Below are 113,682 nucleotides of genomic sequence, written 5' to 3'. Positions count from 1 at the left end.
TTCACGCGCGCTCCTTCGGAGCGGCGTCATCGTAGAAGCTCGCGGTTGGCCTCGGCTGGCGTCCGCGTCGAATGGCCCTGGCCGTTCGTGACCCCGCCGGGCACCTACCGGGCGCCTCGAGGGGCCCGCTCAGGCGTCCAGCTGGATCTCGCCCAACTCGCTCCAGCCGTCGCCGGGGACCTCGAAGCTGACGATCTGCGGACGCCGCGCGGCGTAGCGGCCCTGGGTCGCCATCGCGGTCTTGAAGTGCTCGCTGCCGACGTGGGCGGACCCGGCCGCGCCGTCGGCGAAGGCCTCGGTGAGGTAGTAGATGCAGGGGTTCTCGGTGGAGCGTCCCCACTCGAACCACAGGCAGCCCGGCTCGGCGCGGGTGGCGTCGGTGAAGTCCCTGGTCAGGGCGGGAAAGTCGTCCGCGAACTCGGGCTTCACGTACCACTTGACGGTGATCACGATCATGGCGGCATTCCATCACCGACGGGCGCGCAGGTCGAGGTGGCGGGCGCCTCCCGCGCGGATCCGGCGACCGGCCCAGTCAGCGGACCTCAGTCGACGAACTGGACGCCGCTGGCTCCCGTCCGTCCGGATGGATTCGCCTCAGGCCGGACGCCGTGCCCCGGCGACGTAGGTGAGCCAGCACGAGGAGCGAGCAGAGGGCTGGATCGACGGGGACACCACTGCGCGTCAGGCGTGCAGAGCCAGGTCCCGCCGGACGTAACGCAGGTGCGCCCACTCTTCTTCGAGGATGACCCGGGCGCAGTCACCGACGCTCGGACGCCAGTCGTCACCTCCCCAGGGGTTGGCTCGCGTCTCGGCCAGGAGGGCCGGCGTGGCGGCGTCCAGGAACTCGGTGACCATCGCCTGACGTTCGGCGCGGACGGACAGGATCTCGTCGAAGGTCGGCTCGTCGGAGCGGAAGATCGAGGTGTCATCCGGACGCCGCTGAGCACGCGCCTCGATCCCAGCGACGGCGTCCACCCGTGGGCGACCCTCGATCACGCTGCGGGCGGCCCGCTCCCGGATGGCGGCGTCGCACGAGCCCTGGATGAAGGTCAGGGAGGCCCACGGCCGCCTCCCGGCCCCGGCCCGGCCCCGGCCCCGGACGCCGACCTGGAATCTCTAGCTTGACTGACCGTCAGTCAGTTGTACGCTGACGACGTGGCCAGAGTGTCGAAGACCCCGGAAGCCCGCCGAGACGAGCTGCTCGACATCGCGCTCAACCTCTGCACGACCGTCGGGTACGAGGCGATGTCGATCGATCAGGTGACGCGGGCGGCGTCCGTCGCGAAAGGCACCTTCTACTACCACTTCGGCTCCAAGCAGGACATGCTCATCGCCCTCGTCCAGCGCTTCGTGGACGACCTGTTCACCGACCTCGAGCGGACCCAAGACGCCCTCACCGGCACCGGCGCCGAGCGCTTCCACCAGCTGCTCACCCACGCCACCCAATGGAAGACCGAGCGCGTCGACGACGCCATGGCGTTCGTGCCCCTGCTCTACAAGCCCGAGAACCTCGAGCTCCGGCACCGCCTCTTCGACGAGTGGGGCGCCCGGACCCGCCACCTCTTCCTGCCTCTCGTCACCCTCGGCGCCCAGGACGGCTCTTTCACCGTCGACGACGCCGAGGCCATGACGGACCTCGCCCTCACCCTCTGGGTGGACGGCGGCGCCCGCCTCTACGATCGCGCCCTCGCCGCCCCGACCGAGGACGCCTTCGTCGACATTCTCGTCCGCGGCGTCGCCGCCCTCACCACCGGCGTCGAGCGCGTCATGGGCGCGGCGCCGGGCACGTTCGAGGTCCCCTTCGACCCCGCCATCGTCCGCGCCATGCACGCCCCCCTCGAGGCCGCCCTCACCGCACCATCCCCAAGGAGCACCCGATGACTCAGCCCACCGCCAAGCCGCGCCAACGGCGTCCGATCAAGCGCGGACGCCTCATCGCAGGCGGCGTCGTGGTCGCCCTGCTCGCCGCCCTGGGGGGCGGCTACGCGATCTCGCAGGGGTCCGCGAAGACGACGATCACGACCGCGAAGGCCGCCACCTCGGACCTCACCGTCACCGTCAGCGCCCCGGGCACGGTGGACGCCGCAGCCCGCGTCCCCGTGTACGCGCCCGTGAGCGGGACCCTCGCGTCCGTCAAGGTCGTCGACGGCCAGGGGGTCAAGGCCGGGGACGTGCTCGCCACCATGGACGACGCGTCCAGCAAGGCCGCACTCGCTCAGACCCTCGCGCAGGTCGCCTCCGCGGACGCCCAGGCCGCCGCGGCGTCCGCCCAGCTCGCCGCCGCCCGCGCGATGCCGCACGCGACCGACAGCCAGACCAGCGCCCGCAACGCGGCGATCAACGCCGCCAACTCGGCCCAGCAGGCGGCCGGCGCGGCCAAGTCCGCCGCCGCCGCCGCGAAGGCGATCGCCGAAGCCAACGGCGCCAAGGGCACCCTGACCGCTCCCGTCGACGGCACCGTGACCTTCCCGGTGCTGGCGATCACGGCGCTGGACGGGTCCGGACCCAAGGCCGCCGCCGGCGCGGCCGTGACCGCCGCGGCCCCCGTCTTCACCATCGTGGACCTCACCAAAGTCGTCTTCGCCGCCCAGGTCGACGAGGTCGACATCGCGGCCGTCAAGCCGGGCGCGAAGGCGTCCGTCACCCTGGACGCCTACCCCGGACGCCCCTTCGACGGGGTCGTCAGCGAGGTCGCGGCGAGCTCGATCACCACGAAGACCGGCGGGGTCGCGTTCGTCGTCAAAGTCCCGCTGACAAAGGGGGACGCCGTCCTGCGGCTCGGCATGAGCGGCGACGTGTCGCTGGCCGCGCAGGCCGTGCCTGGGGCCCTCGTCGTCCCGGCCCAGGCGGTGCTGACCGACGGCGGCAAGCGGTACGTCTTCAAGGTGGACGCCGGCAAGGTCGTCCGGACAGAAGTTGGCGTCGGCGCGTCCACCGATACGCAGACCCAGATCACGTCGGGGCTGGCGGCCGGCGATGTCGTCGCCACCAGCCAGCTCACCGCCCTCAAGGACGGAGCGTCGGTCAATGTGGGGACGTAAGCCCAAGGCGTCCGACCCGGATCTGGTCACTCTCACCGCGGGCGACGGCGCCGAACCGGCGTCCGCGAGCAATCGAGAGACACCAAAACCGGGTTCACCCGACGAAACCGGCACGACCGCGTCCAACACGGGTTTGGGCACTCTCAGTGACTCAATCCGGCCCCAACACGCCCTCACCGAGGCTCGAGAGACACCAACGCCTGGTTCCATCGTCGAGACGGTCGCCCTGACCAAGATCTACGGCTGCCGCGAGAGCGAGGTGCGCGCGCTGGACGGGGTCGACCTGACCGTCGCGCGCGGCGAGTTCGTGGCGGTGATGGGCCCGTCGGGCTGCGGCAAGTCGACGCTGCTCAACTTGCTCGGCGGACTGGACACCCCCACCTCCGGACGCGTCGAGATCGACGGCGCTGACATCACCACCCTCACCGACGACGCGCTCACCGAGCTCCGGCGCCGCCGGATCGGTTTCGTGTTCCAGAGCTTCAACCTCATCCCCGTCCTGGACGCCGTCGAGAACGCCGCTCTTCCGTTGACTCTCGACGGCGACCCGTACGCCGACGCCCGCGCCGTCGACTGGCTCACCAAGGTCGGCCTCGCGGATCGTCTGCGCAACCGTCCCGACCAACTCTCCGGCGGTCAGCAGCAACGCGTCGCCGTCGCCCGCGCCCTCAGCACCGACCCGGCCCTCGTCCTCGCCGACGAGCCCACCGGCAACCTCGACTCCCGTTCAGCGACCGAGATCGCCGAGTTGCTGGCGCAGGTGGCGTCCGAGTGGCACCGCTCGGTGCTGATGGTGACCCACGATCCGCGCATCGCCTCGTACGCCCAGCGGCTCGTGCTGATGCGCGACGGGGTCATCGTCGACGACCTCAGCCTGGACGGCTCCCGCGAGGCCCCCATCCGGGCCATGGAACGGGCCGGACTGCTATGAACGTCCGGACGCCGCAGCTCACCCTCGCCTGGAGGTACCTCCGCGGACGCGGCCTGCGCTCGCTGCTGACCTCACTGGCGGTGGCCCTCGGCGTCATGCTGATCTTCGGGCTGAACGGCATCCTGCCCACGATCATGGAGACGTTCACCCGCTCGATGATGGCCGCGGCCGGCAAGATCGACATCACGGTCAGCAGCACGCTCGGGCAGCCGTTCGCTGCGTCCGTCCTCGACAAGGTGTCCCGCATCGACGGAGTCGCGGTCGCCACCGGCGAGGTCGAGCAGCTCGCCCCGCTGCCCCTCAAGCGCGACGTCTCGGTCGCCAATCAGGTGGCGTCCATCACGGTCGTCGGCGTCGATCCCGGCGTGACCGGACGCGTCCGCGACTACCCGCTCGCGTCCGGTCGGGCGCTCACGACGTCGGACGCAGCGGCCGCCGTTCTGTCGTCCGATACGGCCGGACGCCTCGGGCTCGGCCTGGGGTCCGAGCTGGCACTGCCGTCCCAGGTCGGGACGACGCGGTTCACCGTCGTCGGGCTGCTCAGCACGCCCACGGTCGGCGGGCAGGAGCGGGTGTTCGTGCCGCTGGCGTCCGCGCAGGTGCTGTTCGGGATGGGCGACCGGCTGACGGTCGTGCAGGCGTCCCTGGCGCCCGGCGCCGATCGGACGCGCGCGGAGGCGTCCATCAAGGCGGCGCTCGGCACCGACTACACCGTCGGCGGACTCTCGACCAACGCGTCACTGCTGGCGTCGCTGCAGACGAGCCAGTTCGCGTTCACGCTGTTCGGCGTGTTCGCGCTTGCCACGGCCGGGTTCATCATCCTCAACAGCTTCCGGACGATGGTCGCCGAGCGGCGCCGCGACATCGGCATGCTGCGGGCGATCGGGGCGCGCCGGAAGACGATCACGGGCATGTTCCTGGCCGAGTCGCTGCTGACCGGCGTCGTCGGGACCCTGCTCGGGATGGTGTTCGGGTGGCTGCTGGCCGTCGGGCTGTTCGCGGTGATGTCGCCGGTCTTCGAGGGCGTCATGCACCTCAAGCTGGGGTCGGTGCGGTTCGAGGCGTCCTCCTATGTGCAGGCGCTCGTCCTCGGGATCGGAGTGACGGTGCTGGCGGCGCTGATCCCGGCGCGGGCGGCCGGACGCGTGACCCCGATGGAGGCCCTCCGGCCGGTCACCGAGGAGGCCTACCGGGCGACCGCGGGCGTCCGGGCGTGGATCGGCGTCGGCGTTCTGGTGGCTTCGATCGGCTGCCTGGTGACGCGGGTGCCGAGCTTGATCGGGCTCGGGGCGGTGCTCTTCCTGATCGGCATCGCGCTCGTGACGCCGGCGATCGTGAACCCGCTGTCGCACGCCTTCGGCAACGTCGTCGAGTTGGCGTTCGCGCGCGAGGGGGCGCTGGCGCGGTCGAACCTGCAGCGCAATCCCGGGCGCTCCGCCAACACGGTGACGGCCGTGATGCTCGGGCTGGCGTCCATCGTGGCGCTCGTGACGGTGATCCAGTCGATCTTTTCGGGCTTCATGGGCTACATCGACAGGTCGCTGTCGGCCGACTACATGGTGATCCCGCAGTCGATCGTGCTGAGCCAGGGCAACGTCGCGGCCGGGCCCAAGCTGGCGTCCCAGATCGCGCACAGCCCCGGCATCGGCTCGGTCTCGTCGCTGCGGATCGCGCGCGGCAAGCTCGACGGACGCGACGTCCAGGTGATCGGAATCGACCCGGCCACCTACCTCAAGGTCGCATCCCTGGAGTGGAACGAAGGCTCATCGGACGCCGCCGTCGCCCAACTCGCCCAGGGCCGGTGGCTGATCGGCAACGGCATCTTCTCGGGCCAGGCGGGGCTGACACTGGGCAAGACCGTCGCACTCGAGACCCCCAACGGCCCGCGCAGCTACCACGTGGCGGGAGTCGGCAACGACTACCTGAACGCCAAGGTGGCGACCATCTACGTCTCGCAGGACATGCTGGCGCGCGACTTCTCGGTGACGTCCGACATGCTCGTGATGGCCAACCGGCTGCCCTCGGCAGATCCGGCGTCCACGAAGGCGGCACTCGCCAGGATCGTGGCCGACTATCCGGGCTTCCAGCTCTACGAGGCGTCCGGTTGGCGCGCGGAGCAGCAGAAGACCTTCGACTCGACCCTGGTGATTTTCAACGCCCTCATCGCAGCGCTCGCGGTGCCCTCACTGCTGGCGCTCGTGAACACCCTCGCGATGTCGGTGCTCGCCCGGACCCGCGAGATCGGCATGCTGCGGGCGGTCGGGGCGACGCGGCGACAGATCCGGCGGATGGTGATCGCCGAGTCGCTGCTGCTCTCGGTGATCGGCACGGCGTTCGGGGTCGTGGCGGGCATTTGGCTCGGCTACGCGCTCGTCCAGGCGATGACCGGCGTGGGCTGGCCGATGCCGTACATCTTCCCCTTCGGCGGGGTGGTCCTCACGATGGTCGTGGGCGTGGTGTTCGGCGTCCTGGCGGCGACCGTGCCCGCCCGGTCGGCGGCGCGCCTGGACGTCGTGGCGGCCCTGCATCACGAGTGACGGGGCGCCTGCACGAGCCCAGCGGCCGCCATCAGGCCAAGCGCCCGGGCCCACGCGGTACAGCGTGGTTGTCGATGACCCAGAGCGGTCGTTTCAGGGCCGAATTGCCCCTCGAGAACCACGCTGTACCGAGATGACATGATCGACCGGTGACGTTCGAGTTCCCCCTCATCGACCTGTACGCGGGCGAGATCGCAGATCCGGTCGGCGACCTGTTTGCCTCGCTCAACACCCCCGGGCTCATCTCGTTCGCCGGCGGCATGCCGGACGCGTCCCTCTTCGATGCCGACAGCCTGCGGGCGTCCTTCGACCACGTGCTCGCGACCGACGGACGCCGCGCGCTTCAGTACGGGACGTCCGAGGGTGATGCGGGGCTGCGCGCGATCGCGGCGTCCCGAGTGTCGCGTCACGTGCCGACGTCCGCCGACCAGATCCAAATCACCTCCGGGTCCCAGGAGGCGATCTATCTGACGGCCCTGGTGATGCTCAACCCGGGTGATGTCATCCTCGTCGAGGAGCCGACGTACCTGGCCGCCGTGCAGGCGTTCGACCTTGTCGGAGCGACAATGGTGGGCGTCCACACCGACGACGAAGGCGTCGACCCGGACGCCCTCGCCGCGGCCATCGCGACCCACCGGCCCCGGGCGGTCTACCTCAACCCGACCTACTCCAATCCCACCGGACGCACGCTCTCGGCCGCCCGCCGAGCAGCCGTGGCCGAGGTGCTGTTGGCGTCCGACGTGGCGCTGGTCGAGGACGATCCGTACGGCGAGCTGGGCTTCGACGCGCCCGCCCCCGCCCCGATCGCCTCGCTGCCGGGCATGGCGTCCCGGACGCTGCTGCTCAACTCGCTGTCGAAGGTGATGGCGCCCGGCGTCCGGCTGGGCTGGATCCGCGGCGAAGGCCCCATCATGAGAGCCCTCGCGGTCGCGAAGGGCGCCGTCACCATGCAGTCGCCGGCGCTCAACCAGCTCGCCGTCGCGCACTACCTGGCTGGCAACGACCTCGATGCGCACATCGCGCGCGTCCGGGAGCTGTACCGCCCGCGTCGCGACGCCATGTACGCCGGACTACGGGCGATGCTGCCCGCAGCGTCCATCACTCACCCGGACGGGGGCATGTTCTGCTGGGTGGACCTCAACGATGGACGCGACACACGTCCGCTGCTGGACGCCGCCGTCCGGGCCGGCGTCGCCTTCGCCCCCGGCTGGTCGTTCTACGCGGGCGGGCCGCGCCTCTCGACGATGCGGCTGTCTTTCGTCACGAATCCCGTGGACGTCATCGCCGACGGCCTCGGACGCCTCCAGATCGCGTTGACCGACGGTGACCCGGACACTCGCTCACGCCACCCCCACGGCGCGGCCAGTCCGAGCCGGTCGATCCGCCTGCTGACCGACCAAGGACGGAGCCGCGCCGACGGCGTCCCCGAAACCATGCTCGATGACCGACATGCCGAACCTCCTCGGCGTGTCGCGCAGCGAGGATGGGATTCGGTCTCAACGCTGCCCGCCAGACACCCCTGGCCCCAGACAGCATCACGAGAAGCCGGACCAACCATCGACCCCGCCCCGCGCGTTTGAGAGGGAGACGACGAAGGGGGTCCCCATGCAGGACGAGTCAGGCTTCACCGCCTGGGCGCGGCAGCACCAGCAACGGCTGCTGCGCGTCGCGTACGTGCCTCCGGGGATGCCGGTCGTGCGGAGGACCTGGGAAGGACCCGATGATGTCGACCGACGCTCAGCCCGCCAGCCCCCTGGACGCCCTCGTCGTCGGGCACACGACGTTCGAGTCCAGCGCGAACTACCGCTCGGCGGTCTTGCGCGGACGCCGCGAGCCGCTCCCCGACGACGACCGGGACGCCGCCCTGAACGTCCTGTCCGATCACCTCATCCCCGGACGCGTCGCCGAGGTGCGACCGAGCAACCGCAAGGAGCTGGCGATGACGCAGGTCCTCGCGCTGCCGATCACCCTCGGCTCGTGGACCTACAAGGAGCGCACCGGCCCCGCCTCAGAGCCCGACGAGCCGACGGACGCCTGGTGCGGCATCGTGCCGCGGCTGACGTCGTGGGGGACGCCGGAGGCCTCGTCCTGGACCACCTCGGCGGTCCCGGCGTCCGTCCGTCGGCTGGTCGACCCCAGCACCGACTGAATCCCCGGCCCGCCCAGCCGGCGCACCAGGATGCTCCCTGCCGAGGTCGGCGGCCGGCACGCCGGAGTCAGCCGCGGCGGCGGCCTCGCTGATCGACGCCCCTCAACGTCGGACCGCCTCGTCCGTCACCGTCCTGTCGTGGGCCCTCAGGCCGGCAACAAGGCCCGATACATCAGATCGTGCAGCGGAGTGGGCACGCCACCGGCGTCCCCGTAGCGACAGATGGCGCCGATCTGGGCGTCCAGTTCATTCGGGACTCCGGCGCGCAGGTCGCGCTGCAGCGACGAGGTGACCTCGTAGGGCATGGCGTCGACGGTGGCCAGCGTGCGCTCGACAGCGTCTGTTGGCAGCCGGACGCCGCGGCCGCGCGCGACCGCCTCGATCTCGCGGATGACGGCCACGAGCGTGTCGCGCAGCTCCGTCCGGACGCCTCCGAACGGCAGCCCGGTCAGGCCACCGATGCCGCCGAACGGCGCTACGAACATGGCCTTGGACCACAGGTCGACTGCGATGTCGGCCGACCGGAGCACCGGAACGCCGGCCGCCGCGAAGGCGTCCGCGAGGGCGTCGAGGCGGATGCCGTGACGTCCACCGGACGGCAGCGTGATCGTTCCGGGCGCACCACCGTGGCCGATCACGCCGGCTTCGGCGATCCAGGTGAAGACCCGGACGATGCCCGCCTCGACGTGGCCGGCGCCCACGATGGACGCCGCGACGTCCGGCGTCTCCACGCCGTTCTGCACGGTCAAGACCAACGTCTCCGGCCCGACCGTCGGCAGGGCCGCGCCGAGGGCGTCCGCGAAGCTCTGGGTCTTGGTTGTGGGGATCAGCACGTCGACGACCCCGAGCGAGGCGATGTCGTCCGTGACCCGGACAGGGGTGGTGAAGCCGTGTTCGCCCTGGACCGTCAGGCCCCGCTCGCGCAAGGCCGCCAGCGTGGCGCCGCGCACGACGAAGGTCACGTCGGCTCCCGAGCGGGCCAGGAAACCCCCGAAGTAGCCGCCGATTCCGCCTGCCCCGATGATCGCGATACGCATGCGATCACCCTAGCCAGGCGCTACTCGATCGACGCCAGGATCACGATGAAGCCGAGGAAGAAGTTGACGCTGAGCAGCATCGACTCCTTGACCTTGTGGGCCTCGACGAGCAGCTCCTCGACGACGAGGTACAGCAGCGCCGCCGCGCCCACGCCGAGGATCGCCGACCTCACCGCCGAGTCGACCCCGCCGAGCAGCGCCGCACCCCCGATGGCGCCGACGGCCGTCGTCAGGCCGAGCACCGCGCAGGTCACCACCGCCTGGACCTTCGTCATGCCGCCGTCCAAGGGCCAGAACGAGGACGGCCCCGAGGACGAAGCCGACCACCGTCCAGACCAGATGATGTTCACGGGCCAACTCGGGCATGATCTCGCCGACCAGGGCCGCCAGGACGACGCCGGCCGCGAAGTGCTGGACGCCCGCCACGAACCGCGGCCCCGGCGGGCGGACCACCGAGATGATCGCCCCGACGATGGCAGCCAGCACGGGCAGCGACACGAGCTGCGCTGCGGCGATGACGAGGTTGAGGTCCACGGGCATCCCTTCCTGACGGTGCGGTGAGCGTTCTTCCACCTCCCTCCGACAGAACGTGCCGTTCAGCCGCGAGCGCGCTTGTGGCAGAGTGGCGGCCATGAGCGAGCCCGAGAAGCAGGACGAGACGCCCGATCCCAAGGAAGCGATGCGCAAGGCGCTCGAGGCCAAGAAGACGGCGAGCAAGGCGCACAACGACGCGGGCTCCGGACCGAAGTCGCTCGGCGCGACATCCAAGGGCGCGGCCAGCAAGCGCCAGTTCCGGCGCAAGTCCGGCGGCTAGGAGAACGCCGGGTTTCCACAGGCGGACACCCGGGGCGGGTGCAACAACGACAGCATTGATATCGTTGTTGCATGACGGCCATCACGATTCGCAAGCTGCCTGAGGGCACCAAGCAGAAGCTGCGCCTGCGCGCGGCCGCGAACGGTCGGTCCATGGAGGCCGAGGCGCGCGACATCTTGGTGTCGGCCCTGGACGCCCCCGCGCGGGTCGACTTGAGCTGGGTGCAGTTGCTGATCGAGGCGGGGCTGGAGCACGGCGATGAGGGGCTCAAGCTCCCCAGCCGCGCGTCTGGTCGGCCCGTTGATCTGTTCCAGTGATCGTCCTCGACACGAACGTCCTCTCGGAGACGCTCAAGTCAGACCCGAGCCCACGCGTCCTGGACTGGCTCTTGGCCCTGCGGGAACAGCCGGTGACCACGATCATCACCAAGGCGGAACTGCTCGCGGGCGTCGCCATCCTCCCTGCAGGGCAACGCCGCTCAGGGCTCGAGGTGGCGATCCATCGCGCCCTCGATCAGCTCGGAGTCTGCCTCCCTCTCACGGACGCCGTTGTCGAGCGTTACGCGGAGGTCGTCGCGACGAGGCGCGCGGCGGGCCGCCCGATTGATCCTTTCGACGCCCTGATCGCAGCGATCTGTCTGGACGCCGGCGCCGCCCTCGCGACCCGGAACACCGCCGACTTCGACGGTCTCGGCCTGACGCTGGTGAATCCCTGGGACGCCGAGGTCTAGTCTCGAAGCACCCCCGAAGGGAGCGATCCCGTGTCGAACAAGTCTTCCGTCCGGACGCCGACGCCGCGGCCGTCCTGGGAGCCGTTACGTCCCTGGCACCTGTTGGTCGGCCTCCCGGCCGTCGCGGCGTACGCGCTGGCACCGTGTCTGGTGAGCCAGGCCGTCCCCGTGCCCGGACCACTCCTGTGGCTGGCCGCCGTCGCGATCGATGTGGCCCTGGCAGTGCTCGTCCTGGGCAGGTCCGTCGAGTGGTGGAACCTGCCCGGCTTCGCGCTGTTCGGGCTGTGCCTGACCCTGCTCTATCAGCGCGACCGTTCGCTGCTGGCGCCGCTCGCGGTGCACGTGCTGGCGAACGCCCTGTCGATCGCGTCTGTGCTAGCCCGCTGACCGCCAGGCCCGCAGCCGCTTGATCCGCTCGGACACCTGCTCGGCGCTGCATTGGGCCAGCGCCGGACCGCCGCACTGGCGACGCAGCTCCGCGTGGACGTGACTGTGCGGCGTCCCTTGCACCCTCGCGTGCTGCGCGACGAGGGCGTTCAGCTCCTTGCGCAGCGTCGCCAACGTCCGGTGCAGGGCCACGACCTCGACGGGCGTCCGTTCGGCGCGGGCCGTCCGGCGGTCGGACGCCTCGCGTCGCGTCAGCTGCCGCCGCTGCCGCTCGCGCAGCAGGGACGCCACCTGGTCGGGCTCGAGGAGCCCGGGCAGGCCGAGGTAGTCGTGCTCGTCGTCGGAGTGCGGCAGGGCGTGCAGCCCAAAGGACGCCCCGTCGAACAGCACGTGGTCGAAGTTGGCGTCCGACGAGACCGGCTCGAAGGTTCCGAGTAGTTCGGCAGACGCCGCCTCAGCCCGGTTCGCAGCCTCGATCAGGCCCTCGTCCCAGAGCTCTGCGTCGGCGTCCGAGGACGACTTGCGACCCAGCACGTGGTCGCGCTGGCGCTCCAGCATCGCCGCGTGGGCGAGGACGATCGGCACCGTCGGCAGGAAGACGGTCGCCAACTCCCCCCGGCGACGCGTCCGGACGAATCGTCCGACAGCCTGCGCGAAGAACAGCGGCGTCGAGGTCGCGGTCGCGTACACGCCCACCGCCAAACGCGGCACGTCGACGCCCTCGCTCACCATCCGCACGGCGACCATCCAGCGGTCGGTCGAGGCCGAGAACTCCGAGATCCGCGTGGAGCTACCGGGGTCGTCCGACAGCACCAGCGCCGGTTTCACCCCCGTGATGGACGCCAGCGTCGCGGCATAAGCCCTCGCCGTCGTCTGGTTCGTCGCGATGACGAGGCCGCCGGCGTCCGGGACGTGGCGGCGCACCTCGGTGAGCCGGCGGTCCGCGGCGGCCAGCACCGCCGCGATCCACTCGCCGCGCGGATCCAACGCGGTGCGCCAGGCGTGGGCGGTCAGGTCCTTGGTCAACGGCTCGCCGAGGTCGGCCGCCATCTCGTCGCCCGACTTCGTGCGCCAGCGCATCGGACCGCCGTAGTTCATGAACACCACCGGACGCACCACGTTGTCGGCCAGCGCGTCGGCGTAGCCGTAGGTGAAGTCGGCGCGCGAGACTCGCGTGCCACCCGGACCCTGCTCATACGTCACGAACGGGATCGGCGACTCGTCGCTGCGAAACGGCGTCCCCGTGAGCGCCAGGCGGCGCGTCGCGTACCCGAACGAGGACGCGACGGCGTCGCCCCACGACTTCGAGTCGCCCGCGTGATGAATCTCGTCGAGGATCACCAGCGTCGGCAAGGACGCCACCAGCGCCTCGTAGTGGAACGTACGAGCCGCCACCCCGGCGTACGTCACCGCGACCCCGTCGAACTCGCGCGCGCGTCCGCGCCGCGAGCCCCCCAGGCCCGGATCGAGTTGGATGCCGACGCGCGCCGCGGCGTCCGCCCACTGCACCTTCAGGTGCTCGGTCGGCGCGACGACGATGACCCGCCGCACCGTCCGGGACGCCAGGAGCTCGCGCGCGATCCGCAGCGCGAAGGTGGTCTTGCCGGCGCCCGGCGTAGCGACGCACAGGAAGTCGCGCGGGGCGGCGTCCCGGTACTGATCGAGGGCCGCCTGCTGCCAGGCGCGCAGCTTGGACGCCGTCCCCCACGGCGCCTTGCCGGGGAACGCGGGTGAGAGATGTTCGAAGGCCGAGGACGTCATCGCGCCTTGTCAAGCGTCAGTTCGGACGCCGCAGCTCGCGTCGGCCTGCACTCGTTCCCGGGCTCGGGGACGCGGGAACGAAGAGGCATGGGAGACAGGACCCTAGGCCGGTGACGCCCTCACCTGACGGACCCGAGCCCGCGTGTTCGACGATTGCCGACGGAGTCGAACGCGACAGTTGGTGGGGTGAGCTTGTCAAAGCCTCTGGCGGCTGCCCGTCCCACGACAGCTCGGTCGGCGATCAGACAGGGAGGTGACGTGGCCCCCGCATCACGGATGCGGATTTGGTTGGTCTACCAACCAAAAGTGCACCCATCATCGTTCGGGTCACGCGCGGAAGTCTGGGGAGCCCACCTCAGCGGCTCGCGAACGCAGCCCAGAGAGAACCCATCACTCTTCGCCCCCTCGACCCGGCCGGCCCGGCGCCCGGCACGCGAACACGGGGACTAACCGACCAGACGCTCCAGGGCGTCCAGCAAGGGAACCTGCCCCTTCACGAGCCGCTTGCGCGCCTCGGACAGCAGGCACCATTCGGCCTTGTCGACCTCGGGATAGGTCTTGACGATGCCGCTCCGCGGCGGCCACTCGACCTCGAACGAGTTGGACGAGACGAACGCCAACTCGCGCGACGTCTCGACCGCGAAGCCACGCACCTGCTTGCCGCTGCTCAGCCGGACCTCGCCGAGATCGATCAGCTCGCCAGGCGGCACCGGCGCCCCGGTCTCCTCGGTGAACTCGCGGCGGGCGGCGTCCTCGGGGGTCTCCTCGGCGGCGTCGTAAAGGCCCTTGGCCAGCGACCAGGACGCGGCGTCCTTGCGCGTCCAGAAGGGTCCGCCCATGTGGACGATGAAGACCCACAGCCCGGAGTCGTCGCGCGCGAAGGGAAGGATGCCCGCGCTTGTCACCGCCATGTCTCGGATCGTGGCACCACCGCCCCCGTCCCCGCAACCGGATCGCCGGACGCCCCGACCCCGTCCCGCCGGACGCCGATCGAATCCGGTCCGAGCGCTCCGTCCGACGCCCTGAGACGCAGCCCCCTCGCCCACCCCACTCCACCGGGAGGCGCCGTCTGTACCGAACGGGGGTATCCCGAACGCCCCCGATGACGGATGATCGAGCATGACCGATGCCAATGCAGTCCGCTACTTCCAGGACAAGCTCGCCTACGAGACCTCCGCACGCGAGGTCGTGGCCGCCGTGAAGGCTGGCGACAAGATGACGATCGTCGACGTGCGCCGCGCCGAGGCCTACAACAAGGGCCACATCGTCGACGCCCTCAACCTCACCCTCGACGATCTGGCCAACGCGTCCCGCACGCTCGACACCACCAAGCTGATCGTCGTCTACGACTGGGGCCCGGGCAGCACCGAGTCCACCCGCGCGGCCTTGTCGCTGGCGTCCCAGGGCTTCCGGGTTCGCGAACTGCTGGGCGGCTTCGAGTACTGGATGCGCATGGGCCTCGGCATCGAGGGTCCGGACGGCATCGTGAAGCACCGCGTCGCCGACTCGATGGTCACGACCGCCCCGGTCGGCTGGGACTAGCCTCGGAGCCGTGCATTCGGACGCCGGCCTTACCTGTGTGCGGGTCGCGTTCTTCCGCAACCTGAACCTGGGCCAGCGCCGCTCGCACTCCCCCACGTCCGCTGAACTGTTGGACGCCTTCGCGCGCGTCGGCGTCCCGGATGCCCGCAACTGCCGCTCCAACGGGACCGTGATCTTCACCGCACCCGGCGGTACCGAGCAGGCGCGCGCGGTCGTGCGGATCCTGGGCGAGGTCTGCGGCTACTCGGACGCCGTCCTCGTCCGCTCGGCGCGCTGGGTGTCCAAGGTGGCTCGGCGCCTGCCGGATCGCCCGGGCATCAACGTCACCCTCTTCGACGGACGCGCCGATCCGGGCCTGCCGCTCCCCTGGATCGAGCCAACGACCGGGCTCGAGATCCTCCACCTGGACCACCGCCACGCCATCACGGCGTGGCCCGCGGACGCCGCGTACGGCGAGCCGTGCGGCCCCGTCCTGGCGCGCATCATGGAGACACCCACCACCACTCGATCGGCCGCGACGTTCACCCTCCTGGCTGATCGGCTGACCGGGCTGGCCGCGCCCTGAGGCGTCCAACACGCACCAACCCCGTGATTCCTCACGCGACAAGCGCACGAACCTCCTCGCCGCCGGCACGGCCGCGCGGTCGGCGTCCGCGATCTCACCGAGTGGGCAGGCCGTCGCGTAGGGACAGGTTCCCTACGATGCGGCCATGCCCGAAACCCTCCACCCCGATTTCCAGCCGATGTTCGACGTCGTCCGCGAGGTCAACTCCGGCGAGACCGAGTTTCAGCAGGCCGTCTACGAGGTGATGCTGAGCATCGCGCCGCTCGCCCGGACGCGTCCGGAGTACGCGCAGTGGGGCATCCTCAAGCGCATCTGCGAGCCGGAACGGCAGATCATCTTTCGCGTGCCGTGGGTCACGGACGACGGCAAGATCGAGATCAACCGCGGCTACCGGGTCGAGTTCAACTCGGCGCTCGGCGTCTACAAGGGCGGGCTGCGCTTCCACCCGAGCGTGAACCTGTCGATCATCAAGTTCCTCGGCTTCGAACAGACCTTCAAGAATTCCCTGACCGGCATGCCCATCGGCGGCGGCAAGGGCGGCGCCAACTTCGACCCCAAGGGCCGGTCGGACGCCGAGATCATGCGGTTCTGCCAGTCGTTCATGACCGAGCTGTACCGACACATCGGCGAGTACACGGATGTCCCGGCCGGCGACATCGGCGTCGGTGGACGCGAGATCGGCTACCTGTTCGGCCAGTACAAGCGCATCACCAACCGCTGGGAGGCCGGCGTCCTGACGGGCAAGGGCCTGACGTGGGGTGGCTCGCAGGTGCGGACCGAGGCTACCGGCTACGGCACCGTCTACTTCGCCCAGGACATGCTCGAGACCCGCGGCGAGGGCCTCGACGGCAAGCGCGTCGTCGTCTCGGGCTCGGGCAACGTGGCGATCTACGCGGTCAAAAAGGCGACCCAGCTGGGCGCGACCGTGGTCGCCGTGTCGGACTCCGACGGCTACGTCGTCGACGAGTCGGGCATCGACTACCGCCACCTCAAAGACGTGAAGGAGAAGCGCCGCGAACGACTCACCGCGTACGCCGATGAGCGCGGTTCGGCGCGGCACGTGACGGGCGGGTCCATCTGGGACGTCCCCTGCGACATCGCCCTGCCCTGCGCGACGCAGAACGAGTTGAACGCGACCCACGCCAAGACGCTCCTGAGCAACGGCGTCCAGCTGGTCGCCGAAGGCGCGAACATGCCATGCACGCCGGATGCCATCGAGCTCTTCACCGAGGCCGGCATCCTGTACGCGCCGGGCAAAGCGTCCAATGCGGGCGGCGTCGCCACGTCGGCGCTGGAGATGCAGCAGAACGCCAGCCGCGACTCTTGGTCGTTCGAGCAGACGGACGCCGAACTGCGGGGCATCATGCGCGGCATCCACGACACCTGCGTCGAGACCGCCGAGACCTACGGCAGCCCGGGCAACTACGTGGTCGGCGCGAACCTCGCCGGCTACATCAAGGTCGCGGACGCCATGGTCGCCCAGGGTGTCATCTGACGCTGATTCAGTCGCCTCTTCGGGTCTTCGCAACCGATTCCGAAGGGATCCGTCGCGACTCGTTATCAATCCGCACTTCCGGACGCCGACGGCTTCGGTTATGGTCCCGGCATGGGTGCCCCCGTGACGATCGACCGTGACCGCCTCGCCGCGCTGCGCGCCGTCGAAGAGGACCTGTTCATCAAGCGCCATCCGCGCTCGGCCGAGCTGGCCGCGCAGGCACGGACGTCGCTGCTCGCGGGCGTCCCCATGCCGTGGATGACGCGCTGGCCAGGCGCGTTCCCGGTCTTCTTCGACTCGGCTAACGGGGCCCGCTTCACCGACGTGGACGGCAACGAGTTCGTCGACCTCTGCCTCGGCGACACCGGCTCGATGACCGGCCACGCGCTGCCGCCCGTCGCGGACGCCATCATCAACCGCGCCCGCACCGGCATCACGACCATGCTGCCCAGCCCGGACGCCGCCTGGGTCGGCGAGGAGCTCGCCCGCCGCTTCGGCGTCCCGCGCTGGCAGCTGGCCATGACCGCCACGGACGCCAACCGCTTCGCCCTGCGTTTCGCGCGCTACCTGACCGGACGGCCGAGGATCGCCGTCATGGACTGGTGCTACCACGGCACCGTGGACGAGACGCTGGCGATCCTGGACCCCGAGACCGGAGCCGTGGTGCCACGGCCCGGCGCGCTCGGTCCACAGGTCGACGTCGCGTTGACCACGCGCGTCGTCCCGTTCAACGACCTGGACGCCCTCGAGGCGACCTTGGCCCACGGCGACGTCGCCTGCCTGCTGATGGAGCCGGCGCTCACCAACATCGGGATCGTCCTGCCCGATCCGGGCTACCTGGAAGGTGTCCGGGAGATCACACGCCGCCACGGCGTCCTGCTGATCAACGACGAGACGCACACGATCTGCGCTGGTCCGGGCGGCGCCACCAAGGCCTGGGGCCTGGAGCCCGACATGGTCGTCATCGGCAAGCCGATCGGCGGAGGCATCCCGGTCGCGGCGTACGGCATGACGGCCGAGGTCGCCGACCGCCTTGAGGGACCCATGCTCGGCCACGACATCGACGTCGCCGGCGTCGGCGGCACGCTGACGGGCAATGCGCTGGCTCTCGCAGCGACCCGTGCGACGCTCGCGAACGCGCTCCGTGACGAGGACTTCGCCATCGCCATCCCGCTCGCCGCGCGGTTCACCGAGGGCGTCCAGTCGGTGATTGATGCGCACGGACTGCCCTGGCACGTCCAGCGGCTCGGCTGTCGGGCCGAGTACTGGTTCTGCCCGCCGCCCTCGACCGGCTCGCAGGCTGCGGCCGCGATCGACGAGGAGCTGGACGCCTTCATGCATCTGTGGACCTTCAACCGCGGCGTCCTGCTGGCGCCCTTCCACAACATGAGCCTGTTCTGCGGCTACCACACCCAGGCCGACGTGGACGCCCACACCGCCGCGTTCGCCGGTGCCGTCGAGGCGCTGCTGGGCTGAGTTGGCGCCCGCGGGGCGGCATCAAGGTGGTGTGAGTGCCCTTCTGGGGGCTCCATTCCCACCGTGATCCGGTTGGCAGGTTTCACACCGGAAGCGTCCGGCCCTCCTTGACCGCCTTCATGGTGATCAGGCTCTTGATGGATGTCACTCCGGGCAGCTCGCCGAGCTTCTCGGAGAACACCTTGTGATAAGCGTCGAGGTCCGCGACGGCCACCGTCAGCAGGTAGTCGGCCTCGCCGGAGATCAAGTAACAGGCCTGGACGTCGTCCAGGGCCAGCACCGCGTCCTCGAACGCCGCCATCGTTTCGCGGCGCTGATCGGCCAACTCGACCTCGACGTTGATGACCAGGTTGCGGCGCAGCAGCACCGGGTTGAGCACCGCCGAATAGCCACTGATGAAGCCGCGCTCCTCCAACGACCGGATCCGTCGCAAACACGGCGACGGCGTCAGCCCCACCTCGCGCGCGATGTCGACGTTGGTTCGGCGGCCGTCTGCCTGAAGCAATCGCAGGATGTGCCGATCGACGGCGTCCAAAGGCTCTGCGTCCTGGACGCGAAACGTTGCCATGATCTGCCTCCACACTCGTCCACATCGGACGATTCATGCTAAACCCAGCGCAGATGATGGCGAAAGTGGGCACCACATTGCCAGCACGGCCGCAGTACAGTGCGATATCCGATGCGGGGTGGCCCGCGTCACAGCGCAGAGCCGGAGCTGCCATGAAGGTTTCAGTCCCGAAGGAAGTCAAGAACAACGAGTTCCGCGTCGCCATCACGCCCGCCGGCGTGGCCGAACTGACGCGCCATGGGCACGAGGTGTTCGTGCAAGCAGGAGCCGGCGAGGGCTCCCTCATTCCGGACGCCGACTACGTCGCCCAGGGCGCCACGATGGTCCCCACCGCCGCCGAGACGTGGGCCGTCGGCGAGATGGTGATGAAGGTCAAGGAGCCCATCGCGTCCGAGTACGGCTACCTCCGCGAGGACCTGACCCTGTTCACCTACCTGCATCTGGCCGCCGACAAGCCGCAGACCGAGGCGCTGCTGGCGTCCAAGACGACGGCGATCGCCTACGAGACCGTCCAGCTGCCGTCCGGCATGCTGCCCCTGCTGTACCCGATGTCCGAGGTCGCCGGCTGCCTCGCGCCCCAGGTCGGCGCGCACGCGCTGATGAAGCCCCAGGGCGGACGCGGCGTCCTCATGGGCGGCGTGGGCGGCGTGGCCAACGCCAAGGTCGTCGTCCTCGGCGGCGGCGTCGCGGGCCAGAACGCGGCCAACATCGCCCTCGGCATGGGCGCGGACGTCACCATCCTCGACACCGACCTCGACAAGCTGCGCATGACGTTCTGGCGCTACGAGAACCGCATCCAGGGCATCACGTCCAACGCCATGAGCATCCGCGAGCAGGTGCTGGGCGCCGACATGGTCATCGGCACGGTGCTGATCCCGGGCGCGAAGGCCCCCAAGCTCGTCACCAACGAGATGGTGTCGCAGATGAAGCCCGGCTCGGTGCTCGTCGACGTCGCGATCGACCAGGGCGGCTGCTTCGAGGACTCCCGTCCGACCACCCACGCCGACCCCACCTTCGCGGTGCACAACTCGACGTTCTACTGCGTCGCCAACATGCCGGGCGCGGTGCCGAACACGTCGACCTGGGCGCTGACCAACGCGACGCTGCCCTACGCGGTCCAGATCGCCAACAAGGGCTGGCGCAAGGCCTGCACCGACAATCACCCGCTGGCGCTCGGCCTCAACACCTGGAACGGCGGCATCACGTGTGGCGGCGTCGCGGACGCCTTCACCGATCTGAATGCCGTGGCTCTGGAGGACGCCCTCGCCTGAGGCGTCCTGCTGCGGATACCTCAACGGCGATCTGAGTGCTCGATCGACCGGGATTCCGAAACCTCGAGCACTCAGACGGGCCGCCCTTCGTGACCAAGCCGGAGTCGCAACACCAAACAGGGCCCCCGCGGATCTCGCGGGGGCCCTTGCCTTGGGGGTGTTGATGGGACGCCTCGCAGCGTCCCCTCTCCCGGTGCCGGTGGGCTTTCACCCACTCGAACCAGGTACGAAGTTCAGTGCCTTGGGCACCTCGTCCGAGGTTCGAGGTGAGCCTAGGCGTCCGGACGCAGCAGGAGAAGGCACTTTCGTACCGACTCGCCGACACCGTGGACAGACGCGCTGGTCCGCGCCGGGCGCACGCGTTGCTCCCGTTGACGTCGGCGTGAGCGAGACGGGCAGGCTCGTCCATGGCCACCATCGAGTTCGTCAGGCGGCAGCCAGCGGCGATCGACGGCAGAACAGGCCCGCAGCGGAATGCGCGGGCTCGTGCATGGCCAAACAATGCAGGTGGTCGGCGGCAGCCAGCGCGATCGACGGCCGACCGCGCCTCGTAGCTGACCGGGCGGGCGGCGTCCGGTCTAGGGTTCACTGTTCACTTGACGGACGATGCGGCGCGCTGACGGGCTCGTTACGATGAGCCCAGCGGGCACAGGGATCCGCCCAGCCAGAAGGATGCGTGCGTTGAACGACAGCAGCGGAGCAAAGCCGGGCTTCTCCGAGGTGTTGAGCCGGGCCGTTCAGGCGCGCGGCCTCTCCCTGGACCGCATTCGGGCGCGGCTCGAAGCCGCTGGCGTCCCGGTGAGTAACGCGACGCTCAGCTACTGGCAGTCCGGGCGGTCGCTGCCGACGAGAGCCCGTTCGCTGCGCACCCTGGTGGAGCTGGAGGGCATCCTGCAACTGGAGCCCGGCACGCTCATCGAGCTGATCCGCACCGCCGATGGACGCACCCGCCACCAGCTCTTCGCCTGGCAGACGATCGTGCCGACCGGCGAGCTGGCCGAGCAGATCATCGCCCAGATGGGCATGGAGGTTTCCGGACGCATCTCGCGCGTCAGCGTCCACGACACGCTGACCGTGGACGCCAACCGTTGTGAAACGTCTCACCTCACCCGGCAGGTGCTGCGGGCCGAGCGCAGCGGCGTCCAGACGTTCCCGGTGGTCTACAAGCAGGAAGGCGAGGAGCCCGGCGCCCCCGAAATCGAGGCGATTCTCGGCTGCCACATCGGCGAGGTCGTCGAGGTGCCCGAGCGGCAGCTGATGGTGGCCGAGGTGGTGCTGCCGCGTCCGCTGCAGCGCGGCGAGCTGGCCCTCACCGAGACGCTGGTGTCGATGAAGCCGGCGCCGTCGGATCTCATGACGCGGTCGGTCTTCGAGCCCATGCGCGAGGTCGCCATGGCGGTCCAGTTCCACCCGCAGGCCCTGCCCAAGTCCGCGCGGACCTACACCCAGCTCACCATGCACGACGACGACACCGCCGCCGAGACCGACGTCGTGCCGGTGCCGGTGCTCGACAACCAGATCCAGATCGTGAAGCTCGACGTCCCGCCGAGCGTGTACGCGCTGCGCTGGTCCTGGGAGTAATCACCGAGACGCTCGGTTTTGGGAAAGAATCCCGGCTTTGCCGCACGGCAAACCCGGGAATCCTTCCCGAAAGCGAGCAAACGCGGATTCCTTGGGGGCTGGCAGCTAGCCGCCGAGCACCTCGTCCGTCGTCCTCAGCGTGATCTGCGGCGGATAGAGCCCCAGCACCTGGATCGCCGCCGCGTGGTTCTCGGGCGTCGATCCGGCGCAGGCGTCCGTGACGACGGTGATCGTCGCGCCGGCGTCCGCGGCGGGCAGGGCGGTCGAGATGACGCAGCAGTCCGTCGACACCCCGCAGAGCACGAACTCCGGATCGTGCCCCAGCCACACCGCCAGTTCCTCGCCCCACTTGCCGAACGTGGGCTCGCTGATGACGTGTCCGTGAACGTCCGCCAGCTCGGGCACGATCTCGAACTTGCGATCGTCGGCGGGGGCGTCCGCGAACGGCCAGGCGGCCATGTACGCGCGCCACGAGCCGACCCGCGCGTCGGCCTCCGGAGGCACCCAACGGGTGATGACGATGCGTCCGGCGAAGGCGTCCGCGAGCTTGCGGATGTTCCGGACGGCGTCCGGCCACATCGGCGACGCCCAGTCGCTGCCGGCCTCGGCGAAGATCCGCTGCGGATCGATGATGACCAGCCACGGGCGGGACGCCACGGCGTCCGGGCTTGTCAGCTGAGGTTCGGCGGACGGCTCGTCGGGCCAGTCCAGCGGACGCGGCTCCAGCGGCAGCTTCGTCACCCGGTGCCGGACGCCGGCGGCGACGGCCGGAGCGTCGACGGTCACCCGCGACCCTCCTGGCGGGCGACGACCGGACGGCGCGCGATGTACGTCACCACGAAGCCGATGACCAGCGCCAGCAGGACGCCGATGTTGGACCACGCCCAGCCGCCGTCGCGTCCGCCGAAACCGAAGTCGAGCAGGTAGCCCTGCCAGTTGTTCCAGGGGGCGTCCTCGGCGAACTGGTTGATGACGAGCCCCCAGCCGATGACGGACGCGACGACCATCGTGCCGACCGAGATCCAGTCGACGGCGCCGTAGCGGCCGCGGGCGTCGAACAGGGACGCCTCGTCGTAGTCGCGCTTGCGCAGGGCGATATCGGCGATCAGGATGCCCGCCCAGGCCGCCATCGGGACGCCGAGGGTGAGCAGGAAGCTTTGGAAGGGTCCGAGGAAGTTCTCGGCGAAGAAGACCACGTAGATCGTGCCCGCGGTCAGCAGGACGCCGTCGATCAGCGCCGCCGCCGGACGCGGGATCTTCAGGCCCAGGCTCAGCAGCGTCAGGCCGGACGAGTAGATGCCCAGCACCGCGCCCGAGATCAGCGCCAGCAACGCCGTCAGCCAGAACGGGATCAGCACCCAGATCGGCAGGATCGTGGCGAGCGTCCCGATCGGATCGTTCGGGATGCCGTCCATCAGCGCCTTGTCGGACGCCGCGAGCAGCAGTCCGAAGAAGACGAGTAGGACGGGGGCCAGCGCGCCGCCGAGGGTGTTCCAGCCGACGATGGCCGCGCCGGAGGCGTCCCGCTTCTGGTACCTCGACCAGTCGGCCGCGATGTTGATCCAGCCCAGGCCGAAGCCGGTCATCACCATGACCAGCGCGCCGATCACCGACTGGAGCGACCCGGACGGCATGGCCATGACGGCGTCCATCTTGATGCTGGGAATCGTCAGCGCGACGTACAGGATCGTCACGGCGCCGGTGACCCAAGTCAGGATCGACTGCATCTTCATGATCGTGTGATACCCGGCGACCGAGGCGAGCACGATCAGCGCCGCGACGGCGATGGTGGCCGCGACCTTGGTGCCGGTGCCGGCGTCCCAGCCGAGCTTGGCGAAGACGGTCGCCGTGGCCAGGACCGCCATGATCGACAGGAACGTCTCCCAGCCGATCGAGAGGAACCAGCTCACGATGCCGGGCAGCTTCTGGCCTTGGACGCCGAAGGCGGCCCGCGACAGGATCATTGTCGGCACGGAGCCGCGCTTGCCCGCGATCGCGATGACGCCGCACAGCGCGAAGCTGGCGACGATGCCGATCACGGCGACGATCAGGCCCTGGACGAACGAGACGCCGAAGTTGTAGATCCAGGCGGCATAGCTGATGCCGAACACCGACACGTTCGCCGCGAACCACGGCCAGAACAGGTCACGCGGCTTCGCGGTGCGCTCGGCCTCGGTGATGATGTCGATGCCGTTGGTCTCGACCAGACGGTTGCGGGTCGCCTCGTCGAACGTGTCCGCGCGGACGCCCGCGCCAGCAGTGTCAGCCATGGGCACACTGTTCCATCCGGGGCACGGAACGGGAAGTCTCCGCCTCCGCTCCTCGATTCGGACGCCGCCGCTGCGGCCTGGCGTTCCCAAAAACATGCTCGATCCGCGACACGCCGCCGCAGCCCCGCCTCAGCCTCTTCGAGCATGGGATCGAGAACCGGTCGGCTAAGCGCCGGCGACGTCTCGCCTGTGCCGAGCTGGCGCCCCGGCTCTGGGCAGGCGCACCTTGTGCAGGTCTGGATCGCGAAATCGGCCTCGAAAGGCCCGTCTCAGGTCATCGGGACCCGCGAAGGTTGCGGACGGCGCCCTCTAGCCCTGCCAGGCGAACGCCTGGGTGCCGTCGATATGCACGGACGCGCGATACGCCGCCCCCAGCTCGACGCTGACCAGCGCCTCGTGGCCGTCGCCGCGCACCGCGTAGACGATCGCCTCGTTCGACTTCGCGAGCACCTCGACAGCGCCGCGGACCAGCCAGGCGTTCCGTCGCCGCAGCCCGATCAGCTCTTGGTAGTGCCGGTACATGCCCCAGCCCACCCGGGCCAGCCCCTGCGGCGTGGCCGGCAGCGCCGGACGCAGCGGCGCGTCGGCGTCCCAGCCCTCGCCCTTCTCGCCGCGGAAGCCCTGCTCGTCGCCGTAGTAGATGCTCGGCATGCCCGGCAGGGTGAAGAGCAGCACGGCCGCGAGCGCGGCGCCCGAGTCCCCCAGGACGCTCGCGATGCGGCTCACGTCGTGGTTGCCGATGAAGGTGTTCGGAACGAAGGACGCCGTGAAGGTCTGGTGCCGCTCGAGGGCGTGGGCGAGCTCCCAGAAGTTGACGGACTGGATCGAGCTCCAGATCGCCTTCCACAGCTCGTACTGGGTGACCGAGTCGAAGCGCGACTCGGCGACCATCGCCGGGTAGTCGCCGTGAATGACCTCGCCCAGGAACACCGCGTCACCGAACTCCTGCCGGACGCGTCCGATGACGTCGCTCCAGAACCAGCCCGGCACCGAGTAGGCGACGTCGAGGCGCCAGCCGGCGATGCCGCGACGCAGCCAGTGCAGCATGATGTCGGTCACGAGGTCGGCCACGCGGGCGTCGTCGTGCGCGAGCGTCGCCAGCGAGCCGTGGCCCTCCCAGGCGCCGCGGGTCAGGCCCTCGGCCACCAGGTGGTGGGTGTCTGCGACATGGTTGAAGACCCCGTCCAGCATGACCGACATCCCGCGCGCGCGGCAGGCCTCGATGAGCCGGTCGAACGCGGCGTCGTCGCCCAGGCGAGGGTCGAGCGAGTAGTGGTCCAGGGTGTCGTAGCCGTGCGACGCCGAGTCGAAGATCGGCCCGAGCAGCAGCCCCGAGCAGCCGAGGTTCACCGCGTAGTCGAGCCACGCCTCCAGCCCGTCCAGCCGCGCGACGATCGGCTCGTCCGGAGAGCGATGCCCAGGCGCGCCGAAGGCGCCCAGCGGGTAGACGTGCCACCAGATGGCGTGGTCGAGCAGGCTCATGGGGTTCACACTCCGTTCGCGTCCACCGTATCTGCACCATCGGCCGGGCCGCACCCCGGACGCCTTCGCGGCGGTCCGCCCTGTCCCTTCCGAGGCCCCCGCTCCGACGTGCCCACGGACGGGGCCGCGCGTCGGCGTCCGAACTTGGCATGATCTCCACCATGCAGACCTTCGCCGAGCGCGTGGACGCCACCACGATCGAAGACCTCGTCGCCCGCGCCAGCTACAAGTGGGCGGGCTTCCCGGGCACGATCGGGGCGTGGATCGCCGAGATGGACTTCGGCCTCGCCGAGCCCATCGCGGAGGCGCTGCGCGCCATGGACGCGTCCGGCATGTACGGCTACCCGAACCAGGCGATGCTGTCGGGGCTGCGCGAGGCGACGGCGGGCTTTCTGGCGTCCCGCTACGGGTGGAGCGTCGAGCCGGGCAACGTGGCGCTGCTGTCCGACGTGCTGCACGGGCTCGGACTCGTCATCGACAACTACCTCGCCTCGGACGCCGACCTCGTCGTCCTGACCCCCTGCTACATGCCGTTCGTGACGATCCCGCCCGCGTTCGGACGCCGCCTCGTCCAGGTGCCGATGGTGCAGCTGGCCGACGGCTGGGTGCTTGATCCGGACGCCCTCGCGGCGGCCCTGCGTCCGGGGTCGTTGGTGGTCCTGTCGAACCCGTTCAACCCCCTCGGCAAGGTCTGGACGCGGGCCGAGCTCGAGCAGCTCTGCCAGATCGTGGACGCCGCCGGCGCGCGTGTGTTTTCGGACGACATCCACGCTCCGCTCACGTTCGCGGGGCAGGTCCACGTGCCGTATGCGTCGATCAACGAGACCGCGGCCGCGCACACCATCACGGCCGTGTCGGCGTCCAAGGCCTGGAACCTCGCCGGACTCAAGTGCGCGCAACTCGTCTTCAGCAACCCGGCCGACCTGGCGATCTGGCGCCGGCAGGCGTCCCGGCGGGCGGCGGAGGCGTCCAACCCGGGCATCGTCGCCGGGACGGCGGCGTACACGTCCGGGCTGGGGTGGCTGACCGACGCGATCGACTACCTCGACGTGAACCGGCGGCTGGTGGCCGACGAGCTGCCGCGCGCGGTCCCGGGGGCGTGGGTGAGCCCGCTGCAGGGCACGTACCTGCAGTTCGTCGACCTGCGGCAGAGCGGCATCGAGGGGAATCCGCGGCAGTTCTTCTTCGAGCGTGCACGTGTGGCGATGACCGACGGCGACCTGTGCGGCGACGCGGGACGCGGGTTCGTCCGGCTGAACATCGCGACCCCGACGCCGATCCTGCGCGAGATCATCGACCGGATGGGCGCAGCCGTCGCGGGCTGAGGCCCGCCGTTTTGACGCCCTGCCGCGCGCGACAGGGGTAGCCACGGCGGTCCTCCTGCCCCCTCGGCGCCCGCCCAAACGTCGGCCAAAGGGCCGGACGCCCTCCCCGCGGCCCTGGTGAAGGCTGCCGGACCGTCGACTTCTCCTGAGACATCGGACCGATCGCGTCCCTGCGTCCCTGACCCGTCCGGGCGGGGGCAGGTGGGACAGGACTGGCCGCCGCAGTCTTCGCGTCGTTCGCGTGGAGTGACGGTGAATGCCGCGTCCGGGGCTGCCGCTGAGAGCAGGGACCGAGGCACGCTTCGAGGCGTCCCCTCACTCCATGACGTCGCGCGAGGATGCCGGCGTCACCTCAGCTGGACCAGTGGACCCAACCACCATGCGCGGACGCCCGAGCGATCGGCGCTCCGTCGAGGGCGACGACGAAGTTGGGCGTCTTTTCCCACCGGTCACGGTCGGTCAGTTTCGCCTTGACCGACGTCACCACCGACGGTCCTTCGTACGAGAGCCAGTGAATCCCGGACGCCGTCACGGCCCGCTCGAACGCGTCTCGATCGGCGCGCGGCAGATACGACAGGACGGCCGAGTGCTGCAGGACGGGCGTCGTCCCGGGGGCCACCCCGGCGAGCAGCGCGTCGAGTCGGTGGCGGAGGTCGCCGACCAGCACGGGCGGGGGGTCGGCCGCGGCGAGCGCCAGGCAGGCGGCTAGTCGCGCCTCGCGCGCGTCCTCGCCGGGCCAGACCAGCGCTCGCAGCCAGCGGGCGTCGTCGGCGTCCGCTGGATTCAAGGGGCTGAGGTCCAGGCCGCGCCGCGCCGCGATGACCAGGTCGGAAGGGTCGCCCGGCGGCGTCCCGGTGACGCGGCAGTCGAGCACGGGGGCGTCCTCGGACGCCGCGGCCGGTTGCACCACTCTGTCCAGCCCGGGCAACCCCACCTCTCCGGCCGGCCCTTGCAGCCTCACCTGCCTGTCCGGCCCCTGCAAACCCACCGCTCCGCCCAGCCCCTGCAACTCCACCTGTCTGTTCGACCCGGTCAGCCGCATCTCTCCGTTCGTCTCGCGCAGCGGCAGCTCGGTGTACAGCCCCGTCGTCTGCCCAGCCTGGGCCGACTGCTGGGAGTTCGTGCTTGGTGGTCGCCGTCCAAGTTCCCTGTGAGCGCCGGCGATGGCTGGGCCGTGGGTGGCTTCGGCGTCCACCGAGGATGGAGACGACGCGTACCGGTAGCGGTAGCGGTCGGGCAGCAGGCAGAGCCCGGCCGAGGAACCGATCTCCAGCAGCGTGATGGGCTGCGGCAGGGACGCCAGCACCGGCGCCAACACCGCGCACCGGCCGGGCTCGTTGGTCTGGGTCGCGCGGCTCAGGATCAGCGATTCGAGTTCGGGCCACTGGGCCTCCACCCAGTCCACGAACTCGGGACCCGGCTCGAGTGGTCCCCCCCAGTACTTCAGCGCGGCCAAGAACACGTTGGGCTGTCGCTTGACGCCGGGCAGCCGGTCGAGCCGATCGCTCACCTCGGGGTGCTCGGCGATCCAGCGGCAGAGGCGTCCCCAGATCGGCGACGTGGGCTCGGCTTCGGACGCGAACCAGCGGTACAACTCGTCTATCGGCTGCCGTTCGAACGCGTGCACGGTGCGCATCTGCCTCCTTCTCATCAACCAGCCGACGTCCGGCAGCGTAACGAACCGCCGAACGAGCGTCGTAGCGGGCCGTCGGCAGCCCCGTTCCCGACCTTGACCTGGTGCACCAAGTCACATCAAAGGGGCATGGATGGAGGCGATGGGCTCCAGCCGGGCAACGCTTCCGTTCCCGACTTCTACTGGGTAAACCAGGCCAAAGTCGGGACATCGAGGAGGGACGGGATGAAACCGGTCCCACACCTCTGGGCGCCCAGACCAGCAGCCACGTCTCACGTGTGACGTTGTCGCCGTAGACCCCGATAAAGTCACACGCGAAAGGGTCCATGTCCTTCACCTGAGGTGATCGTCGCGTCGGCCGGCCTCAGGTTCCATGGACTGGGACGAGGCGCACCCTGGCGAGCGTTGATTCAGGCGTCCGGGCATCCCCGGCGTCCGCTGCCGTGAGGTCCGGGTCGGGACAAGGGGGCGTCCGGGCCTAGTCTTGGACCCGTGTGGCGACAGCTCCAGTTCGACGAGGCGGTGGCGAACCGCGTCCGCAGGGCGATGTTCGCTGCGTTGATGCGCGCCAACTTGGTTGCGCTGGTGCTGATGTTCATGATCGCCGCGGGTGGGCTGGCGCTGGCCGGCCAGAGCGGCTTCTGGACCTTCCCGATCATGTTGATCGTGCTGCTGGCCGTCGTGCCTCTGGCGCTGTGGCGGACCTCCGCGCGGTCGGTCGGCGGGACGCCGCTGGGTAGCTATCTCGCGTACGCCGTCACCCCCGACGGCACGTTCCACTCCAGCAGCGCCTTCGGAACCTCGACGATCAACCCCGGCTTCGTCGCGCGGATCGCGCAGAGCCGCGACTGCTGGATGGTCACCATCAGTAACGGCTTCCTCATCGTCGTGCCCAAGGAGCTTCTTCCGGACGCCGACGCCGCCCTGCTCGTCCGGCACCTGCCCCAGCGCGCCACCCACTGACCGTACGTGGCTTCGACAAGCTCAGCCAACGAAGCGTCAGCCAACGGGGGATCACCCGTTGGCTGAGCCCGATGAAGCCCTTCCCCGACGCGGCTTCGACAAGCTCAGCCCATGACAGCTCAGTGGTTGCTAGCAGCTGTCGGCCGGACCTGAGCCCGCTTCATGAGCCGCGAGCTTCCAGGCGTCCACCCTTCGGCACGCCCCCACCATCTCCGGGCGAAACCCCCCGGGTCCACCTCGCACCCTGCCGAGGGGGTTGCCGTGGCCACCACGACGGAACTGGCGAGGATTCCGGATTGTTGGCGCACTTTTCGCGCCGGTGTCGTACAAGGTGGCCCGGCCGCTGATGGCCCCAGCCGGGAGGCCAACGGACGCGGCGGCGTCCGATCTACTTCTTGAACTTCTCCAGCCCGGCCGTGTCGCCCTTGGCGACCATGGCGAACATCTCGGCGGCCTTGGCTTTATCCCACTCGACGGACGACCCGGCGGGCGTCGACAGATTGGGATTCGACACCGGCACCGTGAGGGTGAGCCCGTCGCCCTTGGAGATGGCCAGGAAGGCCAACGCTGCGGGGGCGATCTCGCCGAGCCCGGTGCCCTCACCGGCCTTGAGGACCGCGGCTCCGGCCTTGTTGGTCGCCGCGTACTTGCCCGGATCCAGCAGCAGCGTCGGGGTGACGACCTTCTTGGCCACCGCCGCGACCATGCCGCGCTGGCGCTGGACGCGTCCGAGATCACCCAGCGGATCGGCGTGCCGCATCCGGACGTAGTTGAGCGCCGTGATGCCGTCCATCAGCTGGCAGCCCTTCTTGAGATCGAGGTGGGAGTCCTGATCCTTGATGTCGTAGGCCGGGCACTGCTCGATGCCGCCGATGGAGTCGATGAGCGTGACGAAACCGCCGAAGCCGATGCTCAAGTAGCCGTCGATGCGCAGGCCGGTGTTCTGCTCGATGGTCTGGGTGAGCAGCTTGGGGCCGCCGATGCTGAAGGCCGCGTTGATCTTGTTCATCTTGCGGCCGGGGATCTGGACGTACGAGTCGCGCGGGATCGAGATCAGCGCGGGGCGTCCGGACGGCGGCATGTACAACAACATGATCGTGTCGGCGGCGTTGGCGCCCTCGACGCCGGTTCCGTACTTCTGCTTCTGCTCGGGCGTGAGGCCTTCGCGCGAGTCCGAGCCGGTGAGCAGCAGCAACGTGCCGGGCTGGTCGGCCGGACGATTCCCGTCCGGCACGTAGGCGACGTGCTTCATCTGCGACCACGCCTGCATCGGCACTGCCACCGCATAGACGACGAAGCCGACCAGCCCCAGCAACAGCAGCCCGATCACGAGCAGCGGCCAGCGGCGCCGACGGCGTCCGGTCGTCGCCGGACGCGGGGCGCGCACCGGACGCGTGGGCGCGGACGCCTGCACCGGACGCGGCCGCGGCGCCGGACGGGTCTGGGACGCGACCGCAGGCGATGGCGTCCGACGGGTGGGCTGCGCCGACAGGTCAGCCCCGGGGGCGGCGGCCGAGCCGTCGGCATAACGTCCTCGCCGGTACAGCCAGTCGAGATCGTCGTCCAAGTCGGTCACGCGACCAAGTTACCCGCTCACCACGCTGACGCTCGGGCGCCCGGACGGGGTGGCGTCGTAGTGTTGCGGCGTGGATTTCAGCGCCCCCCAGGCTCCGCCGCCTCTGTACGGCTGCTATCGCCATCCCGATCGCGGCACGCGGATCGGCTGCCAGCGGTGCGGACGCCCCATCTGCGGCGACTGCATGCTGCAGGCCCCAGTGGGATTCCAGTGCCCTGACTGCGTCGCCGAGGCGCAGGCGCAGGTGCGGCCGGCCATGGCGCGGGCGCAGCGGGCGAGCGTGCTCCGGTCGATCAAGACGGCTCCGGCGACGCTGACCCTGATCGCGTTGAACGTCGCCGTCTGGCTAGGCATCACGCTCACCGGCGGCGACAGCAGCCGGCTCGTCGACCAGCTGGCCCTGCACGCCAACGCCACCTGCGGCATCGGCGACGCGACCTACATCCGGGTGACGGCGGCGGCCTGCGCGGCGTCCGGCGGCGTGTACTTCCCGGGGGTTTCACAGGGGGCCTGGTGGCAGATCCTGACCAGCGCCTTCACTCACATCAGCCCGGTGCACATCGGCTTCAACATGTTGGCTCTGTGGTTCCTGGGGCCGCAGCTTGAACGGGTCCTCGGCCTGGGCCGCTTCGTGGCGCTCTATGCGCTCTCGGCGCTGGCCGGCTCGGCCGCCGTCTACTGGCTGGCCGACCCCGACAGCACGACCGTCGGCGCATCCGGTGCCGTGTTCGGCCTGATGGGCGCGCTGTTGGTCATCGCCTGGCGGCGCGGCGGCGACCTGCAGAACCTGCTGATGTGGCTCGGCATTAACATCGCGTTCACGTTCTTCGGCGGCGCCGGCATCTCGTGGCAGGGCCACCTCGGCGGCCTCGCCGGCGGCCTCGCCATCGCGGGCATCTCCATGCTCGACCGCGGCCGGGCCAGCGCACGAACCTGGCTGCTACTCGGCCTGGTCGGCCTGGCGCTAGTCGCGGTCATCGCCGTCCGGGTGCTGGGCCTGGCCTGACGGCAGCTGGTCGAGGGCCCCCAGCACGGCCGGTGCGAGGATGGGCGGGTGCAGCAGCGATCGAGCGTCTTCACCCAGCGCGGCTTCCGTCCGTTCTGGCTGGGCCAAGGGCTCAGCCAGGTGGGGTTCCAGTTCTCGGCGCTGGCGATGCCGGTGGTCGCGGTGCTGCTGCTGCACGCGACGGAGGCCCAGCTGGGCTACCTGAACGCGTCCGAGACGGCGGCGTTCCTGCTCGTCGGGCTGCTGGCCGGCGGCTGGGTCGACCGGTGGCGCAAGCGCCGCGTGATGCTCGTCGCGGACCTGGTCCGCGCGGGGGCGTCCCTGCCGATCCCGATCGCGTTCCTGACGGGCCACCTGGCCATGTGGCAGTTGTACGTGGTGGCTGGCGTCCTGGGCATCGCGACGGTGTTCTTCGACGTCGCCTACCAGGGCTACGTGCCCATCCTGGTCGACGACGAGCACGTGGCCGACGCCAACGGCGTCCTCGAGGGCACGTCGCAGGTCGCGCGGCTGGGTGGTCCGGCGCTGGCCGGCCTGCTGTTGAAGCTGGTCTCGGCGCCCGTGCTGATCCTCGTCCACGCCGTCACGTTCCTCGCGTCCGCCGCGAGCTTGGCCCTGATCCGGGACGCCGAGGTGCGGCGTCCGCTCGAGGACCGGCGTCCGCTACGGACCGAGATCGCCGAGGGCATCCGGTTCGTCGCCTCTCACCCGGTGCTGCGGGCCGTGACCGCCACCACCGCGCTGACGAACGTGGGCTCGACGATCCTGTTCACGCTCGAGCCCCTGCTCGTGCTGCGGAGGCTGGGCATCGACCCGTCGATCTTCGGGGTGGCGTTGTCGGTGGGGGCCGTCGGCGGGCTGGCCGGGTCCGTCGTTGCGCCGCGGCTGGCGCGCCGCATCGGGGAGGGTCCGACCCTGCGCTGGATGATCCTGCTCTCGGTCGCCGGCTCGGCGCTCCTGCCGCTGCTGGTGGTGTTCCCGCGCGCCTGGACCGTGGCGGTGCTGTGCCTGACCAGCGTGGTGTTCTCGTTCTCGGTCGTGGTCTACAACGTGATCCAGGTGACGGCGCGGCAGCGGCTCTGCCCGCGCGAGCTGCTCGGACGCATGAACGCGTCGATCCGGTTCGTCGTCTGGGGCGTCATGCCGCTGGCGGCGCTGCTCGCGGGCTGGCTCGGCACCACCATCGGGCTGATCGGGGCGCTGTGGGTCGGCGTCGGCGTGGCGGCCCTGTCGTGCCTCCCGCTGTGGGTGGGGGCCGTGGGTCGGCTGCGGACGTTCCACGACTCCTGACGCGTCCGGGGCGAGGCTCAGGACGCCGCCAAGCCGGACGGCGGCCTGGTGCCGTCGCTCCTCGGCGCCGCAGCGGATGGCGGCCAGGTCTCAGACCGGACGCCACCGAATCCCTCGCGACAAGCACTTTTGAACCAGGCGTCGTTCGTTACCCAACCGAGACCCGGCCCTATGCCCCCGCCTGGACGCGGGCCCTAGCCTGAATGGGCGGCGGCACAGGGAATGCCGCCGCAAGCCCACTACGGGGCAACTGAAAGGAACATCATGGGATTGTTCGACGCGATCAAGGACGCGCTCACGTTTGACGACAAGGATCGTCTCGACCTCGCCCAGAAGGAAGTGGCGAAGCTACAGGCCGATCTGACGAAGGCGCGCGACGCGGGCGACTCCGCCGCCATCGCCGACATCCAGACCCGTCTGGACGCCGCCGAGGCCACCGCTCACGATCTCGGCGTCAAGCTCGGCACGGTCGTCGACCACAACGCCGAGGCCACCCCGGTCCCCGTGGAGCCGTCTCCGGTTCCCGAGCCCGACATCGTTGCCGAGCCGGTCGTCGAGGCTGCGCCGGTCGTGACTCCCGAGCCCGTCGCCGCGGCGCCCGCCCCGGTCCCCGAGCCCGCGCCGGCCCCGGCTCCCGCTCCGGCCGCCCCCGAGTACCGCACCTACACCGTCAAGAAGGGCGACACCCTGTCGGCCATCGGCCGCCACTACGGCGTCCCCTACATGGCGATCGCGAAGCTCAACAACATCAAGAACCCCGACCTGATCTACCCGGGCCAGGTCTTCAACATCCCGAACTGACCTTCGGGCATCCAGTCGGACGCCGAGCCCTCGCCCTTCCCGGGCGGGGGCTCGGTTCTGTCCGAGGGCCCGTCTACGCTCACCCCTGTCGCTCGCTGTCGGCCAGGCTGGATGCCAGTCGGACGTTCTCGCGCCGCGACGAAGGGAGGAGCATGGCGACCGACGCGACCATCAACCAGCTCGAAGGTCTCACCGAGCGGCCCGCTGGGCTGAGCGTGCAGGGCGCGCTGGCCCGCGACCTGCGCAACGTGCCGCTCGCCCGTCTGACGGTGGCCGATCTGCGCGTCCTGCTGCTGGAGGGCGAGGGCCTGGCGCACGTCGTCCCGCTGGCCCTCGACATCGTGACCGACGACCCGGACGCCTCCAGCGGGGCCTTCCGCGGCGACCTGCTGGCGGCGGTCGAACGTGTTCCGAGCGGCTTCTGGCTGACCCATCCGGACCTGCGCCGCCGCGTCGAGAAGATCCAGGCCGCCCGGCTCAGGGCGGCCTTCGGCGACTAGCCTCGTGCCGATGACCGACCAGCCCCGCCCGCCCCTCGGCGGTGACGCCCGCCCCGTCCTGCAGGCCGGCGCCGCGCTGTTGGCCGACGGCATGTGGCTGGCGTCCACCCTGGACGCCGCCCGTCGCGCCGTCATCGACGCGCACCGCGTCCTGGCCGAGCCGCAGATTCGTCCGCGCCTCGCAGAACTGGGCATCGAGCGCCTGCGGGAGTCGACCGGCGGACGCGTCCGGCTCGCTGGTCTCCCCGAGGCCGGCTTCCTGACCGTCGGTGACCTCGTGGACGCCGACCCGGCGCGCCTGGACGCCGTCCCCGGCATCGGCCCGCAGACCGCCCGGACGCTCCGCGCCGCCGCGCAGCAGATCGCGGACGCCGTGGCCGCGAGCGTCCAGGTGCGGGTCGAGAACGACCCGGAGAACCGGGAGACCACGCCGCTGGTGGTGGCGGTCACCCGTCTTTCCCGCCTGTTGCCGGCCGCGAAGACGCTCAAGGTGCTGCCTGACCAGGTGGTCCCGGCCCTGCAACACGACGTGGCGGCGGCCGCGCCGACGGCGTCCAGAATCGGCTGGCTCTTCACCGGACGCGACCGCAAGGACGCCGCGACGATCGCCTACTGGCGCGTCGACCAGGCCGCGCGGTGGGCGTCCGAGAACCGGATCGCCGACCGGGTGGCGGCCGTCCGGTCGATCGCCGAGGCGCCGCCCACCGCAGCGGAAGCCTGGTCGGGGTTCGCGGCGGACCCGTCCGCGTTCTACACCCTGCTCGGCGAGACCGTCGGCCTGCGGCTGGACGTGGCCGCCGTCGAGGGCTATCTGCCGAGCGAGATCGTGGAGCGCATCCAGGCGCTCCGGCTCGACGACGAGTACAGCAACGTGAACCTGCGCGGCTACCAGAGCTTCGGCACCAAGTTCGCGCTGGTGCAGAAGCGGGTGATCCTGGGCGACGAGATGGGCCTGGGCAAGACGATCCAGGCGCTCGCGGGGCTGGCGCACCTGCGGGCGCAGGGGCAGACGCTGTTCCTGGTGGTGTGCCCGGCGTCCGTGATCGTGAACTGGCTGCGCGAAATCCGGCGGCACTCGCGTCTGGTCGAGTTCCGGCTGCACGGAGACGGGCGCGACGGCGCCCTGAACGAGTGGCTGGCGCGCGGCGGCGTCGCCGTGACGACGTACGACACGGCCGGCGCGCTGGACCTGCCGGCCGACCTGCGGATCGCCGCGCTCATCGTCGACGAGGCCCACCTGGTGAAGAACCCGGAGGCGAAGCGCTCTCAGCTGGTCGGACGCCTAGGCAAGCAGGCCGACCACGTCTGGTACCTCACCGGCACGCCCATGGAGAACCGCGTCGAGGAGTTCCGGCGGCTCATCAAGCGGCTGCAGCCGGCGGTCGAGTTGGACTTCTCGGCCGTGGACGCCCTCGCCGGACCCGCCCGCTTCCGCGCCGCGGTCGCGCCGGTCTACCTGCGCCGCAACGCCGACGACGTGCTGCTGGAGCTGCCCGAGTTGGTCCGCAAGGACGAGTGGTGCGAGTTCACGGTCGCCGAGCGCCGGGCCTACGACGACGCGGTGCGGTCGGGCAACTTCTCGGCGATGCGGAGGGCGTCCTTCTCGTCGACCGATCCGGTCGCCTGCAGCAAGATCAACCGCCTGCTCAACTTGGTCTCCACCGCGCTGGCGAACGGACGCCGCGTCGTCGTCTTCAGCTACTTCCTGAGCACGCTCGCCACGGTGACCGCGGCGCTGCGGGAGTCGGGCGTCTGCCCCGAGGTCCTCGGACCCCTTACCGGGTCGACGCCCGCTGCCGAGCGGCAGGCGATGGTGGACGCCCTCAGCGCGCCCGACGGGCCGCGGGTGTTGGTGGCCCAGATCCAGGCCGGAGGCGTCGGGCTCAACATGCAGGCAGCGTCCGTCGTGATCATCTGCGAGCCGCAGGTGAAGCCGACGATGGAGACCCAGGCCATCGCCCGGACGCACCGGATGGGCCAGCTCAACAACGTGACCGTCCATCGGCTGCTCACCGACGACACGGCCGACGAGCGCATGGTCGAGATTCTCGACGTGAAGACCGAACTGTTCGACGCCTACGCGCGCACGTCTGCGATGGCGGACGCCACCCCGGCGGCCGTCGACATCAGCGAGGTGGCACTCGCGCGCCAGGTGGTGGCCGCCGAGCAGTCCCGGCTGCAGCTGCCGTTGCAGTGAGGCGGACGCCGCAGCTGAGCGGGCTTCGACAGGGTCAGCTCGTGGACGCCGAGAGACGGCGTGAGGCATGCCGACAGGGACTTCCGAACAGGCTTCGACCAGCTCAGCCAACGGAATTCGTCACCGCTTGGCGCTCCCCGAGGGCCCAGCCGTCGCTGCCGGCTCCCGCTCAGCCCACCCGCGCAGCGCTCCCTGACGTCGCGACGCGCTCGGCCTCAAAGTGATCCTGTGATGCGGGACGCCAGCGGTCAACGTTCACCCAAACGCGCAGACGTGTGTCAAGGTAGCCCTCGTGCATACCGGCGCCCAGGCATCCGACTTTGCCGCGGCGGGCGCCGAGGCGTGGGCGGACGCGGGGCGTCCGATGGGGGCCGCCTACGACGCGACAACGGGAATCACGACGTTCGCCGTCCACGCGCCAGCGGCGACCCGAGTGATGCTGGAGCTCTACCGGACGGCGACCGGCTCGGACGCGTCCGCCGAATACGACCTCGTCCGGGGACGTGACGGCGTCTGGTGCACCGGGGTCGCCGGCGTCGGGCACGGCACTTTGTACGCCTTCCGCTGCTGGGGGCCGAACTGGCCGTCGGACCCGGCCTGGAAGCGTGGCGGCTCGCCTGCGGGCTTCCGCAGCGACCTCGACAGCGAGGGCAATCGCTTCAACCCGAACAAGGTGCTCTTCGATCCGTACGCGCGCGAGCTGACGCACACCCCTCTGTCGAGCGCGGTGACGAAGGCGGGGGCGTCCGCCCGGATCTTCGCGACCGGCCCGATGCCGTATGCCGGACGCCCCTCGCGCGACGTCGACACCGGACGGGTCGCCCCGAAGGGCATCGTCGTGATCGACGAGACGTCCACGGGCGGACGCTCCGCCCCGCCCGGCTACAGCCCGTCGATCTACGAAGCGCACGTCAAGAACCTGACGATGCACCCGTCGGCGTCCTCGTTGCGGTCGCTCCTGGGCGCGACGCCCGGCTTCGAGGGTGTGGTCGACGTGCCGGCCGAACTGCGGGGGACGTACGCCGGGGCGTCCTATCTGGCGCCCTACCTGCGCGCGCTCGGGGTGACAGCGATCGAACTGATGCCCGTCCACGAGACCGACACCGACTGCGAGGGCGCGTCCGCCGGGACGACGAACCACTGGGGCTACCAGACGATCGGGTTCTTCGCGCCGAACCGCGACTACGCGTCTGACAAGACCGCTGGCGGGCCGACGCGCGAGTTCAAGCAGATGGTGCGCGCGTTCCACGACGCCGGCATCGAGGTCATCGCGGACGTCGTCTACAACCACACCGGCGAGGGCGGCCACTGGTACGACGACCTCAACACGACCGGTTTCACGACGCTGGGCGGCTTCGGCACGGCCGAGTACTACGTGATGACGCCCGATCACCACCTCGTCGACGGCGCCACCGGCACCTCGAACCAGCTGAACTTCAGTTCGTGGGCGTCCCGCCAACTGGTGCTCGACTCGCTGTCGTACTGGCACGACGTCATGGGCGTCGACGGCTTCCGCTTCGACCTGGCGCCGGTGCTTGGACGCCGCCCCAACCTGGCGCCGCGTGACGACTGGGGACGCCAGCGCCGGTTCTTCAGCGACCATCCGCTGCTGACGTCGGTGCGCAACCTGGCCGTCATGGAGGGCTTCGAGATCATCGCCGAGCCCTGGGACCTATGGGGCAACGAGGTCGGCAACTTCCCAACCGGCTGGCTCGAGTGGAATGGCACCTTCCGGGACGCCGTCCGCCGGTTCTGCCGCGGCGACGGCAACACCGGCGAGTTCGCGTACGAACTGAACGGCCAGTTCGGCGGCAGCGGACGCGCGCCCCAGCCGCGGTCGATCAACTTCGTGGACGCCCACGACGGCTTCACGATGATGGACCTGGTCTCGTTCAACCGGAAGCACAACCACCAGCCGGCGCCGTTCGGGCCCTCGGACGGCGGGTCCGACGACAACCTGTCGTGGGACTCCGGCTCCGACCATCGGCTCCGCCGCGCGCGGTGGCGCAACAACTGGCTGCTGGTGTTCCTGGCGCGGGGCATCCCGATGGTGGTGTCGGGCGACGAGTACGGACGCACCCAGAACGGCAACAACAACCCGTGGGCTTTGAACACCCTCGCCATGTGGAACAACTGGGCGCAGGCGGCATCGGAGGCGCCGACCCGGGTGCCGGTGGACCCCGCTCGCGGGCCGGCCGGCCCCAGCTACTACGACGTCGTCGGCACCACGGACGGCGTCGGCGTCAACCCGCTGCTGACGTTCGCGCGGTTCGTCGCGCACTTGCGGCGCGAGAACGCCGTCCTGCACCAAGCGCCCTGGGGCGGCGTCCTGGGTTCGAACGAGGCTGCGTACCGCGTGTTTCGTCCGGACCTGAAGGGCGCACCGGCCGAGGGCGACCGTGCGCTGGCGGTCCAGATCGATCGGCACCACAGCGGCGGGCCCGCGTACCTGCTGCTGGTGAACATGTGGATCGACCCCGTGCAGTTTTCGGTGCCGTCGCTGTTCGGGACCGGCGCCCGGTGGGCTCGGGTCGTCGACACGGCGCCCTGGGCCGAGGCTGAGGGCAACTGCTGGGACGCCGACGTCGCGGCCACCGTGGGCGCGGACGGGTACTCCGTCCAGCCGTGGTCCTGCGTCCTGCTCCAGGTGACCGGGACCTAGCGGGCGTCCACCAGCCAAGCACGCCACCCCCTTCCCGCCACCCGAACGCGCCGCCCGATCCCGCCGCCCCGGCAACGGCCGCCGCTCCAGCCGTCCACGCCGCCCTCACCGGGACGAGTCCGACGCGGCCGACGACATCAGGAGCCCGGACCCGGCGTGGCGACTCGATCATGTCGGACTCATCCCGAACCGTCGGCCCGAACGCCCGACGGCCTGGACACAATCTTCCTTCTCTTCAAGACTTCTTCCTTCTAAGATCCCACCATGGCTCTGAACATCAAGGACGAGACCACCGACCGGCTTGCGCGCCAGCTGGCGGCGACCACCGGCGAGTCGCTGACGGACGCGATCCGCGCCGCTGTCACGGAACGGCTGGCCCGCGAGAAGCGGCGGCAGTCGTCGTCGAAGCGCGCGTCCGGCCTAGGGCGGTTCATCGATCGCGGACGCCGGCGCGCGACGGTCGACCACCGCAGCCCTGACGACATCCTGGGGTACGACGCGGACGGTCTCCTGACGTGATCGTGGACACGTCCGCCCTCGTCGCAGTCATCTTGGGTGAGCCGGACGCCGAGCGCTACCTCGACGCCATGGCGGCCGCGGACGAACTGTCGGTGTCGGCCGCGTCCCTGGTCGAGGCCTTGATCGTCGTCGAGGCGAAGCAGGGGCCGGAGGCGTCCGACGACCTTCAGGCGCTCCTCGCAGAACTCGAGGCGCGGGTTGAACCGCTGGACGAGTCGCAGGCGATCCTGGCCAGTCGGGCGTGGCGACGGTTCGGCAAGGGGCGGCATCCGGCGGGGCTCAATCTGGGGGACACCTTCGCGTACGCGCTCGCCACGGCGACCGGTCGACCGCTGCTCTACAAGGGCGCGGACTTCGACGCCACCGACGTGGCCAAGGCCTAGTTCGACCGGCAGGATGGGTCCATGACGCGACGACTGTTGTTGATCAGGCACGCCGAGGCCGGCGCGACCCCCGTCGGCGGCACGGACCACGAGCGTTCGCTGTCATCGCACGGCGTCCGGCAGGCGCGGGAGATCGGACGCCTCGTCGCGTCCGGGGTCCTGCCGCGGCCCGACATCGTGATCACGTCGGACGCCGCCCGCGCCAGGCAGACCTGGGCCGAGGCCGCTACGGCCGGCCGTCTGGTCGAGGCGTCACCGCTGCGCGAGCTGTACGGGGCGTCCTACGACTCGCTGGTCGAACTGATCGGGGGGACAGCGGACCACGTCGAGGTGCTGGCAGTGGTCGGCCATGCGCCCGAGGTGCCCAGCCTGGCCAACTCCGTCGACGACGCGCGCCCGGAGGGCATGGTCAGCTATGGCTGGCCGCCCGCAGGGGTCGGAGTGATCGAGATCGAGGGACCGTGGTCCGACTTCCCGGACGCCGGCGCCCGGCTGGTGTTCACCAGAGCAGTCGAGCCGGACGAGAGCTGACCCTGGCCCGAGCCCACGCCGTCAGCCCGCACCACGGCTGCTGGTGCTCATGCCGGCCGCGTCGCCCCGCAAAGCCTGGCGCCCGCACCGGCCACGCGGACGGCCCGACACTCCGGCCCCCGCCTACCCCGCTGATGCAACCTGAGCCGAGTGCCGCTGCAAACGGTTCGTCTGCGCGACCGAACCGGAAAGCTCAAGCGGCCCTCCTCCTACCCCGCCAGCGCCGGCTGCGGATCGGTGCTGCACGCGAGCGTTGATGTGCCGTCCCGCCGCGGGATGACGGTGATGCGTTCGGCGATGCGCTGCTTCATGTCGGCCACGTGGCTGACGACGCCCACGCAACGGCCGCCCTCGCGCAGGGCGCTCAGCTGATCCATCACCATGTCGAGCGCATCGGGGTCGAGCGAGCCGAAGCCCTCGTCCACGAACAGGGTGTTGAGTTCGATGCCGCCGGCCTCGGAGGTCACCGCGTCCGCAAGACCGAGCGCCATCGCCAACGCCGCCTGGAACGTCTCACCGCCGGACAGCGTCTTCGGGTCGCGGGCCGCATCTCCGGACGCGTGATCGACGACGTCGAGGCCGAGCCCCAGCTTGTGCGAGCGACCCTCACGGGCGTCCGTACGGCGCAGCGAGTACCGGCCACCCGTCATCGCCCCGAGCCGGACGTTGGCGAGGTCGACCACCTCCTCGAACCGCCGCAGCAGCACGAACGTCGGCAAGGTGACGTTGTCGAGGTTCTGCCCGGTGCCGTTGGCGACGTCGGCCATCCGCAGGTAGGGCTCTGCCTCCGCCCGCACGCTGTTCACCTCGTCCACGCAGGAGCGCAGTTCATCGGACGCCTCCGTTGCCAGCCGGACGCCGCGCGCCGCCGCCCCGCTCTCGCGAAGCGCAGTCTGGGCAGCGTCGTGAGCCAGTGCGGACGCCTCCGCCAGCGGACCCTCATCGGCCGCCTCGGCACTCGCCAGCGCCATGAGCTGCGGGTCGGCGAGCCGCTCGGCCACGCGCGCCTCCTGCGCCTGATGCTCGCTGACCAGCGCGGCCAGGCGTCGTCGCTCGGACTCTGCGAGCAGGGCCGCCCGTGCCTCGTCGTCCGCGGCGAAACCTCGCTCGGCCAGCACCACCGCCAGCTCGTCCGAGCGATGCCGCAGCTCAACCTCCGCCTGCTCGGCCTTGCGTAAGAGGACCGCCAAGCGCTGGGCACGCTCCGCACGACGAGCCAGGACGAGCGCTCGCTCTGCTACCGAGCCGTACCCGTCGAGCTCATCGGCGACGCGGAGGCGGTCCTGGTCGAGCCGCTCCGCCCGGACCGCCAGCCCACCCTTGTCCGAGGCCAACTGCTGTTCGTCGTCCCGGAGCCGTCGTTCACGGTCGTCGGCGCCGACGAGCAGCTCTTCGATCCTGACCCTGAGCTGGTCGGACGCCTCGACGGCCCGCTCAGCGGCCCGGATGCGGAGCGTCGCCGCGGACACGGCCTCCTCCGCCTCCCGCAGGGTCAGGTCACCGACCACGTCCTGCTGATCGGCCATGGCCGTCGCCAGCGCGTCCGAGCGCGCGACCGCGGCTGCCAGATGCTGGCCCGCTTCTCGCGAGTCCGCGTCCAGTTGCTCGACCCGAGCCCTCGACACCGCGCCCTTCGGAAGCCGCGCGGGAGCCGGATGGTCCAGCGAACCGCACACGGGACAAGCCGAGCCGTCCTCGAGTTCGGTCGCCAGCGTGCCCGCCAGCCCCGCGAGCCAGGCCGTCCGGGCCTGGTCGTACGCCGTCTGCGCCGCCTCGGACGCCTCGCGCGCCTCGCCCTCGACGCCGCGCGCCTCCACGTACTCCGCCGCCACCCGCTCCAGCCGACGCACCTCGTCCAGCCGGCCCTGCGCCTCGACTCCCAGAGCCACGCACTGCCCGAGCGTGGCGGCGATGGCCCGCACGGCGTCCAGTTCCGGCATCAGTTGGGACGCCTGCGCGCGGTCCGCGGCGACGCGCTTCTGCTCGACCACGATGGCGGAGCGGCGCTCGGCGAGCCGCTCCAGATCCAACTTGAGGGACGCCGCCCGCCCGGGCAGCGCCGCTTCGGTTTCGACGACGGTCGTCAGCGCCGAGCGCCGTTCGCGGGCGCTCAGGCTCGCGGCCTCGAGTTCCTCCGGGCCGACGGACTCACCCAACAAGTCGGCGTCCGGGCTGTCGGCCACCTGGGCCCGACCCCGCGCCGCCTCGGCGTTCGCCCCCTCGCACGCGGCCTTGGCCTTCGTCACTGCGTCCAGGGGACGCCGCACGTGCTCGGCCCGCTCGGCCGCCTCCACGCGCTCGGCCGCCTCGGCGACCTCGGACGCCGCCGCCGCGAGCCGCGCTGAGCGCTCGTCCAGCCGGACCCGCTCCGCGATCAGCCCGTTCCGTTCCACCGCAGCGCGCAGGACCCCGTCCGCCGCCGACCACGCCGCCTCGGCCTCGCCCGCCACGACCGCGGCGCGAGCTGCCGTCGCTGTCACCGCGGCCACCTGCGCCTCAGCGAGCGCCAGCACTGTGGCCGAGTCCCCGGACGTCACCGCCGCCGCGAACTCCTCCGCCGCCGGGTCATCCGCCGACCACGCGACGCGTCCAAAGCTGGCCGCGGCCTGACCCAGCGCGAGCTGCGCGGCGGCGTCCCGGGATCGATACCCCGAGGCGAGCCCCGCCAACTGGCGCGCGACGCGCTCGTAGAACTCGGTGCCGAAGATGTCCTGGAGGACGCCGCGGCGATCCTCCGGCTTGGCGCGCAGGAAGGTCGCGAAGTGCCCCTGCGGCAGCACGACCGTCTGCGTGAACTGCTCCTTGGTCAGGCCGATCGCCCGCTGGAGCTCCTCGGTGGCGTCCTGCAGCGACGTCGACAACAACGTGCCCTCGTCGCCCGGATGAGCCAGCTTCCACAGCTTGATGGACGCCTTGCCGATCGTCGTGCCGTTGCCGCGTGACTTGCGCCGCTCGTACTGCGGCACCCGCCGGACGCGCAGCAGCCCGCGCGAGGTCTCGAGGATGGCGTCCACGTACGGCTCGCACCCCGGACGCAGCTGCGTCGACACCAGCCGCCCCTTGGACGAGTCGACCCCGGCCACATCGCCGTACAGCGCGAACACGATCGCGTCGATGATCGTCGTCTTGCCCGACCCGGTCGGACCCTCCAGCAGGAACAACCCGCCCTCGCCCAGCGCCTGCAGGTCGATCGTGTGGCGGCCGGTGAACGGCCCGATGCCCTCGAACTCCAACGTCAGCAGTTGCATCTCAGCCCACCGCCTCCGCAGCCCGGACGCCCTCGTACGCCTCGCGCAGCACCAGCCGTTCGCGCGCGTCGGGCGCCTTGCGCCGGACGACTGCCACGAACTCCTCCAGCACCCCGAGCGGGTCGGACGCCTCGCGCGCCATGCCCGGCAGGTGCGGACGCTCGGCCGCTTCCCCCACGAAGTGGATCTCCAATGCGTGCGGGAAGGCCCGCTTCACGGTGTTGGCCAGATCGGCCGGACGATGGCGCCCCGTCACGAGCACGCGCACCCAGTGCTCGCGCTTGTCGTCGTGCCGTCCGCTCATCACCTCGTCGAGGCTGCCACGCACCTCCGACAGTTTTCGCGGGACCGGCGCGTCCACTAGCTCATGCCGGACGCCTCCCGCCCCGAACTCGACGAGCACGCTCGACTTGGTGTGATGGCGCTCCGAAAACGACATCGCCACCGGCGATCCCGAGTAACGCATCAGCGGGCCCGACCCGCTGGCAGGCTGGCCCCCTTCGACAAGCTCAGGGACCGGCGCTTCGACGGCGTCGGCACCCTGTCCGCGGACCCGCCCCACCCGCTGGGGACCGTGCAGGTGCCCAAGCGCCACGTAGTCGAGCCCCGACCCGTCGAACACGGCCGCGGGCACGGCGTCCACACCGCCGACCCGGATGTCGCGCTCGGAGTCGCTCGCCAGCCCCCCGCCCACGAAGGCGTGGGCCATCAGCACCGCGGGCGTCGGCTCCGAGGCCCGCCGTCCCGCCAGGTCGGCCGACACTCTCTTCACCACCGTCGCCATCGCGGACGCGTGCGATCGATGCAACGGCTCGTCCGACCAGGGCGCCAGCGTGACGCGCGCCGCGTCCGGGTCGAGATACGGCACCGCGTAGACCAGCAGCCCAGGCCCGCCCTGGGCGTCCGGAATGACGATCGGGGACGCCGCGTCCAGCGGACGCGGCCGGACGGCCAGCCGCTCGCGGAACAAGTCGGACCCGAAGCCCAGTCGGATCGCGGAGTCGTGATTGCCGGGCGTGATGACCACACGCGTCAGCTCGCACAGCCGGACCAGCGCGGACTCCAGCAGCGCCACCGCCTCCAGCGACGGGAACGCGCGGTCGTGCACGTCGCCGGCGACCAGAACGGCGTCCACCTTTTCGGACCGCACCGTCTCGACCAGATGGTCGAAGAACGCCGCGTGGGCAGACCCCAGGTCGACGCCGTGCAGCGTGCGCCCGAGGTGCCAGTCGGCGGTGTGCAGAATCCGCATGCTCGAACCCTACGAACCCCCACTGACAAAACCCGCGAGGCGGGGCCGGACGCCGATCCGCCCGGTCCGATCTGGGGACGCCGACGGCCCGATCGCCCTCTCGCCGGAGTCAACCCGTGCCATCCCCGCCAACGACCCCCACCACCCAGGCACCCCAGCCCGCCCAACCCGGATCTCGTCCCTCTCAAGGACGAATCCGCCGCGACTACAACGTCCAGCGCCCTTGAGAGTGACGAAAACCGTGTTGGTCCACGGCCGCGACCCGAGACGGAGCCCGCTGACGGCGTCCCGACCCTAAGGTCACCCCCATGGGCCGCACTGCGACCGGGGAACACCCGGACGCGCGCCGTTGTTGGTGCCAGGCGTGAGCCTGATCAGACCCGCCGACTTCGTGACCCACACGCCGACGCACCCGGGAGGATCCATGCGCATCGTCAGCGATGACCAGATCTGGGACCGCATCCGGTCCGAGGCGCTGGCGGACGCCGCCGCGGAGCCGGCGCTGGCCGGCTTCCTCAACACGGTCGTCCTCGGGCACAACTCGCTCGAATCCGCCCTGTCGTACCTGCTCGCCGCCAAACTCGAGAGCCCCGTCCTCAACGCGCTCACCCTGCGCGACCTGATCGAGCCTGTGTTCTGCTGCGACGGACCGGTCAAGGACGCCATCCGCGCCGACCTGCAGGCCGTGATGCAGCGCGACCCGGCCTGCCGCGGCTACTCGACGCCGCTGCTGTACTTCAAGGGCTTCCACTCGATTCAGGCCTACCGGGTCGCCCACCACTACTGGATGGCCCGCCGCGAGCCCCTCGCCCTGTTCCTCCAGTCGCGGATCTCCGAGGTCTTCGCCGTCGACATCCACCCGGGCGCGCGCCTCGGCAAGGGCCTGCTCTTCGACCACGCGACCTCGGTCGTCATCGGCGAGACGGCCGTCATCGAGGACGACTTCTCGATGCTCCACGAGGTCACCCTCGGCGGCACCGGCAAGATCGGCGGCGACCGGCATCCCAAGATCGGTCGCGGCGTCATGATCGGCGCCGGAGCCAAGGTCCTGGGCAATATCAAGGTCGGCGAGGGCGCCAAGATCGGCGCCGGATCAGTCGTCCTGCGCGACGTTCCGCCGCACACGACCGTCGCCGGCGTGCCGGCCAAGCCGGTGTCGATGCCGGCGGTTTCCTTCCCCGCCCTCGAGATGGATCAGACCTTCGACGGCACCCCGATCCGCAAGAAGAAGAAGCATCACGGCGAGCCCGAGGTCGGCGCCGGCGACGATCACATGATTGCCTGACGCCTAGCCGTCTGGCCGGTTTCACCACCCTCGGACGCCGCAGGCTCGGCTCCCTGTCACGGCGTCGTCCGCCTCGTCCGGTCTCCCGGCGGAGCCGCACGTCGCAGTCGACCGCCCGTCGGCGGGCAGCAGGCAAGAGCGCCGAGCGGCGCGGCTCCGACGCGTCCGTGACTCGTAGACTCGCCTCCATGACCGCGGACGCCTCCGGCACCTGGACGCCGCTCGTCGCGTCCGCCGAGGTCACCAAACAGCCCCAGCGGATCGTCTTGGCCGGCGTGGCGCTGGTCGTCTGGCGGGCCGCGCGCGGGCGTCCGGCGGTGTTCATCGACCGTTGTCCACACAAGGACTTTCCGCTGTCGTCCGGACGCCGCACCTTCTTCGGACGCCTCGTCTGCGACGCCCACGGCTGGGAGTTCGTGGCCGACGGCACGTGCGTCCGGGCGCCGGGACGCCCATGGTCCGAGGTGGCCGGACGGCACGCCTCCGTGGTGGAGTGCCGCGAGGCGGGCGGTCAACTGTGGGTCAGGACCACTCCCGAGGGGACGCCGCTCGTCGGCTGAGGCGTCCGATTGATCGCCGCCAGGCGCGGGTCAGCCGACCGCCACCAGCGGCAACCCGAGGACCAGCATCAGCAGCAACAGCGCCACGACAAGCACGTTCGCCGCGACGCGGCGCCACCCCCGGGACCGGGAGAGGCGTCCGGCGATCAGACCCCACTGCTCGATCTGACCCTCGGGGGTGGCGGGATGGTGTGCTGTGATCGGCAGGCCGGCGAGGACCACGGCGTGCGCCTGGCGCGAGTAGTCGTCTGGATCGATGGGGCGTTCGTCCATGAGCCGAGGATAGGAGTCCGACGGAGGGGTGTCACGAGCCCGGAGGCGACCGAGAGTCTCGAAGCCGAGCACTGAGAGTGACTAAATCCGGGTTGCGTCACGCAGACCCGCGAACGCGCCTCTGAGACCCTCGCCAGAAGGCCTGTCAGCCCTGCAGACTGGCGACACGACGTCACCCCCGCAACGAACGGCGTCCAAGCGGCGTAGTCAGGGTGTGACCTGCACAGAGGTGGTCCGCGGCATGACCGAGGAAGGCTACGAGTCGTTCGACGACTACGTCCGCCGGCGCTCGGTCGCGCTGCAACGGTTCGCCTACCTCGTCACGCACCACCGCGAGGACGCGCTCGACTGCGTCCAGGACGCCCTCGTCGGTCTCCTCCCCAAGTGGGACGCGGTCGTCCGGTCCGGGCACGTGGACGCCTACGTGAACCGCTCGATCGTGAACGCGTCGGTCAGCCGCTGGCGCAAGACCGGACGCGTCACGCCGGTCGCGGATCCGGTCGCCGACTGGGGACGCGAGCGCACCCCCGACCCGACCCACGAGGTCGACGATGCCGACCAGGCCTGGCGCCTGTGTCGGGACCTGCCGCCGTTGCAGCGCGCGGCGGTCGTGCTGCGCTTCTATCACGACCTCCCGTTCGCCGAGATCGCGCTCGCGCTCGGCACGACCGAGGCGACCGCCCGCTCGCACGTGTTTCGAGCGCTGGCTGCGCTGCGCAAGTCCCTGGGAGGTGAGCGATGAGCGACCCCTTCCGTCCGGACGCCGTCGGCCCCGATCCCCAGGGGTCCGGTGGGGACGCCGCGGGCGAGCTGGCTGACTTCGGCCTGGAGGCGGACGCCTTCCGAACCGCCCTCGCCGGGCACGCCACGGACGTCGGCTTCCGCGAACTCGACCCGTCGGCGCTGCGGATGCTGGCCGAGGTGCGCGCCAAGCAGCGCGGCACGGCTGCGGCTGACGATCTGTCGTTGCTGACCGTCGCGCCCGTTAGCAACGCCTTCGTGGAGGGCATCTCGGACGCGCCTCTTGGGTCCATCGCGGCGCCGGCCGTGGTCGCGCCGGTCGAGCCGTCCGACGTGCTCGCGGGAGAGGGCCGCGCCGCGGTCACTCCGCTGCGGGGCCGGCGGCGTCCGGTGTTGGCCTGGCTCGCGGCGGCGGCAGCGGTCCTCGTCGCGGTGCCGCTGGGGGCCGTGGTGATCCTTCCGATGTTCAGGGCCGGCTCCGCGATGCCGGTGTCGTCGATGGCCGCCGCGGGGGGTGGTGAGCCGGCGTCCGCTCGGCAGAGCGCGGCCGGGGCTGCTGCTGGTGCGACGCCGGCGGCGAACGAGACGGACAGCACCGACCAGAACCAGAGCTCGCCCGCGTCGACGACGGCGGCGGCATCCGCCACGCGGACCGTGAAGCTCGGCGGAGTCTCGGTCGATGTGCCTGCCACCTGGACGACCGGGACGGCCCTCGGGTCCGACTGGTGCGCCTACTCGACCTGGCCCAAGGAACCGTTCGTCGGAGCCGAGTCCATGGCCCGACCGACTGCCAGCGTGAAGTGCTCGGGCAGCATTCCAGGCGACCGTCAGGTCGAGCACCTGGAATGGGCGCCGGCGACGGGTCTCAAGGCCGGCTCGGTCACGCGCAACGGCTGGGTCTACACCACCCGGATCGTCGCCAAGGTTGCGTTGACGTACGTGCACCGTCCCGGGGTGGACGCCGGACGCATCCTCGACACCGCCAAGCACCACTGAATGCTGGCTCCCATGCGCTGAGGCAGGGGTCACCCACCCCCCGGGTAAATCTTCCCGTTATCGACGCCACTTGGGCGGAATAGCATGAGGCATCCCCCCTATGAACAGGAGCACATCATGAAGGAGCATTTCGGGCGAGCCCATCTCGCAGGTCTGATCGCGGCGCCACTCATTATCGGCGCCACCGTCTTGATGGGAGCGATTCCGGTCCAAGCCGAAACCATCACGGCGGTTGCGGGCCCGAAACCGATCGAATCATCGGCTGAGGGTCAAAGAGAGCTGGCAAGCCTCATCAAGAAGGCCAAGGGGTCTTCCATAGCACCCGACAAAGATGCGACTAAGGCGACTTCCAGCAAGGGATCGACAGTTCAGTCGACCGTGCTATCGGGCTCATTCCCCACTCGACGGGGCACCTTCTTGGTAGAAATGCCGACGACCAACAACGCCACCTATTGGTATCAGCCCTACACTGGACACGCGGCTATGGTGTACTCGCAGTACTCCATCGTCGAATCACTTCGTGAAGGTGTTCGTTGGACACAAGCGCGGCTGTGGGCAGCACGCACATGGGATGTGTTTGGCGGAACGGTCATTGGAACCAGCGTCGCGCAAGATTCGGCAGCTGGAGACTATGCCGCACGCCAAGCGGGCGCATTCGCGAACTACAGCAGCGCTGGGATCGGGAAGCCATACAATTCCAACTTCTATGACGTTGATACCAGATCGAAGTTCTACTGCTCTCAGTTGGTTTGGGCCGCCTTCAAGGACACAGCCTCAATCAATCTCGACACGAGCGCATTCTTGTGGGCAATCCATCCCTACGAACTGATAGGCGGCGCCAACCCGAAGATTCGGACCATCTACCATGCCTACTAAGGGTTACCAGCAGGCGCACTGCGCCAAACTCGGTGTGCATGCGGCCCTCCTGATTTTGCTGATGGGCACCCTAAGCGCCTGCACAGCTCCAACCTCAACCGATGCAGTGTCCGCCTGCCAAAACGAGGCTTTCGCGACGTTTTGGACCCTTCCTTCGTCAGTCTCGGGAGGCACACGCATCATCACGGGTGCGAACGAGTCGAGCATTCCGGGGGGCGACGTTTGGCTAGGTTATGACGGCGAGCGCGACCTGACATCCTCCACGACGTGGATCCTCGCGGCGGGCATGAATGCTTCGGGGTCAACGTTAGTGGCGATGGACCGACGGACATGCAGGATCCGCACGAGCACCACACAGCCCCGCTGGTTTCAGGCACTCACAAGTGACGGTGACCGGGTGGTGGCGACGACAACACAGGGCAGCAAAGCGTCCATCGTTCGGATGAGTGCCGGAGGTGTCGTTGATGGTGAGGAACCGCTGGGAGAAGCGCTGACCAGTCAGATCATCGTGGCGGGCGATTCCTATATCGTGCTGGCAGCAACCCTCGACGAGGCTCCGCGACCGAAGGTCTATATGGTCTCCCGCAGCAACCTCAAGCTGGAGCGGGTTATCGATCTAGGGCGCACAAACCTGATGGTGTTTAGTGGGGTTGTTGATGGATCTACGCTTTATTACCCCGTGACTGCGGACGAAAACGGGGAGAAGGACTTATTGGGGCTCGTGGACTTGCGCACGGGCGAACAATCGGAGATCGACTTGGGCAGCCGGTCACCCTTCCTCCTGCGGCGGGTCGGTGAGTATCTCTTCGTCGGGCACACGTCCATGACACCCGCCTTCGCCCCTCTGGACAGTTATCGACATATCTCCCGTGTCAACGTGAAGACCCGTGAAGTGGTTGGTCTGGATCTCGATCACGGGATCGTTCAGCTTGAACAGCTGAATCATTCCCTAGCTGTGGTCCTGATGGACTCCTCCGGCCGGCCCGCGGAATTGCGCGAATACGATCCTGAGAGCCTCGCCCTGAAACGCCACATCCTGCTACCGGCTGCGAAGCCAGGGGAGATGTTCGGAGGGATCCTTCCATTGCGGTGAGACCGACGTGAAGTGAGGGGCGTCATGTGCCCAGCAGCCTCGACACGCACGCGCTTGGCAAAGGAGTTGGGTGATGCGGGTGCTCTGGATCGATCCCGGCCTCATCCGCTGCGGTGTTGGCGTGGTCGAGGGCGACCCCGGTCGGACGCTGACGCTGCTGCTCGCCGACGTCATGGATTCATACCCCCCGGGGTATCTTAGATATGCTGTGGACCATGAAGACAGTGATCGTGGGAGGCGTCGCGGGCGGCATGTCGGCAGCGACGAGGTTGCGTCGGCTGGACGAGTCCGCCGAGATCGTGGTGTTCGAGCGCTCGGGTTACGTGTCGTTCGCGAACTGCGGGCTGCCGTACTACATCGGCGGCGTCATCGAGGAGCGGGACGCCCTGCTGCTGCAGACACCCGCGTCCCTCGGCGCTCGCTTCGGCCTGGACGTCCGCGTCGGGCATGAGGTGCTCTCGATCGACCGGGCGGCCAAGACGGTGCGCGTGCGCGAGCTGGCGTCCGGCACCGAATCCGACGAGGCCTACGACAACCTCATCCTGTCGCCGGGGGCGTCCCCCTTCGTCCCGGACCTGCCCGGCATCAGCCGCGCCCTCACCCTGCGCAACATCGAGGACACCGACGCCATGTCCGACGCCCTGGCCGCGGCTGAGGCGTCCGGAGGCCCCACGTCGGCCGTCGTGCTGGGCGCCGGCTTCATCGGACTCGAGGTCGCCGAGAACCTCGTCCACCGCGGCTGGGACGTCACCGTCGTCGAGCTCGCCGACCAGGTGCTCGCGCCGCTCGACCCCGAGATGTCGGCGCTGGTCCAGGCGCGCCTGGAGGCCAACGGCGTCCGGGTGCTGCTCGGGCAGTCTGCGACCGCGCTCGGGGCGTCCGATCTGACCCTGACCTCCGGCGAGACGCTGCCCGCGACGATCGTCGTCGCGGCCATCGGCGTCCGGCCCGAATCGCAGCTCGCCAAGGACGCCGGACTCGCCGTCTCCGACCGCGGCGGCATCATCGTGGACGCCTCGCAGCGCACGTCGGATCCGTCGGTCTTCGCCGTCGGGGACGCCGTCGTGAAGGTGGACGCCGTCGACGACGCCCCCACCGCCAACTGGCTCGCCAACCCTGCCAACCGCCAGGGTCGCCTCGTCGCCGACGTCATCGCCGGACGCGCCCAAGCCTTCCCGCCCGTGCTCAACACGGCGATCGTCGGGGTGTTCGGCCTGCAGGCCGCCGCGACGGGCTGGAGTGAGAAGCGGGCCCGTGCGGCGGGGCGGGCCATCCGGGTTATTCACACCCATCCGGCCGACCACGCCGGCTACTACCCGGGCGCGAAGGGCATGTCGCTGAAGCTGGTGGTGGACGCCGCCACCGACGCCATCCTGGGCGCGCAGGGCGTCGGCGAATCCGGCGTTGACAAGCGCATCGACGTGATCGCGACCGCGATGCGGGGCGACCTGACGGCGTCCGATCTGGTCGATCTCGAACTCAGCTATGCGCCGCAGTTCGGCTCTGCCAAGGACCCGGTGAACATGCTCGGCATGATCGCCGAGAACCTCCGCGACGGGCTCACCGAGACGATCCAGTGGCACGAGCTCGAGGCGGAGGTGGCCCGCGGCGTCCAGCTGATCGATGTCCGGACGCCGGGCGAGTTCGCGCGCGGGGCGATCCCCGGCGCGATCAACATCCCCGTCGACGACCTGCGCGGACGCCTCGACGAGGTGGACGCCGACAGCATCGTCCATTGCCAGGTGGGACTGCGCGGCTACATCGCGGCGCGGCTGCTGGCCGGACACGGCAAGCGCGCCCGCAACCTGGACGGCGGCTATCGCACCTGGGCACGGGCCTGAGCGGGCGCTAGAACGATGGAGGTGGATTTGCCACCGATGTCGGGAGCGAATCCACCTCGATCTTGGTCGGGTGAGATACCCCCTGGGCTATGCAGGTCGGGGCGAGCTTTGAGACGATGCGGCAGGCGAAAGGACGACAATGGAGAACACGGATCCCGCCGAGGTCAAGGCGGTCTTGAACCGGCTGCGGCGCGCGCAGGGGCAGTTGGCAGCCGTGATCTCCATGATCGAGGACGGCCGCGACTGCCGCGACATCGTCACCCAGCTGTCGGCCGTGTCGAAGGCGATCGACCGTGCGGCGTTCAAGGTCGTCGCGGTGAACCTCAAGGCGTGCGTCACGGGCGAGAACGGCGACGGACCCGACGAAGGTGAGCTCGAGAAGCTCTTCATGAGCCTGGTCTGAGCGTCAGGCCCGTCCGGACGCCCCCGGGGCGCCTCGCTCAGCAGGCCGGAATCGACGTAGGGACGGACGCCAGCGGGAAGACGGCGCCGCTGAAACCTGTGGGTTGCGAGGTCCAAGCGCAGACTGTGCTGTCCAGCGCGACCACCCCGTCGAGACGAACCTTCACGGGCAGAACGACCTCGTTCCCCGACGCGACATCGCGGAGCCGCCATTGACGGTCGATGACGCCGATGGCGAGTTCACCGAAGGACGAGGCCAACACCACCCGTTCCATGAGTTTCCGTACGTCCCCGGACTCCGGGTCGTACGTCCAGGCGATGGGGGTGGAGCTATTCCTCCCTGTGTAGAAGGTGATTCGCTGTCCATCGAGGACGCCTCCGATGCGTTGCCGCACATCGCGTACAGCTGCCCGACCAGGACGCCGAAGCGGTCCGCGTAGTAGCGGTCGAAGGCTTCGGCGTCCATGGGCTCCCCTGGGTGTGGGCTCGTCACCCGTACAGACGCGTCACGAGCCCCGAAGGCAACAGCCGATCACACTGCCTCGTAGCGGCGCAGCAGATCCCCGACGACCGTCTTGTCGAGCTTCTTCTGCAGCAGCTTCGGGATCGGCAGCTTCGCCCCGTCGCGCGATCGGACGGTCGCCTTGATGAGCGTCCGGACGTCGTAGGCCGACCCGAACACCTCCGGGACGCCGCGCTCGACGTCGAGGAGGCGGTAGACCGCCTCCATCGCGGTGCGCACCGAGTACTCGGTCGTGAAGATGCAGTCGCGGGACGTCTCGGCGAACTGGCCGAGGAACGCGAAGTTCACGACCCCCGCCGGCACCACGTCCGGGCGGTCGCCGGCGCGACGCGGCTCAAAGAACGACGTTACGAACGGCATCATGCACGGCAGGCACACGACCGAGGACGCCGCCAGTTCGTCGATCTGCTCGACCGGGACCCCGAGGTGGAACAGCCACTCGCGGGCGATTTCCTCGCCAGTGCAGTCCCGCATCGGCTTGCGAACGTAGTCACCGGGGGCGTCCATGAACAGCCCGTAGATCCAGACGACCGCCGAGGTCGCTGGCTGGGACGCAAAGTGCGGCTGCCGGTTGATCGTCCAGCTCATCAGCCACGACGAGTCCTGGACGGTGACGATGCCGCCGGTGACGACGCGCCCGGAGAGGGGATCGCGCTGGCAGACCTTCTCGATGTAGGGCAGCACCCGGTCGTCCAGGGTCGTGAGGGACGCCGACTCCCAGGTGGTCTCCTCGACGTGCCCGCAGAACTTCTCGGGGCGTCCGAAGTTCGGGTCCTGCTTCGCGATCTTGCGCCAGAGATCCCAGCTGCCGCCCTCGCGGATCACGGGGTCGAAGGCGGGTGCGGTGTGGTGGTCGCCCCAGGTCGAGTTCTCGACGAGGGAGCCGTTGGTGACGAAGACCAAGTCATCGTCGCCGAGGTCGAGGCCGCCGGGCGTCCCGTTCTGGACCCAGTCCAGGCGGCGGGCCACCTTGCGTCCGCCGGCGATCTCGAACCGGACGTCCGTCACGGCCGTGTTGTAGACGAACCGGACGCCCGCGCGGTCCAGGTAGGCCACCAGCGGCAGCGTCAGCGACTCGTACTGGTTGTACTTGGTGAACTTCAGCGCCGAGAAGTCGGGCAGGCCGCCGATGTGGTGGACGAAGCGCTGCAAGTAGAGCTTCATCTCCAGTGCGCTGTGCCACTCCTCGAAGGCGAACATGGTGCGCCAGTACATCCAGAAGGTGGAGTCGAGGAAGTCGCGTCCGAGGACGTCCGTGATCCGCTTGTCGTAGAGGTCCTCGTCGCGGGACAGGAACAACTTGACCAGGTCCTTCTGGGCCTTCTTGGTGAGCCGGAACTTGCCGTCGGCGTGGCCGTCCTGCCCCTGGTGCTCGGTGGACCGCATCAGCGAATAGTTGGGGTCGTCCTTGTTCAGCCAGTAGAACTCGTCGAGCACGCTGGCGTCCGCGGTCTCGAGCGAGGGGACCGAGCGGTAGAGGTCCCACAGGCACTCGAAGTGGTCCTCCATCTCGCGTCCGCCGCGGACCTTGAAGCCCTTCGCCGGATCGTTGATGCCGTCGAGCGCGCCGCCGGCCAGGTCGGACGCCTCGAGGATCGTGATCTTGTCGCCGGGAACCTGTCCGTCGCGGACGAGGAACGCCGCCGCGGCCAGCCCGGCCAGGCCGGCCCCGACGATCGTGGCGGTCACCTGGTCGGCGCGTGCTGGCTTCCGCGGACGCGCGAACGCCTCGTAGTTGCCGCTGCTGTAGTACATCTGACTTCCCCTCTCGGGTAGATTCGCGCGGCCGGGCGGTCGCGTAGCTCGTGGGTGGGCTGGGTGCGGCTGGTCTTGCCGCGCAGATCGGGCGCTTGCCGGGCCGATCAGTCAAGATCTGCTGGACCCGTCAGGGCAGGACGGCGTGCAAGAAGGTGCACAAGACGGTCTCGATGCTCGCGCGGTCGAGGGTTCCCGGGGCTGCGGCGTGCTCGAGGGCGAGCGCGTTGACGAGGTTGAGCAGCACGACGACGGCGAGCCGCAGCCGCTCGTGGGGCAGCTTCGCGAGGTAGGGGTGCGTCTCGAACAGGGCGACGAGATCGTCCACGCGCGCGCGGGACAGTTCGGCGTACACCTGGCCCACACCCGGGTCGCGCAGCGCGACCGCCCGGAACTCGTCGAGCAGCAGTTGCCAGCGCAGCGGTCCGTCGAGGGTCACCGTGCTGACCGCCAGCGCCAGTGGGCCGATCAAGGCGGCGCGGTCGCCGGCGGCCTCCAGGGTAGGGCGGACGGCGTCCAGCAAGCTGGTGCTCGTGGCGAGCAGCGTCTCGCGGCAGGCGGCACCGAACAGCTCGGGCTTGCCGCCGAAGTTCGAGTAGACCGCCCCCTTCGTGTACCCAGCGGACGCCGCGACCGCGTCGAGCGACGTTCCCCCGTAGCCGTTGACCTCGAACGAGGCGATCGCCGAGCGCATGATGTCGGCCCGGACGTCCGCCCTCTTCGGACGCCCTTGCGCGGAGGTTCTGCGCTCGATCAAATCAGGCATGGGGACACCTCTTTGCTACGACGGGGTCCTGTGGTGGGCCCCGCAACTCAATACCATCGGTATTCAATACTGATAGTATCCACATCTGACGCGAACGCAACCCAAGCCAGGAGAACCGATGAGCAAGACCCCGCATCGCCCCGCGGACGACGAGCCCGGAGTGCACGAGGTCCCTCCGACAAGCTCAGGGAGCGGGATCGCGGCCTCAGGGAGCGGCCTGGCGGCGTTGGCCGAACCTGTCGATGCCATGGCGCTGCCCTCGGACAGCCCGGGTGCGCTGGTTATCGAAGCCAAGGCGATGCCCTCGGACAGCCCGGGAAGTGACGGCGTCCCAGACCCGCGCCACGAGGCGTCCGAACCGGCGATCGTGTCGGACGCGGCGCCTCGACACTCGGCGCGCGACCGGACGCCCGAGGGGCTCTCGCTGGTCGCGCGGGGCCTGGAGGTGCGCACCCCACAAGGACGCGTGTTCGGCCCGGTCGACTGGCAGGTCCCGGCGGGCGCCCATGGCGCGGTGCTGGGCGTCCAGGGCAGCGGACGCTCGGCGTTCCTGCTGGCCCTCGCCGGACGCCTGCGTGGCCTGACGGGCCACCTCATGGTTGGTGACCTCGACGGCGTCACGCACCCCCGCTTGTTGCGGCACCGCACCGCGGTCGCCCGGATCACCGACCTGGTCGAGCTGGAGCCGCACCTCACGGTCGCCGACTCGATCGACGAACATGCCTTGTCGGAGGGCATTCGGCAGCGGCAGGGGCGCGCCGTCTTCGCCGACCTCGAGGACGCCACCGGACGCCGTTTCGACCGCAGGCGGCGCGTCCACGACCTGACGGCGCTCGAACGGACGCTGTTCGTCGCCCTGCTGTCGTGTCAGCGGCCCGCCCACCACATCGTCCTCGACGACGTCGACGATGCGCTCACCCACGCCCAGCTGGACGAGGTGTACGGCACCCTGCAGATCCTGGGCGAACTCGGCCACTACTTCGTCGTCAGCGCGCTGGAATCCTCCGCCGTCCCGCCGGGGGCGGCGGTCGTGCACCTCGCACCCCCCGAAACCACCGAATCGCTGCAGCTGTCGTTCGGTCACCTGCACCCGCGCCTGGTCGCGAAGGGGTCGTGATGCTCTCCCGCTTCGAACTGCGCCGATTCAACGGCTTCCTGCCGGTCGCGGCGCTGCTGTTCGCGCTGCTGGTGCCGGTGATTTACGGCGCCGTCTACCTGTCGGCCAACTGGGACCCGTACGGCAACCTCAAGAACCTGCCGGTGGCGATCGTCAACGACGACCAGCCCGTCACGTACGCTGGCGAGACCATCGCCGCCGGCCGCGACATCACCACCCAGCTGGTCGACCAGCGCACGTTCGACTGGCGCACGACCACCAAGGCGGACGCCGACGACGGCCTGTCCACCGGCCGCTATTACCTCGTGATGGAAATTCCCTCGACCTTCTCCTCCGACCTGACGTCGGCGGCGTCCAGCGCGCCCCATCGCGCCCAGCTCACGCTGCGCCGCAACGACGCCAACGGGTTCGTGATCGGGTCGGTGACGGCGTCCGCCCAGTCGAAGGTCGAGAACGCCGTCGACAAGGCCGCGGTCGACGCCTACTTCAAGGCGGTCTTCGCCAACCTCGGCAAGATGCGCGAGGGCATCGCGCAGGCGGCGTCCGGCTCGCAGCAACTGACCGACGGGCTCACCAAGGCCAAGGACGGCTCGACGCAGCTGGCGTCCGGCCTGACCACCGCGGACGCCGGCGCCGGCAAGCTGGCCGACGGGGCGTCCCAGCTGAACGCCAACATGCCCGCGCTGGTGAGCGGGGCGTCCGAGCTGTCGGGCGGGCTGGGCAAGCTCGACAGCGGATCTTCGACGCTGGCGTCCGGGGCGAGTCAGGTCGCCGGCGGCACCCAGCAGCTCTACGACACCGTCGTGCCCGCGCTCAACCAGGTGATCGCCGTGCAGGGGCAGGTGGCATCCGACGTGGGGAAGGTGAACACGGCCGTCCAGACGCTGAACGGCACGGTCAACGGCGCGTCCGGACGCCTCTCCACCGACCTGGGCGCCGCCTCGTCCGCGCTCGACCAGGCCGCGGCGGCGAACCCGACGTTCGCGTCCTCGCAGGCGTACGCGGACGCCAAGGCGGCGCTGCAGCGCGCGTCCGGACGGGCGGCCACGATCGAGCAGACCTCCTCGACCATCGCCTCGGACGCCGCGACCGCCAACGCGAAGGTGCAGTCGTTCGTCGCGCAGAACACGGCGGTGGACGCCAAGTCGAAGCTCACTACCCTGAACGACGGCGCGCATCAGGTGGCGTCCGGTGCGGCCGCCCTGCACACCGGCATCGCGTCCGCGGACGCCGGGGCGGCCAAGCTGTCGTCCGGGGTCGGCCGGGTCTCGGACGCCGTCGCGCAACTGTCGTCCGGGGCCGGCTCGCTCAAGGGTGGGCTCGACAAGCTGAACGCTGGGGCGTCCTCGCTGGACTCGGGGCTCGGGCAGCTGCAGTCCGGCAGCAAGGAGCTAACCGACGGGCTCAACTCGGCGGTGCAGCAGATCCCGGCGCTGACGGACCAGGAGGCGACCGATGCCGCGCTCGTGCTGTCGTCGCCGGTCAACGTGACGATGGACGTCCAGAACCCGGCGACCTACTACGGACGCGGCCTCGCCCCACTGTTCTTCTCGATCGCGATGTGGGTGTTCGGCATCTCGGGCTTCCTCGTGATGCGTCCGATCTCGGGACGCCTCCTCGCCGGACGCCTCTACCCGTTGCGACTCGCGATTGCGGCCTGGGTGCCGGTCGGGTCGGTGGCCGTCGCGGGCGCGCTGTTGATGCTGGGGATCACCTGGGGCGCCCTCGGGCTCAACCCGGTGAACCCGGCCGCGACCGTGTTCCTGACCGTGTTGGCGGCGCTGGTGTTCTCGGGCATCGCCCACTGCCTGCGGATGGCGCTGGGCCTGCCCGGGTCGGCGGCGTTGCTGATCTGGCTGGTGCTGCAGCTGTCGTCCACGGGGGGCACCTATCCCGCCGCCGTCCTGCCGCCCTTCTTCGCCGCCCTGCATCCGTTCATGCCGATCAGCTACACGATCGACGCCTACCGGGTCGCGATCTCGGGCGGGCTCTGGCAGCACTACCTGGGCGATGTCGCGGTGCTGGTCGGCATCGGTGCCCTGGCGATGGCCCTGGACGTCTGGGCCGTCGGGAGGCGCCAACGGTTCCGGATGGCCGACCTGCATCCGCCACTCGAGACCTGACGTCGCCAGCCGACCGCGTGATTCGGCGCCTGCGGCGTCCGGACGGTAGAGTCGGACCTCGGTGTGTCCCCATCGGGGGGCACCCAGGCATTTACGCCCTCCTGCCACGGGAGAGACCCGTGGCCGCAAAGACCAGAGGAGGTGGAGTACGCGTATGCGCAAGTACGAGATCTGCGTCATCGTCCATCCGGACGTCGACGATCGTCAGGTCAATGGCCTGCTCGACAAGAACCTCGCCAGCTTCACGGCTGCCGGTGGAACCGTCGACAGCATCGAGGTGGCCGGGCGCCGCCGGCTCGCTTACGAGATCCAGAAGAAGCCGGAAGGCATCTACATCTTCTTGAAGCTCACGGCCGAGCCCGCAGCCGTCAAGGAACTCGATCGCCTCTTCACGCTCAACGAGCAGATCATGCGGACCAAGGTCTTCCGCGACGATTCGAAGAAGGCCCTCAAGGCCAAGCCGCGCAACCACGACGTCGTCGTGCCGCCGGAGAAGCCGAGCAAGCCGGCCCGTCAATACAAGGGCGACCGCTAAGTCTTGACGAACTGTCAGCCGCGGCTGACAGACTCGCAAGGGTTACACGTCCGATCTCAAACGGAGACCACCATGGCAGGCGAAACCACCATCACCCTGGTCGGCAACTTGACCGCCGATCCCGAGCTGCGCTTCACCCCTGCGGGGGCCGCGGTCGCGAACTTCACCGTCGCGTCCACGCCGCGCACGTTCGACCGTCAGACCAATGACTGGAAAGACGGCGAAGCGATGTTCATCTCGTGCTCCGTGTGGCGCCAGGCGGCCGAAAACGTCGCCGAGTCGCTCACCAAGGGCATGCGGGTCATCGTCCAGGGCCGACTGAAGAGCCGGTCGTACGAGACGCGGGAAGGCGAGCGCCGCACCGTGTTCGAGGTCGATGTCGATGAGGTCGGTCCCTCGTTGAGGTACGCGTCCGCGAAGGTCACCAAGACCGCCTCCGGCGGTGGCGGTGGCGGCTACTCGGGCGGGCAGCAGCAGTCCTCCGGCGGGTGGGGTGGCAACTCCGCGCCGCAAGGCGGCGGCTACGCCCCCCAGGGCCAGGACAATCGTTCGATGGGCAACGATCCCTGGGCTTCGGCTCAGAGCTCCGAGCCCCCGTTCTGATCGTCTCGGACGCCGTCGCGCGGCCTCGCTGACGGTCGCGTCCCTCACATCAACACACGTCATTCCGGCGCGAGCCGGGCTCTGAAGGGAGCACCACAATGGCCTCACAGCGCAAGCCTGTGAACAAGAAGAAGATCGCCCCGGCGAAGTCGATCCGTATCGGGTTCGTCGACTACAAGGACACCGCCATGCTGCGGAAGTTCATCTCCGAGCGTGGGAAGATCCGCGCCCGCCGCGTCACCGGCCTCTCCGTGCAGGAGCAGCGCATGGTCGCGACGGCCATCAAGAACGCGCGTGAGGTGGCCCTGCTGCCCTACGCGTCCGGCTCCCGCTGAGAAGGAAGGCACAACAGATGAAGCTCATTCTGACTGCGCCCGTCGCTCACCTCGGGGTGCCCGGCGAGGTCGTCGAGGTGCGTGACGGCTACGGCCGTAACTACCTGCTGCCCAAGGGCCACGCCATCGCGTGGACCCGGGGTGCCGAGAAGCAGATCGAAGGCATCAAGCGGGCGCGTGACGCCCGTGAGATCCGCGGTCTCGACCACGCCAAGCAGGTCCGCGAGCAGCTCGAGGCTCTCGAGGTCGTCCTGCCGGCGCGCGCCGGTGCGAACGGCAAGCTGTTCGGTGCCGTGACGTCGTCCGACCTGGTCGCCGCCATCCGCACCGCGAACGGCCCGGCCGTCGACAAGCGCTCGATCGTCGTCGAGAAGCCGATCCGGAACGTGGGCAACCACACCGTCGGCATCAAGCTCCACGACGCCGTGACCGCTCACATCAAGGTGAACGTCACCGCCGCCTGAGGCACAAGCTACGAAGGCCGGTCCCGGTGGGGGCCGGCCTTCGTGCGTTTGTTTGGTGCTATCAGGCCGAGCGAGTGCGTCCGCCGGGACGAATCCGACGCGCCTGACGCTGGGGGCGTCCAGAACCGGCGACTCACCCCAAGCCCGTCGGAAACGTCCCGGACGCCGCGGCGTCCGTTTGCCCATGCGCCGCAAGGTGCCCTCAAGGCGAGGGCCGCCCCGCCGAAGCGGGGCGGCCCTGTCATCGGGCGGGAGGGCGTGTCAGCGCGCCTCGCGCTCGAAGGCCGTGCCGAGGGCGTCCGGGGCGGAAAGCGTCTTGCTGGACCAGCCAGCAGACACCACCACGAGCACCACGACGGTCATGATGTAGGGCAACGAGTCCAGCAGTTCGGGAGGAACGGCGAACCCGCGGGCCTGCAGGATCAGCGACAGGCTCGACAGCGCACCGAACAGGTACGCGCCGACCATGACCCACAGCGGACGCCAGAATCCGAAGATCACCAGAGCCAGGGCGATCCAGCCGCGTCCCGCCGTCATGCCGTCGACCCAGGTCGGGACGATCGACAGCGAGAAGCAGATGCCGCCGATGCCCGCCATGGCGCCGCCGATCATCGTGTGGATGTAGCGGGTGCGCACCACGTTGAGGCCCATGGCGTCCGCGGTGGACGGCGACTCGCCGACCGAGCGGAGGTTGAGGCCCGTGCGGGTCTTGAACAGGTACCAGCTGCAGACCGCGACCGCGACCCACGACAGGTACGTGAGCAGCGTCTGGTCGAACAGCAGTGGCCCGACGATGGGCAGGTCCTTGAGCCCGCCGATGTTGAGCCGCTGGAACTGATGCGTCGCCGGATCCTTCAGCTGCCACACGTTGGCCAGGTAGGACGACAGTCCCGCGCCACCGGCCAGGATCGTCAGGGTCAGGCCTGAGACGGTCTGGTTCACCCGCAGGGTGATCGTGGCGAAGGCGTGCAGCAGCGCCGTCAGCGCGCCCGCGACCATGGCCGCCAGGAACGCGACCAGCAGGACGATCGGGCCGGGGGCGTCCAGTCGAGACGAGATGACCGAGCCGACCACGGCGCCCATGAGCATCATGCCCTCGACGCCCAGGTTGAGGACGCCGGACCGCTCGGCCAGCACCTCACCCAACGCGGCGTACAGCAGCGGCGTCCCGTAGAAGATGGCCGAGATGAGGACCGCCATCACGATGGAGTCGTTCATGCCGCCTTCACCTCCACCTTCGGACGCCGAGCGGCGACGCGAACCCGGTAGCGGGTCAAGAACTCGCCCGACACCGCGCAGAACAGCAGCAGGCCCTGCAGGGTGCCGACGAGGCCGGCCGGGAAATCCTCGCCCTGCAGCGAGCGTCCGGCGTTGGCCAAGCCGCCCAGCAGGATCGAGACCGGGATAACCGCGATCGGGTTCCAGCGGGCGAGGGCGGCCACGACGATGCCCGTGTAGCCGTACCCGGACTGGTTGAGGCCCTTCGGGTCCAGCATGTGCCGGATGTCGCCGATGTTGGACGCCCCGCCGAGCCCGGCCAGGCCGCCCGAGATCGTCATCACAGCGAGTCCGGTGCGCGGGACGTTGATGCCGGCGTAGCGGGCGGCCTCAGGCGAGTCGGAGACGACGCCGATCTCGAAGCCGAACCGGGTCTGCCGGTAGAGCAGCCACAGCGCCATCGCGGCGATGCAGCCCAGGATGAAGCCCAGCGGGACGCTGAAGCCGCCACCACCGAACGCCGGCCAGATCACGTCGTCGGAGATGACCTTGCCTTGCGGGAAGACCTTGCCGCTGCCCTCCAGCTCGCGGACGAACGACTCCGAGCCGAAGATCAGGAACGAGGCGAAGGACGCCGCGATGTAGTTGAACATCAGCGTCGTGATGACCTCGTTCGTGCCGAACTTGGTCTTGAAGAAGCCCGGAATCGCGGCCCAGATGGAGCCGGCCGCGATGCCCGAGAGGACCATCACCGGGATCGCGACCCAGCCACCCAGCGGACCCAACGCGAGGCCCGTCCAGGCCGCCGCGACAGCGCCCATGACGAACTGGCCCTCGCCGCCGATGTTGAACAGACCCATCCGGAAGGCTGCCGCGGCCGCGAGGCCGGTGAGCAGCAGCGGGGTGGCCGCGATGATCGTGTCCGTCCAGGCCACGACGTCGCCGAACGCGCGCTCACCAATGCGTCCATAGGTGGCCAGCGCGTCGTTGCCGCTGACCATGATCAGCAACGCGCCCAGGATCATGGCGGCGAAGATGCTGCCGATCGGGACGGCGAAGGCGAGCCACTTGGGCCGCGTCAACCGCGGTTCAAGGCGGATCATGCCGCACCGTCCTCTCCGGAATGACCGCCCATGAGCAGGCCGATCTTCTCGATGTTGAAATCGCCACGGTGGAACTCGCCGGCGATGCGTCCCTCGAACATCACGACGAGCCGGTGCGCGAGCGCCATGGCCTCGTCGAGATCCTCGGTGATCAGCAGGACGCCGGTGCCGTTCCGGGCGGCCTCCATCAGCAGCGACCGGACGGTCTCGATGGCGCCCACGTCCAGACCTCGCGTCGGCGTCGACGCGATCAGGATGTGCGGGTTGGCGCCGATCTCGCGGGCCAGCAGCACCTTCTGGACGTTGCCGCCCGACAGGACGCGCGTCGGCGTGTCGATGCCCGGGCACTTGATGCCGTAGCGCTTGACCTTCTCTTCCGCGTTGGCCTTGATGACCTTGTGCTTCAGGAAGGGGCCCGAGCTCATCGGCGCAAAGCGGTAGCCCTTGAGCGCCAGGTTGGACTTGATCGGCAGGGACGCCGACAGTCCGGTCTTCAGGCGATCCTCGGGAATGAACGCGAGTCCCAGGGCCGTCGACTCGCGCGGCCCCTTCTGCTTGCTCTCAACGCCGTTGACCTTGACGGTCCCGGACGTGCGCTTCAGCAGTCCGTAGATGGACGCCGCGAGCTCGCGCTGCCCGTTACCGGACACCCCGCAGATCGCGACGATCTCGCCGGCCTTCACCTGCAGGTCGACGCTCTTCGGCGAGCTTTGGGGACGGACGCCGACGGCCGAGAGTCCCAAGACGTCGAGCACGAGACGGCTCGGGTCGACCTCGGGGCGGTCCTCGACGTCGTCCTCGCTGAAGACGACGCTGCGTCCGACCATCTGGCGGGCCAGGTCGGCGGACGTGACGTCTTTGGTCACGACGGTGCCGACGGTGCGCCCATCGCGCAGGGTCGTGACCCGGTCGGAAACCTTCATGACCTCGTGCAGCTTGTGGCTGATGAAGATCACCGAGCGGCCGTCCTCCGTCATGCGCCGCATGGTGGCGAACAGCGCGTCCGCCTCCTGCGGGGTCAAGACCGCCGTCGGCTCGTCCAGGATCAGGATCTTCGCCCTCCGGTCCAACGCCTTCAGGATCTCCACGCGCTGCTGTTCGCCGACGCTGAGCTCCCAGACGTTGGCGTTGGGGTCGACCTCGAGGCCGTACTCCTTGCCCAGCGCGGTGATGCGCTCGGCGGCGTTCTTCGCGTCAAAGGACCCGCCCGAGCCGAGCAGGAAGTTCTCGGCCACGGTGAACTTGGTGACCAGGCGGAAGTGCTGGTGCACCATCGCGACACCGGCCGCGATGGCGTCCTTGGGTGAGGAGAACGACACCGGCTTGCCGAACAGGCTAACCGTGCCTTCGTCCTGGCGGTAGAGGCCCGTCAGGACGTTGCTGAGCGTTGACTTGCCGGCCCCGTTCTCTCCGAGCAGCGCGTGGACTTCACCAGGCGCCACATCCAGATCGACGCCGTCATTGGCGACCACACCCCCTGCGAATCGCTTCGTGATGCCCCGCATCGACACGGCCATCGGGCCGGTCTTGGTGTGGGCGGGAGTGGCGCCAGTGACGGCGTCTGCTGTGGAGGATCCGGGGGCCGGCATCGGGGCGTCCGCCCCGGCGCCGACCGGAGTCACTTAGCTCACACCCTCGACGAGCCAGCTCATCGCCTGGCGGTCGTCAGCGGAGACCGTCGCGCCGGACGCGACCTTCTCGGCACCCTTGTTGTCCTTGAGGGGGCCGGCGAAGATGTCGAGCGAGCCGTCGATGATCTTGGCCTTCTTCTCTTCGATGAGGGCCTTGGTGTCGGCGGTCACGATCTTGCCGAACGGGGCGAGGGCGTTGAACCCGTCCTTCAGGTTCCCGTAGTAGTCCTCCTTCTTCCAGGTGCCGTCGAGGGCGCTCTGGACCTGCTTGAGGTAGTACGGGCCCCAGTTGTAGATGGGGGCGGTGAGCCAGATGTCCGGGAAGTTGGCGCTCTGGTCGGAGTCGTAGCCCACCCACGGGAGGTTCTTCGCCTTGGCAGCCTCACCCGGAGCCGGGGAGTCGCCGCCGTTGCAGATCACGTCGCAGCCCTGCGTGATGAGGGAGTCGGCGGCCTGACGCTCCTTGGTGGGATCGAACCAGGACTTGATCTCGACGACCTTGACCTTGGCGGCCGGGTTGACCGCGCGGGCGCCGATGGCGAGGGCGTTGATGTGGCGGATGACCTCAGGGATCAGGAAGGGGGCCACGAAGCCGATGTTGCCGGACTTGGACGCCTTGGCGGCGGCGATGCCCGCGAGGTACTTGGCCTCTTCGGTGGCGCCGTAGTAGGTGCCGAAGTTCGGGATCGGATCGTGCCAAGCGCCGGTGCCGTGCAGGAACTTGACGTCGGCGTGCTTCTTAGCCGAGGCCTTCATCGCGTCGCCGAAGCCGAAGGAGGTGGCGAAGATGATCTTGTTGCCGTCCTTGACGAGGTCCTCGATGACCTGAGCGACCTGCGCACCCTCGGGGACGTTCTCCTTGTAGGTCGTGATGACCTTGGAGCCCATCTTCTCGGCGACGTACTTGCGTCCGGCGTCGTGGGAAGCGGTCCAGCCGCCGTCGTTGATCGGGCCGACGTAGACCCAGGCTGCCTTGATCGAGTCAGCGGCCGCAGCCGAGCTGGCGCCGGCGGCGGGAGCGGCAGCAGTGCTGGTGCTGGTGGTGGCGGCCTTGTTGGTGACGCAGCCGGTCGTGGCGAGGGCAGCCGCAGAGAGGCTACCGAGCAGGAAGGTCCTACGGTCCATCATTTCTCCATTGTTGATGCGGTTGAGGCACTCTGGGTCACCGATGACTCAGAGCCATGGACGGGATTGGTAGTCAGCGAGCTGACGGCTTCGACCTGCGTGGGCTTGGAAAAGGGCCATGACAAGTTGTTTGACCGCGAAGTCGGCTCTGACATGCATCCCACCTCCTCCTCCATCGGGGACGGATGATGCGACCGTACTCTAGGCAATGCCCGGTCGTGATCTGATTCTGCAGGTTGTAAGCGAATACAACTTGCTCGCGACTGGGGTATAGAGGAGCGTCCAACCGGCGCCGAGAGTCCACCTGAGTTCGCTTGGACCGCGCCCCCGGTTCGCACCCGCTACCTGCCCTCCTGTCGTCTGTTCCACCCAGCCGGACGCCGACGGCGCGACTCCGCGCCCGCGGCCTGGGGGCGTCCGACCTGGGGGTTGACCTCGTCCTCGACCTAGGCACCGGCCGCGCCGCGCTCCGGGGGCGCCCGGCCTGGGGGCGTCCGCGCTCGTGCTGGACCTTGCAACGAACGTGGCGTCAGGGCCGTTAAAGGCTCATGAGGACGACCCACGCTCACCCCATCGCCGCCGCGCTCGCCGGCTTGGCGCTCCTGGCCACGCTGTCCGGCTGTGCCGGTTCCACCGCTGCCCGATCGGACGCCGCCGCTGGCGGCCCGGCAGCTCCCGTCCCCGCCGCGGCCGGAGCCGCCGCGGCCGACGAGAAGGCCGCCTCCACGTCAGAGGGCACCGCCTATGCCGCGCCCGGGGCGTCCGAACGACAGCTCGCCCGCACCGCGAAACTGACGCTCGTCATCCCGGACCCGGCTAAGGCAGCGAAGGAGCTGCGGGGGGTCGCGGAGGGGCTCGGCGGCTACCTGCTCAACGAGAACGTGGTGACCGAGCAGAAGGACGGCTACTACGTCGAACCGTCGACGGTGACCGTGGCCGTTCCCGGCACCAAGCTGGACGACGCCCTGGACGCCCTGAGCAAGATCGGCGAAGTGCGCAATCGAAACGTCGGATCGGTCGACGTGACCACCGACATGGTCGACCTCGAGGCACGCATCGCGTCGTTGCGCGCCTCGATCGCGCGCGTCCAAGGGCTGATGGACAAGGCGGGCACGATCACCGAGATCGCCCAGGTCGAGAAGGAGCTGACGTCGCGACAGTCCGAGTTGGAGTCGATGCTGTCGAAGCAGAAGGCGCTCGCCGGACGCGTCGCGATGGCTCCCGTGACGGTGACGCTGCGTCCGCCCAGCGTCGTCATCCAAGACCCGAACCCGCTCTGGCAAGGGCTGACGGCTGGTTGGGCCGGTCTGCTGCAGTCGCTGCGGATGCTGCTCACCATCGCCGGCGCCCTGCTTCCGTTCGTCGTCCTCGGGGTGCTGATCTGGCTGCCCATCCGCGTCTGGCGGCGCCGGCGGCGTCCGAACGCCCCCGGACTGCTGGCGTCCGTCCTGGCGCCGGCGACGGTGGACGCCGAGGACGTCCCTGCCGCCAAGCCGCTGGACGCCCCGCGGGATCGTCCGACGACGGTGGACGGCTGACGGGCGGTCCGGCAAAGCGCCGGGCGGGGTGTCGATGCACGATGGACACCCCGCCCGCTGTTCGTCAGGCGCGGAACTACCGCTTCGGCGGACCCGGCTTCGGCGCCGGGGCGCCGACCGCCCCCGGATCGGCCGCGCTCTTGCTGGGCTCGGCAAAGCCGGCGGGAGCCGGGGCAGCGGCTGGCTTGGCGGCGATCTTGGCCCGCACCTTCGCGCCGGTCTCGGCGTCGATCTGCGTGACGTACCAGAGGGCTCGCTCCTGGACGTCGCCCTTCACCTGCGCGATCTGGCCGGCCAGCGTGTCGACGAAGCGGGCGCGCTGCTCGTCGGTCCAGACGTCGCGGACGAGCGTCCCGGCTTGGCCGAAGTCGTCGTCCTCGGCGTGCAGCTCGTACGCCGAGCGCACCATCTCGCCGTCCGAGGCGAAGGACGCCTCGACCTGCCCGGTCTCGTTGCTGAAGGGGCGTCCGAACGAGTTCGGGGCGTAGACGGGGGCGTCCGAGACCTCGAACTGCATCTGGCCGTCGTGGGCGTAGCGGTTGAAGCCGCCCTCGGGCTCGTTGACGGCGCGGTTGACCGGCAGCTGGTGGTGGTTGGTGCCGATGCGGGCGCGGTGGGCGTCCGCGTAGGCGAAGACGCGTCCGAGCAGCATCTTGTCCGGCGACCAGCCCACGCCCGGAACGATGTTGGACGGCGCGAAGGCCGCCTGCTCGATCTGGGCGAAGTGGTTCTTCGGGTTCTCGTTGAGGGTCAGGACGCCGACCTCGTGCAGCGGGTAGTCGGCGTGCGGCCAGATCTTGGTGAGATCGAAGGGGTTGAACCGGTACGTCTTGGCGTCCTCATAGGGCATGACCTGCACCTTGAGCGTCCAGCTGGGGAATTCGCCGGCCTTGATCGAGTCAAACAGGTCGCGGCGGTGCGCGTCGGCGTCCGCCCCGGACAGCTTCTCGGCCTCGTCGTTCGTGAGGCACTCGACGCCTTGGTGGGTGTGGAAGTGGTACTTGACCCAGAACCGCTCGCCGGCGGCGTTGATCCACATGTAGGTGTGCGAGCCGTAGCCGTTCATGTGCCGCCAGGTGCGCGGGAGGCCGCGGTCGCCCATCAGGTAGGTCACCTGGTGCGCGGACTCGGGCGTCAGCGTCCAGAAGTCCCACTGCATGGTGGCGTCCCGGAGGCCCGAGTCGGGCAGGCGCTTCTGCGAGGCGATGAAATGGTGGAACTTCATCGGGTCGCGCAGGAAGAACACTGGGGTGTTGTTGCCGACCAGGTCGTAGTTGCCCTCGGTCGTGTAGAAGCGCAGCGCGAACCCGCGCACGTCGCGCCAGGTGTCTGGCGAGCCCAGCTCACCGGCCACGGTCGAGAAGCGCAGCAGCGTGCGGGTGCTCGCGCCGGGCGCGAAGACCGCTGCGCGCGTCCACTTCGTCACGTCGTGGGTCACCTTGAACTCGCCAAACGCGCCCGAGCCCTTCGCATGCGGACGCCGCTCCGGCACGTTGGTCCTGTTGAAATGCGCCAGGGTCTCGATGAGGTGGACGTCGTTCAGCAGCAGCGGGCCGTTGGGGCCAACGCTGAGGGAGTTCAAGTCGCTGTCTGCCTTGGCGCCCCCGGCGGTGTAGGAGCCGGAGTAGTCGACCGGTGCGGGCGGCTGGGCGCTCTCGGGTCCGGAGGTGGGCTTGGGGCCATCGTGCTGGGTCATGGCTGCCTTTCGTTCGACGGTACGTCCTCAACGTAGGGGACAGGCGCAAACGGGGATATTCGTGCGCACACCCATCTTGCGGACGTGTTGGGCTGTCCGATGTGCCCTGAGGTGGCGTTGCAGTTCCGTCATAGCGTGATGAAACTGAGTCCGTAGGTTCACCTCGCTGGGGCGCGGCCTCTATTTCCATGCCGTCCTGCTCAACAAGGGAGAGAACGTCATGCCCCACTCTCGTTGGACCGCCCCCGTTGCAGTCCTGTCCGCCCTGGTCGCCCTTGCCGGCTGCTCCGCCCCAGCTGCCCCGGCCACCTCCACCAAGGACGCCCCCGCCGCGTCCACGCCGGCCGCGCCAGGCACCTCGTCCCAGGCCGCGCCCGTGACCGGGTGCGCCTCGTTCAGCGGCCAGCCGGGCGTGGTCCGCGTGTTTTAGGGCTGCAGCGGTAGCCAGTGGAGGACGCGGCGGATCTGCTCGTCCCAGAGCGACCACTCGTGACCGCCGGGCGGGAGTTCGTGCGTCACGTGGACGCCGCGCTCGTGGGCGGCGTGCAGGAAGCGGTGGGTGTCGGGCAGCAGGAAGTCCTCGGTGCCGCAGCCGACCCAGAGGGCTGGGAGGTCGGCGATCTCGGCGCGAGCCATCAGCGTCAGCAGGTCGTCGTCGGTGTTGGCGGGACGGCGTCCCTCGCCCCAGATCGTGCGAAATAGGTCCGGGAGCGCGTGCTCGCGCTCGGGCTTGGCGATGTCGAGCGAGCCCGACAGCGCGGCGGCGGCGGCGAAGCGCCAGGGCTGGCGAAGCGCCCACTTGAAGGCGCCGTAGCCGCCCATCGACAGGCCGGCGACGAAGGTGTCCTCGCGGCAGGACGACACGTTGAACGAGCTGTTGACCAGAGCGGGCAACTCCTCGGAGAGGAACGTCCAGTAGCGGTTGCCGTGGACCTCGTCGCAGTAGAAGGAGCGTCCGACCTGCGGCATGACGACCGCGAGGCCCAGGCTGGAGGCGTACCGCTCGATCGAGGTGCGGCGCGTCCAGATGGTGTCGTCGTCGCTCAGGCCGTGGAGCAGGTAGAGCACCGGAGTCCGCTCACGGGTGGTGGCGGCGAGGCCGATCTGACCGTCCGCGCTCTGCGGCAGCAGCACGGTCATCGCCGTGCCGATCCCCAAGGACTCGGAGTAGAAGTCGCAGCGCAGACGCATCACGGGCGGACATCCTGCCAGAGCCGTCCGGGATCGGTGGTGCGGAGTCGGTCGGCGGGCGGTCCGAGAAGCCATGCTCGATGGGCGACACGCAGGCTGGGACGCGCGTCCGGGCCGTCGAGCATGGGAATCGGTGCCGACGGCTTCGACAAGCTCAGCCAACGGCTGGGTTCGACGCACCCGATCTCACGCAGGGCTTCGACAAGCTCAGCCAACGGTGCTTGGGTCCGCCCGTTGGCTTCTACAGCCTCAGCCCCGCCGCAGCGTTACGCGCGGTCGGCGTCCGGCTTCGGCTTGGGAACGGAGCTGAAGACGAACGTGCCCAGCGGCTTGATGACCGGAGCGGACGCCGAGGTCGGCGTCCCGCAGCCGTCGGCGGAACAGGCCCCGGACGCCGCTTGCCCGGGGACGTTGGGACGGATCGTCTCGCCGAGGGCCTTGCGGACGGCGTCGCCGATCGGATCGCCCGTTGTCGGGTCGTACTTGCGGGTCTCGGCCATCAGCAGTTCTCGTCGCGGACGGTGAAGCGCGTGCGGACGTGCGCGGGGTTGTGGATCTCGTCCAGAACGGCGACCGCGAAGGTGCCGCTGGTCACCTTCGAGGTGCCGTTCGGGCCGTACAGGAGGTCGTCCTTGCCGAGGACCGGCGTCCCCGCGGACCCCGGGCGGAACTCTGCCGACGGCGAGACGGCCGTCCAGTCGACGTCATCGACGCTGCGCAGGTAGGTGAGCTGGCGGGTCTGCTGCTCGGGGATCGCGATCCAGGACGCCGTGCCCGGAATCTCGTACAGCTCGTCGAGGTAGAGGCGTCCATCGGGCGTCGTCAGGCTGCCCGCGCCCAGCACGAACACGAGCCGCGGCCCGCCGTGCGCGCGCACCAACTCGACCAGATGCTTGGTCAGCGTGACCTGGCGGGCGGCGTCGTCCGGCGCCGTCCCCATCGCGTCGATCACGACGTCGAAAGACGCCAGATCGGACGCCGTGAGCTTGAGTGCGTCCTTGTTCAGGTAGTTGCCGAACTCCCCCAGAACGCCCTCGGCCGTGTCGAGGTCGCGCACGATCGCGGTCGGGACGTCGCCGCGCTTCACGGCCTCGCTGAACAGGGCGCGTCCGGCCTTGCCCGACCCGCCGATGATGCCGATCTTCATCTGATCGCCCCTTTCACGTGTGCTCGAAAGCTACCCCACTTGGCGAGTCGCTGTGGACGTTGCCTGCGCCGACAGGAAAGGGCCGCCCACCTGGTGGTGGACGGCCCCTCGTGGTGCTGCGTCAGCGTTCGCGCTCGTTCCCAGAACCGTTCGCCTTCGGCACCGCCGAACCCGGACCATACGGAGCGGCGACCGCCTCCTCCGCGGACGCGTCGCCTGGCACGTCGACGAGCGTCTCCTGGACCGGAGCCGCCACCGGCGCGACGGCAGCTGCCGCGACCACAGGCGCTACGACGGGTGCCGCGACGACCGGCTCAGCGACGCGAGCGGCGGCGTCCGGCCTCGGCGTCCGGATGTAGTGCGCGTAGCCGGCGTCCTTGGCAGCGGACTCGTCCGTGAACCAGATGTCGGCGCGCGCGCGACCGAAGTCGGCGTCGCTGTCGAGCAGGTAGAGCTTGGCCAAGCTGTCGCCCTTGACCTCGTACCCCTCGGGCGACGAGCCGTCGGCCGGTGCCGGCACGGACGCGGCACGCCGCACGGCCGCCGCTGCTCCCGCTCCGACCAGGCCGGCAGCCACCGACGCCTCGGCCACCGGCAACGGCGCCACCTCGACCTCGGGCTCGGCCGCGGCCACCACGCGCTCCTCGATCGCGTCCACGACCGGCTCGGGCTCCTCCACTGCATCGACCGGCGCGGGCTCGTCGATCACGTCCGAATCGTCGATCAGGTTCGCCGGCTCGGGATCGAACAGGTCCAGGCCGACCGACGTGTCCTCGTTGGCCCATTCGGCGTCGTAGTCCACCCCGGACGCCACGGGCGTCGGGTCGGCGTCATCCACGGCACCCGCGGCCGCGTCCACGACCGGGGACGCCTCGACGGCAACGGCAGGCGCTGCGGCGTCCACCTCGTCAACCTCGGAGACCTCCGAGACCTCGGACGCCCCAGCGAGCTGACCCTCGGCGGCGTCCAGGCGGTGGGCCCAGTCGTACACCGGCGCCGCGGCGACGGGATGAGCGACCTCAGTCACGACCTCCGGAGCGACCTCAGGAGCATCCACGTGACCGGACGCGGCGGCTCCGACCAGTCCGGCGCCACCAGCGGCACCAGCCACCCCGGCGACACCCGCGGCGGCGTCCAAGCCCGTGCTGACCGGACGCAGGATCGGCACCTCACGGACGACCTTGCGCACGACGAGGAACCAGGTGAGCGCGAACCCGATGAGCAGCGCCAACAGCACCAGGAAGGGGTTGATGTTCATCAGTTGACTCCCTTTCGGGCGAGGTCGGCGAGGGCCTCATGTTCGGACGACGCGGGGTAAAGCTGTTTGACCACGAGGAGGGCCAGCAGCGACCCGACCACGAACGCGAGCAGGTAGACGATGAACGGCACGATGAACTCGAGCATTGGTGATCCTCCTACTGGACCGTGATGTCGACGCGACGGTTGGTCGCCTGGCCGGCCACGGTGTCGTTGCTGGCGATCGGCTTGGTTTCGCCGTTGCCGACCGTGGTGATGGAGGCCGGGTCGAGTCCCAGCGCGACGAGCTGGGCCTTCACCTCGGTGGCGCGCTTCTCGGACAACGTCTTGTTGCCCGCAGCCGAGCCGGAACTGTCGGTGTTGCCGGCGACCTCGAGCTTGGTGCCCGGGCACTTCTTGACGGCGTCCGCGATCTTGCCGAGGGCGGCGACGGAGTCGGCCGTGAGCTTGGCTCCGCCGGACGCGAACTGGATCTTCGTCTGCGCGGTGACGACCTTCACGTAGTTTCCGGTGGCGTCGCAGGACGCCGGCGGCGTGGACGCGTCCCCGACGGCGATGCCGGTGTCGGTGATCTTCGCCGACGGGTAGGCGGCCTTGATGGCGGCGAGGACGGCCTCCTTGGCGGCGTCGTCGGGAGCGGCGCCGGAGATCCGGACGTTGCCGCCCTGGATGTCGAAGATCACGCCCTGGATGCCCTTCAACGCGGACGCGACCGTGCCGAACGCGGCGGCGTCCACGGCGGGGGCGCCCGCGGTGACCTTGAGCCGGTCGGCGACGGTGACGCTGGATCCGTAGGCAGCCTTGACGGCGTCCACGACGGCCTTCTGGGTGGCGGCGTCCGGGACGGCGCCCGAGACGCTGACGGTCTTGCCGTCCTGGCTGACCTCGAGGACCGCGTTGGCCGCTGCGGCCTCGGGCGTCCCGGGGGTCGGTGTGCTGACAGGCGCGGCCGCGACGGACGGCGTCTTGGTCGCCGCGGGCGCGGGAGCCGCCTTGATCATGCCGAGCCCGGCGAGCAGGGCCGGCACCAGGATCAGCCCGGCGATCCACGGAACGGGGGCCGCCAGCAACGGTCGGCGGTATCGGCCGACCTCGGTGTCGTAGCCGACGATCTCGTGACCGGTGATGTGGTCGGTGTGGGTGGCACCGTCGGCGGCACGGGTCGGGTTCACCGAGCCGTCGTCACGCTGCGAATCCATATTCCCTCCAGGGGGCAACGTCGGGACTCAGGGCGAATCCTCACCGGGCAACGGTAGGGGGGAGGAATCGCCATTCGAACATGCCACACCGCTGCGCAGGCGAGCTTCACGGGAGCGTGACGTTCGATTTCGTTCGTGATGGACGCCGGCGCGCGACCCGGCGTTTCGGTCGCGTTTGCGCCCATGGCCGCCGCGACGAGGGTGGTCCGGCTTTACGAACGCGTATGAGTCGATTGATGGCGGAATTCGTCTCGTGTACCGATACCGATTCCGCCAGTAAACCTCGGCCAACTTCTTCTGCCGGCTGATCGGACGCCGCAGCGCCCGTCCGCGGAACGCGGCTGCCCAGGTATCGGACGTGGTTGCTAGGGTTCTGTCACCGGCTGCTGCGCATCGCGGTGGCCTGGTCGAGCACACGTCATCCACGTGCCGCGGCGTCCACATCACGGGCGGCGAATCGATGGCGGAGAGTTCCCAGCCGCCTCAGCCTTGATCCGGAGTCGAATCGTGTTCACTTTTGCCGCCATGCCCGTGAAATTCGTCGGGCTCATCGTCCTGTTCGTCTGGTGCACCGTGTGGTGCGTCTACGAACTCACCCGTCCTCAGGACACCCGCCAGCGCGTCTCGAACGTGCTGCACCTCGTCATGGCCGTCGTCATGCTCGCCATGGTCTGGACCGGAGTCTGGATGCCCTTCGTGTCGGTCGTTCCGATGCCTGTCCTGCTCGGCGTCTTCGGCCTGTCGACCGCGTGGTTCGTCGCGCAGGCCGTGCTCGCGCGACGGGCCGGCCTGCCGGTGGCGCACTACGCGGGCCACGCCATGATGTTCGCCGCCATGACCTGGCACCTGGGCGCCATGAGCGTGAAGCGGGGCGCGATGGCGGCGTCCGGAGGGATGGCCGGGATGGGCCACGGCGGGGCGACGACAACCACCCCCATGGACATGACCCAGTGGACGGCTGAGGCCTCCAAGCCGGGCGGCGTCCTGTGGATCTTTGCCCTCATCGGGATCCCGTTCATGGCGTACCTGCTCCTTGCCGGGCTGAACGACGTCCGGCGCGCGCTGCGGCCGCGCGCGGCGGCGTCCGACTGTGCCTGTGGGACGGACTGCACGTGCGGTCCGGAGTGCCGCTGCAGCGCACACGTCCCGGCCTCCGACGAGGTGCGCGCTCATGAGGCGTCCAAGATCGGTTCGGACGCCGACGGCGCGGTCCGCGTCCTGGCGCCGGCGACGGCGTCCTGCCATGAGCCGCGTCCGGTAGGGACGCCCGCGTACCGGCTGTCCGCGCTCGCCGACGCGGCGATGAACCTGGGCATGTTCTGGATGAGCACCGGGCTGCTCGTCGCCATCGCGCCGTTCATGAAGATGTTGTCGTTCTGAGCCGGGAATCGCGCGGCCTCGGCGGTGGTTGAAGAACCATCATGTCTGAAGTCACCCATGTCCTGCCGCATGCCCAGCGCGCTGCGAGCACCCTGCTGCCCACGCGGCACGGCACCTTCGCGATGCTCGGCTACCACGTCGACGGCACCGAACTCGTCGCGCTGGCCGTGGGGCTGGACGAGCCACCGGTGGACGTCCTGCCGTGGGTGCGCATCCATTCGGAGTGCCTGACGGGGGACGCCTTCGGCTCGCTCCGCTGCGACTGCGGCGAGCAGTTGCAGGCGGCGCTCGCCGCGATCATGGACCACGGCTACGGCGCCGTCATCTACGCGCGCGGGCACGAGGGTCGCGGTATCGGGCTCATCGAGAAGCTCAAGGCGTACGCGCTGCAGGACGCCGGCTACGACACCCTGGACGCCAACCTGGCGCTCGGCCACCCGGGCGATGCCCGCCGCTACGACCAGGCGGCCGCGGTTCTGGCCGACCTCGGGCTGACGAAGATCGCGCTGCTGTCGTCCAACCCGACCAAGCAGGAGGCGCTCGAGGACTTCGGCATCGAGGTCGCGCAGCGGTTGCGGCTGGGCGTGCCCGACCGCCCCGAAAACGTCTTCTACCTGAACACCAAGCGGGCGCGGATGCGGCACGATTCGCCGCCCACCGAGGTGATCCCGGCGACGGACGCCTGGGGTGGTCCGGCGGAGGTGTACGACGCGCTGGCCGCCGAGGGTCCGCAGCTGGTGATCGCCCAGCTGGGTCAGAGCCTCGACGGGTTCATCGCCTCGCGCACGGGCGACGCGGGCCCGGTGACCGGGAGCGAGGACCACGTGCACCTGCACCGGCTGCGGTCGCTCGTCGATGCCGTGGTGGTCGGGGCCGCGACCGTCATCGCCGACGACTGCCGGCTCACCGTGCGCGAGGTGCCCGGACGCAACCCGGTCCGCGTGGTCGTGGATCCCCAGGCGCGAGTGCCGTTGGAGGCGTCCGTCTTGAGCAACCCCGAGGCGCGCACGTTGTGGCTCGTGGGGGCGTCCGCGCCGGCCGACCTGGCCGCCGCCGGGCACGTGAAGATCGTCCGCATGCCCACGGACGGGCCGTTCGCGCCGTCCGACATCGTGCGGGTGCTGCTGGATCGCGGGCTCGGTCGCGTGCTGGTCGAGGGCGGCGGACGCCTCGTGTCGTCGTTCGTCGAGGCTGGCTCCCTCGATCGGCTGTTCGTGACCGTGGCGCCGATTCTGCTGGGCGAGGGCGTCCCGGGCATCCGGTTCGACGGGGCCGACCGCGTGGCCGACGCGCGCCGGGGGCGTCCGAGGTCGTTCAAGCTGGGCAACGACGTATGCGTGGAGCTGAACCTGCGGGCGCCGGTGTAGGTGGGACCGTCCGCGCCCGGTGCTGGCCCGGGGTGGCGTGCGGACCGAGCGGCCACGGTCGTGGGACCGTTCGGCGGCTCGCCGGCCTAGCCGAGTGCGGCTCGCGCAATGACGGCCGCGGTTCCGGACCAGGGGTTCAGGCTCGTCCAGCGGTTGGCGGCAAGCGTCCGGAACCGGGCGCGTTCGATCGGGTCTGACAGCCACCTGACCAGGGCGGACGCCCACGCCTCCGGGTCGCGCGGGTCGAGGAGGCGTCCGGCCAGGTCGTCGGGTTCGGCTCCATCCTCGTCAGGCGCGTCCTGGTCGACCGGACGCCCGGCGAGCGCCTCGGCGGCGCCCGTGTCGCGCGAGACGAAGGCCGGAATGCCGCGCGCGAGCGCCTCGGTCACGACCAGCCCGTACGTTTCGACGAGAGAAGGCATCAACAGCAGATCCGTGGCGTGCCAGAGGTCGTCGAGTCGGCGGCCCGTGACTGCACCCGTGACCGTCACACGATCAGTCGGCGTCCCAGGCGCCTGTTCTGTCGGCTCCAAGTCGGTGGCGGACCACGTTTCGTTCGCGTCGCGTCCGGCGAAGGTCACGCGACCGGTGGGCGTCCGGTCGGACCGTTCTCTTGGCCCCTCATCGGCTCCGTGACTGGATTGGCTCCCCACCGACCCGACCCCACCGGCATTGAGCAGGGCAACTCGCTGGCCGAGTGTGCTCGTCTCCCCCGGTCCCGCGATGACGAGGCGCCAGGGCAGGCCGGCGGGCACACGGATCAGCGCGTCGAGCACCACCGCGTGGTTCTTGTTCGGCGTGAGCGCGCCCAGGATGAGCAGCTGCGGCGGCTCCGATCCGAGTGCGAGCGGAGCCGGATCGACGCCCGGCTCGGCCACCACCACCGGACGCGTCACGCGGAACCCGGATTCAAGCGCTCTCAGCGCGTGGTGGCTGGGCACGACGACCACCGAGGCGACGTTGAGAGCGCGCTGTTCCGTGTCGTGCAGGCGCATCCGCACCTCGTGAGGCAGCGTGACGTCGGCGTCCAACGGCAGATGGGTGATCAGCACGACCCGGACGCCCCTGGCGACTGCCACCTCGATCTCGTCGGGGCAGGCGGCGCCCACGAGCCCGTCCACGACCACCGACCCGGACGCCTCGGCCAAGGCCAGGGCGAAGCGCGCGCGGTCGGCGTCCGACGGGAACGGCCAAGACCCGGGCAAGGCGACGTCGACCGCCGACCCGGACCACTCCCGCAGCAGCCGCAGGTCGTAGGTGGTGCCGCCGCTGGGGACGCCGAGGTCCGGACGGATGAGCGTGATCACGGCAGGGCTCGGGCATAGGACGCCCACGCGTCCGGATGCTCGCGCAGCGTGACGGTGAGACCGCTCTGATTGCCCGCGACCACGGCCTCCGCGAGCTGATCGGCGACCCAACGGCAGAGAAACTCGGTGGTCGTCAGGACGCCCGCGAACTCCGGACGCTCGTCGAGGTTCGCGTACGCCAGCGGCGCTAGGACGCCTCGCAGGGCCTCGGTGGCGACGCCGATGTCGAGGACGATGTTCTGTTCGGTCAGCTCGGACGCCGACCAGGACGCCTCCACCACGTACGTCACGCCGTGCAGCCCCTGGGCTGGTCCGAAGGCCGGGTCGGGCAGGCTGTGGGCAAGCATCACGTGGTCGCGGACGGTCAGCGTGTACATGTCACTCCTCGTAACGGACGATCGGACAGCAGCCGAGATCGGCGCCGGCGGCGAGGGCGTCCATGGTGGCGGGCAGGTCCTCGAAGGCGGTCTGGCGTCCGAGGAGGCGGTCGAAGCGAGGGTCGTCCAGCAGGCTGAGCGCGAGGGCGAGCCGGTCGTGGCGCGTCCGGCGGATGCGGCGGCGTTCGCTCACCTCCCCTACCTGACTAGCGACGATGCGCAGCCGACGCGCGTGGAAGGCGGCGCCCAACTCGACCGACGGCTCGCCGTCGCTGTACCAGGAGAGCTCGACGAGGGTGCCTTCGACGTCCAGCAGGCGGAGGGCGGCGTTCAGTCCGGACGCCGTCGCGGACGCGTGCAGCGCCAGGTCGAAGGAGGCGTCCTCGTCGAGCGAGGCCACGGCGTCCAAACCGAGGTCGACCAGGCGCTGGCGGCGTCCCTCGGCAGGCTCGACCACCACCAGCCGGCCGAGGGGGAGCCGGTCGGCGAGCAGCGCGGAGCAGGCCCCGATCAGTCCCCCGCCGACCACCGCGACCCGGTCGCCGATGAGCGGTGCGGCGTCCCAGAGGCCGTTCAGCGCCGTCTCGACGGCGCCGGCCAGCAGAGCGCGGACCGGCGGGACGGCGTCCGGGATCACCACGACGGACGCCGCCGGCACGACGAACCGGTCCTGGTGAGGATGCAGGGCGAAGACGGTGCGTCCGACCAACTCGGAGGGGCCGGATTCGACCTCGCCGACCGCCAGATAGCCGTACTTGACCGGGAACGGAAATTCACCGACCTGGAAGGGCGCACGCATGGTCGCGGCCACCTCGGCAGGCACCCCGCCCTCGTGGACGAGTCGCTCGGTGCCGGCACTGACGCCGGAGAATCGCGTCCGGACGAGAACATCGCCGGGTCCGGCCTCCGGCAGCCCCTCGGACCGTATTTCACCGTGGCGGACGCCGGCGATCCAGTACGCGCGTGCCGAACTCGTCATCTCACCATCCTGCCATCCACGGCAGGACGGATCACGCGGAGGCCTCCACCGAGGTGCCCTTGAGCTCGCGCAGGTACCAGGTGCGGAAGGCCAGGGTGGGCCGATCGGTGGGCACCGACCGTTCGCCGGACGCGGGCACCTCGACCGGATCGGACGACTCGACGATCGCCTTGTCCTGGTGCAGGACCTTGAGGTTGAACTTGTCGAACACCAGGCCGGCAGCTGGGTTGGTCGCGAAGTTACGCACCGTGACGAGCAGCATGCGCGTCCTGTTCGGCTCGGTCGGAATGCAGAAGATCTGCACCCGCTGGATCCGCGGCTCGGGCATCGTGTCGAGGATCATCGAGTTCGGCCGGTACCACGACAGGGAAGCCCCCGGCGGGTTGTCGTCGACGCGCGTGCCGAAGCGGAAGCCGTAGTCGGTGTCCTCAAGATCAAACGTGAGCCGCGAGTTGCGCTTCTGCTTGCTGCGGACGAACCGTCCGATCGTCGTGCGGTGCACGTACGGCAGATGCGGGAAGTCGAGCATGTTCTCCATGGCCCGCGTCCAGTGACAGTCCCAGTCCTCGTAGTAGTCGAAGCGGGCCAACGAGTAGTCCAGCAGGTGCGGCGCCAGCACCGGCTCGGAGTCGGGGTCGAAGCCGGTGAACACCCACAGCAGTCCGCCGAGTTCGCGGCTCGGCAGAGCGGTCGCGCCGCGCGGCGCCAGGCCGGTGTCGGGGTTGAACGGGATGTGCAGGCAGGACCCGTCCCCGCCGAACTCCCAGCCGTGGAAGCCGCACGCGAGGCGTCCGTTCTCGATCGAACCCAGCGCCAGCGAGACCCCGCGGTGCGGGCAGCGGTCGATCAGCACGGACGCCTTGCCGGACCCGTCCCGCCATAGCACCAGCGGGACGCCCGCGAGCACCGCCCTTTGCGGGGCCTTGCCGAGCGCGGACAACGGGAGGATCGGCGTCCAGTGGCGAGCGAAGTCGTCGAACATGGGCCCATCCAAACGTTCAGGTAATGAAATGTCCAGGGACGCCGTTCCGCCGCGGCCGGAGAATTGGCGGTCTCCGCCGACCACGCTCTGCGCCCGGGCTCCGGGATCACACCAGAGAGAGAAGTAGGACGCCGCGTCTAGGAGCGAGCGCTGCGCCGCCGCAGGAAGTCGGCCGCGACAGAGACGGCGATCACGGCGGGCTCCTTGCCGGCGATGTCGGGCAACCCGATGGGGCAGGTGATGCGGGCGACGTCGGCCGCGCTGAACCCGCCGTCGAGCAGCCGGCGCTGGAAGTTGCCCCACTTGACGCTGGACCCGATGAGCCCGATCCACCCCAGCTCCGGACGCCGCAGCGCCGCGTCGAGGATGGCGTAGTCCTCGGCGTGATCGTGGGTCATCACCAGGATCTCTGCGCCTGCGGGCAGCTCATCGAGCGCCGACTCGGGCATGACCAGGTGTTTCGCCGTGATGGACGCGGCCCCCTCCAGCGGGGCGAGACGGTCGGCGTCCAGCATCTCGGCACGCGAATCGACCAGCACCAAGCACACCTCGAGGCGCGCGAGGATGCGCGCGACCTCCAGCCCCACGTGCCCGACGCCGAGGATCGCGACGGTCGGCAGGGCCGGCAACGGCTCCAGGATCACGGTGACCTCCCCTCCGCAGCACTGCTGCGCCTGCTTGCCGCGTTCCTTCTCGTTGAGGCGGTCGACGAGCGTCTCGGCATCCCGGGACGCCTCCGCCAGCATGGTCCGCGCGCGCTGGGTCGCGACGTATTCGAGGTTGCCGCCGCCGATGCTGCCCCAGGTGGCATCCGACGCGACGACCATCTTCGCGCCCGCCTCGCGAGGCGCGTGCCCGCGCACCGACAGAATCGACACCAGGACGCCGGCGCGTCCGCTCGCTCGCAGCGCGGTCACCGCCTGACTCCAGTGCATGCGATCCTCCATATCGGCTCAGGCGAATACTATTGCCGAACGCTTCGCCTCGGGCAGAGTCGCGCGGTTCAGCGCAGTCGAGCGCAGACGCCGAATCCCGGGCAAGACGGAAGCCACCGGGGCGACCTCCCGACTGGGTGCTGAACGTGGCGGCTCTCCGAGACAACGCTCACCCCGTCAAGCCCGGAGCGAGCCGGCGTAGCGGACGAACGATTCCGGATCGAGTTGTTCAAGCCGACCTCGGCCTCCCCGGGGCCGGCTGAGCCGTCCGATGGCCAGCCACCGACGAAGCCCAGCGAATCGTCCGGCGTCCGATGGGTTCGAGGAGACGCTACGAGTCCGACTTGCCCCGGAACTCGGCCAGCTTGGCGTACATGTCCTCGATGACCTGGCCGAAGTGGCGCTCGACCTCGCGCCGCTTGACCTTCAGCGTCGGCGTCAGCAGGCCGTTGTCCATGGTGAACTCCTCGAGCAGGATCCGCAGGTCGCGGATCTGCTCGTGGTGGGCCAGCTTGGCCGTCATGGACGCCACCCGCTCGCGCACCGCCTCGACGATCTTGGGGTGGCTGAGCAGCTCGGAGCGGTCGGCCCACGTCACCTGCAGCTTCGCGGCGAGCTCCTCCAGGTGCGGCATCGACGGCGCGACGAGCAGCGTCAGGTACGGACGGTTGTCGCCCAGCAGCACCGCCTGCTCGAAGAGCGGGTCGGCGAGCAGCATGCCCTCAATGGGTGCCGGCGCGATGTTCTTGCCGTTGGAGGTGATGATCAGGTCCTTGATGCGGTCGGTGATCACCAGGAACTCGTCGGTGTCCACGTAGCCCACGTCGCCGGTGTGCAACCAGCCCTCGGCGTCGATGGCCGCAGCCGTGGCGTCCGGATTGTTCCAGTAGCCCTGCATGACGTTCGGTCCGCGGAACCAGATCTCGCCGTCGGGGCCCATCCGGACCTCTCCGCCGGGCAGGACGCGTCCGGCGGTGCCGATCTTGAACGCGCGCGGGGACGGGAAGCTCACCAGCGGGGACGCCTCCGTCAGCCCGTACCCCGAGAGGACCTGCATGCCGCACGCCGAGAAGAACTCCTCGACCTCGACCCGCAGCGGGGCGCCGCCGCAGGCCATGACCTTCTTCGGCCCACCCATCGCGGCCCGGATGCTCGACAGCACCAGCTTGTCCGCGAGCGGCAGCTGCGCCGACCAGTACGCCGCCGGCCTCTTGCCCTTGCGGTAGGCCCGCTGGCACTGGCCCCCGACGCGCAGTGCCCACTCAAAGATCCGCTTCTTCGCGGCGCTGCTCGCCACCTTCGCGCGAGCGGTCGAGAGCACCTTCTCGTAGAGCCGCGGCACGCTCACCAGCAGCGTCGGCTGGGCCAGGATCAGCATCTCGGCCACGCGGCGCGCGTCCGTGTAGGTGTTCATGCAGCCGTTGTCGAACACGAAGAAGGTCCAGGCCCGCTCAAGCGCGTGCGACAAGGGCAGGAAGCACAGCGAATGGTCCTCGGGCGTGACGTCGAAGAACTGCGCCAGCACGTCGCACTGGTAGCTGAATCCGCGGTGCCGGAGCGCCGCGCCGCGCGGCTCGCCCGTCGTCCCGGAGGTGTAGATGATGGACGCCAGGTCGTCCGCCGTCGCGGACGCCAGTCGGGCCTCGACCTCGTCGTCGGACGCCGCGTCGTTCGGCTCGTCCAGCCAGGTGGCGAGCTCGACCACCCGGTCGCTGACCAGCGGGTACGGGTCGAAGACCACCGCCTGTCGCAGCCCGGGCAGGTCGCCCCAGACCTCCTCGACGCGGTCGAGTTCGGTCTGCCCCTCGACGAACACCAGGACGGATGCGGAGTCGGCCACGATGTGCCGCACCTGGTCCGGCGTCGAGGTGGGGTAGATCGGCACCACGACCGCGCCGACCGACAGGCACGCGAAGTCGGCGATGCTCCACTCCGGACGGTTGCTGCTGAACAGCGCCACCCGGTCGCCTGCCTGGACGCCGTGGCTCACGAGCCGCTGGGCGAGGGTCCGGACGGTGCGTCCGACCTCGCCGTAGGTGGCGGTCTGCCAGGCGTCCCCGACCCGGATCCTGGTCGCGACATGGCCGCTGAAGCGGTCGCACGCGCTGGCGAATCGGACGGCGAGATGGCCCTGGTCCACGCTGACTCCTTACCTACGGTTTCGTAAGTCTGACAGGTCGTGACGGATCACGCAGGGGGCTTCGCCGACCACAACACCGGCAGCGGTGCACGACCGGCGAGATTCTGTGGAATTCGCTGGCCGAGCGGTCCGGTCGTGCACCCTCGTCGGCAAAATGGGACGCTTGCCCCCAAAGTGAAAGAGGAGGGATCCCACCCGTGGTTGACGATCTGACCATCGGGGCGCACGTCGAGCAATCTCGGTGCGTCGACGAGGCGCTGGCCAGGGGTTTCGCGACCGCGCAGATCTTTCTGGGCAACCCGCAGAGCTACAAAGGTCCGGCGCTGGACTACCCCGGCGGCCCGGCCCAACTCAAAGCCGACGCGGCGGCGTCCGGCATCGGGATCTACGTCCACGCGCCGTACCTGATCAACGTGGCGACGACGAACAACAAGATCCGGATCCCGAGCCGGCAGTTGCTCGCCAAGCACGCCAGAGCCGCGGCCGAGGTCGGCGCGCTCGGGCTGATCGTCCACGGCGGGCACGTGGGCGCCGACGAGGACGCGTCCATCGGCTTCGACAACTGGCGCAAGGCGATCGCGGGGCTGGAGTCCGAGGTGCCGATCCTGATCGAGAACACCGCGGGCGGCGAGAACGCCGTGGCCCGGCACTTCGACGCGGTCGCGCGCCTCTGGGACGCCGTCGCGTCGGCGTCCGACTCGGTCGAGGTCGGCTTCTGCCTGGACACCTGCCACTTGCACGCGTCCGGGGCGGATCTGGTCGGCGCTGCCGAGCGGCTGCGGGCCATCACCGGACGCATCGACCTGGTCCATCTCAACGATTCGAGGGACGCGGCGGGTTCCGGCGCCGATCGGCACGAGTCGCTCGGACGCGGCCTGTGCGACCCCGAGGGCCTCGTCGACGTCGTGCTCACCGCGGACGCCCCCGTCATGCTGGAGACCCCCGGCGACGCGGACGCCCATCGCGCGGACGCCCTCTGGCTGCTCTCGCGCCTGGGCTGAGGGCCAGCATCCGAGATGGCGTCCCGCTGAGCGGGCATACCCTGGCGAAGATCACCCCGACAAGGGCCGAAGTTGTTAGCCTGGCGGGGTGACCCGAAGCATCTACGTCGCTGCTCCTGAGGTACAGACCGGCTGGTCTGTCATCGCCGTCGGCATCATCAACGCCCTGACCCGCGAGGTCTCCAACATCGGAGTCTTCCGCCCGCTCGTCCACTCCGGAGACAGCCATGACGGCTTCCTGGACGCACTCCTGTCCATGCCCGGCGTGAAGTCGACCTACGAAGACTCCGTCGGCACCACCTACGACGAGGCCATGCGTGACCGCGACGAGGCGATGGCCGCCATCGTCGCCCGCTACGGCCAGATGAAGGACAACTACGACGCGGTCGTGATCGTCGGGACCAACTACAACGCCGCGACGTCCTCGACCGAGCTGACCCTCAACGCGCAGATCGCCGCGAACCTGAACGCGCCCGTCTGCCTCGCCGTCTCGGCCAAGAACCGGACGCCCGAGGACGTGTACGACGTCGCCGAGCAGGCCCTCCGCGAGTTCAAGCGCAACCACGCCAAGGTCATCTCGGTCATGGCGACCCGCGTCGACGAGCCGCAGCGCGACGGCGTCCTCGAGGCCCTCGGCCGGCTGCCCAAGGTCGTCACCGCGGCCCTCGAAGAGGACCCGATCATGAGCGCCCCGACGCTCGCCCAGCAGTTCGAGGCGGTCGGTGCGACGGTCGTCAGCGGACGCCCCGAGCAGCTGCAGCGCGAGTCCCAGGGCGCGCTGATCGCCGCGATGACGCTGCCACACGTGCTCGACCGCCTGTTCGAAGAGGCGACCGTCATGGTCGCGTCCGACCGCACCGAGCTGATCCCGGGCCTGGTCATGGCGCACGCGTCCGGGGCATTCCCCCAGCTCGCCGGACTCATCCTGACCGGCGGCTACGACCTGCCCGAGTCGGTCGACAGGCTGATCGCCACCGTCCAGCACGAGCTGCCGATCGCCCGCACCGACACCGGCACGTTCACCACCGCCGCCAAGCTCTATTCGCTGCAGGGACGCCACACGAGCTCCCCGCGCAAGATCGAGGTCATGCAGCGCATCTTCAACGACCGGGTGGACGCCCGGGCGCTGTTCGACGCCATGGCCGTGGCGCCGTCGGGCGTCCGGACGCCGCTGATGTTCGAGTTCCAGCTGACCGAGATGGCGCGGGCGAAGAAGCAGAAGATCGTGCTGCCGGAGGCGTCCGATGATCGGATCCTGCACTCGGCGGCGATCGTCCTGCGGCGCGGGACGGCCGACATCGTGCTGCTCGGCAAGCCGGCCGTTGTGAAGGCGCAGGCGTCCGCGCTGGGCATCTCGATCGACGGCGCCGAGATCGTCGACCTCGAGGATCCGGAGCTGATCAAGCGGTTCGCCACCAAGTACGCCGAGCTGCGGGCGGCCAAGGGCGTGACGTGCGAGCAGGCGGTCGAGAAGTTCAAGGACGCCTCGTACTTCGGCACGATGATGGTCTACCTGGGCCTCGCGGACGGCATGGTCTCGGGTGCGGTGAACACCACGGCCAACACGATCCGTCCGAGCCTGGAGTTCGTGAAGACGAAGCCGGGCGTGAAGGTCGTCTCGTCGTCGTTCCTCATGTGCATGCCCGACCGGGTCGACGTCTACGGGGACTGCGCCGTCAACCCGGACCCGACCGCCGACCAGCTGGCCGACATCGCGATCGGCTGCGCCGAGACCGCCGAGATCTTCGCCATCGAGCCGCGCGTGGCGATGCTGTCGTACTCGACGGGGACGTCCGGGTCGGGCGCCGATGTCGACAAGGTGCGTGAGGCCACCGACCTCGTCCGCGAGCGCAAGCCGGAGCTCAAGGTCGACGGACCCATCCAGTTCGACGCCGCCATCGACCCGACGGTCGGCAAGAAGAAGATGCCCGGCTCCGAGGTCGCCGGCCAGGCCACGGTGTTCGTCTTCCCGGACCTCAACACGGGCAACAACACCTACAAGGCCGTGCAGCGGTCCTCCGGCGCCGTCGCCGTGGGACCCGTCCTGCAGGGCCTCAACAAGCCCGTCAACGACCTCTCCCGGGGTGCGTTGGTGGACGACATCGTCAACACGATCGCCATCACGGCGATCCAGGCGCAGCACAGCTAGAGCGAGACCGGACGCCGTCGCGGCTCGCGTGCCGGCGTCCGATTTCGCCCGATCCGACCCTTCGACAGGCTCAGGAAAGCGTCCGCTGATTGAGCCTTCACCAAGAAGGACCTTCGACCAGCTCGAGAGCCCTGGCTGAGCCTGTCGAAGCCCCCGACCCGACCACAGCGCGACCGCACCCGCGGCGTCCAACACTCCTGACAAGGAACGAACCATGAGCATGCCGATCCTCCTGCTGAACGCGGGATCGTCCTCGATCAAGTACCAGGTCATCGACGCTGAGGACGAGACCGTGCTGGCCACGGGCCTCATCGAGCGCATCGGGGAGGCGTCCTCGACCATCAAGCACAAGACCCAGGGCGAGACGTTCGAGGCGGCCGACCGCTACGCGGACCACACGGAGGCCCTCGCCGCGCTCGTCGCGATGTTCGACGCCCACGGACCGAGGCTGGCCAACGTGCAGGCGGTGGGGCATCGGACGGTGCACGGCGGCTCGAAGTTCGACCGGACGGTGCTCATCGACGACGAGGTGATCCAGGCGCTCGTCGACCTGTCGCCGCTGGCCCCGCTGCACAACCCGCCGGGCATCGCCGGGATCAAGGCGGCGAAGACGGCACTGCCGGACGTCCCGCACTACGCGATCTTCGACACCGCGTTCTTCGCGCACCTGCCCGAGGAGGCCTACACCTACGCGATCGACCGCACCGTCGCGAAGGAGCTGTCGATCCGCCGCTACGGCTTCCACGGGACGTCCCACAACTTCGTCAGCCATCGGATGGCGCACTTCCTCGGACGCCACCACGACGAGTTGAAGATGATCGTCTGCCACCTGGGCAACGGCGCATCGGTGTCGGCGATCGCCGGCGGCAAGCCGATCGAGACGTCGATGGGCCTCACGCCGCTGCAGGGCCTCGTGATGGGCACCCGCACCGGCGACATCGACCCCGGCGTGGTCGCGTACCTCAACCGCTCGGGCATGAGCGTTCCGGACATCGACAACCTGCTCAACAAGAAGTCCGGCATGTTGGGGCTCTGCGGCAAGAACGACTTCCGCGACATCGGTGCCGCCATCGCCGCCGGGGACGCCGACGCCAAGCTCGCCTTCGACGTCTACATTCATCGGCTCGTGTTCTACATCGGCGGCTACATGGCGCTGCTCGGCGGCCTGGACGCCATCGCGTTCACCGCCGGTGTCGGCGAGAACGACGCGACGGTGCGCGCGGCGGTCTGCGAGCGGTTGCACACCCTCGGCTTCCACTTGGACGCCCCCCGCAACGAGCTCCGCACCGGACGCGCCCACATCATCTCCACCGACGACTCGCCCGTCACGATCTGCGTCGTCCCCACGAACGAGGAGCTGCAGATGGCCCGCGAGGTCAAGGACGCGTTGGAGGCCTAGTTCTCGCCGTCACCGACAGACCGTTACAGCTGTCCCGGACGCACCACGTCGATCTCGACGATCCGGGAGTCGAAGTCCCGCGAGTTGTTCGTGATGAACCGGTCGGCCCCGGCGTCCACGGCGGTGGCGAGATGGACAGCATCCATCGGCCGCAAGCCGTACTGGGCGGCGAGTACTGCTGCCAGCTCACCGACCGTCTCCGTGCACGGCAGGAGCGACAGGGTTCCCAGCAACTCGCCGAGGGCGATGACCTCGTCCTCTTGGCCATCGCGCAGCGGTTTGGCGAGCAACTCAGGGAGCAGCATCGTCGACCCAACCCGCACCTCGTCGGTCAGAAGCAGCGGCAGGACCCTGGACCCAAGCTCGTGCCCCTCCGCCGCCGCGTAGATCAAGACATCGGCGTCAAAGGCGTCCACGTCAGGCGTCCCGGTTGCGGTCGACCTCGGCCACGAGCGTTTCTGCTCGCTCGGTAGTGAGCCTGGCCTTCGGACGCCTCTGCCGGGCGGAGTCCAAGAGGGCGGCCAACTCGGCGGCCTTGCGCGCCGATCCCCCGGCGCGCCGCGTCCGCAGCGTCGCTGGGCTGATCAGCACGGCCACCGGGCGTCCATGCCGCGTCAGCACGATTTCGTCCCCCGCCTCCACCCGGTCAACGAGGTCCGGCAGGGAGGCCCGTGCGGCGCTGATTGGTACACCCATGTACGTTATTGTACAGAACCGACGACGAGTGTCACGAGAGTGGCGATCAACCTCGACCGCCCCCATTCCCGACTTTGACGTGGCGCACCCCGGACAAGTTGGGAATGAGACGCGGGACTCCCGTGACGCGGCAGTGGCTCGATCTGGGTGACCTCGCCGGGGGCGCCCACCCGACCGATCCGTTCATTGTCAGCGGACTGCCACGACGTGACGCGAGGCGTCCTCGATTCTCACGAAACGAGGGAACTAGGCGACGGGCGCCCGGTGCCCCACAATGGGACGACCCACGATCTAGGAGCTAGCACGGTGAGCGACGACCTCGGCAAGTACTCGGCCGCTGTCCCCGCCGCCTCCCGGTTTGTGGCGCAGCAGCTGATCATGAAGCCGTACGTCTGGTCGGCCCTGAACGTGCACGTGCATGGGCTGCAGCACCTCGACAACCTGTCGGCGCCGTTCGTGGTGATCGCGAACCACTCCTCGCACTTGGACGCCAACCTGATCTTCGGGGCCCTGCCGCGACGGCTGTCGCGCAACCTGTCGGCCGGCGCCGCGGCCGACTACTTCTTCAACCACAAGCTGCGCGCCTTCGGGACGCGGCTGTTCTACAACGCCTTCCCCGTCGATCGCGGCGGGATGCGGGCGCACCGCGGCATGTCCGGGAAGCTGCTGGACGAGGGCATCCCGCTGCTGATCTTCCCCGAGGGCACCCGGTCGCGGACGGGCGCGATGGCCAAGTTCAAGGCCGGTCCGGCGGGGCTGTCGATCAAGCACCAGGTGCCCATCCTGCCGATCGCACTCGTGGGCGCCTACGCCGCGATGCCCTACGGCGCGAAGCTTCCGGTGCCCGGACGCCCCGACGTGCACGTCGTGTTCGGCAACCCGCAGCGGGCCCGCGGTGGCGAGACGATCGCCGACTTCTCCGAGCGGATGTACCGCTACGTCGTCGAGCTGCATGACACCACGGCCCGCGCCTACGGCATGCCCACCCAGGCTGACTTCCACCGCGCCGTGGCGCTGCGCGCCGCGGCGTCCAAGGAGGCGCTGACCGCCGGCACCGAGGAGCCTCCGTCCGAGGACGCCTCGAGCTGAGTCCCTGTGGCGGGGTCCCCCGAGAGGCCCGAACGAAGCGCGGCAGGCACCGACTCAGCTTGTCAGGCCCCCAGCGCAGTCAGTAACCTTTGACTTGATTTCGCGCCAAATCAAGCCAAGGGACCTATTTTGACGTCAGCGACGGAAACGAAATATCGCCTCATTATCGTGGGCGGCGGCGGCAATGGCCGAGAATGTGCACAAATCGCGCAGGCAATGATCGCCGCCGGAACGGCGTCGTTCACCATCGCAGGCTTCCTGGATGACAACGAGTCTGCCTTGGTAGGCACGTCGACCGCGTGGCCCCTGCTCGGTTCGATCTCCGCCTGGCAACCCGCGGAAGACGAGCGCTTCGTTATTGCCGTGGGAAATCCGCAGGTGCGCGCGAAACTGGCCGATTCCTATACGGCTCGCGGAGCTCAGTTCATCAACCTTATTCATCCGACGGTCATCCTCGCGACGAATGCGCGCCTGGGCACTGGAATCTCGCTTTCTCCGTTCTCCGTCGTTTCCGACAATGCCGCCATCGACGATCACGTGCACGTTAATCTGCACACGGCGATCGGCCACGACGCCGTCGTCGGGAGGGCGTCCGTCTTGTCGAGTTTTTGCGACGTGACCGGCAATGTGCGGCTGGGTGAGCGCGTCCTGTTGGGCAGCCACGCCTCGATCGCGCCGGGGCTGAAAGTCGGCGACGACGCTCTGGTCGGCATCGGCGCCGTCGTGGTTTCCGGGGTGAAGAGCGGCAAGCGCGTCTTCGGTAACCCCGCCCGCTCGCTGGCGCTGTAGGAGGCGGACGATGCACAAGGTTTCAGTCTCCGGGGTGCGCCTGGCAGGGGTCGTGGCATGCCTGCCGGAGCAGCTGCTCGACAACCGGGTCGCATGCGAAGAGTTGTTCGGTGACAGCGTCGAGACCCTCATCAAGGCGACCGGCATCGAGAAGCGTGCCATCGCAGCACCCGGCACGACGGCCCTGGACCTCAACGTCGCCGCGGCCCGCTGTCTGCTGGACGCCACCGGCACCGCGCCCGAGGAAATCGGCGCCGTCGTGTGCGTCACCTTCACCCCCGAGTACCTCATGCCCTCGGACGCACCCTCGGCCCAGCATCGCCTCGGCCTGCCGACCGACGTCATGGCGTTCGACGTCTCGATGGCCTGCTCCGGCTACGGCTACGGGCTGTACCTCGGCGCCACGCTCGCGAGGGCGACCAACAAGAAGGTGCTTGTCCTGGACGGCGACGTCCAATCGGCCTACGTCTCGGACACCGACAAGGCGACCGTCCCGGTCATGGCAGACGTCGGCACCGCGTCCCTCATCGTCGGCGACGAATCCGCCGAGCCGTGGGACTTCGCGTTCTACACCGACGGCAGCCAGCGCGAGGCGCTGTTCGTGCCCGCCGGTGGCACCCGTCGTCCGACGCGTCCCGAAGACCTGGAACCGATCACCTACGAAGACGGCTCGAGCCGGCGCGACGTCGACATCTTCATGGACGGGTTCGCGATCTTCCGGTTCGTTGCGCTGACGGCGTCCAAGTTCATCAAGGAGTTCATGACCGTCGAGGCAATCGAGCCCGACAGCCTGGACGCCTTCGTCCCGCACCAGGCGAACATCTACATGATCGGTCAGCTGGCGAAGAAGCTGCGCATCGCCGACGCCATGACGTGGAAGTCGGGGCATCTGTTCGGAAATCCGGCGTCGGCGTCCATTCCGCTGACGATCGCCCATCACCAATCAACGCACGCCGCCGAGGCCGGACGGACCTTGATCGCCGGGTTCGGCGGCGGCCTGTCGATCAGCGTGGGCGTGCTACGCCTGCCCGGCGACAGCGTCTATCAGGTCATCGAATATGGAGAGGTTGCCGACCATGGATGAGTTTCTCTCGTTCGTCGCGAAGATCATGAAGGTCGATCCGTCGCAGTTGTCCGGCGAGACGGCCTACGGCTCGATTCCGCAGTGGGACTCGCTCATGCACCTGCGCCTGCTCGGCGAGATCGAGGACGAGTACGACGTCGAGATCCCGATCGACGAGGTTCCCGACATCAAGACGCTGGCCGACTTTTTCGCCTACGTCGCCTGAGCTTGCCCATGCGATTGGCGTTGCTGTCCAACGTGACCGTCAGTTTCTTGGCGGCCGAGTTGGAAGATCACTTCTCACTGTTCGTTCCGGACGGCTACAACCAGTGGGTGCGCGAGTGCATCGCCCCCTCGACCGACCTGGTCGCGTTTGCGCCCGAGGCCATCGCTGTTCTGCTGGACGGCTCCGCCCTCATCGAGGGCTCCGATGCGGACGCCGAACTGACCCTCGCATTGGACCAGGTGGCGATGCTCGCCCAGAACTTCCCGGCTTCTGCGGTCTACGTCTCGACGCTGGACTTCAAGCCCGTGTGGGTTGCACCCGCGGACGCCGCACCGTCCGGCGTCGCCCTCAGCGCGCGCTGGTGCGAGGGGCTGGCCGAACGGATGGCTGCGCACCCCAACTTGCACTTGTTCGACCTGGCCAGCGTCATCGCCGAGCACGGACGCAAGCTGATCTATGACGACAAGATGTGGTACCTCGGCTCTGCACCGTACAGCCTCAAGGGGACGCGCCTCGTGGCCCGGGCGCTCACCGACCGGGTCGTCCGGACGCAGGCCAAGCGCAAGAAGGTCCTCGTGGTCGACCTCGACAACACGCTGTGGGGCGGCGTCCTCGGCGAGGACGGGGCCGACGGCATCGTCTTGTCCCGGAGCCTGACGGGCGCGGTCTACCGCGACGCCCAGCTGCGGCTCAAGGAGATCGCGGCGACCGGCGTCCTCCTCGCCATCGCTAGCAAGAACGACGAGGACCTGGTCCGCGCCGTGCTGCGCGATCACCCGCAGATGGCACTGCGCGAGGACGACTTCGTCGCGATCATGGCCAACTGGGAGCCGAAGTCCCGCAACATCGCCGAGCTGGCCACGCGACTTAACCTGGGGCTCGACTCGTTCGTCTTCCTCGACGACAACCCCGTGGAGCGCGAGTCCGTGCGCCTCGAGTTGCCGGACGTGACCGTCGCCGAGTTTCCCGCCGACGTCACGCAGTTGCCGAAGGTGGTGTCGGCCCTGTTCGACGACCACTTCTTCACCCAGCGGCTGACTCAGGAGGACGCCGCCAAGACAGCCCAGTACCAGGCCGAGGAGAAGAGACAGGTCGCGAAGGCCGCGTCGGCGTCCATCGACGACTACATCCGCTCGCTGGGCATCACGATCACGGTGGGCGAGGCGCGCGACGCCAACGCCGCCCGGGTCGCCCAGCTGACAGGCAAGACCAACCAGTTCAACCTGTTGACTCGGACGTTCAGCGACGAGGAGCTCGCCGCCTACCGCGCCAAGCCGGGGTCAGCGGTCTACGTGGCCGAGGTCACCGACCGCTACGGAGACTACGGGCTCGTGTTCGTCCTCATGCTCACCGTCGCCGGGCGCACCGCCACGATCGACAACCTGCTGATGAGTTGCCGCGTCATGGGCCGCCACATCGAGGACGCCGTCCTGGCCGCCGTCGAGGAGCGGCTCGCCGCCCAGGGCGTCTCCGACATCGTCGGCGCGTACGTTCCGACGGCGCGAAACTCGCCCGTCAGCGGGCTGCTCGACCGGCTGGGCTTCGACCGGGTCGGGGACGCCGCGGCCGACGGTCGGATCGACTACCGGCGCACGATCGGCGCCCAGGCGCCCGAGCGGCGCCTCCTCAACGACGTCGTCTGGGTGGCTTCATGAAGGTTCACCACGTCGGCTACGCCGTCGAAAACCACGACCGCGCGGAGCAGGGCTTCATCGCGCTCGGCTACACGATCGGTCCGCGCACGGACGACACCGCCCGGCGCGTGTGCATTTCGTTCGCCCGCAACGGCACCGAGCTGGTCGAGATCATCTCCCCGCTGGCCGAGGACTCGCCGGTCAGCTCCGTGCTGGCCAAGAACGGTCCGTCCGCGTACCACCTCTGCTACGAAACCCCGGATCTGGCCGCCAGCCTCGTCGAACTGCGAAAGCACGGCTGGCGCACGCTCATCCCGGCCGAGGCCGCCCCCGCCCTGGAGGGCTCGGACGTCGCCTTCCTCTACAACAGACACGTTGGGCTGATCGAACTGGTCGAACGCCCCGAAACCGATGGAGAACCACGATGAACCGCTTCTACGCCCTCCTGGCCGAGATTCTGGAGGTCGACGAGTCCGAACTCTCGCTAACGACCGACTTCCGCACGGACATTCCCGACTGGGACTCGATGCGCGGCTTCTCCATCCTGTGCATGCTCGACGACGAGTACGACGTCAACATGGGCGTCCCCGAGTTCCTCGCCTGCGAGACCGTCGGCGATCTCTACAAGGCCGTCGGGAGCCCGGCAGAATGACGCCCGCGGCGCCGATCCTGGTGACGGGGGCGGCCGGCGGCATCGGCACAGAACTCGTCCGGCGCCTCGCCGCCCGCGGCGTCCCCGTGCTGGCCCAAGGCCGGTCCGCCGAGCGTCTGGACGCCTTCGCCGATCTGTCGGACGCCGTCACGTGCGTCGTCGATGATCTCGCCGACGCGTCCGAGTTGCCCGGACTGGTGAAGCGCCTCGTCGCCGAGCACGGACCTCTCGGCGGGCTCGTCCACCTCGCGGGGCACGACAAGCTGGCCCCGCTCTATCTGGCGAAGCCGGCGGACGCCGCGGCGCTGTTCCACATCCACGGGCTCGTGCCCATGACTCTCGTGGGCCTGCTGGCCAAGAAGGGCAACGCGGCACCCGGCTGTTCGATCGTGCTCGTCTCGTCGCTGGCCGCCCATGAGGGCGCGGGCGGTCACACCGCCTACGCCGCCGCCAAGGGCGCCATCGAGGGCTTCTTGCGGCCCGCGGCGTCCGAACTGGCACCCAAAGGCATCCGGCTGAACGTGGTCACGCCAGGGGTGGTCCTCACCGCCATGTCGGCCGGCTTCGTCGACCGCCTCGGCGAGGAGCAGCGGGCGGCGCTCGAGGCGTCCTACCCCTTGGGCCTCGGGAGCCCGGCCGATGTCGCGGAGCCGATCGAGTTCCTGCTCGGGGAGGCGTCCCGGTGGATCACGGGCCAAACGCTCGTGGTCGACGGTGGCCATCTGGCTCGCAGCGTCTGAGCCGGGTGTTCGAACTCAACGGGGTTGCGCAGCGTGGGTACGAGGGCCTGCCCTTCCGGTTGGGTGTGTCGCAGGGGCCGGAGGTCGGACCCGGGTCGCCCTGGCCGTGGCCGAGCGGCGTCCCTACCGACCTGAAGATCGGGCACGAGCCGCAGGGGCGTCCGCTCTTCGTCGACCGTCCCGACCTGCATCTCAGCCTGTCGCACACCGCAGGAGCCGTCGCGGTCGCCGTCGGCGACCGGCCGCTGGGGGTGGACGTCGAACGCGTCGGACGCCACGACCCACGCATCGTTGCGCGGCTGTTCTCTGCCCGCGAGCAGGCCTACCTGGACGCCGATCCCACCCTCACCGAACAGCGGTTCGCCGAACTGTGGACCCGCAAGGAGGCGCACGCCAAGCGGTCCGGCGCCGGCGGGCGCGAACTCGTGCGCGGCATCGATGTCCTGGACGCCGACGCGACCGTCACCCTGCTCGTCGACGGCTTCGCGCTGAGCGTCTGCTACTGACGCCGACTACGCGGCGGCGAGCGCCAACGCCTTCACCGGCACCGTCCGCGACCGGACGATCCGGTAGGCACCGGCGATGACGCCCACGGCCAGCCAGCCGAGCAAGACCACGACCGGCAACGCCACCGAGTGCCAGGTGATGACCGCGCGGGCGGCGTCCAGCCCGGGCGACATGGGCGACAGCGGACGCAACGCTCCGAAGATGCCCGGCGCCGAGTAGGTGAGCGCCGTGACGGTCGTGACCAGCAGCATCGCGCCGGACGCGAGGCGTCCCCACACCCCCGCCCAGGCGGCCAGTGCGTGGTTGACGGCCGCGAAGGCCAGCCCGGCCACCAGCAGGACGCCGACCAGCCCGAGCCCGCGGGGCACGCTCAGCCCGAGGAAGCCAGCCCCCAACGCGCCGAGCAGCACGGCCTGCACGGCCGCCACCCCGGCGCCCGGCAGCAGCGCGCGCAGCACCAGATGCGTGGTCGTCGAGCTGGACGCGGCGTTGCGCGGGTCCACCGGCTTGATGAGCACGTACGTCGCCAACGCGCCTAGCCACAGCGCCAACACCAGCAGCAGGGACGCCGCGGCGGCCATCGGCGTCACGAGCCCGTCGAGTCCGGTCGTCGAGATCGGGGAGGCCACGACCTTGCCGAGGTTGACCCGCTCGGCGTCGGTGTAGCTGGGGATCTGCTTGGCGCCCTCGGCGAGCCCGTCCGCCAGCTTGGTCATGCCGTCCGTGAGCTTCACCGAGCCCGCGTGCGCGTCCGTCAGCCCGGACGCCAGCGCGACCGACCCGGTGTGCGCCTGCGAGACACCGTCCGCGAACTGCGTCACCCCGGCCGTGTACGCCGACACCCCGGACGTGTACTGCGAGACGCCGCCGCTCAGCTTGGCGGCCCCGTCCGCGGACTGCTGGATGCCGTCCACCAGCGCCGGCACGCCGTCGGAGAGCTGCTGGACGCCGTCGGCCAGCTTGGGCCCGTTGGCCTTGAGTTGGGCGCCGCCGTCCAGCAGCAGGCCCAGGTTCTTGATGAGGAACTCGTTCGGCGTCTGGTTGGCCGGGATCTGTCCCCGCAACGCCTTCCACTGGGCCTGGATCGTCGTCGAGTTGGCGTCCAGGTACTCGGTGGCCTTCACCGCGGACGCCGCCGCGGCCTTCAGCTGATCGCGCGAGGCGTCCAGCTGGGCCAGCGTGGCGTCCAGCGTGGACGTGTTCGGCGCCGGCATGGACGCCAGGCTGGCCTTCGCCGAGTCCCGGACGCCCTGGACATACGCGTCGCACGCGCCCGGCGTGGCCTGCAGGGCGGCCGGGCACGGCACCGGCGCGGTGCCGTTCGCGACGGCCGACAGCTGGGCGCGCGCGGTCGAGTACTGGTCGATCATGGCCTGGACCTGCGTCCGGGTCGCCTGAGCGTTCGTCAGCAGGGGGTCGAGTTGGGCGACGAGCGCCTTCACCGAGGTGTTGATGGATGCCGCCTGCGCCGGGAAGTCGGCCATCACGGTGTCGATCTGGGCGAAGAGGGCCGACAGGTCCGGCAGCTGCTTCACGATGTCGTACAGCGGCTGGATCAGCGTGCTCGTGCCGTCGACGTACTGCGTGACGCCGTCGCTGTACGCCTTGGTGCCGGACGCCAGCTGGGCGACCTGGCCCGGCATCGGCTTGGTCTTGGCGGCCATCAGCGCCAGGCCGTCGGCTAGCTGCTTCGCCCCGGACGCCAGCTGCGTGCCGCCCGACGAGAGCTGCTTGCCGCCGGCCGACAGCTTCTGCCCGCCCGCGGACGCCTGCCCGAGCCCGTCCGCCAGCTGGTCCGCACCCGAGGACGCCTGGCCGAGCCCGTCGGTCAGCTTGGCGGACCCGTCAGCGAGCTGGCGCGCGCCGTCCGCGACGGTGACGAACTGGGCCCCCATCTTGTTGAAGCCGAGGTAGACGTTCTCCAGGTACAGGCTGGTCAGCGAGGTGTTCAGCGACTGCGCCGCTGCGTCCGCCACCGACTGGCCAAGCGCCGTCTCGGCGATGCCCGCCACCGGCGACGTCTCGATCGTGATGGTGGCCTGCTTCGCCTCGCCCGCGCTGCCGGCGTACGAGGTGGCGGCAGCCGAGAAGTTCTCCGGGATCGTCACGACCGCCGCGAACGCCCCGGACGCGAGCCCGTCCCGCGCGTGGGCGTCGTCCGCGAGGACCCACGTGAAGTTCTGCTCACGCTTGGAGTCGACCAGCGCCGCCGACAGTTGCCGTCCGAGCGGCACCTTCTGGCCGTTCAGCTCGACCATCACGTCGTGGTTGACCACCGCGGCCTGGACGCGGCGCAGGTTCGAGTCGAACCGCCACACCCCGGCCAGCACCGTGCCGGCCACCAGCAGCGGCACCAGGATCAGCGCCAGCAACCCGCGCCAGTCCAGCCGGCGTCCGTTGAAAGTGGCGACGTTCATTTCTTCGCTCCTTCGAGCATGAGGTCCGCGATGGGGGTGTAGGGCTCGTCCGGCGGGTCGACGGTCAGCGGCGCTTGGACGTCCGCGTCCTGGGGAATCCCGCGCTTGGCCGGACGCGAGCTCTCCGCGGGGGCGGCGTCCGGCAGTTCGAGCACCTGGACGCCGTCGCCGGCGGTCACGATGTCGGCCAGGTTCTCGGCCTTCGCCGCGCTCAGGACGAGCGTGCGGCGTCCGCGATCGGACGCCAGCGCCGCGAGCTGGGCGCGCGACGCGCCTTCGAGTCGGTCGGCGTGCTCGACCACGACGAACTCGCCGCGGAGGCGTCCGAGATGAGCCAGGGACGAGGCGTCCGCGCCGTCGACGAAGGTCGTGTGGTTGCGGATGTCGGAGTTCTGCTGGGGGATGACGTAGCCGAGGACCTTGGCGCGGCCGGACGTCGGGACGAGGCGTCCGGACAGGGCGAGCAGCAGAGCCTTGCGGGCGGGCTCGGGTCCCGTGACGACGACGACGTTGCCCGGCAGGAGTTCCAGATCGACGTCGGAGAACAGCGTCTTGGCACCATGAGCGGCGGCCAGACCCTCGGTGTAGACGATGCCCGGGGCGTCCGGGACGGGCCAGTCGGCCAACGACAGCTGATGGGCGAGGGCCTCGCCCTCGATGTCCATGACGGGGAGGCGCGCGTCCAGCCAGGCGGGCAGCCACCAGGCGCGGCGTCCGAGCAACTTCATGACCGCCGGACCGAGCGTCATGCGCACGACGAACGCATCGATGGCGATGCCGATCGCCAGGCCGAACGCGATGGGTTTGATGACGCCCTCGCCCGCCGGCACGAAGAAGGCAAACACGGCAAACATGATCAGGCCCGCCGCGACGACGACCTTGGCCGAGTGGACGAAGCCCTCCTCGACGGCGGTTTCGGTGTTGCCGTGCACGAACTCCTCGCGCATGCGGGAGGTGAGGAAGACCTCGTAGTCCATGGCCAGGCCGAACAGGATGCCCATCAAGACGATCGGCAGGAAGCTGATGACGGGCACGGCTTCGGGCAGGTTGATCACCTCTTTGAAGAGGCCCTTGTTGAAGACCAGCGTGGTCGCGCCGAACGCGGCCCCCACGCTGAGCAGGTACCCGAGGGCAGCCTTGACCGGCACCCAGATCGAGCGGAACACCACCGTGAGCAGCACCAGCGACAGCCCGACGACGAAGAGGCCGAAGGGGAGCAGCGCGCCGGCGAGCCGATCGGAGACGTCGATCGCGATGGCGGTGAAGCCGGTGACCGCCGTCGAGACGCCGTACTTGGCCCGCCATTCGGGCTCGCGGTCGCGCAGCGCCTTGACCAGGGTGGACGTGGCGGGGTCGTCCGGGCCCGTGGTCGGGATGACCTGCACCATCGCGGTGTCAGCGTTGCGGTTCGGCACGGACGCCGCGACGAGCTTCACCCCCGGCATCGACTCGATGTCGGCCTTCAGCCCGTCGGTGATCTTGAGCGGATCGGTCGACTCGACGATCTGCGCGGTGATCACGAGCGTGCCGTTGGCGCCGACGCCGTAGTGCTCGCTGATCTGGTCGAACGTGACGCGGTCGGCGGCGCCGGGGTGCGAGCGTCCGGAGTTGGGCAGCGCCATCCACAGGTCCTTGGCCGGGACGGACAGCGCACCGAGCGCCGCGACCACGAGGACGATCGTGATGATCGGGTACTTGGTGACGACCCCGACCCACCAACGCGAGGCGTTGAAGCCGCCCACCTTCTTGGCGCGCGTGGCGGGCTGAGGCCGGAGCCGTTCACCGAAGAAGCCCAGCATCGCGGGCAGCAGGGTCAGCGCCAAGGCGACCTCGATGGCCACCGAGACCGCGGCGAAGATGCCCATCGTCGAGAGGAACGGGATGCCGGCGACCGAGAGTCCGACCAGGGCGATGATGACCGTCAGCCCGGCGAACACCACGGCTGAGCCGGCGGTCGCGGTGGCGCGGGCGGCCGACTCCTCGACGTCGAGCCCGCCGGCCAGCTGATCGCGGTGCCGCGACACGATGAAGAGCGAGTAGTCGATGCCGACCGCGAGGGCCAGCATCAGCGCGAGCATCATCGAGGTGGAGTTGATCGGGATCAGCCCCGCGAAGATCAGGATCAGCATGATCGACTGCCCGGCGCCCGCCAGCGCCGCGATCAGCGGGATCGATGACGCCAACAGCGAACCGAGCGTCACCACGAGCACGATCAGGGCCACCACAAGGCCGATCGCCTCCACCGCCGAGACGTGCGGCATCGTCACCGAATAGACCTCGCCGCCCATGTGCACCTGACTGCCGGGAATGGCCGCCTGCAGCGTCGTCGCGTGCTCGGTGAGGATCTCGCGCTGGGCCTCGGTGAACGTCGACACCGACCCGGTCACCCGGATGCGCGCGTAGCCGGCCTGGTCGTCGTCGCTGACCATGCCTTTGACGTACTCGTTGTACGGCGACGTGGTGCCTTTGACCCAGGGGATCTGCTCGATCTTCTTCAGCTCGTCGTCCACAGCGGTCTTGATCGCCGGATTCTGGATCGACAGGCCGGCCGGGGCGATGACGAGCAGCGTCGCGGACGAGTCCGCCGCCTCGGGGAAGGTCATCTTGAGCTGGTCGAGCGCGACCTGGGAGTTGGCGCCGGGGATGCGGAAGCCGTCGTCGAACGTCCCCCGCGCCGTGACGGTCAAGATGCCGAGCAGCACCGTGAACGCGATCCAGGCTGCGAGCACCCGTTTGCGCGCGTGGAAGCAGGCGCGGGCCATGCGGTACAACGTCGACGACACCCGGCGCCTCCTCGGTGGATCTTCGGTGCGGCCTGCGCCACATTAGATACACAACTGAATCCGATACGGTAGTGTATGCGATACGCAGGTGTATCCAAGGGTTCCGGGAGGCGGGATGAGCGAGGCGGTCAGCGCGCGACGCGTCCACACGCGCGAAAAGCTCGTGGACGCCGCCATCGCCGTTTTCGCCGAGAAGGGCGTGCTGGGGGCGTCCGTCGAGGAGATCTGCGAGGCCGCCGGCTTCACGCGCGGCGCGTTCTACTCGAACTTCGACTCCAAGGACGCCCTCTGCCTGGCGATCCTCGACCACCTCGCGGCCGGACACCTAGCCGCCACCCAGGAAGCGGTGGCGTCGGTCCGGACGTCGGCGTCCGATGTCGTCGACCTCGACGAGGTCGTCGGCCGCGCGATCGGCGTCTTCCTCGGCAGCCAGCGCGGCGACCGCCAGTCGATTCTGGCCGCTGTCGAGCTGCGCCTCTACGCGGTCCGCTCCGAGTCGCTGCGCCCCGGATACTTGGCCTTCTTCGACCGGGTGAGCAGCGAGTTCGTCGCGGTGCTCAAGCAGACGGCGTCCGAGTTCGGCTACCGGCTGACGGTGCCCGGGCCCCAGGCGCTGGCGGTGTTGCAGGGCGTCTACGAGCAGGGCGCGATCGCGGGACTGCTGAACGGACGCCCCGAGGGCAGCCCGGACCGTGCGGTGCTGCTCGGCGGCGTCCTCAAATCGATGCTCGCCCCGGTGTAGGCGGACCCACCTTCCCGCCCCCATCGATGGGGCCCTATATTTCGTCGCCATGACAGTGCGCGCGTGGCCGCTGATGAGACGCGACGCGCTGATCCACGCCGTGGCGGACCTGCTGGCGGGTGGCAGCAACGTCGTCCTGACCGGCCCGGCCGGTATGGGGAAGACGACCCTCGCGGACGCCGTCGCGCTCGACTACCCCGGCCCTCGCCACCGGATCGTCGGCAGCCCGTCTGCGTCGGCCGTCCCGCTGGCGCCGGTGGCGTCCCTGGTCGGGGACGCCTTGGGCGGCGCCGCGGTGCTGGCAGCCCGCGCGAGCCTCGGTCTGGGTCGTCCGGCCTCCTCGGCCACGTCCGCGACCCCGCCGCTCCTCGTGGTCGACGACATCAACGGTCTGGACGACGCCTCCGCCACCGTGCTGCACCAACTGTTGGCCGACGGCGAGACCCGGCTGGTGGGCACGCTCCGCTCCGGGGTGTCGACCTCCAGTGCGGTCGACCGTCTGCGCAGAAGCCTCAGCACGGTCGAGGTCACGGTGCCGCCGTTGACCGAGGCAGAGGTCGTGTCGATGACGGAGCGTGCGCTGGGAGCGCCGCTGACTGCCCCCGCACGCGCCCGACTGGCGTCCTCGGCCCAGGGCAACCCGATGTACGCCCGCGAACTGGTCGAGGGCTCGCTGGCCGCGGGGACTCTCGCGCCCACCGGGTCCGGCTACGCCTTCCGCGGCGACCCCGTCGGAACGTTGCAGTTGGAGGAACTCGTCCTGGCACGACTGGCCCCGCTCGGCCGCGACCAGCACCGGGCGCTGGAGTACCTTGCCGTGGGCGGGCGGCTCCCGCACCCGGTCCTGGACGCCCTGATCCCAGCCGCCGACCTCGAGGACCTCGAGCGCGCCGGCCTCATCATCGCCCGACCGGACGCCCCCGGCCTCACCATCGACGTGGGGCATCCGCTCTACCGCGACATGACCCGGGCGCGGCTCGGACCGCTCTCCCGGATGCGGATCTTCCGCGAGCTCGCGGACGCCCTTGAGCGGGCGATCCCGGCTGCGACACGCTCCCAGGACGATCACCTGCGCTTCGCCGCGTGGAGCGTGCGGAGTGGCGCCAAGCTCACCCCGGACGCCGCGGTCGCGGCCGCCCGCCGCGCGATCGCGTCCGGCGACACCGAACTGGCGGTCGAACTGGCCGATCACGCCGCCCAGGACCCCGATCACGCCGAGGCGGCCATCTTCGCCGCCCACTGCGCGTCCATCACCGGACGCCACGCCCACGCCGCTGCCCTGCTGACCAGGGTGAAGGCGCAGCTGACCGACCCGTGGGCACGGACGGCCGTCCTGCTCAAGCTCGCCGAGGAGGTCTGGGGAACCGGGGACCTCGCGGCCGGCGCCGAGGCGTTGGCGGAGGCGTCCAGGCTGGGCGGTGAGAGCCAGGCGCTGGTGACCGCCAGCCAGGCCGTTCACGCGGTGCTGGGCGGCCAGTTGGCGTCCGCCCTCGCGGAGGCGCGCCCGCTGTTGCGCCATGAGCATCCAGGCGTCCGCTATTCGGCATGCGTCGCGGCCGCGACGGCCCTGATCTTCACCGACCGCGCGGACGAGGCCATCGCGACGGCACGGGCATATCTCGACGACCCTGGGCAGGCCGACATCGCGCTGGTCGGCGATCCCGCGATGCCCCAGGCCCTCCTGCTCATGGCCCAGTTGGTCGCGGGCGAGGTCGCGCAGGCCGGCGATGCGGCGCGGCAGCGGTTCGAGCTGGCGCCCCTGGAGTCGTCCGCGCAGGCCAACGCGTGGGCGACGATGCTGGTCGGGCTGGCCGCAGAGGCGTCCGGCGACCTCGACTGGGCCGCCCGGACTCTCGCCGAGGGCGAGCGCGCCTGGGTCGACCTGGGGATCTGGGGGTCGAGCCTGTGGTGCGGCTCGCTACTCGTCCGGACCCTCGCCCAGCGCGGCGACCTCGAGGGCGCCCGGGCCGCGCTCGTCCGCGTCAGCGGCTACCCACGCATGCCCGGCTACATCGGCAACCGCTACCTCCCCTTCGCTCAGGCCTGGGTGGACGCCCTGGCCGGCGACCGTGCCGCGGCGGCGTCCGCCCTTGCCGGAGCCCTGTCGGACGCCCGGGCCACGTCCCAGTGGACTGGCTGGTTCGAGGCCTGGCACGAGGCTGGACGCCTCGGTCTGCTCGATCTGCTGCCCCCGGACGCCGATCCCCCGGCCCCGAACGGACGCCTCAGCGGCGCCCGCGCCGCCTTGGTCGCCGGGCTTCGATCAGGAGATCCGGCACTGCTCTCGGACGCCGCCGAGCGCTTCCGCTCCTGCGGCACCTTGCTGTACGCCGCGGAGGCCGCAGCGGCCGCCCACCGGGCCGCCGGGGACGGACGCGCGGCGACGGCGTCCGACAAACTCACGGCGACCCTGCAGGCCGAGGTGCCCGCGGCCGAGACCCCGCTGCTCGGCCGGGCTCGCCCCCGGACCGGCCCACTGTCGCCGCGTGAGCGCGAGATCGCCGCGCTGGCCGCGGGCGGACTCAGCAACCGGGCGATCGCCGACCGGCTGGTCGTGAGCGAGCGCACCGTCGAGAACCACTTGTACCGGGTGTTCATCAAGCTCGGCGTCACCGGGCGTGACCAGCTAGCGGGGGTACTCGGCCGCTGAGCGATCAGCGGGTCAACCCGAATCCCATCCTCAATGGCCTCCATCGCCTCTTCGTCCGGCGTGTCGCGTCACGACAAGGGGACCGCGGGCCCGCAGGGGCGCTATCGAGGGGGCTGGCGCGTTGAGTACACGCGCTCCGGCGGTTGAGTAGCGGCCACTCTCGCCGCTCGCCACCCACCCCCGGCACCGTGGACGAGTGCCCGGCATCAACGACGCCCTCGCCCGCCTCGCGAACGATCCCGCGTTCGCCGACCTCGTGCGCTCCACCCCCACGGACGCCCTGCGCGGCTACGACCTGACAGCGGCCGACCTCGCCCGGCTGGAGGCTGCCGTCGGGGTCCGTGGCGCGCCGCCGACGCTGGGCGCACCCGCTGCGACCGCTGCGACCGCGTCCGGACGCCGCCCCGTCCCGCTGCTAACCGCGGGCGTCGTCATCGCTGCGGGCCTCGCCGCCGGCTTCCTCAGTGCCCCAGCAGGCGGCGCCTCTGTTGCGGCCGACCAGGCGTCGTACCGGTCCTGCTCGGACGCCGCCGTGACCGGGTCCGTGCTTGGCGCGTTGAGGCGCGGCGACAAGGTGCTCGTGGTCGGCCGCTCCGGACCGTTCGTCGCCATCCGGGATCCGCGCGGGCAGGGCCAGGTCTGGTTGGACGCCGCCCAGGTCGTCACCTCCGGCACCGGATCGCTGCCCGAGATCGCCTGTGCGTCGGCGTCCGGCCTGGCCGTGTCCACCCCCATCGTGGACGCCTCGGGCATGAGTCCGACGATCGCGACGCCCACCGCCGCGGCGTCCCCGACTGCCTCCCCGGCTCCCTCGCCCAGCCCGGCGCCCGCGCCTGCCCCCGCGCCGAGCACGTCGGCGTCCACGGCGTCCACAACGTCGAAGAGGCCCACCACAACGTCGGCGTCCACGAGCACCCGGCCGCCCACGACTCAGCCGGCCAGCAGCACCACCAGCGCCCAGCCGCCCTTGACGCTGACCGTCTCGGCGAGCCGGACGCTGTTCTACTCCGAAGGCGCGGTGTCGTGCGCGTCCTACCCGCAAACGGTCGCCATCACGGTGACCCCGAGCGATGCGGGCCGGGTGACCTCCACGGCGGTCACTTGGAGCGGCGCGGGCAAGTCCGGTACGGCGACCAAGACCGGCTCGACCTGGACCGTCGGCCCCCTCTACTCCACCCACAGCGGCACCGCCACCCTGACCGTCACCGCGACGATCACCGACCGGGCCGGCGCCGCGAGGACGGCGTCCACCACCGTCGCCTTCCGCCAGATCAGCGAGGAGTGCATCGGATGACCAAGACGCCCCGACTGATCATGACCGCCGTCGCGTTGCTCGCGACCCTGGGCGCGTCCGGGCTTGCAGGTCGCCAACTCGCGTCTGCGGTCCGTCCGGCCCCCCAGGATTCTCCCGCCGCGACGGCGTCCGGCTACGCGTCCATCGGACGCCCCGGCGTCGGCACGGCCGCCGGTCCGGTCGTGCCGAACCCCGATGGACGCCCCGACCTGACCGCCGATCCGGCCGCCAAGATCGCCGGAACGCCCCCCTCCGCCGGAGCGCCGCGCGCGAGCTTCGATCCGGTGGACGCCACTACCGGTCAGCCGGTCCAGGCGTCCGACGGTCTCGCCCCCGCAACGGCACCCGCCTCCGGGACCACTGTTCGTCCACCCGCCTCCCCCGCTGCTGCCAGCGTCCCCGCCCCCGGATCGACCCCGTCCCTCACCTCGACGGGAACGGCGGCCGCGCCGGGGGCGTCCGGGCCGTTCGACCTGTCCCAGACCAGGCCGCATCCGGACGCCTTCACCGACCCCTGCCTGCGCGACCCGAGGGCGTCCGGCTGCCCGCAGGGCATCGAGGGGACGATCCTCGGCGACACGGCACCGCCCGAACTTCGGCTGCTGTGGGCGGGCGAGATCCGCCGGACCGACGTCTACGCCGGCGAGTGCGCGCGGCAGTTCCCGACGGCCCCCATCGACTGGAACCGCGACTCGGTCTTCGCCGTCGTCGTGAACATGCCGGTCACGGGCACGACGCGGCTGCAGTTGTTCCACCCGCAGTCCTACGCTCCCGGGACGCCGACGCCGGGCTCCCTGGTCGCCGGCACCACGACGACCTCGGCCGAATTGGTCGCGGAGTGGGCCCGCGCGTTCGCCGCGGGCGCCAGGACGCCGACCGTGCCGCTCTGCCTGAAGGTGCCTCCCACACCGATGGACGCCAACCGCGCCGGCTGCCTGGCCACCTGGACGGGCTTCTGGTGGGACTGCCGTTCGAGGATGGAGCTGTCGCTGGAGTCGGGCTGTCACGACTCGTCGACCGACCCGCTGTGCGCGCAACTGACCCGGCTGCTGGGCTGGGAGGTGCCGAGGCGCAACCTCGGCCCCCTTCGGTTCGAGTACTCCTACGACCCTCAGTGGTCGGGATCGGCCCAGTTCGGGGGCCAGCCGCTGACCGGCGAGGAGCTGCGCCGGCGCGTGGAGTTGGTCGGCGTCGACCCGCTCAACCTCGAGGTGCGCGTGCCGCTGTTCTCGCGGGGGCTCGCCGAGGCCGACCTGGCTGCCGCGCCGTCCGCGGACGGCTGGGTGGTGTCCCGGACGGCCCTCACGGAGAACCAACTGGTGGCCGCCGCCGGGTACCCGGTCGGCACCGACTGCCGAGCGGCCGACCCGACGACGGTGAGCACGATCCTGCCGGTGACGAGGCAGGGCCAGCGCACCCGCTACTACACCCCCGATCCCGCCAAGCCGGCCCTGCGCGAAGGCGTTGTGAATCTGACGATGCCGCGACTGGCGCCCGGCGAGGGGGTCACGGTGTGCGTCTACTGGTACACCCTGCCGTCGCAGTCCTACGACAATCCCACGGTGACCGCGATCGAACGTCATCTCGTGGTGCCGCCGAGCCGGTCGGCGACGCAGGTGCGCGTCGTCGGATCGAGCCGCGGCGGCGTCACCCCGGACGCGTGGACCTGGCAGTGGATCGGCGACCGCGCCCTCACCCAGTCCTGCGGCTTCGACTCGACCGGGGCAGCCCCAGTCCTACGTCCGTTGGGCGACGAGGGCCTGCTCTGTCAGATCGACAGCGCGCGGTTCGTCTTCGCTCCGGCGGACGCCGAGTTGTACGCCGGCGCGATCGACGCCAGCACCCAGGGACGCATCCGCCTGCCGCTGAACAACAGGGGCTGCGACGGCACCTGCGGCGGCGATCGGGTGTCACGTCTGACCTTGTCGGACGGGAGCTGGATCGACCTGAGCGTCCGTCGTGCACCGCTGGCTTCGGCACCGTTGCTGTCGGGCGGGCAGATCGTGGGCGGGCGTCCGGACCAGTGGGTGATCGACCCCGAGCCACCCGTCAGCGTGATCCCGTCGATCCGGCCGCGGGTCGTCAGCGAGTTCCCGAGCCTCGACCTCATGGCCGTCCGGGTCGACCGTGACGCCGCCGATCCGCAGCACGCCCTGCGGCTGACGTGGGCGGCCGACCGGACTGTTCGCGTCCAGTTCGAGGCGCAGGCGATCGCGTCCGACCTGGCGGCGACGACGTGCCGGAGCACCTGGGTCGCCGACCCCGTGGCTGGGGCGTCCGGACAGGTGGTCTTGCCCGGGCTCTGCGCCGGGACGGGCTACCGGTTCAGCGTGACCCTGACCGACCCGGCCACGGGGAAGGCGACGGTCTACACGACGGCCTCGGCGGCGTCCACGCCCGTGCGACGCGTGGTGAACTGGCGGTCCGAGGGAGTGACGGCCTCGCCGCCGGTACCGGCTGACTACGCCTACGACTGGACGCTCGCCCTCACCGCCCCCGGCGGCGGGCGCTGGGCGCGCTTCACCAGCCTGGACGTGCGGTTCGGCAGCGGTCTCCTGGTGTCGTCGGACGCCGCCGCGTGCCGTCCGCTCGGCGGCGTCATCGCGGGCGGATCGGCGCGACCGGAGACCCTCGGCCAGCTGCTGGCGTGGGTGGAGTACTCGGCGTCCGTCTACGACAACGTCGACTGCTCAGGGACGCCGACGCTCGCGTCCGGTTCGCTGCTGGCGGTGGTCCACTGGCTCGGCACGGAGCCGACCACGGTCACGCTCACCCATGCAGGCGGCTGGACGGGCGCGCTGGGCCTGCGCCGGACGAGCTGACCCTCAGCGAAGCTCGGCTCCCAGAGACGGGGCCGAGGTTCGTCCAGCTTGCCGACGTCCGGAGTCGGCCAAACGGACGAGCTTCGGCTCCGTGCTGCGGGCGCGAACTGACCGGCTAGCTCGCCCACATCCCGAGGTAGAACAGGACGCTCCAGCCAACCTGCACCGTCAAAGCGACCACGATCACGACCGCCCAGAACCAGCGCCACGCGCCGCGCGTCCGGGGTTCGACGAACTCGCCGATCAGGGTCCACAGCGGGAACCACAGCAGCACCGCGCGGCACACCGACTGGAACCAGTACGAGATCGAGAACGCCAGCACCTGGACGCCCACCCAGGACGCCTCCGGCACCCGCCACCTCAGCAGCAGCACGATGACCACGAGCACCCCGACGATCATCGACAGAAACTCGGCGCGGAAGATCCACACCCACTCGGGGTGGTCGGCGTACATGCCCGGCTGCAGCGAGCGCCACGAGTTGCGGACGCAGTCCCAGGGCCAGGTGAACTCGCGCTTCCAGCCCGCGGCCTGCGCCGAGAACCACGCCGTCCAACTGCCCGTCCGGCCGTAGAGGTAGACGGCGTACGAGGCCAGCACGCCCAGCGGCAGCAGCAGCCACGGGAGGCTTCGAACGAGTCCGGACGCCCTGCGCGCGGTCCACGCCTGGCTCACGGCCAACACCGCCAGCGCGCCGACCAGGAAGAGCCCCGACACCCGCAGGGTGCACGCCAGCCCCGCCAACACCGCCGCGGCCCCCCAGTGCTTGCGCGTGGCCCGTTCCCAGGCCCAGAAGGCGGCTGCGCAGAACGGCGCCTCCGAATAGGGGACCAGGGTGAACACCGACGTCGGTGCCAGCAGCCAGGCGATGGCGGCCCAGCGTCCACCGATCCGGTACAGGGCCCAGGTGGCGAGCGCAGACGTAACCAGCGCGAGAACCGTCCCCCAGATGACCGGGTCGGCACCGACGCGGTAGGCGAGGCTCAGTACGAGCGGCAGACCGGGGAAGAAGGCCATGTCGGTCTGCACCGCGTAGCCGTTCTTGGCGATCGCGACGAAGTGCGCCACGTCCCAGTTGCCGAGCAGGTTGGGCAGTCGGCGTCCGGTGCGCAGCGCCACGAGGACGGCGGTGATCAGCAGCAGCAGCCGCGTGCCCAGCCACACCTGCACGACCAGGCGGGCATCGGTGTCCACCCGGACGCTCGACGCCCGCGCACTCATGCGAAGCAGCCTATGGGGTCGCCGTCGGCGTCGGTGCTGGCGCCGCGGTGGTCGGGTGCGGCGTTGGGGTCTGCACCTGCGTCGTCCGTGTCGTCTGGGTCGTCGACGGCGTGACGGGCGGGGGCGCCTGCGTGGTCGTCGTGCTGGACGGCGTGGGTGCAGCCGTGGTCTCCACCGGCGTCACGGACGCCGTCGGCGTCGCCGACGCCGTGGTCGTCGCCGCCGGCACGACCGCAGGAGTCTCCGTCGGGGCGTAGTTGGACGCCGTGAACTGTTGCACCGGCAGCCCCTTCATCGCCGACTGCATGTAGAGCAGCCAGGTCTGCGCCGGGTAGCCGCCGCCGTAGAAGCCGGGGCTGTAGACCTCGAGGTTCTCATTGCCGCTGTCGCCGGCGACGAAGTTGACCGCCGTGGTGATTTGTTTGGTGTAGCCCACGAACCAGCTCGACACGGTCTTCTTGTTCTCCGAGTCGTACCGGGTGCCGGTCTTGCCGGCCACGGGCCAGTTCAGCGAGCCGACGACGCGTCCGGTACCGGTCTTGGCCACCTCGGTGAGGCAATCGGTCGCCGCGGTGGCGACGGTCTGGTCGATGGCCAGCGTCCGCTGCGGATTGGCGGTGTAGACGACCACCCCGTCGCGGTCCTTGACCTGGGAGACGACGTGCCAGGCGACGTGGACGCCGTCGTTGGCCAGCGTCGAGTAGCCGGACGCGTTGTCCACCGGCGCCACCTCGGCGGTGCCCATGGCGATGCGGATGTTCTGATCCCAGCCCGCCTGCCCCGACTGCCCGGGGATGCCGGCGTCCTGGGCGGCCTTGATCGACTCGGACGCCCCGTTCTTGAGCTGCGTCGTGAGGTCGACGTAGGCCGCGTTGATGGAGTTCGTCGTGGCGTCCTGCAGCGACACCATCCCCGACGTCTCCCCCGAGATCGGCTTACCGTCCGCCGCGGTGAACGTGTAGCCCTTGAGCTGCTTGTCCAGCGAAACACCTTGTCGGAGCGCCGCCACGAGCGTCCAGGTCTTGAACGTCGAGCCGGTCGCGCGCGGGGTGATGGCCCAGTTGAAGGGCGACGAGACGTAGTCGTCGTTGCCGGCGTACATCGCCAGGACGCCGCCCGTCGCGTTGTCGATGCTGACGACGGACGCGTGGAGCTGCGAGGCGTCCTTCTTGCCAGCGGCCTCCTTGACCTTGGTCTGGGCGGCCGAGACGGCGGCGTCCTGCTTGGCGGCGTCGAAGGTCGTGGTGACCTCGAGGCCGCCGCCGTTGATGGTCGCGTCGTCGAAGCCCAGGCTCTTCAGCTCCTTCATCACCAACTGCATCAGGTAGCCGTTGGTGCCGCCGAAGCGGGGATCGCGCTTGATCGGCGGGAAGGCGGGCAGCGCCGTGTAGATCTGCGCCTTCTGCGCCTCGGTGAGCTTGCCCATCTTGACCAGGGAGTTGATCGTGTACTGGTAGCGCTCCAACAGGTCGGCGGCCTGCTTCTTGCCGTTCGCCGGATCGAGCAGCCCGGGCGCGTTGACCAGGGCTGCGAGCACGATCGACTGCTGCAGGTCGAGTTGCGCGGCCGGGATGCCGAAGAAGGCCTTGGACGCCGCCTCGACGCCGTAGGTGCCGCGTCCGAAGTAGACGGTGTTGAGGTAGCCGGCGAGGATCTCTTCCTTCGGGACGTCCTGGCCGACCTTGAGCGCGATGACCATCTCGCGGAGCTTGCGCAGCAGGGTCTTGTCCTGGGTGAGGTAGAGGACCTTGACGTACTGCTGCGTCAGGGTCGAACCGCCGCCTGCCTTGCCGAGGGATGACACGGCGCGCAGGATGCCGGTCGGCGAGATGCCGGGATCGGTCCAGAACGTCGGATTCTCGGCCGCCACCATGGCGTCTTTCATGGTCTGCGGGATCGTCGCGTAGTCGATCATCTCGCGGTTCTGGACGCTGAGCATGCCCAGCGAGGTCTTGCCGTCCGCGAAGTACAGGTGGGTGTTGGCGGTGACGAAGTCCTTGTTGGGGTTCGGGATCGGCGTTGACACCCAGAGAATGCCGAGCGCGCCAGCGGCCAGGACGGCGAGAGCTAGGACGCCGACGAGCGCCCACTTGAGAACCCGGAGGATGCGGCCCTCAGGCGGGGCGTCCGGGTTCTTCTTCTTGGTGCCGTTGGGGGTGTTCGCGCCTGTCGCGCCGCGTTTTCCGCCGGCGGGCTTGGGGCTGGCCATAGGTGTCCTCGGTCGAGTTCCGGCGCGCTGATGCCGCGCCTAGTCCCTGCTTGGGCGATGCTGGCGGGGTGCCGCCAGCGTTGCTTCGGCACCTGATTCTAGGCGCCGGACGCCGTGCCACCATCCGACGAGGGTCGTGGCGGGGTAGGAGGCCGGGCGGTCATCGCTAGATTCGCATCGGACTCAAATACCCCCTAGGGTATCCTTGTTCTATCAAGCAGACCTGTCGAACGGAGAGCCCATGGCCACCCTCGAGCTGACCGCAGCCAACTTCGAGGCGACGATCACCGGCAACGATCTGGTGCTCGTCGACTTCTGGGCCGCCTGGTGCGGACCGTGCCGGATGTTCGCGCCGGTCTTCGAGAAGGCATCCGAGACGCATCCGGACGTGGTGTTCGGCAAGGTCGACACCGAGGCCGAGCGCGAGCTGGCAGGTGCGGCGTCCATCATGTCGATTCCGACGCTGATGGCCTTCCGCGAGGGCGTGCTGGTCTTCCGCGAGTCGGGCGCCCTGCCCGGCCCGGCCCTGGACGAGGTCATCGGGCAGTTGCGCGAGTTGGACATGACCGAGGTCCACGCCCAGGTTGCCGCCGCCCGCGCGCAGTTCGAGGCGGACCGCGAGGCTGAGGCGTCCGAGCCGGTTCAGGCCGAGGCCGAGTCGTCGTCGTGACAGATCGGACGCCGCCCGCCGATTCCCGGTCGGGTGCTGCCCGGGCGGGAGAGGTGGACCCCGACCTCTCGGCGCTGTTCCAGCGCATCCCGACGGTGGACGCCGTGCGGCGTCCGTTTCGACTGTGGGGACTCCAAGGCTGGGGACTCGCGCAGTGGGCGGGACTCGCGGCGGCGTCCGTCGGATTCTTCTTCGCCTACCGGGGCCTGAACTTCGGCCTCGGCTGGGGCGCGTTCGCCGTGGTGGCGGCGCTGGTCGCCGGCTTCGTGGTCGCCACGTATCTGCCGCGGCGCGGCGTGACGTCTGGAGCGGCCCCCTGTGCGCTCGTCCCGCTGGCGATGACGCTGCTCGTGCCGGCGTTGGCGAATCCCGCCGAGCCACTGACGGCCGCCATCGGACTCGCCCTGCTGATCGCTGTCGCCTCCCAGCGGCTGACCGGAGCGGGCTGCGGCTGAGCGGACCTGGACCGTGCTCGACGCGGATAGGCCGGGTTCTGGCCGGCGTGTCGCCCATCGAGCATGGGATCCGGGCTCGTCATCCGCACGTCC

The 113,682-nt window shown here is 69.9% G+C and carries 105 protein-coding genes and 1 pseudogene (1 of these 106 cut by a window edge); 64 read left to right on the top strand and 42 right to left on the bottom strand.

All coding sequences use genetic code 11. The features are described from left to right. The 3 genes from FN821_RS01065 to FN821_RS01055 form a co-directional block, all read right to left on the bottom strand. Positions 1–5 carry the 5' portion of an HsmA family protein gene (locus tag FN821_RS01065; RefSeq protein ID WP_131170698.1) on the bottom strand. The gene continues 361 nt to the left of window position 1, outside the view, so only the first 5 of its 366 coding nucleotides appear in the window; its start codon is at positions 3–5; the stop codon falls past the left edge of the window. Positions 6–129: 124 nt separating this feature from the next. Beyond that, complete coding sequence (locus tag FN821_RS01060; RefSeq protein WP_131170697.1) at positions 130–456, bottom strand: putative quinol monooxygenase; 327 nt, start codon at positions 454–456, stop codon at positions 130–132. A 225-nt stretch (positions 457–681) separates the two neighbouring features. Further along, a complete protein-coding gene (locus tag FN821_RS01055) occupies positions 682–975 on the bottom strand; it encodes a DinB family protein (RefSeq protein ID WP_206661935.1) in 294 nt (97 codons plus the stop codon). A 180-nt stretch (positions 976–1,155) separates the two neighbouring features. Between FN821_RS01055 and FN821_RS01050 the strand changes: the two genes are divergently transcribed. The 6 genes from FN821_RS01050 (at position 1,156) to FN821_RS14095 (ending at position 8,658) form a co-directional block, all read left to right on the top strand. Beyond that, the gene (locus FN821_RS01050; protein WP_165489181.1) at positions 1,156–1,881 is read left to right on the top strand and encodes a TetR/AcrR family transcriptional regulator; all 726 of its coding nucleotides are present in this window, start codon (positions 1,156–1,158) and stop codon (positions 1,879–1,881) included. Further along, a complete protein-coding gene (locus tag FN821_RS01045) occupies positions 1,878–3,041 on the top strand; it encodes an efflux RND transporter periplasmic adaptor subunit (protein ID WP_165489180.1) in 1,164 nt (387 codons plus the stop codon). Before FN821_RS01050 ends, FN821_RS01045 begins: the two co-directional genes overlap by 4 nt. After that, positions 3,028–3,972, top strand: a complete 945-nt coding sequence (locus FN821_RS01040; RefSeq protein WP_131170694.1) for an ABC transporter ATP-binding protein — start codon at positions 3,028–3,030, stop codon at positions 3,970–3,972. The genes FN821_RS01045 and FN821_RS01040 overlap by 14 nt, the downstream gene beginning before the upstream one ends. Beyond that, positions 3,969–6,509 (top strand): ABC transporter permease, encoded by a 2,541-nt coding sequence (locus FN821_RS01035; RefSeq protein ID WP_131170693.1) that lies wholly within the window; start codon positions 3,969–3,971, stop codon positions 6,507–6,509. The genes FN821_RS01040 and FN821_RS01035 overlap by 4 nt, the downstream gene beginning before the upstream one ends. A gap of 149 nt (positions 6,510–6,658) precedes the next feature. Then, positions 6,659–8,089, top strand: a complete 1,431-nt coding sequence (locus FN821_RS01030; protein WP_131170692.1) for an aminotransferase-like domain-containing protein — start codon at positions 6,659–6,661, stop codon at positions 8,087–8,089. Between the two features lie 143 nt (positions 8,090–8,232). Beyond that, on the top strand, positions 8,233–8,658 hold the full coding sequence (locus FN821_RS14095; RefSeq protein WP_165489179.1) for a pyridoxamine 5'-phosphate oxidase family protein: 426 nt from the start codon (positions 8,233–8,235) through the stop codon (positions 8,656–8,658). A gap of 146 nt (positions 8,659–8,804) precedes the next feature. On the opposite strand, the gene FN821_RS01020 is transcribed toward FN821_RS14095, so the two are convergent. Both FN821_RS01020 and FN821_RS14375 read right to left on the bottom strand, forming a co-directional pair. After that, entirely contained in the window at positions 8,805–9,695 is an 891-nt protein-coding gene (locus tag FN821_RS01020) for a 2-dehydropantoate 2-reductase (protein WP_131170690.1), read from the bottom strand. Positions 9,696–9,715: 20 nt separating this feature from the next. After that, the gene (locus FN821_RS14375) at positions 9,716–9,970 is read right to left on the bottom strand and encodes a hypothetical protein (protein ID WP_206661934.1); all 255 of its coding nucleotides are present in this window, start codon (positions 9,968–9,970) and stop codon (positions 9,716–9,718) included. Here FN821_RS14375 and FN821_RS14370 point away from each other — a divergent pair. From FN821_RS14370 to FN821_RS00995, 5 genes are all read left to right on the top strand, one after another. After that, the gene (locus FN821_RS14370; RefSeq protein ID WP_206661933.1) at positions 9,969–10,256 is read left to right on the top strand and encodes a hypothetical protein; all 288 of its coding nucleotides are present in this window, start codon (positions 9,969–9,971) and stop codon (positions 10,254–10,256) included. The two genes, FN821_RS14375 and FN821_RS14370, sit on opposite strands and share 2 nt — an antisense overlap. Positions 10,257–10,326: 70 nt before the next feature. Next, the gene (locus tag FN821_RS01010) at positions 10,327–10,509 is read left to right on the top strand and encodes a DUF5302 domain-containing protein (protein WP_131170689.1); all 183 of its coding nucleotides are present in this window, start codon (positions 10,327–10,329) and stop codon (positions 10,507–10,509) included. 71 nt (positions 10,510–10,580) lie between these two features. Continuing rightward, positions 10,581–10,826 carry a FitA-like ribbon-helix-helix domain-containing protein gene (locus FN821_RS01005; RefSeq protein ID WP_131170688.1) on the top strand — a complete coding sequence of 82 codons (246 nt, stop codon included), beginning with the start codon at positions 10,581–10,583 and terminating at the stop codon, positions 10,824–10,826. Next, positions 10,823–11,239 (top strand): type II toxin-antitoxin system VapC family toxin, encoded by a 417-nt coding sequence (locus tag FN821_RS01000; protein ID WP_131170687.1) that lies wholly within the window; start codon positions 10,823–10,825, stop codon positions 11,237–11,239. Before FN821_RS01005 ends, FN821_RS01000 begins: the two co-directional genes overlap by 4 nt. A 30-nt stretch (positions 11,240–11,269) precedes the next feature. Next, positions 11,270–11,626, top strand: a complete 357-nt coding sequence (locus tag FN821_RS00995; protein WP_131170686.1) for a CPBP family glutamic-type intramembrane protease — start codon at positions 11,270–11,272, stop codon at positions 11,624–11,626. Here the strand turns inward: FN821_RS00995 and FN821_RS00990 are convergent. Together FN821_RS00990 and FN821_RS00985 are read right to left on the bottom strand one after the other, a co-directional pair. Then, positions 11,615–13,387, bottom strand: coding sequence for a DEAD/DEAH box helicase (locus FN821_RS00990; RefSeq protein WP_131170685.1), 1,773 nt, complete (start codon positions 13,385–13,387; stop codon positions 11,615–11,617). The genes FN821_RS00995 and FN821_RS00990 overlap by 12 nt on opposite strands. A gap of 446 nt (positions 13,388–13,833) precedes the next feature. Next, positions 13,834–14,298 (bottom strand): NUDIX hydrolase, encoded by a 465-nt coding sequence (locus FN821_RS00985; RefSeq protein WP_131170684.1) that lies wholly within the window; start codon positions 14,296–14,298, stop codon positions 13,834–13,836. Positions 14,299–14,506: 208 nt separating this feature from the next. On the opposite strand from FN821_RS00985, the gene FN821_RS00980 reads away from it, so the two are divergent. From FN821_RS00980 to FN821_RS00965, 4 genes are all read left to right on the top strand, one after another. After that, on the top strand, positions 14,507–14,929 hold the full coding sequence (locus FN821_RS00980; protein WP_131170683.1) for a rhodanese-like domain-containing protein: 423 nt from the start codon (positions 14,507–14,509) through the stop codon (positions 14,927–14,929). A gap of 10 nt (positions 14,930–14,939) precedes the next feature. After that, entirely contained in the window at positions 14,940–15,494 is a 555-nt protein-coding gene (locus FN821_RS00975) for a DUF1697 domain-containing protein (protein ID WP_131170682.1), read from the top strand. Between the two features lie 145 nt (positions 15,495–15,639). Next, positions 15,640–16,989 carry an NADP-specific glutamate dehydrogenase gene (gene gdhA / locus FN821_RS00970; RefSeq protein ID WP_131170681.1) on the top strand — a complete coding sequence of 450 codons (1,350 nt, stop codon included), beginning with the start codon at positions 15,640–15,642 and terminating at the stop codon, positions 16,987–16,989. Positions 16,990–17,100: 111 nt separating this feature from the next. Then, positions 17,101–18,465 (top strand): aspartate aminotransferase family protein, encoded by a 1,365-nt coding sequence (locus FN821_RS00965; RefSeq protein WP_131170680.1) that lies wholly within the window; start codon positions 17,101–17,103, stop codon positions 18,463–18,465. 82 nt (positions 18,466–18,547) lie between these two features. Here FN821_RS00965 and FN821_RS00960 read toward each other — a convergent pair whose 3' ends face one another. Further along, complete coding sequence (locus tag FN821_RS00960; protein ID WP_206661932.1) at positions 18,548–19,033, bottom strand: Lrp/AsnC family transcriptional regulator; 486 nt, start codon at positions 19,031–19,033, stop codon at positions 18,548–18,550. A 152-nt stretch (positions 19,034–19,185) separates the two neighbouring features. Between FN821_RS00960 and ald the strand changes: the two genes are divergently transcribed. Next, positions 19,186–20,304, top strand: coding sequence for an alanine dehydrogenase (ald, locus tag FN821_RS00955; protein ID WP_131170679.1), 1,119 nt, complete (start codon positions 19,186–19,188; stop codon positions 20,302–20,304). Between the two features lie 681 nt (positions 20,305–20,985). Continuing rightward, positions 20,986–21,885: a hypothetical protein gene (locus FN821_RS00950; RefSeq protein WP_131170678.1), complete on the top strand. Its 900-nt coding sequence runs from the start codon at positions 20,986–20,988 to the stop codon at positions 21,883–21,885. Positions 21,886–21,990: 105 nt separating this feature from the next. Here the strand turns inward: FN821_RS00950 and FN821_RS00945 are convergent, their stop codons facing one another. The 3 genes from FN821_RS00945 to FN821_RS00935 all read right to left on the bottom strand — a co-directional run bounded on the left by FN821_RS00945 (position 21,991) and on the right by FN821_RS00935 (position 25,637). Beyond that, positions 21,991–22,542, bottom strand: a complete 552-nt coding sequence (locus FN821_RS00945; RefSeq protein ID WP_206661951.1) for a cysteine hydrolase family protein — start codon at positions 22,540–22,542, stop codon at positions 21,991–21,993. Positions 22,543–22,667: 125 nt separating this feature from the next. Further along, entirely contained in the window at positions 22,668–24,155 is a 1,488-nt protein-coding gene (locus FN821_RS00940) for a purine-cytosine permease family protein (RefSeq protein ID WP_131170677.1), read from the bottom strand. Positions 24,156–24,464: 309 nt separating this feature from the next. Continuing rightward, entirely contained in the window at positions 24,465–25,637 is a 1,173-nt protein-coding gene (locus FN821_RS00935) for an alpha-amylase family protein (protein ID WP_131170676.1), read from the bottom strand. A gap of 161 nt (positions 25,638–25,798) precedes the next feature. Here FN821_RS00935 and FN821_RS00930 point away from each other — a divergent pair, with 161 nt between their 5' ends. Next, complete coding sequence (locus FN821_RS00930; RefSeq protein ID WP_131170675.1) at positions 25,799–26,962, top strand: MalY/PatB family protein; 1,164 nt, start codon at positions 25,799–25,801, stop codon at positions 26,960–26,962. A gap of 352 nt (positions 26,963–27,314) precedes the next feature. On the opposite strand, the gene FN821_RS00925 is transcribed toward FN821_RS00930, so the two are convergent. Then, entirely contained in the window at positions 27,315–28,598 is a 1,284-nt protein-coding gene (locus FN821_RS00925; RefSeq protein WP_206661931.1) for a DUF2332 domain-containing protein, read from the bottom strand. 489 nt (positions 28,599–29,087) lie between these two features. Between FN821_RS00925 and FN821_RS00920 the strand changes: the two genes are divergently transcribed. Continuing rightward, positions 29,088–29,558, top strand: coding sequence for a YcxB family protein (locus FN821_RS00920; protein ID WP_131170673.1), 471 nt, complete (start codon positions 29,088–29,090; stop codon positions 29,556–29,558). Positions 29,559–29,946: 388 nt separating this feature from the next. On the opposite strand, the gene FN821_RS00915 is transcribed toward FN821_RS00920, so the two are convergent. After that, on the bottom strand, positions 29,947–31,134 hold the full coding sequence (locus tag FN821_RS00915; RefSeq protein WP_131170672.1) for an LCP family glycopolymer transferase: 1,188 nt from the start codon (positions 31,132–31,134) through the stop codon (positions 29,947–29,949). Positions 31,135–31,204: 70 nt separating this feature from the next. Here FN821_RS00915 and FN821_RS00910 point away from each other — a divergent pair, with 70 nt between their 5' ends. The 9 genes from FN821_RS00910 to FN821_RS00870 all read left to right on the top strand — a co-directional run bounded on the left by FN821_RS00910 (position 31,205) and on the right by FN821_RS00870 (position 41,023). After that, on the top strand, positions 31,205–32,140 hold the full coding sequence (locus FN821_RS00910; protein WP_241660040.1) for a rhomboid family intramembrane serine protease: 936 nt from the start codon (positions 31,205–31,207) through the stop codon (positions 32,138–32,140). A gap of 48 nt (positions 32,141–32,188) precedes the next feature. Further along, positions 32,189–33,430 (top strand): MFS transporter, encoded by a 1,242-nt coding sequence (locus FN821_RS00905; protein ID WP_165489178.1) that lies wholly within the window; start codon positions 32,189–32,191, stop codon positions 33,428–33,430. 264 nt (positions 33,431–33,694) lie between these two features. Further along, positions 33,695–34,231 (top strand): LysM peptidoglycan-binding domain-containing protein, encoded by a 537-nt coding sequence (locus tag FN821_RS00900; RefSeq protein ID WP_165489177.1) that lies wholly within the window; start codon positions 33,695–33,697, stop codon positions 34,229–34,231. Positions 34,232–34,383: 152 nt separating this feature from the next. Further along, positions 34,384–34,731 (top strand): contact-dependent growth inhibition system immunity protein, encoded by a 348-nt coding sequence (locus FN821_RS00895; protein ID WP_131170669.1) that lies wholly within the window; start codon positions 34,384–34,386, stop codon positions 34,729–34,731. Positions 34,732–34,741: 10 nt separating this feature from the next. Continuing rightward, positions 34,742–36,928, top strand: a complete 2,187-nt coding sequence (locus FN821_RS00890) for a DEAD/DEAH box helicase (RefSeq protein ID WP_131170668.1) — start codon at positions 34,742–34,744, stop codon at positions 36,926–36,928. A 292-nt stretch (positions 36,929–37,220) separates the two neighbouring features. After that, on the top strand, positions 37,221–39,590 hold the full coding sequence (locus FN821_RS00885; protein WP_206661930.1) for an alpha-amylase family glycosyl hydrolase: 2,370 nt from the start codon (positions 37,221–37,223) through the stop codon (positions 39,588–39,590). A gap of 264 nt (positions 39,591–39,854) precedes the next feature. Then, entirely contained in the window at positions 39,855–40,109 is a 255-nt protein-coding gene (locus FN821_RS00880; protein ID WP_131170667.1) for a type II toxin-antitoxin system VapB family antitoxin, read from the top strand. Further along, on the top strand, positions 40,106–40,492 hold the full coding sequence (locus tag FN821_RS00875) for a type II toxin-antitoxin system VapC family toxin (RefSeq protein WP_131170666.1): 387 nt from the start codon (positions 40,106–40,108) through the stop codon (positions 40,490–40,492). Before FN821_RS00880 ends, FN821_RS00875 begins: the two co-directional genes overlap by 4 nt. A 21-nt stretch (positions 40,493–40,513) precedes the next feature. Continuing rightward, positions 40,514–41,023 (top strand): SixA phosphatase family protein, encoded by a 510-nt coding sequence (locus FN821_RS00870; protein WP_131170665.1) that lies wholly within the window; start codon positions 40,514–40,516, stop codon positions 41,021–41,023. Positions 41,024–41,232: 209 nt separating this feature from the next. Here the strand turns inward: FN821_RS00870 and FN821_RS00865 are convergent, their stop codons facing one another. Continuing rightward, on the bottom strand, positions 41,233–44,271 hold the full coding sequence (locus FN821_RS00865; protein ID WP_131170664.1) for an AAA family ATPase: 3,039 nt from the start codon (positions 44,269–44,271) through the stop codon (positions 41,233–41,235). Between the two features lies 1 nt (position 44,272). Further along, entirely contained in the window at positions 44,273–45,523 is a 1,251-nt protein-coding gene (locus tag FN821_RS00860; protein WP_131170663.1) for an exonuclease SbcCD subunit D, read from the bottom strand. 364 nt (positions 45,524–45,887) lie between these two features. Here FN821_RS00860 and cysE point away from each other — a divergent pair, with 364 nt between their 5' ends. Together cysE and FN821_RS00850 are read left to right on the top strand one after the other, a co-directional pair. Next, the gene (cysE, locus tag FN821_RS00855; RefSeq protein ID WP_241660039.1) at positions 45,888–46,808 is read left to right on the top strand and encodes a serine O-acetyltransferase; all 921 of its coding nucleotides are present in this window, start codon (positions 45,888–45,890) and stop codon (positions 46,806–46,808) included. A gap of 188 nt (positions 46,809–46,996) precedes the next feature. Then, the gene (locus tag FN821_RS00850; protein ID WP_131170662.1) at positions 46,997–47,368 is read left to right on the top strand and encodes a Rieske 2Fe-2S domain-containing protein; all 372 of its coding nucleotides are present in this window, start codon (positions 46,997–46,999) and stop codon (positions 47,366–47,368) included. A 30-nt stretch (positions 47,369–47,398) separates the two neighbouring features. Here FN821_RS00850 and FN821_RS00845 read toward each other — a convergent pair whose 3' ends face one another. Then, positions 47,399–47,641 (bottom strand): hypothetical protein, encoded by a 243-nt coding sequence (locus FN821_RS00845; protein ID WP_131170661.1) that lies wholly within the window; start codon positions 47,639–47,641, stop codon positions 47,399–47,401. Positions 47,642–47,882: 241 nt separating this feature from the next. Here FN821_RS00845 and FN821_RS00840 point away from each other — a divergent pair, with 241 nt between their 5' ends. From FN821_RS00840 to FN821_RS00810, 6 genes are all read left to right on the top strand, one after another. Then, a complete protein-coding gene (locus FN821_RS00840; RefSeq protein WP_131170660.1) occupies positions 47,883–48,383 on the top strand; it encodes an RNA polymerase sigma factor in 501 nt (166 codons plus the stop codon). After that, positions 48,380–49,378 (top strand): hypothetical protein, encoded by a 999-nt coding sequence (locus FN821_RS00835; RefSeq protein WP_131170659.1) that lies wholly within the window; start codon positions 48,380–48,382, stop codon positions 49,376–49,378. The genes FN821_RS00840 and FN821_RS00835 overlap by 4 nt, the downstream gene beginning before the upstream one ends. A 117-nt stretch (positions 49,379–49,495) precedes the next feature. Next, complete coding sequence (locus FN821_RS00830) at positions 49,496–50,254, top strand: YiiX/YebB-like N1pC/P60 family cysteine hydrolase (protein WP_165489176.1); 759 nt, start codon at positions 49,496–49,498, stop codon at positions 50,252–50,254. Next, positions 50,244–51,347, top strand: coding sequence for a hypothetical protein (locus FN821_RS00825; protein ID WP_131170657.1), 1,104 nt, complete (start codon positions 50,244–50,246; stop codon positions 51,345–51,347). Before FN821_RS00830 ends, FN821_RS00825 begins: the two co-directional genes overlap by 11 nt. 215 nt (positions 51,348–51,562) lie before the next feature. Next, positions 51,563–53,188 carry an FAD-dependent oxidoreductase gene (locus tag FN821_RS00815; protein ID WP_131170656.1) on the top strand — a complete coding sequence of 542 codons (1,626 nt, stop codon included), beginning with the start codon at positions 51,563–51,565 and terminating at the stop codon, positions 53,186–53,188. A 139-nt stretch (positions 53,189–53,327) separates the two neighbouring features. Beyond that, complete coding sequence (locus FN821_RS00810) at positions 53,328–53,591, top strand: metal-sensitive transcriptional regulator (RefSeq protein ID WP_131170655.1); 264 nt, start codon at positions 53,328–53,330, stop codon at positions 53,589–53,591. Positions 53,592–53,628: 37 nt separating this feature from the next. On the opposite strand, the gene FN821_RS00805 is transcribed toward FN821_RS00810, so the two are convergent. From FN821_RS00805 to FN821_RS00795, 3 genes are all read right to left on the bottom strand, one after another. Beyond that, entirely contained in the window at positions 53,629–53,865 is a 237-nt protein-coding gene (locus tag FN821_RS00805; RefSeq protein WP_131170654.1) for a hypothetical protein, read from the bottom strand. A 257-nt stretch (positions 53,866–54,122) separates the two neighbouring features. Beyond that, complete coding sequence (locus FN821_RS00800; RefSeq protein WP_131170653.1) at positions 54,123–55,868, bottom strand: oleate hydratase; 1,746 nt, start codon at positions 55,866–55,868, stop codon at positions 54,123–54,125. Between the two features lie 130 nt (positions 55,869–55,998). Continuing rightward, positions 55,999–56,634, bottom strand: a complete 636-nt coding sequence (locus FN821_RS00795; RefSeq protein WP_131170652.1) for a TetR/AcrR family transcriptional regulator — start codon at positions 56,632–56,634, stop codon at positions 55,999–56,001. A gap of 118 nt (positions 56,635–56,752) precedes the next feature. On the opposite strand from FN821_RS00795, the gene FN821_RS00790 reads away from it, so the two are divergent. From FN821_RS00790 to rplI, 6 genes and pseudogenes are all read left to right on the top strand, one after another. Continuing rightward, positions 56,753–57,751, top strand: a complete 999-nt coding sequence (locus FN821_RS00790) for a P-loop NTPase family protein (RefSeq protein ID WP_131170651.1) — start codon at positions 56,753–56,755, stop codon at positions 57,749–57,751. After that, positions 57,751–59,874, top strand: coding sequence for a YhgE/Pip family protein (locus FN821_RS00785; RefSeq protein ID WP_131170650.1), 2,124 nt, complete (start codon positions 57,751–57,753; stop codon positions 59,872–59,874). Before FN821_RS00790 ends, FN821_RS00785 begins: the two co-directional genes overlap by 1 nt. 154 nt (positions 59,875–60,028) lie before the next feature. After that, positions 60,029–60,310, top strand: a pseudogene (rpsF, locus tag FN821_RS00780) (30S ribosomal protein S6); the annotation flags it as partial. A 171-nt stretch (positions 60,311–60,481) separates the two neighbouring features. Further along, complete coding sequence (locus FN821_RS00775; protein WP_131170648.1) at positions 60,482–61,012, top strand: single-stranded DNA-binding protein; 531 nt, start codon at positions 60,482–60,484, stop codon at positions 61,010–61,012. 98 nt (positions 61,013–61,110) lie between these two features. Next, on the top strand, positions 61,111–61,347 hold the full coding sequence (gene rpsR, locus FN821_RS00770) for a 30S ribosomal protein S18 (RefSeq protein ID WP_131170647.1): 237 nt from the start codon (positions 61,111–61,113) through the stop codon (positions 61,345–61,347). Between the two features lie 17 nt (positions 61,348–61,364). Then, positions 61,365–61,811: a 50S ribosomal protein L9 gene (rplI, locus tag FN821_RS00765; RefSeq protein ID WP_131170646.1), complete on the top strand. Its 447-nt coding sequence runs from the start codon at positions 61,365–61,367 to the stop codon at positions 61,809–61,811. 261 nt (positions 61,812–62,072) lie between these two features. On the opposite strand, the gene FN821_RS00760 is transcribed toward rplI, so the two are convergent. The 4 genes from FN821_RS00760 to FN821_RS00745 are packed head-to-tail and all read right to left on the bottom strand — an operon-like array spanning position 62,073 to position 66,891. After that, entirely contained in the window at positions 62,073–63,029 is a 957-nt protein-coding gene (locus FN821_RS00760; RefSeq protein ID WP_131170645.1) for an ABC transporter permease, read from the bottom strand. Then, positions 63,026–64,132, bottom strand: a complete 1,107-nt coding sequence (locus FN821_RS00755; RefSeq protein WP_131170644.1) for an ABC transporter permease — start codon at positions 64,130–64,132, stop codon at positions 63,026–63,028. The genes FN821_RS00760 and FN821_RS00755 overlap by 4 nt, the downstream gene beginning before the upstream one ends. Further along, on the bottom strand, positions 64,129–65,754 hold the full coding sequence (locus FN821_RS00750) for an ABC transporter ATP-binding protein (RefSeq protein WP_206661929.1): 1,626 nt from the start codon (positions 65,752–65,754) through the stop codon (positions 64,129–64,131). Before FN821_RS00750 ends, FN821_RS00755 begins: the two co-directional genes overlap by 4 nt. Continuing rightward, entirely contained in the window at positions 65,755–66,891 is a 1,137-nt protein-coding gene (locus FN821_RS00745; protein WP_131170643.1) for a BMP family ABC transporter substrate-binding protein, read from the bottom strand. It abuts the gene before it with no gap. 545 nt (positions 66,892–67,436) lie between these two features. Here FN821_RS00745 and FN821_RS00740 point away from each other — a divergent pair. Next, on the top strand, positions 67,437–68,426 hold the full coding sequence (locus FN821_RS00740; protein WP_131170642.1) for a DUF4349 domain-containing protein: 990 nt from the start codon (positions 67,437–67,439) through the stop codon (positions 68,424–68,426). A gap of 76 nt (positions 68,427–68,502) precedes the next feature. Here the strand turns inward: FN821_RS00740 and FN821_RS00735 are convergent, their stop codons facing one another. Next, on the bottom strand, positions 68,503–70,122 hold the full coding sequence (locus FN821_RS00735; protein ID WP_131170641.1) for a catalase: 1,620 nt from the start codon (positions 70,120–70,122) through the stop codon (positions 68,503–68,505). Positions 70,123–70,342: 220 nt separating this feature from the next. On the opposite strand from FN821_RS00735, the gene FN821_RS00730 reads away from it, so the two are divergent. Continuing rightward, positions 70,343–70,552: a hypothetical protein gene (locus FN821_RS00730; RefSeq protein WP_131170640.1), complete on the top strand. Its 210-nt coding sequence runs from the start codon at positions 70,343–70,345 to the stop codon at positions 70,550–70,552. On the opposite strand, the gene FN821_RS00725 is transcribed toward FN821_RS00730, so the two are convergent. From FN821_RS00725 to arfA, 6 genes are all read right to left on the bottom strand, one after another. Next, a complete protein-coding gene (locus FN821_RS00725) occupies positions 70,549–71,313 on the bottom strand; it encodes an alpha/beta hydrolase (RefSeq protein ID WP_131170855.1) in 765 nt (254 codons plus the stop codon). The two genes, FN821_RS00730 and FN821_RS00725, sit on opposite strands and share 4 nt — an antisense overlap. A gap of 266 nt (positions 71,314–71,579) precedes the next feature. After that, positions 71,580–71,813, bottom strand: a complete 234-nt coding sequence (locus tag FN821_RS00720; protein WP_131170639.1) for a hypothetical protein — start codon at positions 71,811–71,813, stop codon at positions 71,580–71,582. Next, a complete protein-coding gene (locus FN821_RS00715; RefSeq protein ID WP_131170638.1) occupies positions 71,813–72,460 on the bottom strand; it encodes an NAD(P)-dependent oxidoreductase in 648 nt (215 codons plus the stop codon). The genes FN821_RS00720 and FN821_RS00715 overlap by 1 nt, the downstream gene beginning before the upstream one ends. Before the next feature lie 121 nt (positions 72,461–72,581). Further along, a complete protein-coding gene (gene arfC / locus FN821_RS00710) occupies positions 72,582–73,718 on the bottom strand; it encodes a channel accessory protein ArfC (protein ID WP_131170637.1) in 1,137 nt (378 codons plus the stop codon). Beyond that, the gene (gene arfB, locus FN821_RS14090; RefSeq protein WP_165489175.1) at positions 73,718–73,864 is read right to left on the bottom strand and encodes a channel accessory protein ArfB; all 147 of its coding nucleotides are present in this window, start codon (positions 73,862–73,864) and stop codon (positions 73,718–73,720) included. The genes arfC and arfB overlap by 1 nt, the downstream gene beginning before the upstream one ends. 11 nt (positions 73,865–73,875) lie before the next feature. Next, complete coding sequence (gene arfA, locus FN821_RS00705) at positions 73,876–74,916, bottom strand: channel-forming protein ArfA/OmpATb (RefSeq protein ID WP_131170636.1); 1,041 nt, start codon at positions 74,914–74,916, stop codon at positions 73,876–73,878. Positions 74,917–75,423: 507 nt separating this feature from the next. Between arfA and FN821_RS00700 the strand changes: the two genes are divergently transcribed. Next, on the top strand, positions 75,424–76,296 hold the full coding sequence (locus FN821_RS00700) for a DUF5134 domain-containing protein (protein WP_241660038.1): 873 nt from the start codon (positions 75,424–75,426) through the stop codon (positions 76,294–76,296). A gap of 41 nt (positions 76,297–76,337) precedes the next feature. Then, a complete protein-coding gene (gene ribA / locus FN821_RS00695) occupies positions 76,338–77,663 on the top strand; it encodes a GTP cyclohydrolase II RibA (RefSeq protein WP_131170635.1) in 1,326 nt (441 codons plus the stop codon). A gap of 86 nt (positions 77,664–77,749) precedes the next feature. Here ribA and FN821_RS00690 read toward each other — a convergent pair whose 3' ends face one another. The 6 genes from FN821_RS00690 to FN821_RS00665 all read right to left on the bottom strand — a co-directional run bounded on the left by FN821_RS00690 (position 77,750) and on the right by FN821_RS00665 (position 84,383). Next, positions 77,750–78,970: a glycosyltransferase gene (locus FN821_RS00690; RefSeq protein WP_131170634.1), complete on the bottom strand. Its 1,221-nt coding sequence runs from the start codon at positions 78,968–78,970 to the stop codon at positions 77,750–77,752. Then, positions 78,967–79,347, bottom strand: a complete 381-nt coding sequence (locus FN821_RS00685) for a 6-pyruvoyl trahydropterin synthase family protein (protein ID WP_131170633.1) — start codon at positions 79,345–79,347, stop codon at positions 78,967–78,969. The genes FN821_RS00690 and FN821_RS00685 overlap by 4 nt, the downstream gene beginning before the upstream one ends. A gap of 1 nt (position 79,348) precedes the next feature. Then, entirely contained in the window at positions 79,349–80,326 is a 978-nt protein-coding gene (locus FN821_RS00680) for a zinc-dependent alcohol dehydrogenase (RefSeq protein ID WP_131170632.1), read from the bottom strand. Between the two features lie 31 nt (positions 80,327–80,357). Then, complete coding sequence (locus FN821_RS00675; RefSeq protein WP_131170631.1) at positions 80,358–81,308, bottom strand: aromatic ring-hydroxylating oxygenase subunit alpha; 951 nt, start codon at positions 81,306–81,308, stop codon at positions 80,358–80,360. A 137-nt stretch (positions 81,309–81,445) separates the two neighbouring features. Then, positions 81,446–82,243, bottom strand: a complete 798-nt coding sequence (gene xdhC, locus FN821_RS00670) for a xanthine dehydrogenase accessory protein XdhC (protein ID WP_131170630.1) — start codon at positions 82,241–82,243, stop codon at positions 81,446–81,448. A gap of 331 nt (positions 82,244–82,574) precedes the next feature. Beyond that, a complete protein-coding gene (locus tag FN821_RS00665) occupies positions 82,575–84,383 on the bottom strand; it encodes an AMP-dependent synthetase/ligase (RefSeq protein WP_131170629.1) in 1,809 nt (602 codons plus the stop codon). Between the two features lie 197 nt (positions 84,384–84,580). Between FN821_RS00665 and FN821_RS00660 the strand changes: the two genes are divergently transcribed. The 3 genes from FN821_RS00660 to FN821_RS00650 all read left to right on the top strand — a co-directional run bounded on the left by FN821_RS00660 (position 84,581) and on the right by FN821_RS00650 (position 88,932). After that, positions 84,581–85,384 carry a deoxyribonuclease IV gene (locus tag FN821_RS00660; protein WP_241660037.1) on the top strand — a complete coding sequence of 268 codons (804 nt, stop codon included), beginning with the start codon at positions 84,581–84,583 and terminating at the stop codon, positions 85,382–85,384. Positions 85,385–85,472: 88 nt separating this feature from the next. After that, positions 85,473–87,533, top strand: coding sequence for a phosphate acetyltransferase (gene pta, locus FN821_RS00655; RefSeq protein WP_131170628.1), 2,061 nt, complete (start codon positions 85,473–85,475; stop codon positions 87,531–87,533). Positions 87,534–87,747: 214 nt separating this feature from the next. Continuing rightward, positions 87,748–88,932 carry an acetate/propionate family kinase gene (locus FN821_RS00650; protein ID WP_131170627.1) on the top strand — a complete coding sequence of 395 codons (1,185 nt, stop codon included), beginning with the start codon at positions 87,748–87,750 and terminating at the stop codon, positions 88,930–88,932. A gap of 23 nt (positions 88,933–88,955) precedes the next feature. On the opposite strand, the gene FN821_RS00645 is transcribed toward FN821_RS00650, so the two are convergent. Both FN821_RS00645 and FN821_RS00640 read right to left on the bottom strand, forming a co-directional pair. Continuing rightward, positions 88,956–89,348 (bottom strand): type II toxin-antitoxin system VapC family toxin, encoded by a 393-nt coding sequence (locus FN821_RS00645; protein WP_131170626.1) that lies wholly within the window; start codon positions 89,346–89,348, stop codon positions 88,956–88,958. Position 89,349: 1 nt separating this feature from the next. Next, the gene (locus tag FN821_RS00640) at positions 89,350–89,628 is read right to left on the bottom strand and encodes a type II toxin-antitoxin system Phd/YefM family antitoxin (RefSeq protein WP_165489174.1); all 279 of its coding nucleotides are present in this window, start codon (positions 89,626–89,628) and stop codon (positions 89,350–89,352) included. 306 nt (positions 89,629–89,934) lie between these two features. Between FN821_RS00640 and FN821_RS00635 the strand changes: the two genes are divergently transcribed. The 9 genes from FN821_RS00635 to FN821_RS00595 all read left to right on the top strand — a co-directional run bounded on the left by FN821_RS00635 (position 89,935) and on the right by FN821_RS00595 (position 96,327). Continuing rightward, positions 89,935–90,717, top strand: a complete 783-nt coding sequence (locus tag FN821_RS00635) for a lysophospholipid acyltransferase family protein (RefSeq protein ID WP_241660036.1) — start codon at positions 89,935–89,937, stop codon at positions 90,715–90,717. Positions 90,718–90,846: 129 nt separating this feature from the next. Next, positions 90,847–91,506 carry a NeuD/PglB/VioB family sugar acetyltransferase gene (locus tag FN821_RS00630; RefSeq protein WP_165489173.1) on the top strand — a complete coding sequence of 220 codons (660 nt, stop codon included), beginning with the start codon at positions 90,847–90,849 and terminating at the stop codon, positions 91,504–91,506. A 10-nt stretch (positions 91,507–91,516) separates the two neighbouring features. Continuing rightward, positions 91,517–92,590, top strand: coding sequence for a 3-oxoacyl-ACP synthase III family protein (locus FN821_RS00625; RefSeq protein ID WP_131170623.1), 1,074 nt, complete (start codon positions 91,517–91,519; stop codon positions 92,588–92,590). Continuing rightward, on the top strand, positions 92,583–92,795 hold the full coding sequence (locus FN821_RS00620; protein ID WP_165489172.1) for an acyl carrier protein: 213 nt from the start codon (positions 92,583–92,585) through the stop codon (positions 92,793–92,795). The genes FN821_RS00625 and FN821_RS00620 overlap by 8 nt, the downstream gene beginning before the upstream one ends. A gap of 32 nt (positions 92,796–92,827) precedes the next feature. After that, positions 92,828–94,450 (top strand): HAD-IIIC family phosphatase, encoded by a 1,623-nt coding sequence (locus FN821_RS00615; RefSeq protein ID WP_165489171.1) that lies wholly within the window; start codon positions 92,828–92,830, stop codon positions 94,448–94,450. Beyond that, positions 94,447–94,857: a VOC family protein gene (locus FN821_RS00610; protein ID WP_131170620.1), complete on the top strand. Its 411-nt coding sequence runs from the start codon at positions 94,447–94,449 to the stop codon at positions 94,855–94,857. Before FN821_RS00615 ends, FN821_RS00610 begins: the two co-directional genes overlap by 4 nt. Then, positions 94,854–95,081 (top strand): acyl carrier protein, encoded by a 228-nt coding sequence (locus FN821_RS00605; RefSeq protein WP_131170619.1) that lies wholly within the window; start codon positions 94,854–94,856, stop codon positions 95,079–95,081. The genes FN821_RS00610 and FN821_RS00605 overlap by 4 nt, the downstream gene beginning before the upstream one ends. Beyond that, complete coding sequence (locus tag FN821_RS00600) at positions 95,078–95,821, top strand: SDR family NAD(P)-dependent oxidoreductase (RefSeq protein WP_131170618.1); 744 nt, start codon at positions 95,078–95,080, stop codon at positions 95,819–95,821. Before FN821_RS00605 ends, FN821_RS00600 begins: the two co-directional genes overlap by 4 nt. A 5-nt stretch (positions 95,822–95,826) precedes the next feature. Beyond that, entirely contained in the window at positions 95,827–96,327 is a 501-nt protein-coding gene (locus tag FN821_RS00595; protein ID WP_180319723.1) for a 4'-phosphopantetheinyl transferase family protein, read from the top strand. A gap of 6 nt (positions 96,328–96,333) precedes the next feature. Here the strand turns inward: FN821_RS00595 and FN821_RS00590 are convergent, their stop codons facing one another. Continuing rightward, the gene (locus FN821_RS00590; protein WP_131170616.1) at positions 96,334–98,745 is read right to left on the bottom strand and encodes a YhgE/Pip domain-containing protein; all 2,412 of its coding nucleotides are present in this window, start codon (positions 98,743–98,745) and stop codon (positions 96,334–96,336) included. Continuing rightward, positions 98,742–101,528: an MMPL family transporter gene (locus FN821_RS00585; protein WP_131170615.1), complete on the bottom strand. Its 2,787-nt coding sequence runs from the start codon at positions 101,526–101,528 to the stop codon at positions 98,742–98,744. The genes FN821_RS00590 and FN821_RS00585 overlap by 4 nt, the downstream gene beginning before the upstream one ends. A 115-nt stretch (positions 101,529–101,643) precedes the next feature. Between FN821_RS00585 and FN821_RS00580 the strand changes: the two genes are divergently transcribed. From FN821_RS00580 to FN821_RS00565, 4 genes are all read left to right on the top strand, one after another. Continuing rightward, entirely contained in the window at positions 101,644–102,270 is a 627-nt protein-coding gene (locus FN821_RS00580) for a TetR/AcrR family transcriptional regulator (protein ID WP_131170614.1), read from the top strand. A gap of 49 nt (positions 102,271–102,319) precedes the next feature. Further along, the gene (locus tag FN821_RS14835; RefSeq protein ID WP_131170613.1) at positions 102,320–104,920 is read left to right on the top strand and encodes a LuxR C-terminal-related transcriptional regulator; all 2,601 of its coding nucleotides are present in this window, start codon (positions 102,320–102,322) and stop codon (positions 104,918–104,920) included. A gap of 196 nt (positions 104,921–105,116) precedes the next feature. After that, positions 105,117–106,214 carry a hypothetical protein gene (locus tag FN821_RS14085; RefSeq protein WP_165489170.1) on the top strand — a complete coding sequence of 366 codons (1,098 nt, stop codon included), beginning with the start codon at positions 105,117–105,119 and terminating at the stop codon, positions 106,212–106,214. After that, complete coding sequence (locus FN821_RS00565) at positions 106,211–109,036, top strand: hypothetical protein (protein ID WP_131170612.1); 2,826 nt, start codon at positions 106,211–106,213, stop codon at positions 109,034–109,036. Before FN821_RS14085 ends, FN821_RS00565 begins: the two co-directional genes overlap by 4 nt. A gap of 115 nt (positions 109,037–109,151) precedes the next feature. On the opposite strand, the gene FN821_RS00560 is transcribed toward FN821_RS00565, so the two are convergent. Together FN821_RS00560 and FN821_RS00555 are read right to left on the bottom strand one after the other, a co-directional pair. After that, positions 109,152–110,255, bottom strand: coding sequence for a mannosyltransferase family protein (locus FN821_RS00560; RefSeq protein WP_131170611.1), 1,104 nt, complete (start codon positions 110,253–110,255; stop codon positions 109,152–109,154). Between the two features lie 10 nt (positions 110,256–110,265). Beyond that, on the bottom strand, positions 110,266–112,464 hold the full coding sequence (locus FN821_RS00555; RefSeq protein ID WP_131170610.1) for a transglycosylase domain-containing protein: 2,199 nt from the start codon (positions 112,462–112,464) through the stop codon (positions 110,266–110,268). Between the two features lie 241 nt (positions 112,465–112,705). Here FN821_RS00555 and trxA point away from each other — a divergent pair, with 241 nt between their 5' ends. After that, the gene (gene trxA, locus FN821_RS00550; protein ID WP_131170609.1) at positions 112,706–113,134 is read left to right on the top strand and encodes a thioredoxin; all 429 of its coding nucleotides are present in this window, start codon (positions 112,706–112,708) and stop codon (positions 113,132–113,134) included. Next, complete coding sequence (locus tag FN821_RS00545) at positions 113,131–113,589, top strand: hypothetical protein (RefSeq protein WP_131170608.1); 459 nt, start codon at positions 113,131–113,133, stop codon at positions 113,587–113,589. Before trxA ends, FN821_RS00545 begins: the two co-directional genes overlap by 4 nt. Positions 113,590–113,682: the final 93 nt, after the last annotated feature.

Origin of the sequence: Propioniciclava tarda, from assembly GCF_900182665.1 — a bacterium.
GTDB lineage: Bacteria > Actinomycetota > Actinomycetes > Propionibacteriales > Propionibacteriaceae > Propioniciclava > Propioniciclava tarda.
The sequence above is the reverse complement of the archived record's forward strand: the minus strand, read 5'-3'. Positions and strand labels throughout refer to the sequence as shown.

Excerpts from the sequence above, each read along its gene's own strand:
- FN821_RS01060 (WP_131170697.1), bottom strand. The coding sequence starts at position 456 with ATGATCGTGATCACCGTCAAGTGGTACGTGAAGCCCGAGTTCGCGGAC.
- FN821_RS01045 (WP_165489180.1), top strand. The coding sequence starts at position 1,878 with ATGACTCAGCCCACCGCCAAGCCGCGCCAACGGCGTCCGATCAAGCGC.
- FN821_RS01040 (WP_131170694.1), top strand. The coding sequence starts at position 3,028 with ATGTGGGGACGTAAGCCCAAGGCGTCCGACCCGGATCTGGTCACTCTC.
- FN821_RS01035 (WP_131170693.1), top strand. The coding sequence starts at position 3,969 with ATGAACGTCCGGACGCCGCAGCTCACCCTCGCCTGGAGGTACCTCCGC.
- FN821_RS14095 (WP_165489179.1), top strand. The coding sequence starts at position 8,233 with ATGTCGACCGACGCTCAGCCCGCCAGCCCCCTGGACGCCCTCGTCGTC.
- FN821_RS01020 (WP_131170690.1), bottom strand. The coding sequence starts at position 9,695 with ATGCGTATCGCGATCATCGGGGCAGGCGGAATCGGCGGCTACTTCGGG.
- FN821_RS14370 (WP_206661933.1), top strand. The coding sequence starts at position 9,969 with ATGCCGCCGTCCAAGGGCCAGAACGAGGACGGCCCCGAGGACGAAGCC.
- FN821_RS14375 (WP_206661934.1), bottom strand. The coding sequence starts at position 9,970 with ATGACGAAGGTCCAGGCGGTGGTGACCTGCGCGGTGCTCGGCCTGACG.
- FN821_RS01010 (WP_131170689.1), top strand. The coding sequence starts at position 10,327 with ATGAGCGAGCCCGAGAAGCAGGACGAGACGCCCGATCCCAAGGAAGCG.
- FN821_RS01005 (WP_131170688.1), top strand. The coding sequence starts at position 10,581 with ATGACGGCCATCACGATTCGCAAGCTGCCTGAGGGCACCAAGCAGAAG.
- FN821_RS00990 (WP_131170685.1), bottom strand. The coding sequence starts at position 13,387 with ATGACGTCCTCGGCCTTCGAACATCTCTCACCCGCGTTCCCCGGCAAG.
- FN821_RS00985 (WP_131170684.1), bottom strand. The coding sequence starts at position 14,298 with ATGGCGGTGACAAGCGCGGGCATCCTTCCCTTCGCGCGCGACGACTCC.
- FN821_RS00980 (WP_131170683.1), top strand. The coding sequence starts at position 14,507 with ATGACCGATGCCAATGCAGTCCGCTACTTCCAGGACAAGCTCGCCTAC.
- gdhA (WP_131170681.1), top strand. The coding sequence starts at position 15,640 with ATGCCCGAAACCCTCCACCCCGATTTCCAGCCGATGTTCGACGTCGTC.
- FN821_RS00965 (WP_131170680.1), top strand. The coding sequence starts at position 17,101 with ATGGGTGCCCCCGTGACGATCGACCGTGACCGCCTCGCCGCGCTGCGC.
- FN821_RS00960 (WP_206661932.1), bottom strand. The coding sequence starts at position 19,033 with ATGGCAACGTTTCGCGTCCAGGACGCAGAGCCTTTGGACGCCGTCGAT.
- ald (WP_131170679.1), top strand. The coding sequence starts at position 19,186 with ATGAAGGTTTCAGTCCCGAAGGAAGTCAAGAACAACGAGTTCCGCGTC.
- FN821_RS00940 (WP_131170677.1), bottom strand. The coding sequence starts at position 24,155 with ATGGCTGACACTGCTGGCGCGGGCGTCCGCGCGGACACGTTCGACGAG.
- FN821_RS00935 (WP_131170676.1), bottom strand. The coding sequence starts at position 25,637 with ATGAGCCTGCTCGACCACGCCATCTGGTGGCACGTCTACCCGCTGGGC.
- FN821_RS00930 (WP_131170675.1), top strand. The coding sequence starts at position 25,799 with ATGCAGACCTTCGCCGAGCGCGTGGACGCCACCACGATCGAAGACCTC.
- FN821_RS00925 (WP_206661931.1), bottom strand. The coding sequence starts at position 28,598 with ATGCGCACCGTGCACGCGTTCGAACGGCAGCCGATAGACGAGTTGTAC.
- FN821_RS00900 (WP_165489177.1), top strand. The coding sequence starts at position 33,695 with ATGGGATTGTTCGACGCGATCAAGGACGCGCTCACGTTTGACGACAAG.
- FN821_RS00895 (WP_131170669.1), top strand. The coding sequence starts at position 34,384 with ATGGCGACCGACGCGACCATCAACCAGCTCGAAGGTCTCACCGAGCGG.
- FN821_RS00890 (WP_131170668.1), top strand. The coding sequence starts at position 34,742 with ATGACCGACCAGCCCCGCCCGCCCCTCGGCGGTGACGCCCGCCCCGTC.
- FN821_RS00880 (WP_131170667.1), top strand. The coding sequence starts at position 39,855 with ATGGCTCTGAACATCAAGGACGAGACCACCGACCGGCTTGCGCGCCAG.
- FN821_RS00870 (WP_131170665.1), top strand. The coding sequence starts at position 40,514 with ATGACGCGACGACTGTTGTTGATCAGGCACGCCGAGGCCGGCGCGACC.
- FN821_RS00865 (WP_131170664.1), bottom strand. The coding sequence starts at position 44,271 with ATGCAACTGCTGACGTTGGAGTTCGAGGGCATCGGGCCGTTCACCGGC.
- FN821_RS00860 (WP_131170663.1), bottom strand. The coding sequence starts at position 45,523 with ATGCGGATTCTGCACACCGCCGACTGGCACCTCGGGCGCACGCTGCAC.
- FN821_RS00850 (WP_131170662.1), top strand. The coding sequence starts at position 46,997 with ATGACCGCGGACGCCTCCGGCACCTGGACGCCGCTCGTCGCGTCCGCC.
- FN821_RS00845 (WP_131170661.1), bottom strand. The coding sequence starts at position 47,641 with ATGGACGAACGCCCCATCGATCCAGACGACTACTCGCGCCAGGCGCAC.
- FN821_RS00840 (WP_131170660.1), top strand. The coding sequence starts at position 47,883 with ATGACCGAGGAAGGCTACGAGTCGTTCGACGACTACGTCCGCCGGCGC.
- FN821_RS00835 (WP_131170659.1), top strand. The coding sequence starts at position 48,380 with ATGAGCGACCCCTTCCGTCCGGACGCCGTCGGCCCCGATCCCCAGGGG.
- FN821_RS00830 (WP_165489176.1), top strand. The coding sequence starts at position 49,496 with ATGAAGGAGCATTTCGGGCGAGCCCATCTCGCAGGTCTGATCGCGGCG.
- FN821_RS00825 (WP_131170657.1), top strand. The coding sequence starts at position 50,244 with ATGCCTACTAAGGGTTACCAGCAGGCGCACTGCGCCAAACTCGGTGTG.
- FN821_RS00815 (WP_131170656.1), top strand. The coding sequence starts at position 51,563 with ATGAAGACAGTGATCGTGGGAGGCGTCGCGGGCGGCATGTCGGCAGCG.
- FN821_RS00810 (WP_131170655.1), top strand. The coding sequence starts at position 53,328 with ATGGAGAACACGGATCCCGCCGAGGTCAAGGCGGTCTTGAACCGGCTG.
- FN821_RS00805 (WP_131170654.1), bottom strand. The coding sequence starts at position 53,865 with ATGGAACGGGTGGTGTTGGCCTCGTCCTTCGGTGAACTCGCCATCGGC.
- FN821_RS00800 (WP_131170653.1), bottom strand. The coding sequence starts at position 55,868 with ATGTACTACAGCAGCGGCAACTACGAGGCGTTCGCGCGTCCGCGGAAG.
- FN821_RS00795 (WP_131170652.1), bottom strand. The coding sequence starts at position 56,634 with ATGCCTGATTTGATCGAGCGCAGAACCTCCGCGCAAGGGCGTCCGAAG.
- FN821_RS00790 (WP_131170651.1), top strand. The coding sequence starts at position 56,753 with ATGAGCAAGACCCCGCATCGCCCCGCGGACGACGAGCCCGGAGTGCAC.
- FN821_RS00785 (WP_131170650.1), top strand. The coding sequence starts at position 57,751 with ATGCTCTCCCGCTTCGAACTGCGCCGATTCAACGGCTTCCTGCCGGTC.
- FN821_RS00775 (WP_131170648.1), top strand. The coding sequence starts at position 60,482 with ATGGCAGGCGAAACCACCATCACCCTGGTCGGCAACTTGACCGCCGAT.
- rpsR (WP_131170647.1), top strand. The coding sequence starts at position 61,111 with ATGGCCTCACAGCGCAAGCCTGTGAACAAGAAGAAGATCGCCCCGGCG.
- rplI (WP_131170646.1), top strand. The coding sequence starts at position 61,365 with ATGAAGCTCATTCTGACTGCGCCCGTCGCTCACCTCGGGGTGCCCGGC.
- FN821_RS00760 (WP_131170645.1), bottom strand. The coding sequence starts at position 63,029 with ATGAACGACTCCATCGTGATGGCGGTCCTCATCTCGGCCATCTTCTAC.
- FN821_RS00755 (WP_131170644.1), bottom strand. The coding sequence starts at position 64,132 with ATGATCCGCCTTGAACCGCGGTTGACGCGGCCCAAGTGGCTCGCCTTC.
- FN821_RS00745 (WP_131170643.1), bottom strand. The coding sequence starts at position 66,891 with ATGATGGACCGTAGGACCTTCCTGCTCGGTAGCCTCTCTGCGGCTGCC.
- FN821_RS00740 (WP_131170642.1), top strand. The coding sequence starts at position 67,437 with ATGAGGACGACCCACGCTCACCCCATCGCCGCCGCGCTCGCCGGCTTG.
- FN821_RS00735 (WP_131170641.1), bottom strand. The coding sequence starts at position 70,122 with ATGACCCAGCACGATGGCCCCAAGCCCACCTCCGGACCCGAGAGCGCC.
- FN821_RS00730 (WP_131170640.1), top strand. The coding sequence starts at position 70,343 with ATGCCCCACTCTCGTTGGACCGCCCCCGTTGCAGTCCTGTCCGCCCTG.
- FN821_RS00725 (WP_131170855.1), bottom strand. The coding sequence starts at position 71,313 with ATGCGTCTGCGCTGCGACTTCTACTCCGAGTCCTTGGGGATCGGCACG.
- FN821_RS00720 (WP_131170639.1), bottom strand. The coding sequence starts at position 71,813 with ATGGCCGAGACCCGCAAGTACGACCCGACAACGGGCGATCCGATCGGC.
- FN821_RS00715 (WP_131170638.1), bottom strand. The coding sequence starts at position 72,460 with ATGAAGATCGGCATCATCGGCGGGTCGGGCAAGGCCGGACGCGCCCTG.
- arfC (WP_131170637.1), bottom strand. The coding sequence starts at position 73,718 with ATGAACATCAACCCCTTCCTGGTGCTGTTGGCGCTGCTCATCGGGTTC.
- arfB (WP_165489175.1), bottom strand. The coding sequence starts at position 73,864 with ATGCTCGAGTTCATCGTGCCGTTCATCGTCTACCTGCTCGCGTTCGTG.
- arfA (WP_131170636.1), bottom strand. The coding sequence starts at position 74,916 with ATGGATTCGCAGCGTGACGACGGCTCGGTGAACCCGACCCGTGCCGCC.
- ribA (WP_131170635.1), top strand. The coding sequence starts at position 76,338 with ATGTCTGAAGTCACCCATGTCCTGCCGCATGCCCAGCGCGCTGCGAGC.
- FN821_RS00685 (WP_131170633.1), bottom strand. The coding sequence starts at position 79,347 with ATGTACACGCTGACCGTCCGCGACCACGTGATGCTTGCCCACAGCCTG.
- FN821_RS00680 (WP_131170632.1), bottom strand. The coding sequence starts at position 80,326 with ATGACGAGTTCGGCACGCGCGTACTGGATCGCCGGCGTCCGCCACGGT.
- FN821_RS00675 (WP_131170631.1), bottom strand. The coding sequence starts at position 81,308 with ATGTTCGACGACTTCGCTCGCCACTGGACGCCGATCCTCCCGTTGTCC.
- xdhC (WP_131170630.1), bottom strand. The coding sequence starts at position 82,243 with ATGCACTGGAGTCAGGCGGTGACCGCGCTGCGAGCGAGCGGACGCGCC.
- FN821_RS00650 (WP_131170627.1), top strand. The coding sequence starts at position 87,748 with ATGAGCATGCCGATCCTCCTGCTGAACGCGGGATCGTCCTCGATCAAG.
- FN821_RS00640 (WP_165489174.1), bottom strand. The coding sequence starts at position 89,628 with ATGGGTGTACCAATCAGCGCCGCACGGGCCTCCCTGCCGGACCTCGTT.
- FN821_RS00625 (WP_131170623.1), top strand. The coding sequence starts at position 91,517 with ATGCACAAGGTTTCAGTCTCCGGGGTGCGCCTGGCAGGGGTCGTGGCA.
- FN821_RS00620 (WP_165489172.1), top strand. The coding sequence starts at position 92,583 with ATGGATGAGTTTCTCTCGTTCGTCGCGAAGATCATGAAGGTCGATCCG.
- FN821_RS00610 (WP_131170620.1), top strand. The coding sequence starts at position 94,447 with ATGAAGGTTCACCACGTCGGCTACGCCGTCGAAAACCACGACCGCGCG.
- FN821_RS00605 (WP_131170619.1), top strand. The coding sequence starts at position 94,854 with ATGAACCGCTTCTACGCCCTCCTGGCCGAGATTCTGGAGGTCGACGAG.
- FN821_RS00600 (WP_131170618.1), top strand. The coding sequence starts at position 95,078 with ATGACGCCCGCGGCGCCGATCCTGGTGACGGGGGCGGCCGGCGGCATC.
- FN821_RS00590 (WP_131170616.1), bottom strand. The coding sequence starts at position 98,745 with ATGAACGTCGCCACTTTCAACGGACGCCGGCTGGACTGGCGCGGGTTG.
- FN821_RS00580 (WP_131170614.1), top strand. The coding sequence starts at position 101,644 with ATGAGCGAGGCGGTCAGCGCGCGACGCGTCCACACGCGCGAAAAGCTC.
- FN821_RS14835 (WP_131170613.1), top strand. The coding sequence starts at position 102,320 with ATGACAGTGCGCGCGTGGCCGCTGATGAGACGCGACGCGCTGATCCAC.
- FN821_RS00565 (WP_131170612.1), top strand. The coding sequence starts at position 106,211 with ATGACCAAGACGCCCCGACTGATCATGACCGCCGTCGCGTTGCTCGCG.
- FN821_RS00560 (WP_131170611.1), bottom strand. The coding sequence starts at position 110,255 with ATGAGTGCGCGGGCGTCGAGCGTCCGGGTGGACACCGATGCCCGCCTG.
- FN821_RS00555 (WP_131170610.1), bottom strand. The coding sequence starts at position 112,464 with ATGGCCAGCCCCAAGCCCGCCGGCGGAAAACGCGGCGCGACAGGCGCG.
- trxA (WP_131170609.1), top strand. The coding sequence starts at position 112,706 with ATGGCCACCCTCGAGCTGACCGCAGCCAACTTCGAGGCGACGATCACC.